This window comes from Vogesella oryzagri, assembly GCF_040148885.1.
GTDB classification, from domain to species: Bacteria; Pseudomonadota; Gammaproteobacteria; order Burkholderiales; family Chromobacteriaceae; genus Vogesella; species Vogesella oryzagri.
In genome coordinates this window covers 1-115343 of record NZ_JBEFLD010000011.1, presented here as the reverse complement: position 1 = coordinate 115343, position 115343 = coordinate 1, and the positions used below count along the sequence as shown (strand labels likewise).

Sequence of the window (115343 nt, the reverse complement as noted above, 5' to 3'; positions counted from 1 at the left end):
CGATTCGGTGCGGTTTTGCAGCTCGGTCACATAGCACGCGGTGTCATTCACCGCAGCGGCAATGCCTTCGATCTCCGCCACCGTGTCGCGGATCATCAGCTCGCTCTGCGCCACCTGCTGGCCGGAGGCCACCGCCAGGCGGTCGGCATCGCGCGTGCGGGCGGCGATATGGCCGATGCTGCTGGTGACTTCCTCGATCGCCGAGGCCATTTCCGCCGCCGACACGCTGGCATGCTGGGCGCCGCTCTTGACCTGGTCAGATGCCACGCTCAGGTCTTCCGCCGCGATGGTGACGGCGTGCGAATGGTGGCCGATCTGGTGAATGGAATCGCGCATTTTGCCCAGCAGATGATTGAACGCCTGCAGCAGGCCGCCGATCTCGTCATTCTTGTGCACCGCCACGCGCTGCGACAGGTCCTGGCGGTCGGAAATACCGCGCACCGCCAACACCGCCGACTGCACCGGGCGGTTGATGCTGCGCAGGATCAGCCAGCCGCAACCAAACAGCAGCACCATCGACAGCAACAGCGAGGCGGCGAAGATCCACTTCGCCGTCGCCATTTCGGCTGCTGCCAGCGCCTGGTTGTGCTTGCCCTCCTCCAGCACGTCATTGACGATGGCGGTGACCGACGCCCCCAGCTCGGTGCCGGCCACCCGCCACGGCTCGGCTACCGCCGACATCTGCGCCACCGTCGCCCCCGGTGCCACCCGTACTGCGTGCACCCGGTCCAGCAACAGCTGGTACTGCTCGTACAGCGTTTCAAAGCGCTGCACATGGGCCAGGTCCTCCGGATGCCGCAGCTGCGCCTTCAACTGCCCGAGCAGCTGCCGCAGCTTCTGCCCGGTCTCGCGGTTGCGCAGCCGCGCCTGCAGCTGAAAACCGCGGTCCTGCTCGTACACCTGCAGGATGTCGTCGATGCGCAGATCCTTGAACGTGCTGCGGATATTCGCCACCAGCCCAAGGCGCGGGATCAGGCGTTCATTCACCACATCCAGCTTGGCATCGGCGGCACGCAGCGCCTGCAGACCCACCAGGCTGGGCACCAGCGCCGCCAGCAGGGCAAGAATGGTGAAACACAGCAATTTCAGTTTGATGGTCATGGTTGGCATTCCAAAAAAAGGGTTCGGCCCGCCGCGCGGGCAGGCATTGCAGTTGCTGGTTTCCTGTGGTCCAACCTTGCCGCCGGCAGCGTCTGCGCGCTGCATCCCGTAACTGCGGCGCAAGACGTATAGCCGTCATCGCAGCGCAGCAGCCTTGATCCATATCTAGGGATTACGCCTGCCGCACTGCGGCCAACCTTGCTGCCATGCACAAAAAAAAGCGCCCCGATCAGGGGCGCGGAAGAAGTTGCAGAAGCCAGTCTGCAGCTTGGAGAAGGGTCAGATCAGCACGGGATCTCGGCGTTTTTACGGGCGTAGAACCACCAGTTGATCAGCACGCAAGTCACGTAGAAGCAGATGAAGGCATACAGCGCGGCATCCACACCACCGGTCAGCGCGATGGACGTACCGTAGCTCTTCGGAATGAAGAAGCCGCCGTAGGCACCAATGGCGCCGGAGAAGCCCAGTACCGCAGCGGCTTCCTTGGTGGCTTCGGCCATTGCCTGTTTCTGCGCGGTTTCGCTCTTGCCAGCCATGCGTTTGTGCAGGGTCAGGAAGATGGCCGGCACTTGCATGAAGGTGGAACCGTTACCGATACCGGTCAGCGCGAACAGGCACAGGAACATGGCGAAGAAGCCCTGGAAGCTGCCGCCCTGGCCGCCATGCGGCAGGAAGCCGATCACGGCGAATACCGCGGCAATCATCAGCAGGAACACTACCTGGGTCACCTTGGCACCACCGATCTTGTCGGACAGCCAGCCACCGATCGGACGCGCCAGCGCACCCACCAGCGGGCCGAAGAACACGTATTTGGTCGGGTCGACATCCGGGAACTGGCCTTTGACCAGCAGCGGGAAGCCGGCGGAGAAGCCGATGAAGGAACCGAAGGTACCGATGTACAGCCAGCACATCAGCCAGTTGTGCTTGCGCTTGAAGATCACGGCCTGATCGGCAAACGATGCCTTGGCCGAGGCGATGTCATTCATGCCGAACCAGGCGGCGATGGTGGACAGCACGATGAACGGCACCCACACAAAGCCGGCGTTCTGCAGCCACATCTGTTTGGTGGCCGCACCTTTCACCCAGGTTTGCGGCTCGCCGCCAAAGGCGCCGAACAGGCCCATGGTGATCACGATCGGCACCACGAACTGCACCACCGATACCCCCAGGTTGCCCAGGCCGGCATTCAGGCCCAGCGCAGTGCCCTTTTCGGCTTTCGGGAAGAAGAAGCTGATGTTGGACATCGAGGAGCTGAAGTTACCGCCACCGAAACCGCACAGCAGCGCCAGCATCACCATGGTGACGTAGCTGGTGCTCGGGTCCTGCACCGCGAAGCCGATGCCGATCGCCGGAATCAGCAGGCTGGCGGTGGACAGTGCCGTCCACTTGCGGCCGCCAAAAATCGGCACCATGAAGCTGTAAAAGATGCGCATGGTGGCGCCGGACAGTGCCGGCAGTGCCGCCAGCCAGAACAGCTGGTTCTGCGTGTAGGTAAAGCCGATGTTGGGCATGTTGAGCACTGCCACGCTCCACACCTGCCAGATAATGAACGCCAGCATCAGCGCCGGAATCGAGATCCACAGGTTGCGGCGGGCTACTGCCTTGCCGTCCTGCTGCCAGAAGGCGGTGTTTTCCGGCTCCCAGCGGGTCAGTACATGAGACATGATGTCATCCTCTCTACAGGGCGGCCCCTGCCGCCCCGATACCATCGAAATTGGTCAGTGAAACGCGCATGCCATCAGCGGGTAGCCGTTGCCAGCTGGGCGTCTTTTTGCTCTTCGGCGCGACGCACGGCGCGGAAGGAGAAGTGCATCCAGATCAGCGAGACGCACACGGTGCCGTACAGCAGCATGAAGGAGCTGGAACGCACGCCGGTGATATCCACCAGCGCACCGAACATGATCGGCAGCAGGAAGCCACCCATACCGCCGGCCAGACCCACCACACCGGATACCGCGCCGATGTTGTCCGGGAACTCGTCGGCAATGAACTTGAACACCGACGCCTTGCCCACCGCCATCGCCACGCCGACACCGAACAGCACCAGGGTGAACATGGTGGCGTTCAGGCCGATGTCGAAACCTTGCGGACCCTTGACGGTTTGAATGATGAAGTGGGTCTGCGGGTAGGACAGGATGAAGAAGGCGATCCAGCACACCCACATCACGCCCCAGGTCACCTTGTAGGCACCGTACTTGTCGGACAGCCAGCCGCCCATCGCGCGCAGCACACCGCCGGGCAGCGAGAAGCAGGCCGCCAGGAACGCGGCATGCTTGATGTCGAAGCCGTACTCGGCCACGTAGTACTTGGTCATCCACAGCGCCAGCGCCACATAGCCGCCAAACACCACCGAGTAGTACTGGCAGTAGCGCATCACCGCCGGGTTCTTGATCAGCGCCAGCTGCTGGCGGAAGCTCACCTTGCTGGACACCAGATGCTTGGGGTCGTGATAGGAGAACACCCAGAACAGGATGGCGGCGACCAGCATCACCGCGGCGTAAACATTGGGTACCAGCTGCCAGCCGCCGATGGCGATGATGCTGGGGGCGATCAGCTTGGTGAGCGAGGAACCGGCGTTACCGGCGCCAAACACCCCCATCGCCAGACCCTGCTGCTCCTTGCGGAACCAGCGCGCCACGTACGGCGTTCCCACCGAGAACGAGCCGCCGGCCAGGCCGACAAACAGGCCGATGGCGAGGAAATGCCAGAATTGGGTAGCGAACTGCATCACGTAGATGGGCACCACACAGGCCAGCATCAGGGTGAACAGCACGATGCGGCCGCCGAAGCGGTCGGTCCAGATCCCCAGCGGCACGCGGATCAGCGAGCCGGACAGCACCGGCGTGGCCGCCAGGATGCCGAACTCGGTTTCGTTCAGGCCCAGCTGCTGCTTGATAGGGATACCCAGCACCGCGAACATCATCCAGATCATGAAGCAGATGGTGAACGACACGGTACTGGACGCCAGCACCGCGTATTGCTTGTAGGTTTGTGAGGCCATGATGTTCTTATCCGCACTATTGAGACACTCCCACAGTACGCGCTCGGCCATGCGGCCAACATTGGCCGGTAGGGGTGACCCTGCAAGGATTAGGGATTAGCCGTACAGCGCCGTTTGGCGGGGGAGACTAGTTCGGATGGTGTAGATGACAACAGCAAGATCGGGACTACGTGCCGGCCATGGTGTTCGGCAGCGCGACAACAGGCCAACGGTACCGGCCGCGGGGCGGTGCGGCCGGCCGGAATGCCGCAGTAGTCGGCCAGCGGCGGCACTGCCGGTAGCGGCGTTTGCAGTGCGTTAGCGGGTCCACGGGCAGATGCGTGATGGCGCCGGCCTGTCGCGGCGGGCAGCGCGTTCGCCGGCGACAGCGAATTAGCCGAATCGGCCGGGCGGGAAACACATTGCCGCACCGCTTGCCGTAACGGCGCGGCGGCCTCGCTCAAGCACGCGCAGCGATGGCGAAACAGGGGGGCGTTTACCGGCGGAGAACCACCGCCAAGCCGGCACGCCAAGGTTCAGCAGGGCTAGTTTCAGTCACGCCAGCTGGCGGCGGCGGCGTCGTCACTGGCCTTGGCATCCACCCAGCGACTGCTGCCGTCGGTGAAATCCTCGCGCTTCCAGAACGGCGCCTCGGTCTTCAGGTAATCCATCAGGTATTCGGCAGCGGCAAATGCCGCCTTGCGGTGGGCGGAGGCCACCAGCACCAGCACGATCTGCTCACCCGGCACCAGGCGGCCGACCCGATGCACCACCCGCACTGCGCTGATCGGCCAGCGCCCGGCGGCAGCGTCGGCAATGCGGCCGATCTCGGCCTCGGTCACCCCCGGATAGTGCTCCAGGAACAATGCGGCCAACGGTGTAGCGGCATCATGGCCGCGCACCATGCCCTGAAACGCTACCAGCGCGCCGGCGTCGCCGGCCACGGCGCGCAGTGCGGCTTCTTCTGCCGCCAGATCGAAACGGTCCTGCTGTACGGTAATGTGGCAGTGCATATCAGCCCCCGGTGACCGGCGGCAGGATGCCGACTTCGGCGCCATCCGGAATCGGCACTTCGCCGCGCACCACCTGCTGGTTCACCACTAGGCGGAACACCTTGCCGGCAGCCAGCGCCTCGGCCCAGTCCTCGCCCCGGCCGCGCAGTGCGGCCAACAGCGCGGCGCTGTCGCCACCGGCCCAGTCCAGTGTTTCCTCGCCACGACCCAGCACGTCTTTCAGACGGCCAAAATACAGAATACGGATACTCACTTGCCTTCCTCCTGCCAGCGCACGATGAAATCGGCGATAGCGTCGTAATCGTTCAATGCCAGTTGCGGCAGCGCGATGTCCAGCACGGCATCGCTGGCCACTGCCAGCACCCGACTGTCATCGGCGCACAGCAGCGGCTTGCCAAGCTGCGGGCGATGTACCTCCAGCTTGGACACCGGCTCCCATTTCTGCCCTTCCAGCAGCACCAGATCCACCGGCTGCAGCCGCGCCAGCTGCTGTTCCAGCGTCAGCGCCTCTGCCAGCTCGGCAAATACCGCGACCCGGTGCGGCGACAGCAGCATCACCTCGGCCGCCCCCGCCTGGCGATGGCGCCAGGTATCCTTGCCCGGCACATCCGGCTCGATATCGTGGTGACTGTGCTTGATCACCGACACGCGCAGGCCGCGTGCGGCCAACCTTGGCAGCAAGGCCTCGATCAGCGTGGTCTTGCCACTGCCGGACCAGCCGGCAATGCCCAGTACTTTCTGCACACCCTCTCCTTTTGGCGGATTGTGGCGACAGCGCCGCAGCGCTATGGTAGAGCTGTCAGTATTGTCAGCAAAAGTTACGCCATGCCCTCTTCTGCCCCGGCCGCGCTGCGGCCAACTCCAGACTGCCTGTCATTGTGCCGCGCCGGCATGGCCCTGCCTATCCACCGGACGACCTAACATGCTCAGCCAAACGCCGCAAATGCGCAGTCTGTCCAGCAAGCTGCTGATGCTTACCGTCGCCTGGCTGCTGCTGGCGATGACCTCCATCGGCTACACCCTGGTGCTGTCGTGGAAACTGGAAGGCGGCGCCGCCGCCATCAACGATGCCGGCAGCCTGCGCATGCGCAGTTACCACGTGGCGCTGCTGGTCAGCGAAAACGCGCCGCTGACCACCATTCAGCAAGAGCAGCAGGACTTCACCGACACCCTCGCCCGCCTGAAGAAGGGCGACCCGGCGCGCCCGCTGTTCCTGCCGGACAATGCCGCGGTACGACAACAGGCCGAGGAAATCGAACAGCACTGGCATGGCGAGATCCTGCCGCAACTGCAGCGCGCCGCCGCGCAGCCGCCGCGCCCCAACAACCAGGTCCGTCCCGACGTCACCCGCTTTGTCGACCGTATCGACCGCCTGGTGCGGCTGATCGAAGAAGACAACGCGCGCAATACCACCTTGCTGCGTTTCTTCCAGATGGCGCTGATCGCCATGGCGATTGTCGGCTCGTTCACCATGATGTTCCTGCTGTTCCTGCTGGTGATCCGCCCGCTCAACACCCTGGGCGAGGCCATCACCCGGTTGCGTGACGGCGAGCTGGGAGCGCGGGTGGAAGTCAGCGGCAACGACGAGTTCGCGCTGCTGTCCACCGGCTTCAACCAGATGGCGGACCACCTGCAAGACCTGTATGCCACGCTGGAACAGAAGGTGGTGGACAAAACCCGCTCGGTAGAAGAGAAAAACCGCCACCTCACCGCGCTGTATGGCACCACCTCGTTCCTGCATGAATCGCACGAGCTGGAAACCATGTGCGACGGTTTCATCAGCCGGCTGATCGAGCTGACCGGCGCCGATGCCGGCAGCGTGCGGCTGGTCGATGTCAAGCGCGGCCGGCTGGAGCTGATCGCCGAACACGGGCTGCCGGCCGAGATGCTGGCCGACGACCACTGCGCGCCGCTGGAAGGCTGCCACTGCGGCGAAGCGGTACCGCAACCGTTTGCCGTCATCCGCCGCTTCGACCGCATGCAGCACGCCGAGGAAAAACACTGCCAGCGCGCCGGCTTCCAGGAAATCTCGGTATTCCACATCCGCCACAACCAGAGCAATGTCGGCATTTTCACCCTGTATTTCCGCAAGGTAACGCCGCTGTCGCCACAGGACCAGTTCCTGCTGGAAACGCTGGGCAATCACTTGGGGCTGGCCATTGAAAACCAGCGCCTGGCCGCGCGTGACCGCCAGTTTGCCGTCGCGGAAGAGCGCAACCTGATGGCACAGGGCCTGCACGACAGCATTGCGCAATCGCTGTCCTTCCTCAATCTGCAGGTGCAGATGCTGGAAGCCGCCATGGCCAGCAGCGAGACCGAACAGGCGCAGGAGAACCTGGGCTTCATCCGTACCGGGGTGCAGGAATGCTACGAAGACGTGCGCGAGCTGCTACTGAACTTCCGCACCCGCATCAACAAGGAAGACTTCAACGACGCGGTGCACACCCTGCTGGCGCGCTTCGAACAGCAGACGCAGGTTGCCACCCAGCTGGTGATGCACGGCAACGGCCTGCCGCTGGACCCGCAACAGCAGCTGCAGGTGATCTTCATCCTGCAGGAAGCACTGTCCAATGTGCGCAAGCATGCGCAGGCCGCCCATGTCAGCATCGACATCCGTAACGAGGCCGACTTCGTGATGACCATTCGTGACGATGGCTGCGGTTTCGACCAGCAGCGTTTCGAGGCACGCAAGGCGCGCCACGTCGGCCTTTCCATCATGCAGGAGCGCGCTGCCCGTATCCACGGCCGCATCGCCATCCGCCCCATGCCCGGCAGCGGTACCGAGGTGTGCCTCACCCTGCCCCAAACTGAAAGACAAGCCGCATGAGCAACAGCATCCGCATTTTGCTGGTAGACGATCACACCCTGTTCCGCAGCGGCCTGAAAGCGCTGCTGCAGCGCCAGCCCGACTTCGACATCGTCGGCGAAGCCGCCGATGGCCTGGAAGGCGTCAAGCTGGCAGAACAACTGAAACCGGACGTCGTGCTGCTGGACATCGACATGCCGCAGATGAACGGCCGCGAAGCGCTGGCGCAGATTCTGGTCACCCAGCCGCAGCTTGCGGTACTGATGCTGACCGTGTCCGAAGATGGCGACGACCTGGCCGAATCGATGAAGAGCGGCGCGCGCGGTTACCTGCTGAAAAACATCAATGCCGACTTTTTGCTGTCCAGCATCCGCCGCGCGGTGGATGGCGATAGCGTGCTGTCGCCGGAAATGACCGCCAAACTGGTGGCCCGGCTGCGGGCACCGGCCACGGAAGCCCGCAACCCGGAACTGGAAAGCCTGACCCCGCGCGAGCGGGAGACCCTGGCCTGGCTGTCGCGCGGCGCCAGCAACAAGGAAATCGCCCGCGCGCTGGACTTGGCGGAAAGCACGGTGAAAGTGCATGTGCAGAACATCTTGCGCAAGCTGGGGCTGTCCAGCCGGGTGCAAGCGGCGGTGTACGCAGTAGAGCACGGGCTGGAAAAAGGCTGAGCGTTAGACACTTGCCACGACGGGGCACCCGCCCCGGTGGAGCGAATAAAAAAGGTTGGCCGCAGCATTGCGGCCAACCTTTTTGCTTTACCGACAACGCTCAGTCGCGGAACGTCACTTTGCCGCCGGTCACCGCCGCCATCACCGCCTGCTGGATGTCTTCTGACAGCAGCATCGCCGCATTCCAGGTAGCTACATAATTCAGGCTGTCGGCCACGCTGTGGTCGCGGCTGTAGTTGAGGATTTCCTTGGTGCCGCGCACCGCCAGCGGCGACTTGGCGGCAATCTGCGCGGCAGTGGCCAGCGCGTCGGCCAGCGCCATCTCGGCATCCGGCAATACGCGGTTGACCAGATGCATGCGTGCGGCCTCGGTCGCCGATACGTCACGCGCCGTCAGCGCCATGTCGCGGGCATTGCCCTCGCCCACCACCCGCGCCAGCCGCTGCAGGGTACCCACGTCAGCCACCATGCCGACCTCCACCTCGCGCACACTGAACACGGCTCCCTCTGCGGCGATGCGGATATCCGCCGCCAGCACGATGTCCAGCGCGCCGCCGACACAGGCACCATGGATGGCGGCGATCACCGGCTTGCGGCACAGCTCCAGGCTGTTGACGCTGGCCTGCAGCTGCAGGATCAGCCGCCGCAGTTTCTCGCGCTTGCGTGCGTCGCAGCTGTCTTCTACCGACTGCTGCACTCCCAGCAACATGGTCAGATCGATACCGGCACAGAAATGCTTGCCGTTGCCAGACAGCACCACCGCGCGCACCTGCGGCTCGGCATCGCACCACTCCAGCGCGGCCTGCAGCTCCTGCCACATGGTTTCGTTCAGCGAATTGGCCTTGTCCGGGCGATTCAGCGCCACATGCGCCACCTGCCCCTGCAGGGCCACCGTCAGCGTGCTGTAGTTCACGGCTCAGCCCTCCTTGCGTTTCTTGGGCACCCAGGCCCACACCATTTCGCAGGCAATCGGTGCTTCGCCGGATTCATCGGTAACCAGTACCTCGACCAGCACGTCTCCCTTTTCTTCCAGCTGCATGCGGCCAACCTGCTCCGCGTTCAGCGTGGCGACGGCCTTCATACTGCCCTGCGCGCGCTTGAAGTAGCTTACCTTCATCGACTTGAGCAGCATCAGCTTGTCATCCGGCACATTCATGCCCACCACAAAGCCGGTGGCGGTTTCCGCCAGCAGCGCCATCGCCGCCGCGTGCAGGCCGTGAATGTGGTTTTGCACCTTTTTGCGGTTCTTGACGCTGACGACCATGCGCTCGCGGCTGACTTCCTCGAACACCAGGCCGGCGGTACCCAGGAACGGGACAAACTTGCCGAACATCTTGGTGATCGCCCAGCTGCGCAGACCAGCCGGCAGCGCCGCGGTCTTGTCCACCATGCGGCACATGCTGTTTTTGAGTGTGCTCATTGTTGTGACTCCTCGTGTGTTGTTGCTGTGCTGTTGGTATTGTTGGCGCCGGCGGCCTCGGCAGCCAGGCCCAGCAGCTGCCGCAGCTGGCGCTTGACACTGCCGATGGCATCCTCGTCGAAGCGCGCCAGTTGCAGCGCCCCCTGCATGGTGGCAAACATCAGCGCGCCCATGCCGGCGGGGCTGCCGGCGTACTGCATGCTGCCATCCGCCCGGCCACGCGCCACGATGTCCACCGCCCAGGCGCGCATTTCCGCCACGAACAGCCCACCCACCTGCTGCATCTCCGCCGGCAGCGTCTGCAGCTCGGCCGACAGGATGCCGCTGGGGCAGATCTGCTGGCGCTGAAAATAGGTGTCGGTCAGCATGAAGTAGCGTTCCAGCTGCTCGGCCGGCGCCAGCCCGGCCTGCGCCGCGATGAAGCGGGCAAAGCGCCGGCGATAGCGCTCAATCAGCGCTACGCCCAGATCGGTCTTGCGCGCAAAGTGGTAATGGATGGCGGCATTGCGCACCCCCAGCCCGGCGCTGATGTGCTGGTAGCTGAAGGCATTGAAGCCACGCGACAGCAGCAGCGTTTCCGCCAGATCCAGAATCTTTCTGCGCGTATCGCCGCGCGCGTCGTTTTCCGCTTTCATGCGGCGACTCTACTTACCGGTCAGTAAGGTGTCAATCAATCGTTTGAATTTATACCGGCGCGCCGTCACAGGCCAATCGGCAGGCGGCGGCCAACCATAAACCGTCGCTGGATACGGCGGTGAATTTGCATGACAGGCCGGGTGAATCGGTTATGATGAAGACCATTTTTCTGCTATTTCCGAGCACCCATGAAACTCAAGTTCAGCAAGATGCATGGCCTGGGCAACGACTTTGTCGTGATCGACGGCGTGCGCCAGACCGTGCACCTGACAGCGGAGCGCCTGCGTCAGCTGGGCAACCGCCACACCGGCGTCGGCTTTGACCAGCTGCTGCTGGTGGAAGCGCCGCACGCGGCGGAAAACGACTTCCGCTACCGCATCTTCAACAACGATGGCAGCGAGGTGGAACAGTGCGGCAACGGCGCACGCTGCTTCGTCAAGTTTGTCACCGAGCAGAAGCTGACCAACAAGCGCGCCATCCGCGTGGAAACCGCCAAGGGCGTGATCGTGCCGATGCTGGACGACAACGGCCTGATCACCGTGGACATGGGTGTGCCGCGCTTTGCTCCGCTGGATATCCCGTTCATCGCCGAAGGCGATGCCATCACCCACCCGCTGCAAGCCGGCGAGCATTCGGTGGATGTCAGCGTGGTGTCGATGGGCAACCCGCACGCGGTGCAGGTGGTCGATAACGTCGATACTGCCCCGGTTGCGGAACAAGGACCGCTGATCGAGCGTCATAGCCGTTTCCCGGAGCGCGTCAACGCCGGCTTCATGCAGATTGTCGGCCGCGGTGAAATCCGCCTGCGTGTTTATGAGCGCGGTGCCGGCGAGACCCTGGCCTGCGGCACCGGCGCTTGCGCCGCCGTGGTAGCCGGCATCCGTCGCGGCCTGCTGGACAAGGTAGTGCGCGTGCACACCCGTGGTGGTGACCTGACCATTTCCTGGGGCGGCCCCGGCCTGCCGGTAAAGATGACCGGCCCGGCCGTGACCGTGTTCAACGGCGAAATCGACGTTTAGCGGCCAACATGGCCGCCCGCAAGAAAGGAGTGTTCTGTGCAAGCTGAAGAGATTCTGGCCTACCTCGACGACAATCCGGACTTCCTGGCCAGCCATGCGCCGCGCTATGGCCTGAAGCCGCTGCAGGATCGGGTGGTGTCGTTTGCCGATCGCCAGATGCTGGATTTGAAAGATCGCAACCGTCAACTGGAGGCCCGGCTGACGCAGCTGATCCGCCATGGCGAGCAGAACGACCAGATCGTGGCACGCAGTCACAAGCTGGCAGTCGCTCTGCTGCGCGGCCAAACGCTGGCCGAAGTGCACCACGCCATCCAGCACAGTTTTGCCGAACACTTTGGCCTGCCGCGCGTGGCACTACGTCTGTGGCATCCGGGCGCGGAGAGCAGCGAGCTGTACAACAGCCGACAGGACATCCGCCTGCTGGCCGGCAATCTGTCCGCCCCCTACTGCGGCCCCTATGCCAACGACGAAATCATCAGCTGGTTCCCGGCCACGCCGGTACTGCAGTCGTTCGCCCAGTTGGCGCTGCGCGATGGGACCGAACCGTTCGGCATGCTGGTGATCGCCAGCGACGATGCCCAGCGCTTCACCCTGGAAATGCAGACCCACTATCTGGCGCAAATGGCGGAGCTGATGTCGCAGGCGCTGCTGCGGGTACTTGGCAAGGCATGAGTCCGGACATCTCCAGCCTGCTGTTGCTGGCACCCCTCGCCCTGTATGTGCTGCATGCACTGTGGCGGCTGATTGCCAGCGATAGCCTGCCGGCGGTGCTGGCCTTCATCGGCGCCTATTTCATCTGTGCCATCCTGTTCCGCCTGACCCTGCCCACGCTGGCGGTGGTGCCGGTCTGGCTACCCTTTCTGTACCCGTATGCCTGGACCGGCATTGCCGCCCTGCTGCTGGCCTGTGGCACGCTGCAGGTTGGCCGCGCCGGCATCCGCCTGCAAGGCGTCCCGCCGCTGATGACCGCCTATGCGCTGTCGCAGCTGTGCCTGCACTTGGGGCTGGTCACGCTCAGCACCGTGCTGGCGGATCGTCCGCTGCAGGCCTACGCCATGCTGCCGCCGCTGGTCGCTGCCGGCGGTTACCTGCTGTACCGGCTGTGCCTGTGGTTCAGCCAGCAGCAGCAAGGCTGGCTGTCCTGGCCGGGGGTGATCATGACCGCCGTGGCCGCGCCGTTACTGCTGGGCTGGGCCGCCGAGCTGCTAGTACCACTGCTGTTGCGCTACGTCTGAGCGCTGTTCGCCAGCAATAAAAAACCCGCCGTATGGCGGGTTTTTTATTAACAAGACGCACTCAGGCAGGCGGTTTCAACACGGCACCGTCGGCATCCAGCACCGTGACATGCACGGGGATGCCCTGTGCCACGCTTTGCGACACGGTGCAGAAGTCCTCGAAGCTACCCAGCAGGCGCTCCAGGTTGGCCGCAACCGCCACCGGCTGCCCGGCGCGCAGCACCACATCGATACGCTGCACCCGCAGGCGATTGCGCTCGTTGCGATCCACCACCGCATTGGCCTCGCACGACAGCGGCTCCAGCGCCACCCGGAACTTGCGCGCGGCAAACAGCAGGCTGGCCGTCAGGCAATTGGCGACCGCCGCCGCCAACAGCTGCGACGGCGACGGGCCGCTACCGCCGCCCAGCGGCGCCGGCTCGTCGGTCTGCAACGGCTGGGCGACGTCGGCAAACTGGTTATCAAAACGGTAGTCCTGCAGCTGCTGCAGCTTGACGATAGCGTTTTCGCTCACGGCATTTCCTTGTCGCAGAAGAAAGGTGTCACGGCATTACAGGCTGCGGCCAACCGCGGCCGCCAATGGCTGCAACTGCGTCCGCAGTGCTTGCAGCTCGGCCGGGGTAATGGCCTGCTCGGCATCGCACCAGGCGTCCTGCGGCGATGGATGAACTTCCAGTACCAGACCATCGGCACCAGCGGCCACGGCGGCAGCAGCCAGCGGCGGCACCAGCCAGCCACGGCCACCGGCATGGCTGGGGTCCACCAGCACCGGCAAGTGCGTCTCGCGCTTGAGCAGCGGAATGGCACTGATATCCAGCGCGTGGCGCGCCGCCGGCTCAAAGCTGCGGATGCCGCGCTCGCACAACACGATGTTATGGTTACCGCCGATGGCGATGTACTCCGCCGCCATCAGCCACTCGCTCAGCGTGGCAGATACGCCGCGATACAGCAGCACCGGCTTGTTGATACGCCCCAGTTCGCGCAGCAGCGGCACGTTCTGCATATTGCGCGGCCCCACCTGAATGGCGTCAACGTCATATTCCAGGAAGGTATCCAGCAGCCGTACATCCAGTATCTCGCTGATCATCGGCATGCCGTGCGCGCGGGCGGCTTGTTGCAGATATTCCAGACCAACCTCGCCCACACCCTGAAACGCATACGGGCTGGTACGTGGCTTGAACGCACCGCCGCGCAGCAGTCGTACCCCCTGTGCGCGCAGGTCCCCCGCCAGCGCGGTCAGTTGCGCGGCGTCTTCTATGGCGCCGGGGCCAGCAATCAGCTGCAACTGCGGCCCGCCAATGGACACCCCACGAATGGACACCACGCTGCTGTCCGGCTTCACTTCGCGCGACACCATGCGGTAGTCCTTCACCACGCGCATGGCGCGCTCGACGCCGGGCATGGTTTCGAACATATCGGCGCTCAAGCTCCGCTCGTCGCCCACCGCGCCGATAATGGTGCGCTCGGTACCGCGCGAAATGTGCTCACTCAGCCCGGCAGCACGGATGCGGCCAACCACGGCATCGATTTGCGGCGCCGTCGCGCTCGCAGCCATCACGATAATCATGGGAACGGACTCAGATACGGTCGTGCGACAGCCATTTGGCCACCGGAGCGGCACGATAGCTGTTCATGCCGTCCAGCAGCACCGGCAGCGTGTCGGCCACCACGAACAGCGCCAGGTTGGATTCGCGAATGAAGCCTTCACGCACGCCGTGCTGCACCATGGCCAGCAACGGATCGAAGAAGCCGGCGACATTGAGCAGGCCGATCGGCTTCTGGTGCACGGACAACTGGCCCCAAGTCAGCATCTCGAACAGTTCGTCGTAAGTACCAAAGCCGCCGGGCAGCGCGATAAAACCACCGGACAGGTCTTCCATCAGCGCCTTGCGCTCGTGCATGGTCTGGGTGACATGCAGCTCGGACAGGCCGTCGTGGGCGACTTCCTTCTCTTTCAGGAAACCGGGAATCACCCCGATGACGCGACCACCGGCAGCCAGCGCGGCATCGGCGGCCACCCCCATCAGGCCGATATTGCCACCGCCGTACACCAGGTTGATATTGCGGGCGGCCAGCGTGGCGCCCAGCTCGCGTGCGGCGTCGCTGTAGGCAGGATTGCTGCCGCTACTGGAGCCGCAAAACAGGCAAATGGATTGAATAGTCATGGCGTGCTTGCACCCGCGGCTAGCGGGCTCTCCACAAATGAATCTTGGCGTAGAAAGCAGCGCGCCGGGCACAAGGCCCGGCGCGCTGCAGCCACTTACAGCACCGCCTGCGGATAGGCGCCGAGCACCTTCACGAAGGCCGTGCGCTCTCGCAAACCGGCCAATGCCTGAACCAGATGGGCATCCTGGGCATGGCCTTCCATGTCGATGAAGAACACGTAGTCCCACAGACCGGCGCGCGACGGACGCGATTCGAACTTGGTCATCGACACGCCGTTGGCCGCCAGCGGCTCCAGCAGGTAGTGCACCGCACCCGGGCGATTGGGCGCCGCCACGATGATGGAGGTCTTGTCCTGCCCGGTCGGGCCGACATCCTGATTGCCCAGCACCAGAAAACGCGTGGTGTTGTTGGGCTCGTCTTCGATGTTTTCCGCCAGCTTCACCAGGCAGTAACGTTCGGCCGCAGCCTGGCCGGCAATGGCGACACAGTCCGGCTCTTCTGCGGCCAACCTGGCGGCTTCGGCATTGCTGGCTACCGATACGCGTTCCACGCTGGCCGGCAAATTCTTGTTAAGCCATTCGTGACATTGCGCCAGCGCCTGGGCATGAGCATACACGCGGCGGATGCCGTCCATGGTGCCATCCTTGCGCAGCAGGTGGTGGTGAATGCGCAGCACCACTTCGCCGCAGATCTTCAGCGGCGAGCTGACCATCAGATCCAGCGTACGGCCGATGGCACCTTCGGTGGAATTCTCCACCGGCGCCACCACGTAATCCAGCGCGCGCGCTTCCACCAGGCGGAAAGCCTCGTCGATAGAGCCACAGGCGACGGTGCGTGCAGCGTGGCCAAAATGCTTGAGTGCGGCCAACTGGGTAAAAGTGCCTTCCGGGCCGAGATAGGCGATGGACAGCGGCTTTTCCAGCGCCAGGCATTCCGACATCACTTCACGGAACAACCGGGCCACCGACTCGCCCGGCAACGGGCCGGGATTCAGGTCCTTGACGCGACGCAGCACCTGCGCCTCGCGTTCCGGACGATAGATAATACCGCCGCCCTTGATTTCACCGATGTCCCGGGCGTGCTGGGCGCGCTGATTGAGGAGATTGAGAATTTCGACATCGATATTGTCGATGGCGTCACGATGTTGCTTGAGCAGTTCTTCCGACACGATTCAGAGGTCTTTCAGGATGACAAACTGGCCTTTACCGATCTCGTAAGTTTCCGCGAGATAGCCATGGGTCGCAAGCACTGCGGCACGGAAATCCGCACACTCTTCGGCGTGCGAAATGGCATTGTCCATTACCACAATGCCACGAGGGGTGAGAATTCTGGCGATTTCCGGCCAGTAGCCGGCATAACGTGACCGGTCAGCGTCCAGAAACAGCATATCTACCGATTCATCGTCGCAGCCGGCCAGCACGCCGAAGGCATCGCCGGTCAGCAATGAAACCGTGTGCTGCAGGCCGAACGAATCCAGCATGGCGCTGGCCAGTGCGGTTTTGTGTGCGCTGTGATCTACCGAACGCAGCCGACCCTTGTTCGCCTGTGTCGCCAGCCCCAGCCAGACGGCGGAATAACCGTTGGAGGTGCCGATCTCCAGCAGCGACATCGCCTTGCGGGCGCGCACCAGCTGATACAGGAACATGCCGGTATCCGGCGTGATATTCAGGCGCTTGTCGGCACGGGCCGCGTGACGCGCATCGTGCGCCTCGCCCTCTTGCCACAATTGTTGCAGGCGCGTGCGATAGGCTGCGGTCAGCATGGGCTACTCCTTAAAAACAGGCTGACAGCATATTACCCAGATTGACGACAAAATTGGGCTGCAGATAGCCCCAGAAGCCCAGCGCCGTCATCGCCGTCAACAGCGCCCAGGCCAGCACTCTCATGCCCGCACCTCTGCCGGTGCGGCCAACGTTTCCTTCACCGGCAAATTGGCCAGCGCCGCGGCAACCCCAAGGCCGATCGCCAGTCCCCAGACCAGATCGTAGTTGCCGGTACGGTCATAAATCACCCCGCCCAGCCAGACCCCGAGGAAGCTGCCAACCTGGTGCGAGAAGAACACCGCGCCGGACAGCATGCCCAGGTTCTTGATGCCGAACAGGCTGACGATCACACCGTTGGTCAGCGGCACGGTGGACAACCACAGGAAGCCCATGGCCGCGGCAAACACCGCCACCGAGGTACTGGTCAATGGCAACAGCAGGAAGATGGCAATCACCACGCTGCGGACAAAGTAAATACCGGCCAGCAGGTAGGGCTTGGAATAACGCCCACCCAGCTTGCCGGAAATATACGTGCCGGCGATGTTGAACAGACCGATCAGCGCCAGCGCGGTACTGGCGACATTGCCGGCCAGACCGTGATCGCGCAGGTAGGCCGGCAGATGCACACCGATAAACACCACCTGGAAACCACAGACAAAATAGCCGGCCATCAGCAGGCGGAAGGAGCGCTGCTGCCAGGCTTCGCCAAAAGCATGGGTGATGCCACGCCAGACACTGAGCGTCGCCTTCGGCACTGCCGGCGCACGCACATAGGCGCGCTGCAGCGGTGCGGCCAACGGCACCAACAGGGCCGACAATGCCGCCAGCACCAGCAACGCCGGCATCCAGCCCAGGCCATCGATCAGCCCGCGCTCGATCGGCACCATCAGGAACTGGCCGAAGGAACCGGCGGCCGCGGTCAGACCCATGGCGCTGGAACGATAGCTATCCGGCACCGCACGCACGATCACGGAAAACACCACGCTATAAGTGGTACAGGACAGCGCCAGCCCCAGCAGCAGCCCGGCGGAACCGGACAGCAGCCAGCCATTGGCGGATACCGTCATCAAGGCCAGGCCCGCCGCATACAGCAGGCCACCGATCACCAGCACCCGCCCCGGGCCATAGCGGTCGGCAAACGCACCGGCAAACGGCTGCGCCGCGCCCCACATCAGATTCTGGATGCCCAGCGCCAGGGCAAAGGTTTCGCGTGTCCAACCGAATTCCTGCGTCATTGGCGGCAGGAAAAAGCCAAAGCCATGCCTTACCCCCATGCTGAGCGACACGATGGCACTGGCGGCCAGCAACAGCAGGGTCATGGGTGACATTTTCATGATGTTTCCTTAACGATTTTGCGCATGGTGCAACCATTTGCGCCGCACCGCCAGCTTTGGCCGGAAACAGATTGATCGTTTTGCTGAACAACAAAAAGCCCGCCATAGTGGGCGGGCCTGTCTGCTTGCGGCCAACGTTGGCCGCAAAGCGTACTCAACCGTGCTGACGGGCGAAATCCAGCATGAAGTGCACCAGCGACTTCACGCCTTCGATCGGCATGGCGTTGTAGATGGACGCGCGCATGCCGCCGACCGAGCGGTGGCCTTTGAGCTGCACCAGGCCGTTTTTCTTGGCCTCGGACAGGAACACATCTTCCAGCGCATCGTCCTTGAGGCGGAACACCACGTTCATCTTGGAGCGGTACGGCGCATCGATATGGCTGTAGTAGAAGCCGTTGCTGCTGTCGATGGCGTGATACAGCAGGCCCGCCTTCTCGTCGTTGCGCGCCTGGATGCCCTTGATGCCGCCGCGTGCCTTCAGCCACTTGAAGACCAGCCCGGCAATGTAGATCGGGTAGGTCGCCGGGGTGTTGTACATCGAATCCGCATCGGCATGAATCTGGTAGTTGAGCATGGTCGGCGTCTGCGGCTGGGCATGCCCGAGCAGGTCTTCACGCACGATCAACACCGTCAGGCCGGACGGGCCGATGTTCTTCTGCGCACCGGCGTAGATCAGGCCGAACTTCGATACGTCGATTTCGCGCGACAGGAAATCGGATGACATGTCGCATACCAGTGGAGTATCACCCAGTTGCGGAATATCGCTGTACTGCAGGCCGCCGATGGTCTCGTTGGAGGTGTAGTGGAAGTAGGCGGCATTCGGGCTGCGCTGCCAGCTGTCCGGTGTCGGCACGTAGGCGTAGTTGCGGTCGCTGCTGCTGGCTACCACATTGACGTTGGTGTAGCGCTTGGCCTCCTTGATCGCCAGCTTGGACCAATGGCCGGTATCCAGCACATCGATCACGCCATCGGCCGGGGCCAGGTTCAGCGGCACCATCGAGAACTGCTGCGACGCACCACCCTGCAGGAACAGCACCTTGTAGCCGGCCGGCACTTGCAGCAGCTCGCGTAGATCCTGCTCGGCCTCATGGATGATCTCCATGAACTCTTTGCCGCGGTGGCTCATTTCCATCACCGACATGCCGGAGCCGTGCCAATCCAGCAGTTCAGCCTGTGCCGTTGCCAGAACCTCGTGCGGCAGTACCGCCGGCCCGGCCGAGAAGTTGTACACTTTTGCCATGTCAGACCTCTGTCTCTTTGTCTTCTGATACGAACAAGCCACGCAATGACGCGTGGCTTTTTTGTTTGTTAACTGCCGGAGCTCAGCAGGAAGTGGGCACGCGCCACCGCCACCGGTTTGCTGCGGTCGTCCTGCCACGCCTCGATCAGTACATGCGCCACGCGCTTGCCCTGCTTGGTGATCTCGCAGCGGGCAAACAGCGTCTGCGCCCGACCGGAGCGCAGATAGTCCAGCGAAAAGTCGACGATCTTCGGCGCTTCCAGCGACTCACTGTTCCACATCAGGTGTAACAGCGCGGCATTTTCCAGGAAGCCGCCGATCAGGCCGCCATGCAGCGCCGGCAGGGTCACATTGCCGACATTGCGCTCGTAAAACGGCAAGCGGAACTGCAGCTCGCCATCCTCCGCCTCGCCAAACTCCACGCCCATCAGCTGCGCATACGGCACGGCGGCGATGATTTCGGCGTAACGCTTGGCATCACGCAGCTGGGTGAAGCTTTCCATGAACGCACTCATGCCCCGCCCTCCTTCGTCAGCATCGGCTTGGGGTTGGAGTCGCGCATGAACGTGGCCACCCCATGGGCAATCGGGTCGTCCGGGCTGTCGTGATAGCACACCGCACGGGTGAAAGCGATCTGGTTGGCCATCCGGTAGCACTCCGCGGTGCAGTAGATGGCCTTGCCCGGTGTGGCCGCCTTCAGGTAGTCGATACGCAGATCCAGCGTGGCAATGGTTTCCAGCTCGGTCATGTGTGCGGTCACCGCGATCCCGCTGCAGGTGTCGACGATGGAGGTGATCACGCCACCGTGCACCACTCCGGTGGCGGGGTTGCCCACCAGCTCGTCACGCCATTCCACTTTCAGCGTCGGCTTGCGATCCACGGTGCCCAGATACTGGAAGCCCAACGTGACGCAATGCGGGAACGAGACGAACAACTCGCCCATCGCCTGCAGCAATGCCGCGTTGGCAGGTGCCTGGCTCATGCTCAGGCTTCCTCGCCAGCGTCAACGTTGGCCGCAAGCTCGTCACCCTCGCCCTCGCCTTCGGCCTCTTCCTCGCTCTCCGCCACTTTCACCAGACAGATCAGCTTCTCGCCCTCGTCCAGGTTGATCAGGCGCACGCCCTGTGCAGAGCGGCCGGTCTCACGCACCTCGGCCACCTTGGTGCGAATCAGCACGCCACCGGTGGTAATCAGCATCACGTCATCGCTGTCTTCCACCAGACTGGCGGTCACCAGTGCTAGGCCGGTCTTGTCGGTAAGGTCCATGGCGATCACGCCCTGGGTGCCACGGCTGGTATGGCGGAACTCGCCCACCCGAGTACGCTTGCCGTAACCGCCATCGCTGGCGGTCAGCACCTGCTGCTCGTCGCTGTTGGCCACCAGCAGCGAAATCACCTGCTGCCCTTCGGCCAGCGCCATGCCACGCACGCCGGTAGCGTTACGGCCCATGGCGCGCACATCGCTCTCGTCGAAGCGCACCGCCTTGCCACCGTTGGAGAACAGCATGATCTGGTCGCTGCCGCCGGTCAGCGCCACGCCCACCAGGTAATCGCCCTCGTCCAGATTCACCGCGATGATGCCGGCGCTGCGCGGACGGGAGAAATCGGCCAGCGGCGTTTTCTTCACGGTACCGTTGGCGGTACACATGAACACGTACTGGTCCTCGGCAAACGCCTTCACCGGCAGCATGGCGTTGATCTTTTCGCCCTCGGCCAGCGGCAGCACGTTGACAATCGGCTTGCCGCGACTGGTACGGCCGCCCTGCGGCATGTCGTACACCTTGATCCAGTAGCAGCGGCCAAAGCTGGAGAAGCACAGCACGTAGTCGTGGGTGTTGGCCACGAACAGGGTGTCGATGAAATCGTCGTCTTTGGTGGCAGCAGCCTGCTTGCCGCGACCGCCACGACGCTGCGACTGATAGTCGTCCACCGGCTGCGCCTTCAGGTAGCCGCCGTGGGTTACCGTCACCACCATGTCCTGCGGGGTGATCAGGTCTTCGATATTGATGTCGCCGCCAAACGGCTCGATCTCGGAACGACGCGCATCGCCATACTGCAGCTTGATGGCATTCAGTTCGTCATTGATGATCTGGTTGATACGTTCCGGGCGAGCCAGGATGTCGATGAGATCCATGATGGTGTCCATGATCTCGCGGTATTCGCCGACAATTTTATCCTGCTCCAGGCCGGTCAGGCGCTGCAGGCGCAGATCCAGGATCGCCTGTGCCTGTACATCGGACAGGTAATAGCCATCCGGGTGCAAGCCGAAGTTCTCTGCCAAGCCGTCCGGGCGCGCCTGGGTCTGGTCCACGCGCGCCAGCATGCTTTCCACCAGCTCGGAGCGCCAGGCCTTGGCCATCAGCGCGGCCTTGGCCTGCGGCGGCGCATCCGACGCCTTGATCAGCGCGATGATCTCGTCCACGTTGGACAGCGCCACGGCCAGGCCTTCCAGGATATGGCCGCGTTCGCGCGCCTTGCGCAGTTCGAAAATCGTACGCCGCGTCACCACTTCACGGCGGTGGCGCAGGAATTCCTCAATGATCTGTTTCAGGTTCAACAGGCGCGGCTGACCGTCGACCAGCGCCACCATATTGATACCGAAGCTGTCCTGCAGCTGGGTCTGCTTGTACAGGTGGTTCAGTACCACCTCCGGCATTTCACCGCGCTTGAGTTCGATCACCACGCGCATGCCGGATTTGTCGGACTCGTCGCGCAGGTCGGAGATGCCTTCGATCTGCTTGTCGCGCACCAGCTCGCTGATACGCTCCAGCAGGCGCGCCTTGTTCACCTGGTACGGAATCTCGTCGACGATGATGGCCTGGCGGTCGCCCTTGCCGATGTCTTCGAAGTGCACGCGGGCACGCATGATGGCGCGGCCGCGACCGGTGCGGTAGCCCTCCTTGATGCCGGCGGTACCGTAGATGATACCGGCGGTGGGAAAGTCAGGCGCCGGGATGATGTCGATCAACTCGTCGATGGTGAGCTCGCTGTTGGCCAGCAGGGCCAGGCAGCCGTCGATCACCTCGGTCAGGTTGTGCGGCGGGATGTTGGTCGCCATGCCCACTGCGATACCGGCGGCACCGTTGATCAGCAGGTTGGGGATGCGCGACGGCATGATCAGCGGCTCCTGCTCGGAGCCATCGTAGTTGGGGCCAAAATCGACCGTTTCCTTCTCGATATCCGCCATCAGCTCATGCGCAATGCGCGCCATACGGATCTCGGTGTAACGCATGGCGGCGGCGTTGTCGCCGTCCACCGAACCGAAGTTGCCCTGACCGTCGACCAGCGGATAACGCAGCGAGAAATCCTGTGCCATACGCACGATGGTGTCGTACACCGCGGAGTCGCCGTGCGGGTGGTACTTACCGATTACATCGCCCACGATACGGGCAGACTTCTTGTAGGCGCGGTTCCAGTCGTTGGACAGCTCGTGCATGGCAAACAGCACACGACGATGCACCGGTTTCAGGCCGTCCCGCACGTCTGGCAGGGCGCGGCCAACGATTACGCTCATGGCGTAATCGAGATAGGAGCGGCGCATCTCCTCTTCCAGGCTGACGGGCAGTGTTTCCTTGGCAAAAAGCTGATCGGTCATGGAAATCCGTTAACGTGAGCAAAAATATGGTCGCATTCTACCACAAAGCCCTGCTGCAAGCGGCTGCGACACCGGATGACAGACGCAAAAAAGGCCGGAGGAATCCGGCCTTTTTCTGACTGCAGCAACGCTTAGCGAGCGCCGATCTGCAGCTTTTTCTCCAGGCGGCCAATCCCCCACGCCATCAGCATGGTCAGCGCCAGATAGATGAAAGAAATGGTCAGATACGGCTCCCAGTAGCGCGAGTACACCCCGGCCACGGTACGGGCGGCAAACGCCAGTTCCGCCAGACCGATAGCCGACACCAGCGAGCTGTCTTTCAACAGCATGATGGCCTCATTACCCAGCGGCGGCAGCATGCGGCGGAATGCCTGCGGAACGATCACAAACTTCATGGTCTGGCCATAGGACAGCCCCAGCGAGCGCGCGGCCTCCATCTGCCCCCGATCGATGGACTGGATGCCGGCACGAAAAATCTCGGTGATGTAGGCACCGGCATTCAGTGTCAGCGCCACCAGACCGGACAGAAAGGCACCATAGTTCTGGCGAATCTCACGCGCGACATCGCCGTTGAGCAACAGGCCGTCGGTCGGATGAATCAGCATCGGCATCAGCGCGAAGTGAATCAGCAGAATCTGCACAAATAGCGGCGTGCCGCGGAAAAAGGCAACATAGGCCCCAGCCGGCATGCGCACGCCAAATTTGAGAAAGTACTTCATGCCGCCGTGCTTGGCCTCGGCCAGTCGTGCCATCCCCATGAACAAGCCGATCAGGGTGCCAAACACCACGGCAATTACCGTAATACCCATCGTCATTTTCACGCCATCAATAAACAACGGCGCGTATTCGGCAATCATGCCCCAGCGGAAATCCATGCTTGTCCCTCCCGGATACTAAAAGCAAACGGCGGGCCTGCAACCCAGACCCGCCGTTTGCGACAACTTGTTATTTGGTACCGAAGTACTTTTTGAAGATCTGGTCGTAAGTACCGTCAGCCTTGACGGCCTTGATACCGGCGTTGATCTTGTCCAGCAGCTCCTTGTTGCCCTTGTTTACCGCAAAACCGTAATACTCGGGCGCAAAGCTCTTGGTGTCTTCCACCGTCACCATGCCATGCTGCGGGTTGTTGGCCACATAGTTGGCCACCACACCGTTATCACCCACGGCAGCATCAACCCCGCCACCTTCCAGCTCTTTCAGTGCCAGCGGCATGCTTTCGAAGCGCTTGATGTTCGGGTTGGTCTTGCCCAGCAGCTTCTGCACGACTTCGTCGCCGGTCGTGCCGGTCTGCACGGCCACTTTCTTGGCCTTCAGGTCTGCAAACGACTTCACATCGGCCACACCCTTGCCAACGGCGATCAGCTGGCGTGCCTCAAAGTATGGATCCGAGAAGTCCATGCTTTGCTTGCGCTCGTCGGTAATGGTGATGGCGGACGACAGAATGTCGCGGTCACCCTGCGGCAGGGTGGCGAACATGCCTTCCCACGGGGTATTCACGAACTTGACCTTGAAGCCGCCCTTGGCCGCTACGGCGGTCAGCACATCCATGTCGAAACCGACAATTTCCTGCTTGTCGTTCTGGAACTCGAACGGTGCGTAGCTGGCATCGGTGCCCACCACGTATTCTTTCATCTCGCCCCCCGCTGCCGGCGCAGCGGCTTGCGGTGCAGAAGCCTGTTGCTGGGCCTCCTGTTTCTGACCGCAACCGGCCAGTGCAAAAACGGACAACAACATCCCCGCGAGCAGCGTTCTTCTGTTTTGTTTCATTCCCTTGTTCTCCTAGGCGTGATAGCCGGCCCATTCGTTGTACAAACAACCGGCGTGCTAATATAACAACCTCATTCGGGGGCCACAACGCCCGCATAACCGCTGTTTTGCCTGCTAAATTTATCCACATGCAATTAACTCGCACCATTGCTGCATTACTGATCGCCACAATGGCATTTTCTGCCAGCTTGAGCCATGCCGAAGGCGAAGATGCGCCACTGCCGGGCGATTTTCAGCCCACCCCGGCGGCCAAGCCACCGAAGGCAAAACCGCTGCAATTGCCACCGGTAAATCCAAACCCGGCCAAAGCGCCGGCACAGAGCAAGAGCGAACCGGCACATCAGGAAGCAGACAAAACCGCCGCCAAACCGGCCAAGCGCAGCAAAACCAGCACCCGGAACGCAACGCGCAAGGCGAAAACCTCCCGCGCCGTCGCCGGCAAAGCAAGCAAGCCCAGTGCCAGTCGCAAGCAACTGACCAGCAAGCGCCAGCAGGCGAGCCCGCACCGCGCGACCAAACTACAGGCACGCAAGGCGACACGCCAGGCGGCGAGCAAGCACCGGACCAAAGCCGTCGCCCCTCGTCAAGCCAGCCGCAGCAGCAAGGCCAGCACCCTGCGCCAGCGCAGCGCCAAAGCACAGCCATCGGCCCGCAGCGGCAAGCGCACCAACAAGGCGACGGCCAGCCGCTTGCGCAAAGCATCGGCAGCCACCACCCCCAAAGTCGGCAAGCAAAAAGCGACGCCAGCCAAAGCACAGAAAAAACGCAAGCCACTACGCAAGACCAGCAGCGGTAAGTAAGCGACCAAACACAACGCCCCGCCAGTTAGCGGGGCGTTTTACGTTGGCCGCAACGCGTCCTCAGGCCGGCTCCGGCTCCCCTTCCTGCTGCAGGCGCCACATCTGCGCATAACGTCCGTCGCTCGCCAGCAGCTCGCGGTGACTGCCACGCTCGACGATGCGCCCCTGCTCCATCACCAGAATGCAGTCGGCATCGGCAATGGTGGACAGCCGATGCGCGATGATCAGCGTGGTGCGGTTGGCGGCAATGCTCATCAGCTCGGCCTGGATCGCCTTTTCGGTGTGCGAATCCAGCGCGCTGGTCGCCTCGTCGAACACCAGCACCGGCGGGTTTTTCAGGATGGTACGCGCGATCGCCACCCGCTGCTTTTCGCCACCGGACAGCTTCAGACCACGCTCGCCCACCGTGGTGAGGTAGCCATCGGGCAGGCTCATCACGAAGTCATGAATGTGCGCCGATTTTGCCGCCTCGATCACCTCCTCGCGGCTGGCGTCCGGCCGGCCATAGGCGATGTTGTAATAGATGCTGTCGTTAAACAGCACGGTATCCTGCGGCACGATGCCGATATGCGCGCGCAGGCTGTCCTGCGTCAGCTCGCGGCCATCCACGCCGTTAAAGCGGATGCTGCCGCCACTCACGTCGTAAAAGCGGAACAGCAGCCGCGACAGCGTGGACTTGCCGGCGCCGCTGGCACCAACCACCGCCACGGTCTGACCGGCGGGAATCTCGAAGCTGACATCGTGCAGGATCTGGCGCTTGGCATCGTAGCCAAAGTTCACCGCCTCAAAACGGATGTGCACATTGCGGCTGGCCAGCACCTGCGCCTGCGGCCGGTCCGCCACTTCCGCCCCCACGTTCAGCAAGGTGAACATGCGCTCCATATCGGCCAGCGAATGCTTGATCTCGCGGTAGACAAAGCCGAGGAAATGCAGCGGCGACCACAACTGCGTCAGGAAGGTTGCCACCAGCACCACATCGCCCACCGTCATCTCGCCGCTGACCACGCCGCGTGCGGCCAACCACATCACCAGCGTGACGCCGGTAGCGATGATGGTACCCTGCCCGGCATTCAGCGCCGACAGCGACACCTGGTTCTTGATGGCGGACTGCTCCCAGGACGCCAGATTAGTGTCGTAGCGCTGGTTTTCGTAGCGCTCGTTGCCGAAGTATTTCACCGTTTCGTAGTTCAGCAAGGCATCGATGGCCTTGCTGTTTGCCTTGGAATCCAGATCGTTCATGCTGCGGCGGAACACCGTGCGCCACTCGGTGACCAGCAGCGTAAAAGCGATGTAGATGGCAATGGTGCCGAAGGTCACCACCGCAAACCAGGCGTTGTAACGGTGCAGCAGAATGCCCACCACCAGCGTGATTTCCACCAGCGTGGGCAGGATGTTGAACACGGTGAAGTTGAGCAGAAAACCGATGCCCTTGGTGCCGCGCTCGATGTCGCGGCTCATGCCGCCAGTCTGGCGCTCCAGGTGAAAGCGCAGCGACAGCCGGAACAGGTGCGCAAACACCTCGCGCGCCACGCTGCGCACCGCGCCCTGCACCACGCGGGCAAAAATGGCATCACGCAATTCACCCAGCACGCTGGACAGCAAGCGCCCCAGGCCATAACCGGCCAGCGCCAGCACCGGCAGCGCCAGCACCACGTTACGGATCGACAGTTGATCGACAATGTCCTTCAGGTACAGCGGCGTCATTACGCCGGCCACCTTGGCCGACACCAGACAGACCAGTGCCAGCAGCACGCGCCACTTGAAGCGCCACAGATAGGGCAGCAGGGTTTTCAGGGTTTGCAGATCGTTGCGGTCGGCTGGCGCCGGGGTCGAGGGATGAGCGTAATGTCGCATTCGGTCAAGGGCAATCAGGCTGCGCCGGGCAGGCATGCGGCCAACCCGGCAGTAGAGAGGAGAACGGCAAGACGCGTCAGTGCAGCACGCGCGGCGCGATCAGGTGAAATTCCGGGATGTCGGCATCGAAACGTACACCGTCATCGGCCTCCATCTGGTAACTGCCGCGCATGGTGCCGTACGGCGTGCGGATGGTGGCACCACTGGTGTAGGTAAACTCCTCGCCCGGCGCCAGGTGTGGATGCTCGCCAACCACGCCGGCGCCGCGCACTTCCTGCACCTTGTCGTTGGCATCGGTAATCAACCAGTGCCGGGTCAGCAGCTTGGCCGGCACCTCGCCGGTATTGCGAATGGTAATGCGGTAGGCAAACGCATACTGGTCGTCGACGGCATTGGAGTGTTCTTCCAGATAGAAGGCCTGGGCCTCGACGGTAATGTGATGTTTCTGGCTCACGGCAAATCCTCGTGGCGGCATGTGAAGTCTGATTCTACGCCACGTCGCGCCGTCCGGCTGCTATCGCGTACAATGAGCGGCATTTTTCCGACCCCGTATTGCGCACACGCCATGAGCCAATTCCGCATTGCCCCGTCCCTGCTGTCCGCCGATTTTGCCCGTCTGGGCGAGGAAGTCCGCGACGTCATCGCCGCCGGCGCCGACATCATCCATTTCGACGTGATGGACAACCACTACGTGCCGAACCTGACCATCGGCCCGCTGGTGTGCGAGGCAATCCGTCCGCACACCACCGCCCCGATCGACGTGCACCTGATGGTGACCCCGGTCGACGCGCTGGCCGCCAGCTTTGCCAAGGCTGGCGCCGACATCATCACCTTTCATCCGGAAGCGTCGCACCACATTGACCGCACCCTCGGCCTGATCAAGGACGCCGGCTGCAAGGCCGGCCTGGTGCTGAACCCGGCCACCTCGCTGTCGCACCTCGACCACGTGATGGACAAGCTGGACATGATCCTGCTGATGTCGGTAAACCCGGGCTTTGGCGGCCAGAAGTTCATTCCGCAGACGCTGGACAAGGTGCGCGCAGTGCGCCAGCGCATCGATGAGCACACCGCCAAGTACGGCGGCGAGATCTGGCTGGAAGTGGACGGCGGCGTCAAGGTGGACAATATCGCCGAAATCGCCGCCGCCGGTGCCGACACCTTCGTCGCCGGCAGCGCCATCTACGGCCAGCCGGACTACAAGGTAGTGATCGACGCCATGCGTGCCGAACTGGCCAAGGTTGGCCGCGCATGAAGCTGGCCATCGTCACCGGCGCCTCGCGCGGCCTGGGCGCCGCGCTGACCGCGCAGCTGCTGGCCGACGGCTACCGCGTGGCGGCCATTGCCCGCGACTGCAGCCCGCTACCGGAGCATCCGCAGCTGATCACGCTGGACGCCGATCTGGCCGACAGCCAGCTGCTGCCGCTACTGCTGGAGCGTGCGCTGGCGGCGCTGGGCGACGGCGACAGCTATACGCTGCTCAACAACGCCGGCACGGTGCAGCCGATTGCCAGCGCCGATGCGCTGCCGGATGAGGCCACACTGCAAGCGGTGGCGCTGAACCTGTCCGCGCCGATGCTGCTGTGCAGTCACTTCCTGGCGCTGACGCCGGCGGATAGCCCGCGCCGCATCATCAATATCTCCTCCGGCGCTGCGGCCAACCCCTACCCGGGCTGGGCGGTGTACTGCGCCACCAAGGCCGGACTGGACCACTTCACCCGCACCCTGGCCGCCGAGCAGGCGCAACGCGCGGTGCCGGCGCTGGCAGTATCGCTGTACCCGGGCGTGGTGGACACCGGCATGCAGGCCGAAATCCGCGCCGCCGACCCGGCCGCGTTTCCGAATCGCCCGCGCTTCGAGGCACTGAAGGCCGATGGCGAGCTGACCACACCGGCCACGGCCGCGGCACGCATCGTCGGCTACCTGCACAGCCCGGTGTTCGGCAGCCAGCCGGTGCTGGACATCCGCCAGCTATAAGCCGCCACGCGGCGTCACCCGGCAACAAACATCCCCGCCGCGGCGGGGATGTTTGTTATGCGGCCTTCGCTAGCTGGCGCTTTTTCGGCTTCGCCTTGGGCGCCGGCGTGGCCTTGGTTGCCGGCTTGACCGGGGCGGCTGGTGCAGCTTGCGCTGCGGCGTCCGCTTCCTTGTCTGCTTCCTCCGCCGGTTCTGCCGCCGCGTCCGTTACGGCGGGCTTCATCCAGGCCGGCAACTCCACGTTTTTATAATCCACCACGTTGGCCGCAGTCGGCTGCAGGGTGAATACCGGCTTGCCGCTGTTGCTGACATCCAGCCGCGTCAACAACCCCAGCTTCATGCCGTCGGCCCCGCCTACCGCCACAGAACGCTGCTCTTCCATCGCCAGCAGCTTGCCCTGCCGGCTGACCAGCAGCTCGGTCTGGCTTTCCGATTGCAGCCGCAGTGGCTCGCTGGCGGCCATACCCGCCAGACCGTCGGCAAACGCCTGCACGTCCGGGCTGTCGCTGTGGCGTTTGATGCTGGCCACCAGCTCGGTCACCATCTGGCGCGTCAGTACCCGATCCGCCACCGGGTCCAGCGTCAGGCGGATACGGTACTGGGCGCCGCGCTGGCGATCCGCTGCGGTCAGCGGCTGGAAGGTGTACGCCTGCCGCTCCACCGCGGCATACACCCGCTGCACGATTTCCGGCACCTCGGCCAGCACCGCGGCAACCGGCACGTCTTTCAGTTTGTCCTGCGGCAGCTGAAACTTCACCAGCTTGTGCTTGAGCGACGGAAACATCAGATCCGCCACCGAGCCATCCACGTACAGCGTCAGGGTATCCAGCTGCAACTGCAGCGGAAAGCGCACCCAGGCCTCGGCCTGTGGCCGGGTAAAGCGCACCGTCGGGATCAGCTCGATGCGCCCCTGCGTCATGTCCACCGCGCCGCGGTACTGAAAGCGGAACGACCCCGCCAGCTCCTGCATCAGCGCCTCGCTGGCCGGCGTGCTCTTGCCGGGAATGCGCAGGCTGGTGATACGGGATTCGCCATCGAAGTTGTAACCGGCTTCCGCCGCGTGGTGGTACAGGGTGTAGATGGCGGCCTGGTCGGCACGCTTGCCTTCCAGCGGCAAGCTGGCGCAGCCGGCCAGCAGTAATGGTGCGGCCAACAAGGGGAAAGATCGGGACTGGGAGAACATCACAGTTCGCTTTATGACAATGGGCAAGCCTGCGATGGTAGCCATGCTGGGGCGGCGGAACAAGCCAGTCGCCATCGAGTACAATATTGGCACTCTCCGATTCCGATCCGACACCATGAACCTGAAGCACATCAAAGCCATTGCCTTCGACCTGGATGGCACCCTGGTGGATTCCATCGCCGACCTGGCCGCTAGCGCCAACGCCATGCGCGAAGCCATGAACCTTGCCCCGTTGCCAGCAGAGCGCGTGGCCTCCTATGTCGGCGACGGCGTCGGCAGCCTGGTACACCGCACGCTGACCGACAGCATGGACCAGCACAGCGACGAAGCCACCTGGACCCAGGGCTTCAATCTGTTCATCCGCCATTATCACGAGCACCTCACCGTGCGCACCCGCATGTACCCGGGCGTCTCCGACGCTCTGGGCCTGCTGCGTTCACTGGAACTGCCGCTGGTGGTGATCACCAACAAGTCGCAGTTCCTGGCCATGCCGCTGCTGCAGCAGCTGGACATCGATACCGCGTTCAGCCTGATCCTGGGCGGCGACAGCCTGCCGGAAAAGAAACCTTCCGCCCTGCCGCTGCTGCATGCCGCCGCGGTACTGAACGTGAAACCGCAGGAAATGCTGCTGGTGGGTGATTCGGAAAACGACATCGCCTGCGCCCGCAAGGCCGGCGCGGTGGCGGTAGCGGTAAGCTACGGCTATCGCGATGCCACCACGCTGCAGGCCGACCTGATAGTGGGCAGCCTGGTGGACCTGTTCGCGCTGCTCAAGCAGTCGCACGACCCGCACGTGCATCGCCGCGACTGAGCAGCGACAGACACCGCGCCGCCTGTACGGCTGCGCGGTTTTCCGCCACAATGCCCCGGCATATCCCGTTGATGACTGTTACCCGATCCGCGATGAAATTCCTGCCCAACCGTGCCAGCTGGCGATGGCAATACTGACAGCCACACCAAAGCCCATTCGTTCCTGGCGCTGCCGCGCCGACTGCAAAGACACCCGGATTTCATCATGACGCCACAACAATTTGCCGAGCTGGCCGCTGCCGGCTACAACCGCATCCCCGTCACTCTGGAACTGTTTGCCGACCTGGACACCCCGCTGTCGGTGTACCTGAAGCTGGCCAACCAGCCGTATTCCTACCTGCTGGAATCGGTGGTCGGCGGCGAACGCTTCGGCCGCTACTCCTTCATCGGCCTGCCGGCCACCACCCGCCTGCGCGTGCAGGCACAGAACGTGCAGGTGGAATACGGCGACAAGGTGATCGAACGCCACGAAGGCGACCCGCTGGGCTTCATCACCAGCTTCATGCAACGCTTCAACACCCCGCCGATCGCCGGTCTGCCGCGCTTTACCGGCGGCCTGGTCGGCTATTTCGGCTATGACACCGTGCGCTATGTCGAGAAAAGGTTGGCCGCAATGCAGAAGCCGGACCCGATTGGCACTCCGGACATCCTGCTGATGCTGTCGGAAGAACTGGCGGTAGTGGACAACCTATCCGGCAAGCTGTACCTGGTGGTGTACGCCGATCCGGCGGTGCCCAACGCGCTACAGAAAGCACAGGCGCGGCTGAACCAGCTGCGCGGCAAGCTGCGCGAAAACATCAGCATTCCGCTGTCGCTGCCCTCCACCACCACCGAGGCGGTATCCGAGTACGGCCAGGACGCCTTCAAGCAGGCGGTCAGCGATGCCAAGAACTACATTCTGGACGGCGACATCATGCAGGTGGTGCTGTCGCAGCGCATGAGCATGCCGTTTGCCGATTCGCCGCTGTCGCTGTACCGCGCGCTGCGCAGCCTGAACCCGTCGCCGTACATGTTCTACTACCACTTCGACGACTTCCACGTGGTAGGCGCCTCGCCGGAAATCCTGGTGCGCCGCGAGGACGATACCATCACCGTGCGCCCGATCGCCGGCACCCGTCCGCGCGGTAAGACCCGCGAAGAGGATCTGGCGCTAGCTGACGAGCTGCTGGCCGACCCGAAGGAAATCGCCGAACACGTGATGCTGATGGACCTGGGCCGCAACGACGTTGGCCGCGTGGCCGACACCGGCAGCGTGCGCATCACCGACAATATGGCCATTGAGCGCTATTCGCACGTGATGCACATCGTGTCCAGCGTGGAAGGTACGGTGAAGCCGGAGGTGTCCAACATCGACATCCTGAAAGCCGCCTTCCCTGCCGGCACGCTGTCCGGCGCGCCCAAGGTAAGGGCTATGGAGATCATCGACGAGTTCGAGCCGACCAAGCGCGGCGTGTACGGCGGCGCGGTGGGCTACCTGGGCTTTACCGGCGACATGGACATGGCCATTGCCATCCGCACCGCGGTGATCAAGAACGACACGCTGTACGTGCAGGCTGGTGCCGGCATCGTCGCCGACTCGGTGCCGGAATCGGAATGGCAGGAAACCCAGAACAAGGCGCGTGCCGTGGTGCGCGCCGCCGCGCTGGTACAGCAGGGACTGGATGCCTGAACGGTAGCGCACCTCTCAGAGACAAGGCCCGCCAACTGGCGGGCCTTTTGTTTGCGGCGCTGTATCCTGCACCGGCCAACGGGACCACTCGATAACAAGGCCGGCGAAGACACCAGACCAGTGCGGCGGCGCATGTCAGGCCGCACGCCTGATACACCTCGCAGCCAAATTCAGCGCCCTGCCAGCAGCCGCAGTACCGCCGGCTCAGATTTCAAAATTCCAGCCCTCGCCATCCGGCCCGACCACGTGATGCCGCTGCAGCCAGGCTTCAAGCTGTATCACCGCCATTGGCCGGGCAAACAGGAAGCCCTGTACCTGATCACAGTGCAACCGTCGCAACTGCTCCAGCTGCGCGGTCGTCTCCACCCCCTCGGCAATGGTGACGAAGCCCAGCGAACGGGCCAGGCTGACAATGGCACGCACAATGGCAATGCCACGCCCCTGCTCCAGATCCTGTACGAAACTGCGGTCGATCTTCAGCCGGTCCACCGGGAAGCGGCGCAGATAATTAAGCGAGGAGTAGCCGGTACCGAAGTCATCGATTGCCAGGCCCACACCCAGGTTGTGTAGCCGCTCCATCAGTCCCAGCGCATCGTCCGGATCTTCCAGCACCACGCTTTCCGTCAGCTCCAGTTCCAGACAGCCGGCCGGCAGCGCCGCCTCGTGCAACAGCTGCGCCACCTGTTCCACCAGTTGCGGCTGGCGGAACTGCAGCGCGGACAGGTTGACCGCCACCGCCGGCACCCGGATGCCGCGCTCGCGCCACTCGCGCATCTGGCCGATCGCCTCTTGCAGCACCCACATGCCGATCGGCACGATCAGGCCGCTTTCTTCTGCCAGCGGAATGAACTCTGCCGGCGAGACCACACCCAGCTCGGGATGCATCCAGCGCAACAGCGCCTCCACCCCCACCAACTGGCCCTGCATATTGCACTGCGGCTGGTAGTAGAGCTGCAGCTCGCGCTTGTCCAGCGCGCGGCGCAGCTCGGCCTCCAGCTTCAGCCGCGCCGCCGAACGCTGCTGCATCTGCGCGGTAAAGAAGCGGAACGTGCTGCGCCCCTCGGCCTTGGCACGGTACATGGCGGCATCGGCGGCGCGCAGCAGTTCTTCCAGCGTGCTGCCATCCACCGGAGCCATGGCAATGCCGATGGACGGCGTACTGATCAGCTCGTAGCCGCTGAGGTAATACGGCGTCGACAGCGCCCGCACCACGCTTTCGGCCAGATGGCCGGCGCCCGACTCGTTGGTTTCCGGTAGCAGGATGATGAACTCGTCGCCCCCCAGCCGCGTCAGGGTGTCCTTTTCCTGCAGCAGCGACAGCAGCCTGCGGCCAACCTCTACCAGCAACTGATCACCAACACTGTGCCCCAGGGTGTCGTTGATGTTCTTGAAGCGGTCCAGATCGATGAACATCAGCGCCAGCGGGGTATTGTCGTGCCGTGACAGCGACAGCGCCTGCGCGGCATGGTCCTGCAGCAGCGCACGGTTGGGCAACCCGGTCAGGCTGTCAAAATAGGCCAGCCGGCGGATGTACTGCTCGGCCTCCTTCTGGCTGCTGATATCGCTGAACACGCTGATGTAATGGCTGACCTCGCCATCCTCGCCACGCACCGCCGAAATTGATTGCCACTCCGGGAATATCTCGCCGTTCTTGCGGCGGTTCCAGATTTCCCCCTGCCAGTAGCCGCGGTTGGTGATTTCCTGCCACATGCGGCGATAGAAGCCTTCGTCATGGCGGCCAGAAGACAGCACGCTCGGCGTGCGGCCAACGATATCGTCCTGTTCGTAGCCGGTAATGCGGGTAAAGGCGCTATTGATCAGCACGATATTGCGGAAGCTGTCGGTGACCAGAATGCCGTTGTGTGCCGCGGCAAACACCTGCGCCCACAGTTGCAGCTCGTCCTCGGCATGCTTGCGGATAGTGATGTCATGCGACAGCACAATGCAGCTGCCGCTGCCGTCCGGGCCATCCTTGCGCGCGGCGGACAGCTCGAACCAGCGTGCCTCACAATCCAGATACAGGCAGATGCGCTGGCCGCGCGACACCCCCTGCTGCAGCGCCTGGCGAATGGCCAGGCACACCGTGTCGGCGGCATCCAGCGGCATCACCTGATGCGCTAGCTTGCCCAGCAACTGCTCGCGCGTGGCGCTCAGGCTGTCGCGGGCGGTATTGGACCATACCTGCAGGTAGCGCCCCTCCGGCGACATTTCGAACAGCAAATCCGGCACCGCCAGCAACAGCGCCTCGCGCTCCTGGACCAGCTGGCTGGCCGCCTGTTTTTGCGCTTCCAGCATGCCCAGCGAATCCTGCAGCTGCTGCTGCAGTGTATTGAAGGCCCGGAACAGCGCGCGCACCTCCTGCACCCCGACCTCCGGCAACGGCTGCAGGGTGCCATCCTTGGCGTAGCGCAGCGTGGCGGCGCGCAACAGCCCCAGCGGGCCGGCAACATAGCGCTGCGCCAGCCAGCTCAATAGCAGCACCAACAGCAGCAGCATCACGCCCGGCAGTACAAACACCTGCAGCACCTGCCAGCGCAGCTGCTGCGCGGTGGCATTGAGGTCGTAACGGAGCAACACAATGCCGCGTTGCTTGCTGCGCACCACGTCACGCTCCAGCGGCGCGTAGGAAATCCCCACCAGCACGCTGCCCTGCCGGCGATCCACCTGCACCACGCCCAGCCGGCTGCTACGCAGCGACTGCAGCAGTGAGGCATCGAACCACGATTGCAGCGCCAGCTCCTGCCCCAGCTGCTGGCGGTCCAGCGCATGACGCACGATGCCTTGCGGATCGGCAATCAGCACCTGGCTGATGCGCGGGTCGGTCGCCAGCATAGCCAGCTCCTGGGCAATGTCTTCCTGGTGCAGTTCGCTTTCGGCCAGCAGGTACTGGCTCAGGCGAAAGACATTCTGCAGCCCGTCGCGGCGGGCATCGGCAAACTCGGCATCCAGCCGGCTGCTGACGCCGATCAGGTAGGCGCCCCCCAGGGTAAGCACCACCATGACGGCCACGATGAGCACCAGCTGGCTCTTGAGCGACCCCAGACGCATCAGCCGCCCTCCCGTAGTGCGTCGGGCAACAGCAAGTCGTCCAGCGCCAGCTCTGCCCGCACCAGCCCGGCGCCCTGCATCACCGTCATCAATTCGCGGGCCGCCTGCTGCAGCCGTGGCGGCTTGCCGTCAAACCAGCCCAGGTTTGCCTGGCGGTCGGGAAAATCCACGCCCCAGAAATAGGATTTGACGTCCTTGCCCTGCTCGCCCAGCAAGGCAGCCAGACCGGCCAGCGTTTGCCGCTCTTGCTGGTCAAAGGCCGCCAGCACCCGGAAATGGCCCGCCAGCAAGCGCCGCAGATTATCCAGCTGTACCGCGGCGACTTCGCTGCGCACCGCCAGCACATCCAGGATGCGGCCAGGAATCGCCACACTGGAAAACAGCAGCCGGGCCCCCACCGCCATCAGTCGATGGGCAAATGGCTCCATGGTGACAATGGCATCGACCTTGCCGGCCAGAAACGCCTTCTCGTGCTGATCCAGCAGCAACGGCACCACCGTGACATCCGAGGGCAGCAGCTGTGCCTTGCCCAGCACCGCCGCCAGCATCACCGCGCCTACCGCGCTCTGCTCCACGCCGATCCGCTTGCCGGCCAGCTGCGACAGTTCGCTGATCGTATCCTGCACCAGCAGCACATCGGCGCCGGCGGAAATATCCAGCACCGCCGCCACCTGCAGCGACACACCCTCCGCCCGCATGGCAATCACTTCATCCAGGGTCAGACAGGCGGCCTCCAGCACGCCGGAGGCCAAGCCCTGCATCACCAGGGTGGCCGACGGGAAACGCACCATGCGAATCTGCCCGGCCGGGTAGAGTCCGCTTTGGGCGGCCAGCTCCAGCATCAGATAGCCGGGCCAGCCGTTGCTGCCCACCCGCAGCAACGGGGTGGGCAGACGGCAGCCAGCCAGGCCGGCGGCCAACAGGGTCGCCACCGCGGCGCGCAGGCAGTCGCGCCGGGCATACCGGTAAGAGGTGTGGGGGGGCATTCGTTTTTTGGTGATCGCTGTCGACAAGGGCTACTTGGCAGTATCCGACATATTTATTAGCGAAGCTAAATGTAAGCGCCATGATGCCATGCAGCGGCCATGCCAGGCAGAAATCAACAGGCTGCCAGCAGGCCCTGGCCGGCGCGGCCAACCTGCCGCCACGCTCCAGCCGCTGCTAATCCAGCCGCCCCAGCAGCCAGCGCCGCAGCAGGTCATCGGCCTGCAACAGTGCCTCTCCCGCCAGGGTAGCGATCCCCTGCCCGCGCGCCCGGTCGTGCTCGCTGCCGGTGGGCGGATACAGGCTGACCAGCATTGCCTGGGCATCCAGCCCGCCCAGCCGGGCGGCGCTGTCCAGCTTGAACAGATTGTCCAGTCCAACCCCGCGCTGTTTCGGGCTGGCCGGCGCCGTGGTCTTGCACTCCACCAGAAACAGCTGGTTGTTACACAGGATGGCCACGTCGTATTCGTTTTCCACGCCATGGTGGCTCACCTTCACCCCCACGCCGGCATCGCTGATCGGCAAGTGCGGCGCCATGCGTGCCACCAGCGACAGCAGCCAGACTTCCAGCCAGCCGCCGGACAGGAACGACCGCGCCGGCGCGTCGTTACAGCGCAGGTGGCCGATGTGGTCAAACGTCACCATGCCGCTTTGCAACAACCAGTGCCGCAGGAAATGCTCGCTGCGCGGCAACAGTCGCCGGCTAAACTGGCGCGCATCCAGCTCATTGCACAGCCGGTTGAGCAACGACAACTCGTGCGGATGGCTGGCGGCACGGGGCGCCAGGCTTGCGGCCAACTGTTCCAGCTGCAGATTGCGCTGCCACAACCGGTAGCGCGACTCGCGCACGCGGCAGCCATACAGCGCAAAGTAGTCTTCCAGCGCCAGGCCGTCGGCGATATCGCTGCCACTGCGCACCGGCTGCTGTTCGCCGCCGGACAGCCAGATCAGGCGATCGCGCCGGTGATCCAGCGCCATCACCGGCAGCTGCCGCTGCCGAGCCAGTTCGTACGCCAGCGCCGCCTGCACCGGCGAAGCCGCACTCAGGTTCAGACATAGCGGACCGTGCAGCAGCTCGGACAGCCGCTGTTTCAGCGCCAGCGGCTGGCTATCCGGCGGCACGGTCACCACCGCGACCGGCAGCTGCTGGTTGCGGCACACGCCGGCAATATCATAGGCCAGCCCCAGCTCGGCCTCCTGACACAACAAGGTAACGCGCGTCACGGCAAAGCGGCGGTCCAGCGCCGGGGTAATGATGTCGGTGACCACGCGGTCGACAAAGGCAAACAGGTGCACGGCGGCTTCTCCCAGGTTGGCCGCATTGTAAAGCCTGCCGCCCGTCGCGGCCGCCCCCGCGCGCGGCCATGCTGCTAGAATCGCGCTCCGCTCTCGACAGGAACACCCCATGTCCGCCCCCCACCCCGCCTGCTGGCCATGGCCCACCTTGATGGTACAGGGCTGCACCTCGGATGCTGGCAAAAGTACCGTGGTCGCCGCATTGTGCCGGCTGCTGGCCCGCCGTGGCCTGCGGGTGGCGCCGTTCAAGCCGCAGAATATGGCGCTGAACAGCGCGGTGACAGCCGATGGCGGCGAAATCGGCCGCGCGCAGGCACTGCAGGCGCTGGCAGCCGGAGTCGAGCCGCACAGCGACATGAACCCGGTGCTGCTCAAGCCCAGCTCGGACACCGGCGCGCAGGTCATCATCCAGGGCCGGGTTCGCGCCGACATGGACGCGCGCGACTACCACCACTACAAGACCACCGCCATGCACGCGGTACTGGACTCCTACCGCCGGCTGCAGCAGGGCTACGACGCGGTGGTGGTGGAAGGCGCCGGCAGTCCGGCGGAAATCAACCTGCGCGACCGCGACATCGCCAATATGGGCTTTGCCGAGGCGGTGGATTGCCCGGTGATCATCGTCGCCGACATCGACAAGGGCGGCGTGTTCGCCCACCTCACCGGCACGCTGGACTGCCTGAGCCAGAGCGAGCGCGACCGTGTCATCGGCTTCGTGATCAACCGCTTCCGCGGCGACATCAGCCTGCTGCAAGGCGGTCTCGACTGGCTGGAAGCCAAGACCGGCAAGCCGGTACTGGCGGTGCTGCCCTATCTGCACGGCCTGCAGCTGGATGCGGAAGATAGCATCCAGCAACAACAGCAACGCGGCAGTTTCGACATCGTGGTGCCGGTACTGCCGCGCATCAGCAACCACACCGATTTCGACGCCCTGCGTGCCCACCCGCAGGTGAACCTGCACTTTGTCGGCCCAGATGCGCCCAAGCCGCCGGCGGATCTGGTGATCCTGCCGGGCAGCAAGCATACCCGCGCTGATCTGGCCTTTCTGCAACAACAAGGTTGGCCACAGTACTTGCAGCGTCACCTGCGCTACGGCGGCAAGCTGCTGGGCATCTGCGGCGGCTACCAGATGCTGGGCCGCCAGGTGCACGATCCGCTGGGGGTGGAAGGCAGTGCTGGCAGCAGTGCCGGGCTGGGCCTGCTAGCCATCGACACCACGCTGGCCGCCGACAAGACCCTGCGCCAGCGCCACGGCCAGTGCGCATTTGCCCAGGCCGCCGTCAGCGGCTACGAAATCCACATGGGGCTCAGCCATGGCCCTGACTGCGCGCGCCCGGCGTTTCTGCTCGATGGCGCTGCCGATGGCGCCATCAGCAGCGATGGCCAGGTGATGGGCAGCTACTTGCATGGTTTATTCGATCACCCGGCAGCCGGAGCCGCCTTGCTGCAGTGGGCCGGGCTGGATAATGCCGACAGCGTGGATCTGGCGGCCCTGCGTGAGGCCAGCATCGAGCGGCTGGCCGATGCCTGCGACGGGTTGTACCAACGCTTGAGCAGCCTGTCACCCGGCCGGCATAGCGGCGGCCAATAATGCAGCCTGCGTTTTGTCTGACAAAATGCATAGCGTTGTAAAAACAACAAAAATTTATCAAAACACGATTCTTTGATGCGCTTTGTATATCAAACAATGGAAACAGCAACTTGCGCAAAATTTCATTTGCATAAAATGATTGTTTTCGCTAGCACACATGCGAAAACCGTAATCAAATCAAATATCCGGAATACTCCGCTTGTCGCCCACCAAGTGCCTGCCTAGACTGGCACACTGTTTCCGCCCGTTTTCAAGATTGTTGCCATGCCGTTAGCCCGCTTGCTTACTACCACCGCCCTGTTGCTGGCCACCAGCCTGCCTGGGGCCGCCGCTTTTGCGGTCGCCGCGCCTTGCGCGCAACTGGTAGCGTCCGGCAACCCGGAGTACCCCCCGTACCTGTGGGTGGACCCCAGCGATGGCAAACACCTGGTAGGCGCCGCGGCCGACATGATGCAGCTGCTGTCGCGCGAAGTGGGTATCCCGATCACGGTGAACTACACCGGCCCGTGGGCGCGGGTACAGAAATCGGTGCGCGATGGCCGTGTCGACCTGATTGCCGGCGCGTTTTACACCCAGCCGCGTCGCCAGTACATGAGCTACATCCAGACGCCGCTGACAATTACCCGCACTGCGATCTGGATGCGCGACAGCAAGCCGGTCAGCTACAGCCGCTGGCTGGATCTGGTGGGCTATCGCGGCGTCACCGTGGTGAACAACAGTTTCGGCGAGGAATTCGACCGCTTCGCCGAACACAGCCTGAACATCGAGACCGTCGGCAGCGTGGAAAACGCGCTGCGCATGCTCAGCCTGGGCCGCGCCGACTACCTGATTTACGAAGACGCACCGGCGCAGGCCTATGCCACCCGCCTGGGGCTGCAGAACCTGAAAACCGCCAGCGGCACTATCACCCGCGAACCGCTGTACCTGACGCTGGGTCACCAGTCCGCCTGCTTCAGCGATGTGCTGTACCAGCGCCTGAACAAGGCGATGAAGAAACTGGTGGACAGCAAGGTGATGGAACAGCTGATCGAAAAAAACCTGCAGCGCTGGCAGGAGCAGGCCAACTAGCCACCTGCGGCCAACATGCAAAAAGCCCAACCGATGGTTGGGCTTTTTTTACACCGTGCGCGACTCAGTAGGCTTCGCCGACGATCGGTCCCTGCAGCGTTTCGCGCGGCAGCCCCAGCTGCAGCACCGCCTGCTGCGCGGCCTGAAAAGCCGGCGTGGCCAGCAGCGCCTGCCAGTCGGCCACCCCGCCCTGCCCGGCCATGCGCGCCAAGCGCTCGGCCAGCCGGGGCAGTGCCGGCGGCGTCAGCCGGGCCAGCAATTCGTCGGCCAGATCCGGGCGATTGCATACCAGCGCCATGTCACAGCCAGCAGCAAAGGCAAAATCGGCACGGGCGACGATGTCGCCAACGCCGGCCGCGCCTTCCATGGTCAGATCGTCGGAGAAGATGGCGCCATCAAAGCCCAGCTCGGTGCGCAGAATGTCCTGCAACCAGACTTTGGAAAAGCCGGCCGGCTGGGCATCCACCGCCGGATACACCACGTGCGCTGGCATCACCGACGCCATACCGGCCGCCGCCAGCGCGGCGAACGGCTGCAGATCATCCGCGCGCAATTGCGCCAGACTGCGCTGATCGACCGGAATCACATGATGACTGTCGCCCTCGACAAAGCCGTGCCCGGGGAAGTGCTTGCCACAGCTGCCCATGCCGCCACGCTGCAGGCCACGCTGCAGTGCCACCGCCAGCGCCGACACCACGGCAGGGTCGCGGTGGAAACTGCGGTTGCCGATCACCGCGCACTGGCCCCAGTCGAGGTCCAGCACCGGAGTGAACGACAGGTCCACGCCGCAGGCTCGCAGCTCGGCGGCCAACACGTAACCGACGTTCTCGGTCGCCGCGCGGGCAACCTCGGCCCCTTCTTGCTCCCATAGCTGGCCCAGCAGCTGCATCGGCGGCAGGCGGGTGAAGCCGTCGATGAAGCGCTGCACGCGGCCGCCTTCGTGGTCGACGGCGATCAGCAGCGCCGGGCTGCGCAGGGCGCGGATCTCGGTGGTCAGCGCCTTGAGCTGCTCGATATTCTGGAAGTTACGACGGAACAGGATCACGCCGCCCACCAGCGGGTGCAGCAGGCGCTGGCGCTCGTCGTCGCTCAGGATGAAGGCGGCCACGTCCGCCATCACCGGGCCGCGGGGCAGTTGCAGAGTTGTCATGTCTGGCTCACAGGTTGGCCGCGCCGGCGGTTTCGCATACCACAAACGCCAGCGCATGTTGTTGTTCGTCGGAAATCGACAGGTGCACGCTGCAGATGCCGCGTGCCGCGAGAAAGTCTTTCAGCGAATCGTCAAAGGCAAACATCGGCTTGCCCAGCGCATCGTGGCTGACGGCGATCGCCGTCAGCAGCACTGGCTCGCGGATGCCGGTACCCAGCGCCTTGCCCAGTGCCTCCTTGGCAGCAAAGCGCTTGGCCAGGAAGCGCGCCGGCTTTGCAGCCTGCGCCAGCTCTTCGCGCTCCGGCGCTGCCAGCAGGCGACGGCCAATGGCCAGCCCCCAGCGCGCCAGCAGTCCCTCGAAACGCTCGATCCGTGCGATGTCGGTGCCGATACCGTATATCATCGCTTACTGGCCCTGGCGACCTTCGATCATCAGCGCCTTCATTTCGCGCACCGCATCGGCAAAGCCCACCATCAAGGCATGGCTCACCAGCGCATGGCCGATATTGAGCTCGGCGATTTCCTGGATGGCGGCGATCGGCTTCACATTATGGTAGTTGAGGCCATGACCGGCGTTCACCACCATGCCCAGATGGGCGCCGAACACCGCGGCGTCACGGATGCGCGCCAGCTCGGCGGCCTGCTCCTCATGCTTGAAATCGGCATGGGCGTAGGCACCAGTGTGCAGTTCGATCACCCGCGCGCCGGCATCCCAGGCCGCCTGGATCTGCTCCACATCCGGATCGATAAAGATGGACACGCGGACCCCGGCCTCGCTCAACTGGCGGGTGAATTCGCGCACCTGGTCGAAATAGCGGATTACGTCCAACCCACCCTCGGTGGTGACTTCCTCGCGCTTTTCCGGTACCAGGCACACGTCTTCCGGCTTGACGCGCAGCGCATTGGCCAGCATTTCGTCGGTCAGCGCCATTTCCAGGTTCATGCGTGTCTTGATGGTGGCGCGCATGGCGTCCACGTCGTGGTCCTGGATGTGACGGCGGTCTTCGCGCAGGTGCAGGGTGATCAGGTCGGCGCCGCTGGATTCGGCCACCAGCGCCGCTTCGATCGGGCTGGGGAAACGGGTGCCGCGCGCCTGGCGCAGGGTGGCTACGTGGTCAATATTCACACCGAGCAGAATCATGCTTGTCTCCGGCTGGCGCGGCCTAATCGGCCAGCGCATACAAAGTCGTCAGTAATTCGCGGGTGGCCAGTGGTTCCGGCCCCAGCAGTTCATCCAGTAATAAGCGGGTGAGCAGTCTGGCGTCCCGCCGGGTCTGCGCCTGGCCCAGGTCGCCCGCGGCCATGGCCAGCAGGCTGCTGCCCGGCAGCAGGCAGCTGCGCGCCGGCGCTCGCTCGATGGGTGCCACCCGCTGCGGTGGCTCGCCAAAGCGGCACAGATACTGTGCATCCGGCGCGACGGCCTGCTCGTCGGCATCTGCGGCCAACATTGGGGCATAACCCAGCAGGGTGAGCAAGTCCAGCTCGAAACGGCGCAGGACGTTGCCAAACTGTACATCGCCGGCCAGGGTGCGCACGCCGCGGTCGTATAACTTGAACAGTTCCGGCGCCGGGTCGTCGCGCGGCGCCAAGCGCAGTAGCAGTTCATTGAGATAGAAGCCGCACACCAGACGCTCGCCGGCAAACTGCGGCACGCCGCCGCGCCAGTCGGCCACGTGCAGGGTGCGCAATTCGCTCTTACCGAACCACGACAGTTGCAGCGGCTGGAACGGCAGCAGCAGGCCACGCAAGTCGGAGCGCGGCCGCCGTGCGCCGCGCGCCACCAGAGTGAAACGGCCGTAGTCCCGCGTCAGCACCTCGACCAGCAGGCTGGTCTCCTTGTACGGCTGGCTGTGCAGAACATAGGCGGGCTGGCGGTCAACCTTGCCCGGCTGCATCACCCTGCTCCGACCGCTGCCAGACCTTGGCGCGCTCTACCTTGGCCACCCGCAGCGCCAGGCCAGCATACCAGCGGGCAAAGCCCTGCTGCTGCGCCAGACGGTGCTCGGCATCCGCCTTCCAGGCCGCGATGGCTTGTTCGCTGCGCCAGTAGGACACCGTGATGCCGAAGCCGTCACCATCGCGGGCGCTTTCGGCGCCAAGAAAGCCAGGCTGCTCACCGGCCAGCTGCACCATGCGTGCAGACATATCGCCATAGCCGTCGTCACCGGCGGTGCGCTGACTGCTGAAGATCACCGCCCAGTACGGCGGCTCGGGAGTGTTAGCAAACATGCGGCCAATCTTGTGCTGGGGCGGGTTTAGTTGATGCCGAAGTCGCGCAGGAAGCGCACATCGTCGGCCCAGCCGGATTTCACCTTCACCCACACTTCCAGGAACACCTTGCAGTCAAACAGCTGCTCCATGTCCAGGCGCGCTTCGGTGGAAATCTTCTTCAGCTTTTCGCCACCGCGGCCAATCACGATGGGCTTCTGCCCTTCCTTGTCCACCAGCACCGCCACGTAAATGCGGAACATGCTGCCGTCCACCTCGAACGACTCCACTTCCACATTCATCTCGTACGGCAGCTCCTCGCCCAGATAGCGGAACAGCTTTTCGCGCACGATTTCGGCGGCCAGGAAGCGCTGGGTCTTGTCGGTGACCATGTCTTCCGGATACAGCGGCACCGACTCCGGCAGATGCGGACGCACTTTGTCCAGCAGCTCGGTCAGCCGTTGGCCGTGCTTGGCGCTCACCACCTCGACATCGACAAACGGAAACTCGGCCTGTGCCTCTTCGATGAAGGCCGACAGCGCGAGGCGATCCTTGGCCTTGTCCAGCTTGTTCAGCACCAGCACCACCGGGGTCTTCTTCGGCAGCAGCGCGATCACCTCGCGGTCGGCCGCAGACAGGCGCATCGCTTCCAGCACGAACAACACGCAATCGACGTTGGCCAGCGAGTCTTTCACGCTGTTGTTCAGCGTCTCGTTCAGCGCACCCTTGTGATAGGTCTGAAAGCCCGGGGTATCAACGAAAATGAACTGCGCGTTCGGCTCGGTGTAGATGCCGTTGACACGGTGGCGCGTGGTTTGCGCCTTCTTGGAGGTGATGCTGATCTTCTGGCCGATGAGATGGTTCATCAGCGTGGATTTGCCGACGTTGGGACGGCCAACGATGGCGACAAAGCCGCAGCGGTACGGGGTGTCACTCATAATGTGTTTTTCTTGCCAGCGGCAAAATGTTGTTCCAGCAACAACAGTGCGGCCTCGGCCGCTTGTTGCTCGGCACCGCGACGGCTGCTGCCCTCGCCGGTGGTGATGATGGCCAGTTCGCCCAGATCACACTGCACGCGGAACGATTGTTCGTGCGCCTCACCGTTCTGCGCCAGGATGGTGTAGCGCGGCAGCGCCAGACGGCGCGCCTGCAGCGCTTCCTGCAGCCGGGTCTTGGCATCCTTGGCGTGGCGGGTCGGGTCGATGGCGGTGATGCGGCCAAGATACAGCCGTCGCACCACCTGCTCGGCGGCCTGGAAATCGCGATCGAAGCTGATGGCGGCAAAGGTCGCCTCTACTGCATCGGCCAGAATCGACGGCCGGTTGAAGCCGCCGCTTTTCAGTTCGCCCTCGCCCAGGTACAGGTAGTCGCCCAGCTTCAGCTCCTGCGCGATCTCGGCCAGCGTGTTCTGATTGACCAGGTTGGCCCGTAGCCGCGACAGTTCGCCTTCGCTCAGTTTCGGAAACTGGTCGAACAGCATGCGCGCCACGGTGTAGTTGAGAATGCTGTCGCCGATGAACTCGAAGCGCTCGTTATTGGGCGTGCCAAAGCTGCGATGAGTCAGCGCCTGCTTCAGCAAGTCCGGCTTCTCAAAAAAATAATCCAGCGCCGTGCTAAGGCGCCGGAATCGGTTGTCTTGTTGGCTCACGGTTTATTGTTGTTGGTCCTGCAGCACCGGAACACTGCCGGCCTGATATTCGAAATGAAACACCAGCTTGATGTCCTTCATGATCGGCACATTGGTGTCGTAACGGATGCCGACACCCAGCTTGCCCCCGGAAGAAACCACCAGCAGGTCTTCCTTCTTCACCGAGTTGAAATCCTGCACGATGTCGTTGTTCTCGAAACTGCGGCGAACTTCATGATCGGTCTGATCCTGATCCACCACGATCTCGTCGATGGTGCGCTTGATGGCATTGTATTCGGTGTATACCGGCACCACCTTCAGCACCACAAACACCACCATGGCGGCCAACATGGCGAACGCCAGCAAAATCAGGAACGAGAAACCACCCTGCGAACGCTTCATCTCCAGCCCTTTCCAATAGCTCAGTGAATGCGGGTACCGATACGCGAGAAGTCGCCAAAGTTCATCCAGATCAGGAAGGCCTTGCCCACCAGCAGACGGTCTTCGACAAAACCCCAGTAACGGCTGTCTTCGCTGTTGTCGCGATTGTCACCCATCATGAAATACTGTCCCTGCGGTACTTTGCAAGTAAAACCGTCATCACGGTATTCGCAGTTTTCACGACCGGCGAACTGACGCACGCCATTGGGAATGTAAACCGGTGCTTCCGGCATCACCAGGGTGTGGAAAGACTTGCCGTCGATGGTTTCGTTGAACTGCTGGGTACGCACCAGCATCAGCCCTTTTTCCAGGTATTCCAGCTCGCCGGCAGAAACATGGGCGACCGGCTTGCCGTTGATGGTCAGCTGCTTGTTGCGATAGTCGACCACATCGCCCGGCGTGCCGATGACACGCTTGATGAAGTTGATCTTTTCATCTTCCGGATAGTTGAACACCACCACATCGCCGCGTGCCACCTGGCCAATCGGCAGCATCACCTGGTTGGTCACCGGCAGGCGCAGGCCGTAGTTGAACTTGTTGACCAGGATGAAATCGCCTACCACCAGCCCCGGCCGCATGGAGCTGGACGGGATCTGGAACGGCTCGGCCACAAACGAGCGCAACAGGAATACCACGGCGATAATCGGAAAGAACCCGCGCGGGAAGTCGATGTAGTGTGGCGCACGCTCACCCTCGGCACGCTTCTTGGCCAGCAACCACTTGTCGGCGGCCCAGATGACACCGGTGATCAGCACAATGATCAGCATGACCGTACCGAAGCTCATGTAGCCGGACAGCAAGCCGAATGTTCCGCCCAGCAGTGCCAGATAGCCCCACTCCACGGAGGAAGACGGCGAACCGTCTTCATTCTTGGCCGAAAACAGGATCAGCAGCAGGCCAACCACGGCCAGCACTACCCATACCCACACCAGGTTCGTCCCCATTACTTGTCCCCAACTTGCAGGATGGCCAGGAAGGCTTCCTGCGGGATTTCCACGTTACCCACCTGCTTCATGCGCTTTTTACCGGCCTTCTGCTTTTCCAGCAGCTTCTTCTTACGGGTGATGTCACCACCGTAGCACTTGGCCAATACGTTCTTGCGCAGCGCCTTGACCGTCTCGCGCGAAATGATGTGGCTGCCGATGGCGGCCTGTACCGCGATGTCGAACATCTGGCGCGGAATCAGTTCGCGCATCTTGGCCACCAGCTCGCGACCACGGTACACACTGGTAGCACGGTGCACGATCAGGCTCAGGGCATCCACCTTCTCGCCATTGACCAGCACATCCAGCTTCACCAGATCGGCGGCCTGGAACTCCTTGAACTCGTAGTCCAGCGAGGCATAGCCACGGCTGGTGGACTTGAGTTTGTCAAAGAAGTCCATCACCACTTCGTTCATCGGCAGGTCGTACTTCAGCATCACCTGACGGCCCATGTACTGCATGTTGCGCTGCACGCCGCGCTTCTGGTTGCACAGGGTCATCACCGAGCCGACATAATCCTGCGGCACCAGGATGGTGGCGGTGATGATCGGTTCGCGCAGCTCGTCGTACTTGCCCGCCTCCGGCATCTTGGACGGGTTAGACACTTCGCTGACGGTACCGTCCTTCATCACCACTTCGTAGATCACGGTCGGGGCAGTGGTGATCAGGTCCATGTCAAACTCGCGTTCGAGACGTTCCTGCACGATTTCCAGGTGCAACAACCCCAGGAAGCCGCAACGGAAGCCAAAGCCCAGCGCCTGCGACACTTCCGGCTCGTACTTCAGCGAAGCATCGTTCAGCTGCAGCTTTTCCAGCGCATCACGCAGCGACTCGTAATCGTGGCTTTCCACCGGGTACAGGCCGGCAAACACCTGCGACTGCACTTCTTTGAAGCCGGGCAGCGGCTCTGCAGCCTGGTTATTCACCAGCGTGATGGTATCGCCGACCTTGGCCGACTTCAGTTCCTTGATGCCGGCGATGACGAAGCCCACTTCACCGGCACTCAGCGCCTCGCGCTGCTCCGATTTCGGCGTGAATACGCCCACTTGCTCGCACAGGTGTTCGGCCTGGGTGGCCATGAACTTGATCTTGTCCTTGGGCTTGAGCTTGCCGTCGATCACGCGCACCAGCATCACCACGCCGACATAGTTGTCGAACCAGGAGTCGATGATCAGCGCTTTGAGCGGACCGTCCGGATTGCCTTCCGGCGGCGGAATCTTGCTGACCACGGTCTCGAGGATATCCTCGATACCGATACCGGACTTGGCCGAGGCACGCACCGCATCGATGGCCTCGATACCGATGATGTCTTCGATCTCCTGGCTCACGCGTTCCGGGTCGGCCGCCGGCAGGTCGATCTTGTTCAACACCGGCACCACTTCCACGCCCAGCTCGATAGCGGTGTAGCAGTTGGCCACGGTTTGCGCTTCCACACCCTGCGACGCATCCACCACCAGCAGTGCACCTTCGCAGGCAGACAGCGAGCGCGACACTTCATAGGAAAAGTCGACGTGACCCGGGGTGTCGATCAGGTTCAGGTTGTAGACCTGGCCGTCGCGTGCCTTGTATTGCAGCGCGGCGGTTTGTGCCTTGATGGTGATGCCGCGCTCTTTCTCGATATCCATCGAGTCAAGCACCTGCGCACTCATTTCGCGCTGTTCCAGACCGCCACAAAACTGGATGAAGCGGTCGGCCAATGTCGATTTGCCGTGGTCAATATGGGCAATAATCGAGAAATTACGGATATGTTTCATCTGAATCCAGCAAAAATTAAGGGCACACAAAGTGCCCTTTTTAACACTGGCGCGGATTTTAGCTGATTTCGCAGCCCTGTGCAGCCGGGTGTGCAGCCAGATGTGCGGCCAACCTTGCTTCGTCCAAGTGCCAGTGACAGATTTCCAGCTCACCGTGCATCAATACCGGTACCAGTTCGTTGAAACGTTCCTCCAGCACCGGGTCGGCATCCACATCCACCACGTCGATGGCAAAGCCATACTGCTGCTGCCATGGCCGCAGCTGCGCCAGCATGGCGTGACACAGGCTGCAGTATTCGCGGAAATACAGTGTCAGCGTGATCAAGATTTCACCTTTTCCGGCTTCAGTGCGATGAACAGCGGCTCGCCCTGACGCAGAATGCGCAGCGCCACGCTGCCACCATCCGGCACAGCGTTGATTGCCTGCTGCAACTGGCGCACGCTGGACAATTCCTCGCCGGATACCCCCACCACGACGTCACCCGCCTGCAGGCCGGCATCGGCCGCCGGCCCTTGCACAGCGCGTACCAGCAGGCCGAACTTCACCCCCAGTTTCTGCAGCTGGGCCGGTGCCAGCTGCTGCATCGCCAGGCCACTACGGTTGGTCATGCTTTCTTCGCCCTGCTGCTCCGGCGACTTGCCGCGATAAGCACGCTCGGCGGTGCGTGGGTCTTCCTCCTGCAACTCGGCGGTCACCACGCTCAGCTGCATGGCCTTGCGATTGCGCCACACCTGCAGCTGGACCTTGCTGCCGGGGCGAATGACACCCAGCAGCCGCGGCAAATCGTCGCTGTCATCCAACCGCTGGCCATTCAACGCCAGTACCACGTCGCCAGACTTGAGCCCTGCCTTTTCTGCCGGGCCATTCTTTTCTACCGAGGCAATCAGCGTGCCCTTACTATCCGGCAGCCCAAAGGATGCGGCCAACGCCGGGGTCATCGGCTGCGATACCACCCCGATGCGGCTGCGGCTTACCTTGCCGTCTTTCTTCAGCTGCTCGGCCACCGTCAGCGCCACATCCACCGGAATGGCAAAGGAAATCCCCATGAAGCCACCGGAGCGGCTGTAAATCTGCGAGTTGATGCCCACCACCTCGCCATTCAGGTTGAACAGCGGACCGCCGGAATTGCCCGGATTGACCGCGGCATCGGTCTGGATGAACGGCACATAGCTTTCGTCCGGCAGGTGACGCCCCTTGGCGGAAACGATGCCGGCCGTCACCGTGTTTTCAAACCCGAACGGCGAACCAATGGCCAGCACCCACTCACCCACCTTCAGGGCATCCGGCTTGCCCAGCCGGACGAACGGCAGCCCTTTGGCCTCGATTTTCAGCAAGGCCACGTCGGTGCGCGCATCCGCGCCCACCACTTTGGCCTTGAACTCACGTCGGTCGCCCAGGGTGACGATCATCTCGTCGGCTTCGGCAATCACGTGGGCATTGGTCAGCACGTAGCCGTCGGCGGACAGGATAAAACCGGAACCCATGCCGCCGGTCCGGTATTCGCGTAATTGCGGCGGGGCAAAGCGGCGGAAAAATTCGGCAAACGGATCGTTCTCCATTCCCTGCGGCAATTCGCGCACCACCTGGCGCACCGTCTGCACGGTACGGATATTCACCACCGCCTTGCCCTGTTCCTCCACCAGCTGGGTGAAATCAGGCAACGACGACAGCGGCGCGGCAAGGGAATGCGGGCTGGCCAGCAGCCCGGCCATCAGCATAGAGGCGGCAATCAGCTTCTTGAGCGGCATGTTCCGACAAACTCCATGGAAAGTTGATGAGGAGAAACACGACTGGCGACATGCGGCTGAAAGCGCACATCCCCGGCCAGACGGCGGCTATAGCCGCGCACAAACCACAAGGCCAGCAGCAACGCCAGCACACCGCCGGCCACCGCGGCCAACTCGCCCGCCGGTGCGGCCAACATGGCCCCGCCCAGCAGCGCCAGCACCGGCCCAGCGTATAGCAGCGCGGCACTGCGCAGCATGCCGGATTCCGGCACCGCGATATTTACCTGCTCACCCGGCAATACTCCCAACGGGTCCAGCACACGGAAGCGCGGCTGCCGCAGGCTGAACATGCGGGCCAATTGCAGCGAGCGGCAACCGTTGACCGGATCACACTGACCACAGGGCGAATGCGGGCGTGGCTCCACCCAGGCAAAACCGGGCTCCACCTGCAGCACCCGGGCTTCGGTTTCGATCATGTTATTTCTGGATCAGGCGGATGTTTTTCAAGACTGTCTGCAAACCGGCTTCCGGCAGGTCGCCGACCACAGTCAGCAACTGCTCGCCCACACGCCGTGATGCAACGCCGATGCCATTGGGCGCCACCACCACCGGGTGCTGCGGCACCTCGGCGTCGGAGGTTTCGACAAACAGCGACAGCCGGGCAAAGCCATCCGAGTACACATAGTGCTGCACCGCCTGCTCATGCCCCGGCAACGGCCGGCTCATGTAACGCACCAAGCGGAAGCCGGCCGGCATGCCCTTCACTTCCAGCGGCGGCGGCGTACTCGGCGCGGTCACCCCGGTCTTGCCCAGCGGCAGCGACTGCTTGTAGCGCGGCCGCAGCTTGGCCTTGTCGCGCTCTGCGCCCATGTCCAGCTCGGTAAAGGCGAACTGCTCGATGACCTCGCCGCGCACGCCATAGGTCACGGCTTTCAGCGGCAAGGCCGTGGTCGGGTCGATGCACAAACGCTGGCTGTAGCGGGAGTTGGCTTCGCGCGGCTTGAGCAGCAACCACTGGCAGTCGCGCTCCGCCACGCGATCCATGCCGCCGCGGCTGATGCTGTAAGCCACCGCCAGCTCGGACGGCAGGTCCGGCAATACCGCCGGGAACATTTTCATCGCACTCAACTTGGCGGCGCTCAGCGACTTGGCATCCGGGGCATAGCAGGTAAGCTCATTGCCCTGGCGGATGATTTCGCGCGGCAGGCCGTCCAGCGATTCGCGCCGTTCGCGCAGCAGGCCATCGTCATGGGTACGGTAAATGCGGAAGGTTTCCAGCTCGCCCCCCAGCTGGTGGGTGTAGATGGCACTGAACGATAACGACTGCCCCGCTACTGCGGCGCGGCGCAGCAGCGCCCAGTCGTCATCGGCCAGCGCCACCAGGGGCAGGGACAGCAACACACAGGCGGCAAGCCGACGCATCAACGCACCCCCTGGGCGACAGGCTGAGTCAAGCCGACACGCGTCAACCCTTCACCAAGGGCACCATCCTGATGCGCATCGAGATACGACTGGCGGCCATCTGCCGCCACCTGCACCAGCGCCGCCGGCGCCGGCACTGCCTCGGCCACCAGCCCGGCATCCGCCGGCTGGCTCTGCCAGTTATACCAGCCCACCACGCCGGCCAATGCCACCGACGCAGCAACGGCAAAGCGGGCCGCCGGGCGGCCAACCCGGCGCTGCGACGGCCGCGGCGCCAGCACGGTCGGCTCTGCGGCCAACCTGTCGCTCACCTCGGCACGCACATCGACCGACAGCAGCGATGCGCCGCGCATGGCATCACCGATCAGGTGAAACTCCTGCCACGCAGTCTGCAGCTCGGCATCGCCAGCCAGGCGTTTAATGAGCGGCTCGGCGTCCTCGTCGGCCAGCTCACCATCCATCAGGGCGGAAAGGTTTTCTTTCATCATCTGCTCACCATCTTTTGTTCTTTGCTGTATCCAGCAACGGACGCAACTCTGTCGCAATCGCCTCGCGGGCCCGGAAAATCCGCGACCGCACAGTACCGATCGGACAATTCATTGCCTCGGCAATCTCCTCATAACTGAGGCCCTCCATTTCCCGGAGGGAGATCGCCGTACGCAATTCTTCCGGCAGACGCTCCACCGCCGCATTGACGGCAGCCAGGATCTGCTGGTTCATCATTTCCGCCTCGGGCGTGTGGTAGTCCGGCACTTGCGAGGCCATGTCCAGCGTATCGCCGTCCTCGTCCTCGAACTCCGCACTCACCACTGGCCGCCGCCCGGCCGAGGTCAGAAAATTCTTGGCTGTATTAATGCCAATCCGATACAGCCAGGTATAAAACGCGCTTTCGCCACGAAACGATGGCAAGGCGCGGTAGGCCTTTACAAAGGCTTCCTGCGTCACGTCTTCAATGTCGGCACTGTCACGGATAAACCGCGACAGCAGCCGCGACAGACGGCGCTGATACTTGCTGACCAGCAAGTCGAACGCTCGTTTTTCGCCGCGCTGGGCACGCTCCACCAGTTGCTGATCGAGTTCTCGATCACTCATCGTTGTCATTCACTCCCTGATTCGCCCTGCTGTTCTTTGTTTGTTGCCGGCTTGCACCGGCGCAGGGCACAACTTATGACCGGAGGCCCTCCGCTTTAGTTCACACTGAATGTGACATCACCCTGAATGGCACATTGAACCACGGCAGCGGCGTGCCAAGCCAGCATGTGACCACAGGTAACAAGCCCCAATACAAAAAGTCGGTTTTCAAAAAACCAAGCACTTGCTAGAATTTCCAGCAACTACCCGAGAACAAGGACAGGAGAACCCGATGACGACACCCGGCCAACGTTTCCGCGACGCAGTCGCCCAAGAAAAACCCCTGCAGGTGGTCGGCGCGGTGAACGCCTATGCCGCCCGCCTGGCCGAGCACAGCGGCTTCAAGGCGCTGTACCTGTCCGGCGGCGGCGTGGCCGCCTGCTCCTGCGGCATTCCCGACCTCGGCATCACCACGCTGGAAGACGTGCTGATCGACGTGCGTCGCATCACCGACGTCACCGAGCTGCCACTTTTGGTGGACATCGACACCGGCTGGGGTGGCGCCTTCAACATCGCCCGCGCCATCCGCAGCCTGGAAAAAGCCGGCGCCGCCGCGGTGCACATCGAAGACCAGGTGCAGCAGAAGCGCTGCGGCCACCGCCCGAACAAGGCCATCGTCAGCCAGGACGAGATGGTGGATCGCGTCAAGGCGGCGGTAGACGCCCGCAAGCACGGCATGGTGATCATGGCCCGCACCGACGCGCTGGCGGTGGAAGGCCTGGATGCTGCCATCGAACGTGCCGTCGCCTGCGTGGAAGCCGGTGCCGACATGATCTTCCCGGAAGCGATCACCGATCTGGCCATGTACAAACAGTTTGCCGAAGCGGTGAAAGTGCCGGTGCTGGCCAACATCACCGAATTCGGTGCCACCCCGCTGTACACCGCCCAGCAGCTGGGCGACAACGGCGTGAGCCTGGTGCTGTACCCGCTGTCGGCGTTCCGCGCCATGAGCCAGGCCGCGCTGGCGGTCTACGGCGCCATCCGCCAAGACGGCACCCAGCAGAACGTGATCGACAAGATGCAAACCCGCATGGAGCTGTACGACCACCTGGGCTATCACGATTACGAGCAGAAGCTGGACGCGCTGTTCCGCCAGGAAAAATAAGCGATGACCGCGCCGCGCAACCTGCTGACCGACATTCCGGCCACGCTGCCACAGGAGCAGTTCGAGACGCTGCTGGCAGGCAAGCGCGGCTTTCGTGTCGAGCGCATCGTGTCGCGCGGCCACGCATCGCCGCCCGGTTACTGGTACGACCAGCCGCAGCACGAGTGGGTACTGCTGCTGTCTGGCCAGGCCGAGCTGGAATACGACGCACCAGCAGCGCGACAAACGCTGCAACCCGGTGACGCGGTGCTGATTCCGGCACACCGCCGACACCGCGTGGCCGCCACCGCAGCCGATAGCGACACCGTGTGGCTGGCGATCTTCCACGACGCCGACTGACCCGCACACAACACAACCCCAATCAACACCAGCAGCAGGAGAAGGAAAGATGAGCGAGACCCTCCAAGTGCTTCCCAAAGCCAAGAAATCCGTAGCCCTGTCCGGCGTCGCCGCCGGCAACACCGAGCTGTGCACCGTTGGCCGCAGTGGCAACGACCTGCACTACCGCGGCTACGACATTCTGGATCTGGCCGCGCACTGCGAATTCGAAGAAGTCGCCTACCTGCTGGTGCACGGCAAGCTGCCGAACCAGGCCGAGCTGACCGGCTACAAGAAAAAACTGAAGAGCCTGCGCGGCCTGCCGGCATCGGTAAAGGCCACGCTGGAAGCGCTGCCGGCGGCATCGCACCCGATGGACGTGATGCGCAGCGGCGTGTCCGCACTGGGCTGCACCCTGCCGGAAAAGGACGACCACAATGCCCCCGGCGCGCGTGACATCGCCGACCGCCTGATGGCGTCGCTGGGTTCGATGCTGCTGTACTGGTACCACTTCAGCCACAACGGCAAGCGCATCGAAGTGGAGACCGACGACGACTCCATCGGCGGCCACTTCCTGCACCTGCTGCACGGCCAGCAGCCGTCCGAGCAGTGGGTACGCGCCATGCACACCTCGCTCAACCTGTACGCCGAGCACGAGTTCAACGCCTCCACCTTCACCGCCCGCGTCATCGCCGGCACCGGCTCCGACATGTACAGCGCCATCACCGGCGCCATCGGCGCGCTGCGCGGCCCGAAACACGGCGGCGCCAACGAAGTGGCATTCGAAGTGCAGAAGCGCTACGAAACCCCGGATGAAGCCGAGGCCGACATCAAGGCCCGCGTCGAGCGCAAGGAAGTGGTAATCGGCTTTGGCCACCCGGTGTACACCATCAGCGATCCGCGCAACAAGGTGATCAAGGAAGTGGCACGCGAGCTGTCGCAGACTGCCGGCGACAGCAAGATGTTCGACATCGCCGAGCGCCTGGAAAGCGTGATGTGGGACATCAAGAAGATGTTCCCCAACCTGGACTGGTTCAGCGCCGTGAGCTACCACATGATGGGGGTGCCGACCGCCATGTTCACCCCACTGTTCGTGATTGCCCGCACCAGCGGCTGGAGCGCGCACGTGATCGAGCAGCGCATCGACGGCAAGATCATCCGCCCGTCGGCTAACTACACCGGCCCGGAAGACCAGGCCTTCGTACCGCTGGCGCAGCGCTGACCAGCAGGCCACGCTCGCGTGGCACTACAACAATAATCAGCACCGGCACCTTGCGGCCAACGTTGGCCGCAAGGTGATCAGCAACCTCACCCTCGTGCCCATGCCATGAACAGCCAATACCGCAAACCCCTGCCCGGCACCGCCCTCGACTACTTCGATGCCCGTGCCGCCGTTGAAGCCCTCAAACCCGGCGCCTGGGCCGGACTGCCCTACACCGCCCGCGTGCATGCCGAAAACATCGTGCGCCGCGCCGACCCGGCCATCATCAACGACTGCCTGACGCAACTGATCGAACGCAAGCGCGAGCGCGATTTCCCGTGGTTCCCGGCGCGCGTGGTATGCCACGACATCCTCGGCCAGACCGCGCTGGTGGACCTGGCCGGCCTGCGTGACGCCATTGCCGACCAGGGCGGCGACCCGGCCAAGGTGAACCCGGTGGTGCCGGTGCAGCTGATCGTCGATCACTCGCTGGCAGTGGAATGCGGCGGTTTCGACCCGGATGCGTTCCAGAAGAACCGTGACATCGAAGATCGTCGCAACGAAGACCGCTTCCACTTCATCGAATGGACCAAGACCGCGTTCGACAACGTGGACGTGATCCCGGCCGGCAACGGCATCATGCACCAGATCAACCTGGAGAAAATGTCGCCGGTAATCCACGCCGAGCACGGCGTGGCCTTCCCGGACACCTGCGTCGGCACCGACAGCCACACCCCGCACGTGGATGCGCTGGGCGTGATCGCGGTGGGCGTGGGCGGCCTGGAAGCCGAAAACGTGATGCTGGGTCGCGCCTCGTGGATGCGGCTGCCGGATATCGTCGGCGTGGAGCTGAGCGGCCGCCGCCAGCCCGGCATTACCGCCACCGACGTGGTGCTGGCGCTGACCGAATTTTTGCGCCGCGAAAAGGTGGTGGGTGCCTACCTGGAATTCTACGGCGAAGGTGCCGCCAGCCTGACCATCGGCGACCGCGCCACCATCTCCAACATGGCCCCGGAATACGGCGCCACCGCCGCCATGTTCGCCATCGACGGCCAGACCCTGGACTACCTGCGCCTGACCGGCCGCAGCGACGAACAGGTAAAACTGGTGGAAACCTACGCCAGGGAAGCCGGCCTGTGGGCCGACAGCCTGCGCGAGGTGCAGTACGAGCGCGTGCTGCGCTTCGACCTGTCCAGCGTGGTGCGCAACATGGCCGGCCCGTCCAACCCGCACAAGCGCCTGCCGACCTCCGCACTGGCCGAGCGCGGCATTGCGGCCAACCTGGCCGCCGCCCGTGAGCAGGAAGCCCAGGGTCTGATGCCGGATGGCGCGGTGATCATCGCCGCCATCACCAGTTGCACCAACACCAGCAACCCGCGCAACGTGATTGCCGCCGGCCTGCTGGCACGCAATGCCCGCAAGCTCGGCCTCACCCGCAAGCCGTGGGTAAAGACCTCGCTGGCCCCTGGCTCCAAGGTAGTCAAGCTGTACCTGGAAGAAGCCGGCCTGCTGGACGATCTGGAAGCACTGGGCTTCGGCATCGTCGCCTACGCCTGCACCTCCTGTAACGGCATGTCCGGCGCGCTGGAGCCGAAGATCCAGCAGGAAATCATCGACCGCGACCTGTACGCCACCGCCGTACTGTCCGGCAACCGCAACTTCGATGGCCGCATCCACCCGTATGCCAAGCAGGCCTTCCTGGCCTCGCCACCGCTGGTGGTGGCCTACGCCATCGCCGGTACCGTGCGCTTCGACATCGAGCAGGACGTGCTGACCGTGGTGGATGGCAAGGAAATTCGCCTCAAGGACATCTGGCCGAGCGATGAGGAAATCGACGCCATCGTGGCCCGCGCGGTGAAGCCGGAGCAGTTCAACCAGATCTACATCCCGATGTTCGAGAAGCGCGCCGCCGAGAAGGCTGCCTCGCCGCTGTACGACTGGCGTCCGCAGTCCACCTACATCCGCCGCCCGCCGTACTGGGAAGGTGCGCTGGCCGGTGAGCGCAGCTTGCGCGGCATGCGCCCGCTGGCACTGCTGCCGGACAACATCACCACCGACCACCTGTCGCCGTCCAACGCCATCCTGATGAACTCGGCAGCCGGCGAGTACCTGCACAAGATGGGCCTGCCGGAGGAGGACTTCAACTCCTACGCCACCCACCGCGGCGACCACCTCACCGCGCAACGCGCCACCTTCGCCAACCCGCAGCTGGTGAACGAAATGGCAGTGGTGGACGGCGAAGTGCAGAAAGGCTCGCTGGCGCGCGTGGAGCCGGAAGGCAAGGTAATGCGCATGTGGGAAGCCATCGAAACCTACATGAACCGCAAACAGCCGCTGATCATCATTGCCGGCGCCGACTACGGCCAGGGCAGCTCACGCGACTGGGCCGCCAAGGGCGTGCGCCTGGCCGGGGTGGAAGCCATCGTGGCCGAAGGCTTCGAGCGCATCCACCGCACCAACCTGATCGGCATGGGCGTGCTGCCGCTGGAGTTCCAGCCGGGCACCACCCGCAAGACGCTGCAGCTGGACGGCACCGAGACCTACGATGTGCAGGGCAAGCTCACCCCTCGCGCCGAGCTGACGCTGCTGATCCATCGTCGCAACGGTGACAGCCTGACCGTGCCGGTGACCTGCCGTCTGGATTCCTCCGAGGAGGTATCGGTGTATGAAGCCGGCGGCGTGCTGCAACGCTTCGCCAAGGACTTCCTGGAGTCGGCACAGACGGCTTGAGGCAGCCATGAGCGAGCGGCGGTTGTTGTTGATAGCCAAACCCCAGCCGGAAGTGTTGTCAGCCATGGTGCAGGAAGTCACCAAGCACCAGCTGCACACCCTGCTGGGGGCCGCCCTGTTTGCTCCAGAAAACTGGCACCAGTCGCTGTCCCGCCCTTACCGTTACGAAGCGGGCTTGTGTGAGCGCCTGCTGCTTGCTGGCAGCCGAATCGCCGCTGACTGCTGCGTGGTGACACTCAATCGCATCAGCAGCCAGCATGCTGCGGCGCCGGGAATACACTGGGCGTTCCGGGCGCGCGGCCAACCCAAGGGATTTCCGGCGTTGACGAGCGCCGTTCGGGCCGCGCTGATTGCCCAGGGCGTGGATGAAAGACAGGGCCACAGCCCGCACGTCACCATCAGCTACCGGGCACCAACGCCGTTATCGTCACGGGTGATCGCCCCCATCGACTGGACCATCGATGAAATCCAGCTGGTGCTGGCCGGCGACAGCGAGCCTTACCGCTACCGGACGCTTGGGCGCTGGGCACTGGCGACGCCCAGATACCCGTATGCGCAACTGCGCCTGCTGTAGCGATACCGTCACCGCCGCACCCTAAAACAGACAGTCTTCCCTTGCTGCCAGCAGGGAAACCCAACCAGGAAAAGGCCAGACATGTCCCATCTTCCACAGATCAAAATCCCCGCCACCTATATCCGTGGCGGCACCAGCAAGGGCGTGTTCTTCCGCCTGCAGGACCTGCCCGCCAGCTGCCAGCAGCCTGGCGCGGCGCGCGATGCGCTGTTCATGCGCGTGATCGGCAGCCCCGATCCCTACTCCGCTCATATCGACGGCATGGGCGGCGCCACCTCCAGCACCAGCAAGTGCGTGATCCTGTCCAAAAGCACGCAGCCGGATCACGACGTGGACTACCTGTACGGCCAGGTGGCCATCGACAAGGCCTTTGTGGACTGGAGCGGCAACTGCGGAAACCTGTCCACCGCCGCCGGCGCCTTCGCCATCCACGCCGGCCTGGTGGACCCGGCACGCATTCCGGACAACGGCGTGTGCGTGGTACGCATCTGGCAGGCCAATATCCAGAAGACCATCATCGCCCATGTGCCGATAAGCGCAGGCCAGGTGCAGGAAACCGGTGATTTCGAGCTGGATGGCGTTACCTTCCCGGCGGCAGAGATCGTGCTGGAATTCATGGACCCGTCGGATGACGGCGACGATGGCGGCGCCATGTTCCCCACCGGCAAGCTGGTGGACGAGCTGGAAGTCCCCGGCGTCGGCACCTTCCCGGCCACCATGATCAGCGCCGGCATCCCCACCATCTTCGTCAATGCCGCCGACATCGGCTACAGCGGCACCGAGCTGCGCGAGGCCATCAACAGCGACCCGACCGCGCTGGCCCGCTTTGAGGCCATCCGCGTGGCCGGTGCACTGCGCATGGGGCTGATCAAGACCCCGGAAGAAGCCGCCACCCGCCAGCACACGCCGAAGATTGCCTTCGTGGCGCCGCCGGCCGACTACACCGCCTCCAGCGGCAAGCAGATCCAGGCCGGCGACATCGACCTGCTGGTACGCGCGCTGTCCATGGGTAAGCTGCACCACGCCATGATGGGCACCGCCGCAGTAGCCATCGGCACCGCCGCCGCCATCCCCGGCACGCTGGTGAACCTGGCCGCCGGTGGCGGCGAGCGCAGTGCGGTGCGCTTCGGCCATCCGTCCGGCAGCCTGCGCGTGGGCGCCGAGGCCAAGCTGGTCGATGGCCAGTGGGCGGTGACCAAGGCGATCATGAGCCGCAGCGCGCGCGTGCTGATGGAAGGCTGGGTGCGGGTGCCGGGCGACGCGTTCTAGACCGGCAGCCACACCCCAAAACATTGCGGCCAACCTGTCGGCAGGTTGGCCGCAATGTTTTTCTGCTCCGGACAGTGCGGGCCCGCGCCGGCCAATGTGCCAACGCCGATACACGGTAGACAAATCCGCGCATCATCCAGCAGCGACAATGCGGCGACTCACCCGAGAGCGTCCATGTCCCGATTCCGCCTCTGGCAGTGGCTGCTGTGCCTGCTGCCCGCCCTGCCCCTGCCCGCCCGAGCCGAAGGTCCGCTCACCAGTTTTTACTGCGTGGTGCAGTCGGTGGAGTCCACCAGCGGCTTCAGCTGCCAGCGCTACCGGCAGCAGCCGGGCAGCGAGCGCATCCTGCGCAGCAGCGTGCGCGTCAGCCTGCTGGGTTATCAGCCACCGCCGGACAGCCACCCGCTGGCCGCCCAGGCACATACCGAGCTGGGCAATATCCTGCTGTACCAGCAAGTACGGGTGGATGTCTTTGCCGTGGACAAGCACGGCCGGGATCTGGGGCGGGTACGGCTGTACAAGGCGGATGTCACCGAGGCACTGCTCAAGCGCGGGCTGGGCAGCGTCGACCGTGCACAATTTGGCGCCTACTACTATGTGCCGTTCGAACGCGAGGCCCAAAGCCAGGGCAAGGGCATCTGGTCCGAGCGCCGCCACAGCCAGCTGTGACAGCCGCCACCACGCGGGCTTGCCGGCCTAGCTTTCCACCCGGTTGCGGCCATGCATCTTGGCCCGATACAGCAGCGCGTCCGCCCGTTTCAGCCAATCGTCCATGCACTCGCCCGGCTGCCAGATGGCCAGCCCCAGGCTGGCGGTAATCTGCAGCCGGCGGCCGTCGGCCAGCTGCAGCGTGGTGGCAACGGCATCGCGCAGCCGCTCGGCCACCTGGCGGGCGTTATCGCTGCCGGTATCCGGCAGCACCACCACAAACTCCTCGCCGCCAAAGCGCACCACCCAGTCGATGTCGCCGCGCAGCTGGCTGCGCAGCCGCGATGCCGCCTCGCGCAGCACTTCGTCACCGATCAGGTGGCCGTATTCATCGTTGATCTGCTTGAAGTGATCGATGTCACAGAACACCAGCGCCAAAGGTTGGCCGCTGCGCTGCGCACGGGCGGTTTCCTGTGGCAGCCGCTCGCTGAGAAAGGCGCGGTTGTAGCAGCCGGTCAGCGCATCGTGGGTCAGCAGGGCGCGAATCTCGGCCAGCGCCCCTTCCAGCTGCTGCGTGCGCTCCTCCACCTGCTGGTCCAGCGAGTCGATGTGCTCGGTCAGCGCGTTCTGCAGGGTGACAAAGCCGGCCGCCACCAGGTCGATTTCATCCTGCGTCGGTCGCTGCGCGCGCTGCAGCTGCAGCGGCGAAGTCAGCGTCTGCGGCCCCAGCCGGCCGGCAAAGGCGGCCATCGTGCGCATCGGCTGCTCCAGATCGCGCCGCAGCACATACACCACCAGCGCGCAGATCAGCACGGTCAGCAGCAGATAGCCCAGCAACATGCCTGCCAGCGACAGCGCCACCTGCTGGTAGATGTAGCCATCCTTCACCACGATCAGCAGCTCACCCAGTGGCTTGCCGCCGCCGGCCGGCGTGGGGATGAGGAAGCGCGACACCCGGTTGTGGTACAGCAGCGAGGCATCGCCGGACTCGAACATCTGGCCGGTAACCACGTTGACGCGCACAAAGCCCACCCCGGGCCGGGCGGCAATCACGTCCAGCTGCCGCTGTACCACTTCCGGCTCGATGTCCCACAGTGCCACCGACAGCATCGGCACATTGCTGCCGGCCACATACTGGATATTGCCCAACAGCTGCTGCTGCACCGAGTGGTAGATCCACACCCCCTGCACCGCGCTGAACAGCAGGGTACAGCCCATTGCCAGCAGGGCCAGACGGCGGATCAGCGCAACGGCAAGCGAACGGAAATTACGCGGCAAAATACATCTTTCTCATTTGAGCAGTTGCTGGAAACCAAAGTTGTAGCGCTTCAGCCGCGGGTTGAGCGCCTTGCTGTAACGACGAAAATCCACGCGCGAAAAATCCAGATCGCCGTAGTAGCGCATGAAGCGCTCGGCACTGGCGGCGGTGAACTGCGTAAACATCGGGCGATCCAGCTCCAGGCCCTCGGTGGCGAAATCCACCCCGCGCTGGTAGTCGTACAGCATCACCAGCGCCCAGGCGCCGGCGATGAAATGGCCGCCGGACAACGCCGTCAGGTTGCCGTCGCGCAGGGCCTGCATGGCTTCGGTCGAGGTATTGATGCCACTGAAGAAGGCATCCTTGCCGGGTTGGCCGCCACGCTTGCGCCAGCTGTCCATGGCGCCGAAGGCCATCAGGTCGTTGCCGGCCCACACCATGCGCGCCTGCGGATAGCGCTGGTACAGCCAGTCGCTCTGCTCGGCGCCACGCTCGCGGTTCCAGGCGGCGTACACCTCCTGCACCAGCGCCACGTCGCGCGCCTCCGCCACCGCACGGCGCAGGCCGGCATCGCGATGGATGGAACTGGGGGTGGAGCGATCGCCGCCAATGGCAATCAGCTGCAGCTTGCCATCGACGCGCGGCAGCCCCGCCTTGCGGGCGCGCTGGATCAGGGCCTTGGCCGACTGATAGCCGGCGTCTTCGGCATGCGGCTCCAGCGAGCCCAGCCACAGCCGGTATTGCTGCCGCGGCAGCCCGATGGACTCGGCAGCCTTGTCATCGCCACGCCCGCTGAACGCCATGAAAGTATGGATACCGGCGGTATCGAACAGCCGCAGCAGCTCGGGGCCGGTGGCGTAGTCGTTGGAGAAAATCACGTAATCCGGCTGCTGTGCCTTGGGGCGGGCAATGATCTGACGGGCGAACTCCACCGCCCGCGGGTGATTGCGCTCGGTGTACAGCACCTCCAGCTTGATGCCCAAGTCATCGGCCGCCGCCTGCATGGCACGCGAGGCCGTCAGCCAGTAGACCTCGTCGACCTTGCCCGGGTTGATGAAGGTCACCGACATGGCCTGCACCAGGCCGCAGTAGCAGATACAGCCCAGCAAGAGCAGTGTTCGTCGCACAGTACATCCTTTATTTTCAACTTTTTTTTATGAAACAACGCCAATATCCGGCAGTGCATCTGGCATAGCGGTATTTCGGGTTTCTATTTTAAACAAAAGCCAAAACAAACTCGAAACAAACCGTCACCGCGCGTAGTCAGCGCACAACAACCGTATGACATAACAGCGGCAAAGCCTTGCCCCTGCCCGCTTCATGCCAGCCAGCTAACGCTTACACGTCGCGCACCGCGCAAAGATCACTACCGCCAGCAGTGCTGGTTATCGGTTGCTGCGGCGGCGGCTGAAGCCAAGATCACGCTGCGGCCAACGTGCCAGCCGCGGCACTAGATGCTGGCCAAGCGTTGCTGCAGTGCCGCGGCCTCCTGCTGCAGAAGCGCAACGAAACGGGCGGCCAACGGTGTCGACGGGCGGAACTGCGGCAACACCACGCTGACGCCAAACGGCACCGACACCGCAAAGCGCCGCAGCTGCAGCCCCTGCCCGGCCATGGCCAGCGCGGTGAGCGGGTTGACGATGGCCAGCCCCAGCCCCTCGCGCACCAGCGCGCATACCGACACCGCGCTGTGGGTTTCCCACACCAGCTGCCGCGCCACGCCGGCGGCGGCAAACACCGCGTCCAGCTGCAGCCGGTAGGCATCCTGCGGCGACAGGCTGACAAACGGTTGGCCGGCGAAGTCCTGCGGCGCCAGCACGGTTTTCTCTAGCAGCGGATGGTCGTCCGGCAGCACACATACCTCGTCGGCACTGAGCAGCGGCAGCAGGCTGGTGCCCGGCGGCGCTTCCGCTGACTCGGTGAGGCCGAGGTCGAAGCGCTGTGCCGACAGCCATTCTTCCAGCAGCGGCGACTCCTGCGGCGTGATCGCCACCCGCACATGGCCGGCCTCCTGGTGCAGCCGCCGACACACCGCCGGCAGCAGCGCGTGGGCAAACGCCGGCAGACAGGCCACCGCCAGCTGACCGCCATCCGGCCGCGCCAGGTTGGCCGCCGCCTCCATGATGCGTTCCAGGCCGATGTAGGAGCGCTGCACCTCATCGAACAGCGCCAGTGCCGGCGCGGTGGGCAACAGCCGGCCCTTGACGCGGTCAAACAATACAAAGCCCAGCAATTGCTCCAGCCGCGCCAGCTCGCGGCTGACGGTGGGTTGCGAGGTATGCAGCAGCGCCGCGGCAGCGGTAACGCTGCCGCTGGTCATTACCGCGCGGAATACCTCGATGTGACGGTGGGAAATGCTCATCGCCATTCCATATCAAAAATGAATTGATTAGCAAAATATTAGCATTTTACTGAATCAACTGCCGGCGGCATGATGCCAGGCAGACAACAGCAGATCAGGACACAGAATATGCAGACCCCGAACACCGCCCGCCTCGCCGCGCTGGCCCAGCAGTACGGCACCCCGCTGTGGACTTACGACGCCGCGGTGATCCGCCAGCGCATCGCCGCGCTGCGCCAGTTCGACACCATCCGCTTTGCACAGAAGGCGTGCAGCAATGTGCATATCCTGCAGCTGATGCGCGAACAGGGGGTGAAGGTGGATGCGGTGTCGCGTGGCGAGATTCTGCGCGCGCTGGCCGCCGGCTACGATGCCGCCGGCGAGCCGTCCGGCATCGTGTTCACCGCCGACCTGATCGACCGCCCGACGCTGGCGCTGGTGACCGAGCATCGCATTCCGGTGAATGCCGGCTCCATCGACATGCTGCACCAGCTGGGCCAGGCCTCGCCCGGCCACCGCGTGTGGCTGCGCATCAACCCGGGCTTTGGCCACGGCCACAGCAACAAGACCAACACCGGCGGCGAGCACAGCAAGCACGGCATCTGGCACAGCGACCTGCCGGCGGCGCTGGCGGTAATCCGCCAGCACGGCCTGCAACTGGTGGGCCTGCACATGCACATCGGCTCCGGCGTGGATTACAGCCACCTGCAGGAAGTGTGCGGCGCCATGGTGGACCTGGTGCGGCTGGTGCAGCACGCCGGCCACGACCTGCACGCCATCTCCGCCGGCGGCGGGCTGTCCATCCCCTACCGCGACGGTGACGCCAGCGTGGATACCGCGCATTACTTCGGCTTGTGGGATGCCGCGCGCCAGCAAGCCGCCGCCGTAATCGGCCATCCGCTGGCACTGGAGATCGAGCCGGGCCGCTACCTGGTGGCCGAATCCGGCAACCTGCTGGCCGAGGTGCGCGCCACCAAGGATGTTGGCCGCAACCACTTCGTGCTGGTGGATGCCGGCTTCAACGAACTGATGCGCCCGTCGATGTACGGCAGCTACCACCACATCAGCGTGGTGCCGCAGGACGGCGTGCAGCAGGCGGAAAAAGACTGCGTGGTGGCCGGCCCGCTGTGCGAATCCGGCGACGTGTTCACCCAGGGCGACGGCGGCGTGGTGCTGCCGCGCCGCCTGCCGGCGGCCAACGTGGGCGACCTGCTGGTGTTCCACGACACCGGCGCCTACGGTGCATCGATGTCCAGTAACTACAACACCCGGCCGCTGATCGCCGAGGTGCTGGTGGACGGCGACGCCGACCGCCTGATCCGCCGCCGCCAGACGGTGGAAGAACTGCTGGCGCTGGAGCTGCAATAAACGCCCCCTGCCGCCCCCCCACCGGCCACGCTGATGCGTGGCCTTTTTGTTGGCGGCGCAGCTGGCATAGTCACCATGGTTGGCCGCATGACGACGCCCCCGGCAAGCAGGCAGCGAACCGCGTTGCCCGCCTGCTTTTGCCCCAGATCAAACAGTCAGACGCCCACCCCTTGAGTATGCGCGGCACCGGCACTATATCCATGGCAAGCGGCCCAAAACCGCGACAACCCACTGATGCACAAGGAGAAGCCATGAACATCCTGCCCTCCCGCAGCGGTCTGTTCGACGAACTGTTCCGCGATTTCACCAGCCCCGGTTTCTTCATCAAGCCGCTGCATGGCGATACCCTGCCGTCGCAGATCAAGCTGGATGTGAACGAATCCGACAACGGCTACATCGTGCTGGCCGAGATGCCGGGCGTGGCCAAGGACGATATCCATGTGGAAATCGATGGCCCGCAAGTCACCATCAAGGCAGAAGTAAAACAGTTCGACAGCCAGAACAAGGACGAGCGCAATCTGCGCTGCGAACGCTACTACGGCATGGTGTCGCGCAGCTTCCAGCTACCGGCCGACATCGACCGCGAACAGGCCAGTGCCAAATACGAAAACGGCGTGCTGACACTCAACCTGCCCAAGCGCCGCGGCAATGCCGGCGGCACCCGCCTGACAGTGGACTGAGCCAGCGGCCCGGCCCTGCCTCCAACCCAGGCCCGGCCAGCGCGCCGGGCCTGGTCATGCCCCCGCCGCCGGCAGCAGATGCGGGCGGATCACCTCGTCCAGCCAGTTCATGAACAGCTGCACCCGCCGTGGCTGATGGCGGCGGTTGGCATACAGCAGACTCACCGGCATTGGCGCCGCCTGCCATTGCGGCAGCACCTCACGCAGCTGGCCTGCGGCCAACTGTGCCGCCACCGCCATGCGCGGCAACTGGATGATGCCCATGCCGGCCAGGCAGGCCGCCAGGTAGGCATCGGCGCTGTTCACCACCAGCTGGCCGGCCACCGCCACCAAGCAGCGCTGCCCCGCCGCATCCAGATACTCGAAACCGTCCGGCTTGCCGCCCAGCTGCGGCAGGTAGTGCACCAGCCGCTGTGTGAGCAGATCGTCCAGCGTCTGCGGCGTGCCATGCGCCGCCAGGTAGGCCGGACTGGCGCAGTTCACCAGCTCGAAACACCCCAGCGGACGGCAGATCAGGCTGGCGTCGCGCACCTCGCCCACCCGCACCACGCAATCGAAACCCTCGCGCACCAGGTCCACGCGGCGGTCGGTGCTGGACAGCTCCAGTTGCAGGCCCGGATGGGCGGCGAGAAAGTCCGGCAGCCGCGGCAGCACCATATTGCGGGCGATGACGCTGGACATGTCCACCCGCAGCCGGCCGCTGACCGCCGCCTGTTGCTGCTGGAACAGCGCGGCCAGCTCGTCGAAATCCGCCAGCAGATCGCGGCTGCGCTGCAGGAACAGCTGCCCGTCCTGGGTCAGCTGCACCCGCCGCGTGGTGCGATGCAGCAGCCGGGTGCCCAGCCGGTTTTCCAGCTGCTGCACCGCGTCCGACACCGTGGCGCGCGGCAGCCCCAGGCTCTCGCTGGCGCGCACGAAGCTGCCCAGCTCCGCCACCTGCAGGAAGACGCGCATCGTGTCCAGTTGCTCCATGCCCCGCTCCATTGTCCGGTCTATCCGGACAGTCTAACCAAAGCCGCGCGGTTTATCGCACTCCTTTCCGACAATAGACTGCAGCGCATGACGGCAACCGCCATTTCCCGACCGCCAGCAGGAGTCACAACATGCGCAAGATAGCCATCATCACCGGGGCCAGCCGTGGCCTGGGCCGCAACACCGCCCTGAAACTGGCTGCCCGCCATACCGACATCATCTTCACCTACCACAGCAACCGCGCCGCCGCCGACGAGGTGGTGGCCGCCATCGAGGCACTGGGCGGCAAGGCGCTGGCGCTGCAGCTGGACGTGGGCCAGGTGGCCAGCCACGCCGGCTTTGCCGCCGCGGTACGTGCCGCGCTGCGCCAGCACTGGCAGCGCGACAGCTTCGACTTTCTGGTCAACAACGCCGGCATGGGGGTGCACGCTGCCTTCGCCGACACCAGCGAGGCGCAGTTCGACCTGCTGCTGAACACCCACTTCAAGGGCATGTTCTTCCTCACCCAGGCGCTGCTGCCGCTGCTGGCCGACGGCGGCCGCATCGTCAACCTGTCCAGTGGGCTGGCGCGCTTCGCGCTGCCGGGCTATGCCGCCTACGCGGCGATGAAGGGCGCGGTGGAGGTGCTGACCCGCTACCTGGCCAAGGAACTGGGGCCGCGCGGCATCGCCGTCAACACCATCGCCCCCGGCGCCATCGCCACCGATTTCGGCGGCGGCACGGTGCGCGACAACCCGGAGGTAAACCGCTTTGTGGCCAGCCAGACTGCACTCGCCCGGGTGGGCGAGGCGGACGACATCGGCGGCGCCATTGCCGCGCTGCTGTCCGACGACAGCCGCTGGGTCAACGCGCAGCGCATCGAGGTGTCCGGCGGCATGATGCTGTGATGAGCAAAGCTTGGCCGCAACCATGCGGCCAAGCTTTGACTGCGGCCAACGTCGCCAACCCGGCGGCAACCTGCGTCCGCAGCGGCCAGCGGCGTGCCATGGCCGCCGCCGGTTTGCCCCAGCCGGCCCTTGCGCGGCGCACCAGCATCCTGTCATCACGCACAGGCTTGGCCGCCGGCACACGGCCAAGCTGTCCCACCGGCCAGGAAACTATTACCTGGAGTGACAATCAACCAGCTTAATAACTGTTAAATTGCCACCCTGATTGTCCGCCAGTGCCTACCATGCCGTTCCGCCTGTCCCGCAGCATGCTCACCCCGCTGATCATTGCTACCGCCCTGTTCATGGAAAACATGGACGCCACCGTGATTGCCACCTCGCTGCCGGCCATCGCCGTCGACCTGGGCGTCGACCCGATTGCTCTCAAGCTGGCGCTGACTTCCTACCTGGTGAGTCTGGCGGTGTTCATCCCGCTTAGCGGCTGGATGGCCGACCGCTACGGCGCGCGGCGGGTGTTCCGTGCCGCCATCGTGGTGTTCAGCGCCGGCTCGCTGCTGTGCGCCTGCAGCCAGAGCCTGGCCGGCTTTGTGCTGGCGCGCTTCATCCAGGGCATAGGCGGCGCGATGATGGTGCCGGTGGGCAAGCTGGTGATCCTGCGTACCACCGAGAAAAGCCAGCTGGTGCGGGCGATGAGCTACCTCACCATTCCGGCGCTGCTGGGCCCGGTGGTGGGGCCGCCGCTGGGCGGCTTCATCAGCACTTATTTCCACTGGCGCTGGATCTTCCTGATCAACCTGCCCATCGGTCTGTTGGGGCTGCTGCTGGCCGGCCGCTACATTGAAAACCTGCGCGACGACAAGGTTCCGCCGCTGGACTGGCTGGGCTTCGCCCTGACCGGGCTGGGGCTGTCGCTGGCCATGCTGGGGCTGGCCACCGAAGGCAAGCATATGCTGACGGTGGGCTGGTCCACCACGCTGGCCATCACCGGTGGCCTGCTGCTGGCCGCCTACCCCTGGCATGCCCGCCGCCACGCGCACCCGCTGCTGGACCTGTCGCTGCTGCGCATCCCCACTTTTCATGCCAGTCTGATCGGCGGCTTCCTGTTCCGTGTTGGCATGGGTTCCACACCCTTCCTGCTGCCGCTGATGCTGCAGCTGGGTTTTGGCCTGACGCCGTTCCAGTCCGGCCTGCTCACCTGCTCCACCGCGCTGGGCGCCATGTTCATGAAAACCATTGTCGGCCATGTGCTGCAGCGCTTCGGCTTCCGCCAGGTGCTGCTGGTAAACAGCCTGCTGTGTGGGCTGTCGTTTGCCGGTTACGGGCTGTTCGACGCCCACAGCCCGCACTGGCTGATGCTGGCCACCTTCCTGCTGGGCGGCTGCATGCGCTCGCTGCAGTTCACCAGCCTGAACGCCATTGCCTTTGCCGACATCGACCATGGCGGCATGAGCCATGCTTCCACCCTGTCCAGCGTGGCGATGCAGCTGGCTTCCGGCCTGGGGGTGACCATAGCGGCCTTTGCACTGCAGGGCATTTCCCGCTTGCAGGCGCATGCCACACTGCAGGTCAGCGATTTCTCGTGGTCGTTCGTGATCATGGGGGTGCTGGCCATGCTGTCGGCGTGGCAGTTCCGTCACCTGCATCCGCATGCCGGAGCTGCGCTGGCGCGGCCTGCGGCCAACGAGGGCTGAGCCTGCCGTTACGGCTCCAGCGGCAGCCGGCTGCCGGCCTTGATTTCCCGCAGCGCCAGGCTGGAATGAATCGCCGACACCCCCGGCATCTGCCGCAGCACGTCCTCGACAAACTGGCTGTAGTCGTCCAGCGAACGCGCCACCACCTGCAGCAGGTAGTCGGCATTGCCGGTGATCTTGTGGCAGCCCAGCACCCGCGGCTCGGCCAGCATTGCCGCCTCGAAACGGTTGGGCAGCTCGCCGCCGTGCACGCCGAAGCTCACCTGCACGAAGGCCAGCACATCCAGCCCCAGCTTGCGGCGGTCCAGGTTGGCCTGGTAGCCGGTGATATAGCCCGCCTCTTCCAGCCGCCTCAACCGCCGCCAGCACGGCGTCACGCTCAGCGACAGCTGCTCCGCCAGCGCACTGCTGGACAGCGCGCCATCCTGCTGCAGCAGGCGCAGGATGGTGAGATCGGTGGCATCCAGCGCTCTGTCTGAAAATTTTTCGCTCACAATGCAATTCCTGTAGCAAATCTTTGCCGATAGTAGCCATTACGCGCGAAAAATGGCAAAGCTATTTCAGGGCCGGCAGCCGATACTGGGCCATCCAGCAACCGGGAGCAGCCCCCATGATTACCTTCTACAGTGACACCCACCGCCTGCACCACGGCTCCGAACTCAAGGACGGCGTGCTGATGCCCTGCTTCGAAATGCCCAGCCGCGCCGATACCGTGCTGAACCGCGTGCTGCAGCAGCAGCTGGGCGAGGTGCTGCCACCGCAGCAGTTTGGCGTCGAGCACTACGCCGGCGCCCACAGCCTGCGCTACCTCAGCTTTCTGCAGAATGCCTGGGAGGAATGGCGCGCCAGCGGCCGCGACCATGACGCGCTGCCACTGGTATGGCCGGTGCGCGACCTGCGCAGCGACCTGGAGCCGGAATTCATCGACGGCAAACTGGGCTTCTATGCCATGGATGCCGGCGTGGCGATCACCGCCGGCACCTGGCAGGCGGTAAAGACCAGCGCCGACCTGGCGCTGAGCGGCATGGAAGCCATCCAGCGCGGCGGCCAGCATGCGGCGTTTGCACTGTGCCGCCCGCCCGGCCACCACGCCGCACACGAGTACATGGGCGGCTACTGCTACCTGAACAATGCCGCCATCGCCGCGCAATACGCCCGCAGCCACGGAGCCAAACGGGTAGCGGTGCTGGACGTGGACTACCACCACGGCAACGGCACGCAGAGCATCTTCTACCAGCGCGACGACGTGCTGTTCCTGTCGCTGCATGGCGACCCGAAGAACAGCTATCCGTACTTCAGCGGTCACCGCGACGAACTGGGTGCCGGCGACGGCTTCGGCTACAACCTCAACCTGCCGCTGCCGCACGGCACCGACTGGCAGGGCTACTGCGCCGCGCTGCAAACGGCCTGCCAGCACATTGCCGGCTACGCGCCGGACGTGCTGGTGGTATCGCTGGGGGTGGATACCTTCAAGGACGACCCGATCAGCAGCTTCCTCCTGGAAAACGACGACTACCTGCGCATCGGCCAGATGCTGGCGCGCCTCGGTCTACCGGTGCTGTTCGTGCTGGAAGGCGGCTACATGGTGGACGACATCGGCGTCAACGCGGTGAACGTGCTGCAGGGCTTCGAGGGCGCATGAGCCTTACAGCGGCTTGAGCTCGCGCAGCAGTTTTTCCGCCTCCTCCGCCGGCAGCAGGCGGATGGAAACCGGATCGCCGCCAAACGGAAACAGCCAGGACTTGCCCGGGCTGTAGGCCACCAGCAGATAGTAGCTGCCGCCGGGGGCTGCGCTCAGCTTCGCCACCCGCGAGCCTTGCGGAAACTCGCGAAAGCGGAACTCATGCTCGCCGGCCGCCAGCGGCAGCTGTCGGTAATGCCCGCGCGGCAAGCTGGTCAGCGGCTGGCCGTTGTCGGTGATGTTCATGTCACTGGCAATCAAGGTGGCACCGCTGTTGTTCAGCACGTACAGCATGGCCTGCGGCGGCTGCCCCGCCGCCGCTGACGCCGCTTCTTCTGCCCGCAGCGGCGGCATGGCCAGCAGGCCGCAGCACAGCAGCAAAACCATTCGCCAACGCATCGCACCATTCTCCATTCAGTCGGACACGCCGCCCATTACGCTATAGCTGTGGATTGCCCGCGCCGCAGCCGGCAGTTGCGGCGGGGTGCCCAGTACAGCCTATAGCTGGCATGCCAATTGCGTAATCAGCAGCCTTCACGCTCTTGAAGGACACGACCATGCAGATCGGCAGCCAGATTCCCGGCAGCACCCGCGGCATTGCCGGCAGCGCGCAGGCAAAAACTGCCACCGGCCACGACAGCTTTGCCGCCGCAGCCGCCACCACCAGGCACGACCGCACTCCGGCCAGCGGCAGCAAGCTGCTGAGCGAGCAGGAACAGGCGGTACTGCTACCCAGCCGCGAAAACGTTGGCCGCATGGCCGCCCATGCGCAGGCACTGCTGCGGCAGAAACTGGAGCAGGCCGGCATCAGCGCCAGCCCGGCGTTCGAGCTACTGGAAAGCGACCCCAACACCGGCTACATCAGCGTGCGCGGTGAGCGCCCGGATGTCGCCGCCATCGAAGCGTTGATCAACGGCGACGACAAGCTGTCGCTGGCCATCCACAACGTCAACGCCCTGGCCAGCCACGTGCCGCAACTGGAGGCCGCGGCCGCTTACACCCAGGCCTGGTATGCGGCACAGAACGACAGCGAGCGCATGGCGGTGTTCGACTACTACCGCGCGCTGATGACCAGCCTGCGCAGCGACACCCACATGCAGTTCGGACCGCAGGGTATGGCGTTCAGCCTGAATGGCGAGGCCATCGCGCTGGCGGCCTGAACCGGCAGCCAGCGGTAGGCAATACGCCGGTCAGCACCAGCGAAATATCAGTGCCTGAGCGCGGCCGTGCTGCCACGGAAGGTCTGCCGCCACTCGCTGGGCGCCACGCCAAAGGCCTTGCGAAAGTGCAGCCGCAGCGACGCCGGCGAGCCGAAGCCGGCCTGCTGCGCAATCGCCTCCACCGGCAGCGCCGTGGTTTCCAGCAGCCGCTGCGTCAGCGCCAGCCGCTCCGCCAGCAGCCAGCCCTGTACCGTGCCGCCGGTCAGCTGGCGGAAATGGCGGGTGAAGGTGCGCCGGCTCATCAGTGCGCGCGCGGCCAGGCTGTCCAGGCTGTGTGGCTGCTGCAGACTGGCGCGCAGCCAGTCCAGCAGACCGGACAGCCGCCCGTCGCGCGCGCTGGCCGGCAGCGGCTGTTCGATGTACTGCGCCTGGCCGCCCTGGCGATGCGGCGGCGTCACCAACCGCCGCGCCACACTGTTGGCCGCCTCCGCGCCGCTGAGCTGGCGCAACAGGTGCAGGCAGCAATCCAGCCCGGCGGCGGTGCCGGCCGAAGTCAGCAGCGGGCCGTCATCCAGGTACAGCACATCGGCATCCACCGCGACCTGCGGGAAGCGGCGGGCGAAATCCTCGGCATAAGCCCAGTGCGTGGTGGCGCGGCGACCATCCAGCAGCCCGGCCTGCGCCAGCACGTAGGCGCCCAGGCACAGCCCGACGATGCGCGCGCCGCGCGCGTGCGCCGCACGCAATGCGGCCAACAGCGGCGCCGGCGCGGTTTCGGCCGGGTCGCGCCAGCTGGGCACGATCACCACGTCGGCATCGCGCAGCGCCTCCAGCCCGGCCGCCAGCGTCAGGCCGAAGCCGGCGGAGGTGGCCAGCGGCCCAGCCTCGGCGGCGCAGACCTGCAGCTGGTAGGCCGGCGCTTGCAGCGGGCTTTCGCCGAACACCACGCACGGCACTGACAGATGGAACGGGCTGATGCGGTCGAACGCCAGCACGACAACGCGAATCTCGGACATGGGCAACACTCCCCGGTTGATGGCCCGATCTTAACGCAATTTGTCATACGGGCCACTCGTGGCCGGCACGCAGCGGCGGCACACTGCCGTCATCGCCACCCGACACAAGGAAACCGCCATGAGCACACCGCGCCGCGCACTGATCGTCATCGACGTGCAGAACGAATACTTCACCGGCAAGCTGGGCATCAGCTACCCGGACCCGGCCATCACCCTGCCCAACGTTGGCCGCGCCATGGATGCGGCGGGCGCCGCCGGCATCCCGGTGGTGGTGGTGCAGCACATCACCCCGCCGGGCACGCCGATTTTTGCCGAAGGCAGCCACGGCGCCGCGCTGCACCCCAGCATTGCTGAGCGCCCGCGCGACCACCTGATCAGCAAGCAGCTGGCCAGCTGCTTTACCGGCACCGATCTGGCCGCCTGGCTGCGGGAGCGCAGCATCGACACCCTGAGCATCGTCGGCTACATGACCCACAACTGCGACGCCGCCACCGCGCTGCACGCCAGCCACGACGGCTGGCAGGTGGAGCTGCTGGGCGACGCCAGCGGCTCGCTGCCCTATCGCAACCGGGCCGGCAGCGCCAGCGCCGAGGAAATCCACCGCGTGTTCACGGTGGTGATGCAGACCGGCTTTGCCGCGGTGGTGACGACCGACGACTGGATCGCCGCGGTGCAGGCCAGCCAGCCGGTGGCCGCCAGCGAAGGCGTGCTGGGCTCGCATTTGCAGGCGGTGGCGCAGTAAGCCGTAGCAAACGTTGGCCGCAAAAAAACCGCCAGCCTGTCAGGCTGGCGGTTTAGTTTTGGCGCGGCGACCTCGCTTACTGGCAGCCATCCGGCGTGCAGAACGGCGCATCGGCCATGCTTTGGCTCGTCGCACCGGCCAGCAAGCCTTGCAGATAAGCGGCAAACGCCTGCGGTTTGCCAAGATACGGCGACAGTTCCAGCCGCTGCAGCTGGCCGTTCCGTTCCAGCAACAGCGAGGGGAAGCCGCGCAGGCCGTGCGCGGCCATGTCGCGGTGGCTGCGGCCAACGTGGGCGGCAAATTCGCCCTGCTGGCGCTGGTATTCGGCGGTGAAGGCGGCGCCATCCAGCCCCAGCTCGCCAGCCAATTGCTGCAGCACCGACAGGTCGGCGATGCGCCGCCCGTCCACGTAGTGCGCCTGCTGCAGGCGATGCAGCATGGTCAGCCCGTCCAGCCCCAGCACCTCGGCCGCCAGGATCGCCAGCGTCGGCGGAGTACTGTCGAATACCGCGCTGTTATCCAGCAGCAGGCCATCAAAGTAGGCATCGCCAAACGGCTGGCCGGTCAGTTGCCGGATGCGCTGGTCGTGGCCCATCACGTACTGGCGCAGCTGCGGGCTTACCTGCTGGCGGCCCTGGCCGCTCATCATCGCCCCGGCGTGCAGTGCGATGGCGAGGTCGGCAACGTTGGCCGCAGCGGCCAGCAGCGGTGCGGCACCGTAGCACCAGCCGCACAGCGGGTCGTAGTAGTAATGCAGCGTGGCGGTTACCATTTCATTTCCCCTTTGTTCACCTTGGCGCCGATGTCCAGCGCCAGCCCCATGCCGGCCTGCGGGTAGGCGCGCTGCATGGCGGCAATCAGTTCGGCGGCATTGTTGGCCTTGCCCGCCTCGCTGTCAAAACGCTGCAGGTAGGTGCGGGTGTAGCTGATGGCGCTGGCATCCAGTGCACTGCCGGCAGCCATGTGGCCCGGCACCACCACGGCGGGTTTGAGCGCAGCCATTTCGTCCAGCTGCGCCAGCCAGGCCTGGCGTTCGGCCAGCTGCTGGGTGTCGGCGGTCCACACGTGCAGGCCGCTGAACAGCGCCACGTTGCCGGCGATGGCGCGCAGCGACGGAATCCACACATACGGTCGCTGCGCCAGCACGCCGCGGGTGCCGCGCAATTCGATCTTTTCACCGTCCACGCTCAGGCTGTCCACCGGCAACGCCGCCGGCACGATGGGCTGCTGCGGCGCGTTGGCGCCCATCTTCGGCCCCCAGAACGCCAGCTTGCCGGCCAGTTTGGCCTGGATCTTGCCGGCCACCGCCGGCGTAGCCACCACTTGCGCCTGCGGGAACAGCTGCTTCAGCACCTCGGCGCCGAAGTAGTAATCCGGGTCGGCATTGCTGATCAGGATGGTCTTCAGCGTTTTGCCGCTGTCCAGCACGTTGGCCGCAATGCGGTAGGCGTCGGCGCGGGTGAAGCCGCTGTCGATCACCATCGCCTCGTGCTCGCCGCTCACCACCACGGCATTGGCGTGAAAGCTGCCCTCGCCGGCGTTGTAGACCTTGAGTTGCAGCGGCTGGGCGGCGTGGGCGGCGGTGCTGGCAATGGCGATACCAGTTGCGATAACAGTCGCGATGCGGGTGTGACGAAGCATGGTGCGTCCTTTCATGGCGGCCTGTGCCGCGGGTTAATGGACGCCACTATAATTTCTCTATTCGCGCAGATAAACCGAATAAACTGCGCATATTTGTTGCACGAATCGAGCAAATAATATGGACCGAGTCACCGCGATGCGGGTCTTCGCCGATGTGGCCGCCAGCGGCAGCTTCAGCGCCAGCGCCGAGCGGCTGCAGATGTCGCGCGCGATGGTCACCCGCTACGTGGCGGAGATGGAGCAATGGCTGGGCGCGCGGCTGCTGCAACGCACCACCCGGCGCGTGACGCTGACCGATGCCGGCGAGCAGGCGCTGCGCCGCTGCCTGCAAATGCTGGCACTGGTGGCGGAGGTGGAAGACGAGGTGGCGCCGGCCGACGGCAGCCTGCGCGGCCAGCTGCGGCTGACCAGCAGCATGTCCTTCGGCCATGCCCACCTGGCGGCGGCGCTGGCCGATTTTCTGGCGCAGCACCCGCAATTGAAGATCGACCTCAACGTCGGCGATGCGACGCTGAACCTGGTGGAAGCGCGTATCGATCTGGCGATCCGCATCAGCAGCGAGCCGGACCCGGCGCTGATCGCGCGGCCGCTGGCGGTGTGCGATTCGGTGCTGGTGGCCAGCCCCGGCTATCTGGCACAGGCCGGCACGCCGCAGACGCCAGCCGCACTAGCCGCCCACCGCTGCCTGGGCCACAGCAACGTTGGCCGCAGCAGCTGGCGCTTCCTGCGCGGCGAGACACAGGAAACGGTGAACGTGGCCACCCGCTTCACCGCCAACGACGCCACCGTGCTGCTGCACGCGGCGCTGGCCGACGGCGGCATCAGCCTGCAGCCCACCTACCTTGCCCATGCCTTGCTGCAGGATGGCCGGCTGCAACAGGTGCTGCCGGAGTGGCAGCCGCCGGCAATGACCATCTACGCGCTGTACCCGTCGCGCCGCCAGCTTCCGCTGGCGGTGCGCACGTTGCTGGATTTTCTGGTGGCGAGGTTTGCCGGTGTGCGTTGGTAGAAGGGCACAACGAGGAGACGGGCAGCCATGGCCGCCGGGCCGGTGACATGCCTGCGGGGCGGCGCCCGGCGGGCCGCTCCGCCAGCACAAGGTTGGCCGCAGCGGATGGCGGCCGGTAACGGAGCGGGGTCAGTGCGCCTTGCGCGCGCGCTTGACGATGTACATCTCTACATCCGCCAGCTGGATGACGTCATCCGGGCTGAGCTGCCCCGGCGACACCGCCACCACCCCGATACTGGCACCCGCGTAGGACACCGTCTCGCCGGCCAGCGTATAGCTGCCGACGGTGGCGGACGTCAGCCGCTGCTGCAGCGCGGCCGCCACCTTGCCGGACTCGCCGGCGACGATGGCCGTGTCGGTGGCAGCAGCGTCCAGCGCCGGGCCGGGGCCGATGAACAGGAACTCATCGCCGCCCAGCCGCCCCAGCCAGTCGGCGGTGCGCAGGCAGGCGGTCAGCCGCTGCGATACCGCTTTCAAAAAATCATCGCCGGCCTGGTGGCCGAAGTTGTCGTTGATCTGCTTGAAGCCATCCAGGTCGATAACACCGACCAGCACGCTGCTCTGGCTGCGCACGGCCTGGGCCAGCAAGCGCGCCAGCTCCTCGAACATGGCGCGGCGGTTGGGCAGCCCGGTCAGGGTATCCATCAGCGCATAGGCCGCCAGCTGGTCATTCGCCGCCTGCAGCTTCTCCACCAGCACTTCCCGCTCGATGAAGTTGGCCACGATATTGGCAAACAGCTGGAACAGCGCGTCGATATTCGGCGGAATGGTCTGCTTGGCGGCGCTGGCGGCGCACAAGGTGCCCAGCAGATCGCCCTCGCCATTGCGGATGGGCGCGCTGACATAGGTCTGGATGCCCAGTTGCCGCGCGGCATCAGAATCACCCCACAGCGCCAGCACCTCGTTGGTGGATGGCCGCCCCATGTCCAGCGCCCGCTTGCACAGCGTGTCGCCCCACGGCACGGTCAGGCCCTCCGGAATGGTCATCTGCCCGGTGTTGCGGGCAAAGCGCACATGCTGCGTGCTCTGGTGCAGATCGATGCTGGTGAGATAGGTCGACTCCATCCCGGTGATGGTGTTGAGCATTTCCAGCACGGGACGAATCAGCTGATCGATCGTTTTGGCGGTATTCAGCGACGACGACAGCTGGGAGAGGATGCGGTCCATAGAGGCTTTCATCTGGCGATGGGATAAGTCAGCAGGCGCAGCCACACGGACGGGACTGTGATTATGGCCATTATAGCCAGCGATCCCATTGATTCACCATGCCAGCGGCAAGCCCGGCTGCCGGCCGGACAAGCACATGGCGGCACGGCCCGGCTGGCGCGGCGCGTTTACTCACGGCAGATAAATTGGCAACACAGTGCCGCGTGAGCCGCGGGCATCTGCCCGAAACGGCTGCCCACGTTGGCCGCAAGCAGCCACCACGCGGTCCGCCCCATGCCCGCGCCGCCGCATCCCCCACGAGCGTTACGCCCGCAGCTGGCCGCGGCAGGCGCTGCGACGGCGCGCCATGTCCGGCCACACGATCAGCCAGCACACCAGCAGCAAGGCCAGCGCCAGCATGAGCGTGCCGGCGCCAAACACGGCAGCGGCGCCGTGGGCCAGCTGCCGCGCGGCGGAAGTACCGTCGTGACTGGCGGCGGCAAACACCACCTGCAGCCCCAGAAACAGCACGCGGGCGGCATAGGCGCCGCTGCATTCGCGGCGGGCACACAGCCGCAGCGGCATGATCGGCGGCGCTACCCGCTCCCCGGGCCGGCGCGATTGTCTTTACCCAGAGCAAGGAAAACGTGGCCGCGCTGCGGCAAGCTGGCGGCTCCTCTCCCCTGCACTGCCGGCCAGCGCCGGTAGTTTCGACAAGGATGTCCCATGCGCACACCGCTGTCCGTCCCCCTGTTACTAGCATGCTCACTGCTGGCCGCCACGGCGCAGGCCGCACCGTCCGGCACGGTGTTTACCGCCAATGAGCGCGGCAACTCCATCAGCCAGCTCGATCTGGCCACTGGCAGCGTCGCCACCGTCGCCGTCGACATCGCCCCGCACAATGTGCAGGTGACGCCGGACGGCAAGCGCCTGCTGGCGGTGGGCATGAACCCACATGCCGGCCACCACGGCAGCGGATCGACGGCGGGTGAACTGCTGGTATTCGACCTGCCGCTCGGCGCGCGGCCAACGTTCCGCCTGCCGGTGGCCGGGCATCCGGGGCATGTGATTACCGATGCCGGCAGCAACACCGCCTTTGTCAGCGATGCCAGCAACAATGCCGTCCAGGTGTACGACCTGGCCAGCCGCCGGCACCGCGCCAGCATCCGCACCGGCGCCTATCCGCACGGCCTGCGGCTGAGCCCGGACGGCAAGTCGATCTACGTCGCCAATATGCAGGACAACACGGTATCGGTACTGGATGTGGCGGCGCGGCGGGAAGTCGCGCGCATCGCCGTGGGCAAGGCGCCGGTGCAGGTGGGCTTTGCGCCGGACGGCAAGCAGGCATATGTATCGCTGAGCGCCGACAATGCGCTGGGCCTGATCGATACCGCCCGCCGCATGCTCAGCGGCACGGTAAAGGTTGGCCGCACGCCGATCCAGATGATGGCCACCCCGGACGGGCGGCAGGTGTTTGTCGCCAACCAGGGCAGCCGCCAGCAACCGGATGACCGCGTCACGGTGGTCGACCCGCAGGCCGGCAGCGTCATTGCCGAAGTCAGCACCGGCCCCGGCGCGCACGGCGTGGCCATCAGCAGCGACGGCCAGTACGTGTTTGTCAGCAATATCGAATCCGCCACCGTGTCGGTGATCGACAGCGCGCAGCACAAGGTGGTGGCCAGCTACCCGGTGGGTGCCGGCCCCAACGGCATCAGCTACCGCGACTAGGCCGGCAGGCGGCTAGTTGGCCGCATCCGCGGCTGCATTCGGTGCCGCGTCAGGCGGCGTGTAGCTGGCCACCCAGTCCTGGAACACCTCGGCAGGCATCGGTTTGGCGATGAAATAGCCCTGGGCGAAATCGCAGCCCAGCGCGGACAGCTGCTGCCAGTGCGCCAGCGACTCCACCCCCTCGGCCACGGTTTTGCGCCCCAGGTCGCGCACCAGGTCGATGGTGGAGCGCACGATCATGGCCGAGTCATGGCTGCTGGACATCTTGGCCACAAACGACTGGTCGATCTTGATGTAGTCCACCGGCAGCTTCTGCAGGTAGCTGAGCGAGGAATAGCCGGTACCGAAATCGTCGATGTATAGCGGGATGCCGTCCGCGCGCAGCGCGTGCAGCAGGTTCAGCGCCAGCTCCGGGTCTTCCATCACCGAGCTTTCGGTGATTTCCAGCTCCAGCCAGCCGGCCGGCAGCTCCCGCACGGCCTGCCATTGGCGGATCTTGTCCTGCAAGCCCTCGTCGCGCAGGTTGCGCGCCGACAGGTTGACGGCAATGGGCACGGCACAGCCCTGCGCCTGCCAGCGCTGCAGCTGGTCCAGCGCCGCGCTGATCACCCATTCGGTCAGCGGGCGGATCAGCCCGGTCTGCTCGGCCAGTGCGATGAACGCGCCGGGGAACAGCAGCCCGCGCCGCGGGTGTTGCCAGCGCACCAGCGCTTCCGCCCCGCACACGCGCCCGGAATCAAACGCCACCTTGGGCTGCAGGTACAGCCGCAGCTCGCCGCCTTCGATGGCGCGGCGCAGCTCGCCGACCATGATCAGCCGCTCGGCCTGCGCGTGCGCCTGCCCCGGGTCGAAAATGACATGGCTCAGGCCCTGCTTCTTGGCCTGGTGCACCGCCTTGTCCATGCGCCGCAGCAGGTTATGCGGCGTGGTGCCGTGGTCCGGGAACAGGGCGATGCCGGCCCGCGCCGTGACATCGAGCGCGATGTCCGCCACCGGGAATGGCCGCAGCAGGTTTTGTTCGATATCGTCGACAATGGCCAGCGCTGCCGCAGCATCGCTGCCGGGCAGCAGGATGGCAAACTCGTCGCCGCGCACCCGCGCCACCAGCGCCGGCGCCGGCACGCTGCTTTGCAGGCGGGTGCCGAAGTCGCACAGGATCTGGTCGCCATAGATGAAACCCAGCGCGTCATTGATCTCGCCCAGCCGCTCGATATTGAACTGCAGCGTCGCCAGCTGCTGCCCGCTCTGCGCGCAGGCGGTGATGGCGGCGGACAGCACTTCCTCGAACTGCAATACGTTGGGCAGCCCGGTCAGCGCGTCGTAGCGCATCATGTGGTGCATGGTGGCGCGGGTTTGCTCCTGCTCCGCCTGGGTGCGCAGGGTGGCGATGCCGAAGGCCAGGTCTTCGCTGGATTCGGTGAGCAGCGCGATTTCGTCGGCATCGAAGGTATCGGCTACGGCATCGTAGATGGTCAGCGCGCCGATGATCCGGCCGCCCACCCGCAACGGGCAGGCCAGCCCGGAGGTGGGGCCGCTGAGCCGGTCACGCCACGGCGCGTGGTGCGGGTCGAGCTGCATGTCGCGCACCAGCTGCACCTCGCCGCTGCGGATGGCGCTGGGGGAGACGCTCTGGCTGCGCTCGCTGTCGTCGACGCGCAGACCCAGCGCCCGCAAGGCGTCCAGCCCGCCCGGGTAGCCTTCGTGCGCCATCGGGCGCAGCTGCATCGAGTTGCCATCCTGCAGATACCAGATCACCGCCATGCTGTAGCCGCCCGCCTGCACGATGGCCTGGCACATGCTGTCCAGCAGTTGCTGCTCATCGCTGGCGCGCAGCATGGCACGGTTGCCGGCGCTGAGCGTGCGCAGGGCGCGGGAGACGTGCTCCAGCTCCCGCACCCGCAGGCCCAGCTCGGTATTGAGCGACACGATCTGCTCTTCGGACTGCTTGCGCGCGGTGATGTCGGTACCCAGCACGTAGTAACCGGCAATCTGCCCGTCCGCCCCCGGCTTCGGCACATAGCGGATGTTCTGCCAGACGTCGGCAAACGGCTGCCAGTCATAGCTTTGCGGCACTCCCTGCAACACCTTGTCGATCAGCGGGCAAGCGATGGCATAGCGTTCGGCGCCCAGAATCTCCGCCACCGTACAACCGGCGATGTCGACCACCTCAGGCGCAAAACGCTGGCGGTATTGCTCGTTGACATACACGTAGCGGCGCTCGGCATTCACATAGGCGATCAGCGCCGGCACCGTGCCGATGACACTGCGCAGGTGGTCCTCGCTGGCGTGCCACTGCGCGGTGCGCTCGCGTACGTGCGACGCCAGCAAGACGTTTTGCTCGCGAATGGTCTGCTCGGCCCGCCGCTCGGCGCTCACATCACGGAACACCAGCACCACGCCGCGCAATTCGCCACCCGTGTCGCGGATCGGCGCCGCGCTATCGGCAATCGGGCATTCGCTGCCATCGCGGGCGATCAGCGCGGTGTGGTTGGCCAGCGCCTGGGTGCGGCCGGAGGCCAGCACCGCCGCCACCGGTTCCACCGCCGGCTCGCGGGTCTGCTCGTTGACGATGCGGAACACCGCCTGCACCGGCTGGCCGATGGCCTGCGCCTGCGACCAGCCGGTCAGCTGCTCGGCCACCTCGTTCATGCGGGTAATGCGGCCAACGGTGTCGGTGGCCAGCACCGCATCGCCGATCGAATGCAGCGTGGTGGCCAGGCTTTCCTCGCTGTCGGCCAGCGCGCGCCGGTTTTCCTCGGTGGCGCGCATCTGCCGCCGCACCAGTACATAGGTGGCCACCAGCAGCAGCACCAGCATGCCGCCGACCAGGGTGCCGGCGCGTACCAGCGTCTGCCGTGCGGCGCCATACGCCGAATCCCGCAGTGCCAGCAGGCGCCGCTCTTCCGTGTCCATCTCGCTGAGCAGCCGGTAGGCCCGCACGCGGGTTTGCTGCAGCGGCGCCTGGGCCACGTAGGCATTGGCCGCCTGCATCCCCTGGGTCTTGCGCAGGTGCTCAACCTGGCGGGCAATGGCCAGCCGCTGCCTGATCACCTGGCGCAGCTGCTCCCAGCGCTGCAGCTGCTGCGGATTATCGGTAATCAGGCGACGAATCGACTGCAACGAGTTTTCGCGGGAAGCAATCGCCTCATCCCGCTCCTGCAAATACGCCGGATCGCCTTTCAGCCGAAACCCTTGCGAGGTCAACTCGATCTGCAGGGTATAGCCGCGGGTACGGGCCAGCAGGTGGAGCAGCTCGTGGGAATGGGAAACCCATTGCGCCGAGCGGGTGGCATCGTCGGCAACTTTCCAGATGGTGAGCGACAACGCCGCCACCACCAGCACGGCGGCAGAGATGGCCGCCAGCAGTCTGGATTCAAAACTTAGCCACAAAATAATGCCTCTTTCAAAGTACGCAGCGGCCAGCCGGGTAGCGGCATGTCCACGCTGCGAGCCACTGCCATGACTGTCGGCTAATTCAATGCGGGCGCATCGCGCGCCAACGGCAAATCAATGATTCGTCATGCGCCAAGCTCCATTCATATTGGGAAAAATCGCCTCGCTAAACAACAATAATCTGCAATTTTTCGCGCCATGCCAGCGGACGCAATCAAGCGGCGCCCCGGTTTGATACCCGCAGCTTTCAAGTTACGCCACGCCCGTCATCCCCCCATGCGCCGCCGTGCTGCGGCCAACCTTTCCGGCTGACACAAATCCCACATCCCGCCGTCACAACACTGCCATGCAGCGCGGGCACCATGCGACAAACGCCACCGCGGGAGTCAGCATGGGCACGCATACCCTGGTTCACCAAGCCGTCAACAATTCCACCACCACCGGGCTGAAAGCGCTGGGCGACCGGCTGTTTGCGCGCTGGTTCAGCCAGCTGGTGTATGCCCAGATCTGGGAAGACCCGCAGATCGACATCGAGGCGCTGCAGCTGCAGCCGGGCGCACGCCTGCTCACCATCGCCTCCGGCGGCTGCAATGCGCTGGCCTACCTCAGCCAGCAGCCGGCGGTGGTGCACGCCGTGGATCTGAACCACAGCCATCTGGCGATGCTGGCGCTGAAGAAAACCGCCTTCGCCACCCTCCCCGATTACCAGACGCTGCTGGACTTTCTCGGCAGCGCCGACCGCAAGCACAACCCGCAGCGCTTTCGCCGCTACGTGGCGCCGCAGCTGCCGGTGGCGGCGCGGCAGTACTGGGAAGGCAAGGATTGGCGCGGCCGCCAGCGCTACCAGCAGTTTGCGCGCCACGGCTACCGCCACGGTCTGCTGGGGCGCTTCATCGGCTTTGGCCATGTGATGACGCGGCTGCTGGGCGGCAACCTCGGCAAGATCGCCGATGCGGCCAACCTGCAAGAGCAGCGCGAGCTGTTCCAGCGCCACCTGGCGCCGGTGTTCCGCCATCCGCTGCTGCGTTTCCTGGCCCGCCGCGAGAGCCTGCTGTACAGCATGGGCATTCCGCCGGCGCAGTTCGCCGCGCTGCGCGCCGATGCCGGCGGCGATCTGGCCACGCTGTTCCATGAGCGGCTGCAGCGGCTGGCCTGCGATTTTCCGCTGGCAGGCAACCCGTTTGCGCAGCAGGCGTTTGCCCGCCGCTACGACCTGACGCAGCAGGATGCGCTGCCGATGTACCTGCAGTCGCGACACTACGAAACCATCCGCCACAACCTGTCGCGGCTGCTCAGCCACCACGGCTCGCTGACCGACTTTCTGGATGGCTGCGCACCGCAATCGCTGGATGGCTACCTGCTGCTGGATGCGCAGGACTGGATGGACGATGCCCAGCTCAACGCGCTGTGGCGGCAGATCACCCGCACCGCCGCGCCGGGCGCGCGCGTGGTGTTCCGCACCGGCGGCAGCCGTTCGCCACTGGAAGGCCGGCTGGCGCCGCAGCTGATGGCCTGCTGGCACACCGACGCGGCCACCAACCGCAGCCTGCATGCCCGCGACCGCTCCGCCATCTACGGCGGCGTGCACGTGTACAGCAAGCGCACATGATCCGGCTGCATCAGCCGCTGCAACTGGACGCGCACGCCAGCTGGCTGCAGCTGGCGCAGCGCCACGGCGGCCAGCACTGGGTAAGCAATGCGCCATGCCAGATCGGCGTCTGCACCAGCCGGCACGGCCCGCTGCCGGTGACGCAGCTGGCGCAGTTTTCCGCGCAGGACAGCTACGTGGCCAGCCCGCGCTCGGCCTGGCTACGCTATCCGCAGGCCGAGGCACGGCGGCATGGCAGCCGCGTGCAGGCGCTGGCCACGTTGGCCGCATCGCCGCTGTCCGGCTTGATCAGCGCCGCGCGGCTGGATAGCGCGCTGCTGCCGGGCAACTGGCTGCTGTCCACCAATCTGCAGCCGGACTGGCAGCCGTCCGACCTGGTGGAGCTGCGCGACAGCCTGCTGGCGCAGCAGCCGGAACAGCCGCTGCTGCTGCGCAATGTCTGCGCCGCGGCCAACCCGGGGCTGCCGCAACGGTTGACGGATCAGGGCTGGACCCTGCTGCCGGCACGGCTGGTCTACCTGTGCGACCCGCAGACGCCGGCGCTGTGGCGGCGCAGCAATGTGAAGCGCGACCAGGCCTTGCTGGATCAAGCCGACCTGCGCCTGCTGGGGCCGGACGACATCCGTGTCGAACAGCTGCCGCAGCTGCAGTACTGCTTTCGTGACCTGTTCATCGACAAGCACTCGGCGCTGAACCCGGATTTCAGCAGCCGCTTTTTCCGCCTGTGCCACGAGCAGCGCTTTCTGGAGCTGTACGCGCTGGAGCTGGGCGGCAATGTGGTGGGCTGCATCGGCCTGTACGCGCGCCACGGCTGGCTGACCACGCCGATGCTGGGCTACGACACCCGCCTGCCGGCGGCGCTTGGTCTATACCGCAGACTGATGGCACTGTTGCTGCGCGAGGCACGCCAGCGCGGCCTGCGGCTGCACTACAGCGCCGGCGCCGGCTCGTTCAAGCGTCATCGCGGCGGCGAGCCACAGCTGGAGTACAGCGCGGTGTACGCCCGTCATCTGAGCAAGCGCCAGCAGCTGGCGCTGGCCACGCTGTCGGCACTGTTGCACAAGACCGCTACCCCCTTGCTGCAGCGCTACGGCTAGACCGGCCCTTTGACGAAAGCGGCATATGCTTAGCGGATTTTTTGCTTGGCCGCCCGTCCGGCAATCGGGTTATGCTTGCGCCATTGTTTCAGCCATTGACACCGTAACGGCGCAGCCCTGCGCCGTTTTGCCTTGTGGAGAGATTACATGCGCACCCGACTGACCCTGCTGGCCGCCGCGCTGGCCTGCGGCACCACCGCCTACGCCAAACCCCTGACCGTGTGCACCGAAGCCAGCCCGGAAGGCTTCGACGTGGTGCGCTACAACTCGCTGACCACCACCAACGCCAGCGCCGATGTGATCTTCAACCGCCTGGTGGACTACGACGCCCGCGCCGGCAAAGTGGTGCCCAGCCTGGCCAGCAGCTGGAAAGTGGCCGACGACGGCCAGGCCATCACCTTCACCCTGCGCCCCGGCGTCAGCTTCCACAAGACCGCCTGGTTCAAACCCAGCCGCCCACTCAACGCCGACGACGTGGTGTTCAGCTTCCAGCGCATGCTGGACCCGGCACACCCGTGGTACAAGACCGCCCCCACCGGCTACCCGCACGCCAAGTCGTTCCAGCTGGACAAGCTGATCAAGGCGGTGGTGAAAGTGGATGCCCGCACCGTGCGCTTCGAGCTGAACCAGCCGGACGCCACCCTGCTGCCGCTGCTGACCATGGGCTTTGCCAGCATTTATTCCGCCGAATACGCCGAGCAGCTGGCCAAGGCCGGCAACTTCGAGCAGCTCAACAGCCAGCCGGTCGGCACCGGGCCGTTCGTGTTCCAGAGCCTGGCCAAGGACAGCGCGGTGCGCTATGCGGCCAACCCGACTTACTTTGGCGGCAAGCCGCCGACAGAGCGGCTGATCTACGCCATCACCCCGGACAGCGCGGTACGCGCACAAAAGCTGAAGGCTGGCGAGTGCCAGATTGCGCTCAGCCCCAAGCCGCAGGACATCAACGATGTCGCCGGCGATGCACGGGTGAAAGTGCTGAGCACGCCGATGTTCTCCACCGCCTTCGTGGCGCTGAACAGCCAGCACAAGCCATTTGACGACAAGCGCGTGCGCCAGGCGGTGAACCTGGCATTCGACAAGGCCAACTACCTGAAGGTGGTGTTTGTTGGCAGCGCAGTGGCGGCCAACAACCCGTTCCCGCCGTCCACCTTCGGCTACAACAAGGCGATCAAGGACTACCCGCAGGACATCGCCCGCGCCAAAAAACTGCTGGCCGAGGCCGGTTACGGCAACGGCTTTGACACCACCATCTGGGTGCGCCCCACCGGCAGCACGCTGAACCCGAACCCGAAAGCCGGTGCCGAAGTGCTGCAGGCCGACCTGGCCAAGGTGGGCATCAAGGCCGAGATCAAGGTGCTGGAATGGGGCGAGCTGATCAAGCGCGGCAAAGCCGGCGAGCACGACCTGCTGTTCATGGGCTGGGCCGGTGACAACGGCGATGCCGACAACTTCCTCACCCCGCAATTCAGCTGCGCCGCAGTGCAGTCCGGCACCAACTTCGCCCGCTACTGCGACCCGACACTGGACAAGCTGATCACCGATGCGCGCCATGTGGCCAACCCGAAACTGCGCGCCGCCAACTACGCCCGTGCGCAGCAGATCATCAAGGAGCAGGCGTTGTGGCTGCCGTTGGCCCACCCCACCGCCGCCACGCTGACCAGCAGCAATGTCAGCGGCTACCAGGTCAACCCATTCGGGCGCGTGGATTTCAGCAAGGCAGCCGTCAAGTAACGCACGCCGGCACCGCCAACTGCTGCGGCCAACCTTGGTGACAAGGTTGGCCGCAGCGCATTGTGGCCGGCAAAAACCGGTAGCAGCGGGCCACGCCGCACCTGCGCAGCAGCATGCGCCCCCATCCGGTAGCCGCCCCTTGCCGGCAACGCCGGGGCGGCGCGCGTGGCGCGGTCACGGCTTTTATGCTAAAGCTCAGCCATAGCTCCGCACCGGGAAACACTCATGCTGAAAAAACTGTTTGGCGGCCTGCTTGGCAAAGACAAGCCGGCGGCCCCCGCTGCCGAAGCCAGGCCCGCCCCTGCTGCCGCTCCTGCTGTTGCCGCCGCCGATAACGCCGCACCGCTGGATCAGGTGCAATCGCTGGGCTTTGTCGCCCACCAGCCGCTGCAGGACAAATCGCAACGGGTGGTGGCCTACGAATTCGTGGTCAAGGCCAGCCTCGGTCAGGCCACGTCGCGGGCGCACCAGCGCACCTTCGACCAGCTGCTGCTCAATACCCTGCGCAACATGAATGTGTTCCGCCTGCTGGCCTACCGCCGCGCCTTTATCCACTTGTCGCTAGCCTCGCTGGACGATCTGGCGGCGCAGGACCTGCCGCTTGCCAGCTGCATCTTTGTGCTGGAGGCACAGGAAGGCGATGTGCTGGATGACGCACTGCTGGCGCGACTGGATACGCTGCGGCAGGCCGGCTGGCGCTTTGCGACCGAGCCGGCGCGTTTTGGCAGCTGGTCCAGCGCGCTGGCGCTGTATCAGCGCATGGATTACCTGGTGCTGGACTTTGCCGCACCGAACACCCGCGCGCTGTTCCCGCTGCTGGAGCAGCTGCCGCAGCGCTTCAGCCATCTGCGCTGGCTGGCGCGCAATATCAATTCGGCCGAAGAACTGGCGCTGTGCCAGCACTCGCCGGGCAGCCAGCATTTCGCCCTGTTCCACGGCTCCTACCTGGGCGTGGCACAGCCTAGAAGCAGCAAGAAGGAAGCACCCAACCAGGGCCGCGTGCTGGAAATCATGCGCCTGCTGCGCGCCGAGGCGCCGCCGGCCAGCATCGAGGCGCAATTCAAGCTGGACTCGCTGCTACTGTTCAAGCTGCTGCGCTACGTCAACTCGCCGATAAACGGCCTGGCGCGCAAGGTGCAGAGCATCGAGGAAAGCATCATGCTGCTGGGCCGCGACAACCTGTTCAAATGGCTGTCGCTGCTGCTGTTCACCGTGGAAAGCGACAGCGGCGCCGCGGTGACGCTGATGGAAAAATCGCTGATCCGCGGCCGCTTCATGGAGCAGCTGGGGCTGCTGAATGGCAACCGGCTGGAAGCCGAGCACCTGTTCCTTACCGGCATGTTCTCCATGCTGGGCGCTCTGCTGCACACCAGCCAGGCCGAGGCGCTGGCCCCGCTGGACCTGCCGATCACCATTGCCGATGCCCTGCTCAACAACAAAGGGCTGTTCGCCGCGCCGCTGCAACTGGCACTGGCCTGCGAGAACGACGACAGCGAGCGCATTGCCAGCCTGTGCGCCGCGCAGCGCATCAGCCTGGAGCAGGTCACCGGCCTCTATATGGATGCGGTGGTGTGGGCACAGGAAGTGCTGACCGAAAGCGACGTGCAGAACAACGTGGAAGGCGTGTAACCATCCGGCGGCCAACCCTGGACGCCGTACGCCGCCACCAGCCCGTCATCGGTAGCGCCCGGACAGCGGCCCGGCGTACGCAAGCCGCTGCCAGCCAACAACGCGCGCATCAGGCGGCTGGCGCTGATCAAACACCGGCACTGCGCTAGAATCGGCGCTGTTTCCAGCCTGCAAGCATCCATCATGCCCAGAAAGTCCCGAATCCGCGCCGGCAGCGGCGTCACCCTGCACGATGTCGGCCAGGCCGCCGGCGTCAGCGCCATCACCGTGTCGCGCGTGCTGCACACGCCGGACAAGGTGTCGGAGGCGCTGCGGCAGAAAGTGCTGGCGGTGGTGGAACAGCTGGGCTACGTCCCCAACCGCGCCGCCCGCCATCTGGCATCCGCCCGCTCGCATACCGTGCTGGTGCTGATTCCGTCGCTGAGCAACACCGTGTTCATCGACACCCTGGCCGGCATCGAGGAAGTGCTGCAGCCGGCCGGCTACCAGATGCTGATCGGCAACACCCACTACGATGCCGGACAGGAGCTGCAGCTGCTGCGCGCCTATCTGGAGCACAGCCCGGACGGCCTGCTGCTGACCGGGCTGGCGCAAAGCGAGGAATTCTGCCAGCTGCTGGCGCGCCACCAGCTGCCGGCGGTGCACATGATGGATCTGGCCAGCGACGGCCGCGACTGCGTCGGCTTTTCGCAGGAGGACGCCGGGCGGGCAATGTGCGAGCACCTGCTGGCGCGCGGCCGCCGCCGCATCGCCTTTCTCGGCGCGCAGCTGGACGAGCGGGTGCAAAAGCGCCTGGACGGCTACCGTGCGGCACTGGCCGCTGCCGGCTGCTACCAACCGGCACGCGAGCTGCTGGACCCGCACCCGTCCAGCATGCAGATGGGCGCCGACATGCTGGATGCGCTGCTGGCGGCGCAGCCGGACTGCGACGCGGTGTTCTGCTGCAACGACGATCTGGCCATCGGCCTGCTGGCGCGCTGCCAGCAGCGCGGTATCGCCGTCCCCGGCCAACTGGCGGTGGCCGGCTTCAACGACCTGGCACCCGCCGCCTGGACCACCCCGCCATTGACCACAATTGCCACACCTCGCCATGACATTGGCCGCATTGCAGCGCAGCAACTGCTGGCGCAGCTGCGCGGTGAAACGGCGGCGCCGGCCTGCATCGACCTGGGTTTTGCACTGCAACATCGACAAAGCAGCTGATTCACACCGTCCGAATTTATCGCTTGCCGGCCATTGCACGGCAAAATTTGTTAGCGCTAACATTGCGCCATCGCGTTGGCCGAGCTGCGGCCAACTTTTTTTACCCCACTAATGTTAGCGCTAACATGACAACAAACAATATCGTGATCATGGGCGTGGCCGGCTGCGGCAAGAGCCACATCGGTCAGGCGCTGGCCGCCGCACTGGGCGCCGCCTTCATCGAAGGCGACAGCTTCCACCCGCCGGAAAACATCGCACTGATGAGTGCCGGTGTGCCGCTGGATGACCAGCACCGCCAGGGCTGGCTGCAGAGCCTGGCGGCACAGCTGGCCGCCGGCCACGCCAGCGGCAGCGTGCTGGCCTGCTCGGCGCTGAAGCGCCGTTACCGCGACATCCTGCGCAGCGCCGATCCGGACATCCTGTTCGTGCACCTGGCCGGCAGCGTGGAACAGATCGCGCCACGCATGCAGCAACGCGGCGCCCACTTCATGCCCATCAGCCTGCTGGCCAGCCAGTTCGCCGATCTGGAGCCGCCGGCTGCCGACGAAAACGCGCTCACCGTGAACGTGGGCGAGGCACCGGACGCCATCACACAACGTATTCTCGACCGCCTCTCCCTGCGGTCAAGCCAGCAGTAACAACACACACAACCAGAGAATCAGAGGAGACACATCCATGACTGCAAGCACACCACGCGGCGGCCGCCGCTGGCAGATCGGTACCCTGCTGGGCATCGGCATCCTGGTGAACTACTTCGACCGCATCAGCCTGTCGGTGGCCGCGCCGCAGCTGCAAAGCGAGTTCCATCTCGACAACAGCGACCTGGGGCTGCTGTTCAGCGCCTTCTTCTGGACCTACGCGCTGCTGCAGATTCCCACCGGCATGATTCTGGACCGCTTCGGGGTCAGCAAGGTTGGCCGCTGGGGCGCGTTCCTGTGGGGCGTGGCTGCCACCCTCACCGCGCTGGCCGGCGGTTTTGGCGGCATCTTCGCCGCCCGCGCACTGCTGGGCGTGGCCGAGGCGCCGGGCTTCCCGGCCAGCTCCAAGGCCACCGGCTACTGGTTCCCGCGCCGTGAGCGCGCCATGGCCACGGCGATCTTCGATGCCGCCGCCAAGTTCTCCAACGTGATCGGCGTGCCGCTGGTGGCGCTGGCGGTGGTGCACCTGGGCTGGCGCTGGGGCTTCGGCCTCACCGCGGTGCTCAGCGTCGCCTACTTCATCGCCTTCTGGGCCATCTACCGCGACCCGAGCCAGGACCAGAAGCTGTCGGCGGAGGAATACCGCCACATCGTGGACGGCGGTGCCACGCCGGAAGGCGGCGCCCGCGGCGGCTCGCTGCAGATGCTGGGCTACCTGCTGCGCCAGCGTAAGGTGTGGGGGCTGTCGATCGGCTTTGCCGCCTATGGCTATGTGTTCTACCTGTTCCTGACCTGGCTGCCGGGTTACCTGGTGCAGAGCATGCACATGAGCATCCTGAAATCGGCCTGGTTCTCCGCCATTCCGTGGATCTTCGCCACCCTGTCCGACCTGCTGGTGGGCGGCTGGCTGATCGACCACCTGATTGCCCGCGGCCACGATGAAACCCGCGTGCGCAAGGGCGTGCTGCTGGGCGGCATGACACTGGGGCTGGCAGTGTTCGGCACCACCACCACCCAGGACCCGTACATCGCCATCATCTGGATCACCATCGCGCTGAGCGGTCTGGCCGCCGCCGCACCGGTGGGCTGGTCGCTGCCGTCGCTGATCGCGCCGCAGGGCGGCACCGGCACCGTGGGCGGCATCATGAACTTCGCCAACAACATGATGGGCGCCATCGCCCCCATCGTTACCGGCATCATCGTCGGCAGCACCCACTCGTTCAGCAATGCCTTCCTGGTGGCCGGCGTGATGCTGCTGATCGGCATGGCGGCCTTCATGTTCCTGCTGGGTCGCATCGAACCGATCCCGGAACCCGGTGCCCAGGCCGGTACGCTAGGCCACGGCGCCAGCCGCCGGGCGGCGTAAACGCTTGCGGCCAACCTTGGTCGCTGGCAACAGGACAATGCGGCTCCCGCCTCGCGGCGGGGCCGCATTGTTCATGCCGCGGCGGGCTGGCTCACCCCGGCAGCCGCCCCTGCAACTGCTCGGCCAGAAAGGCGACGAAGTGCGATACCCGTGCCGCCAGAAAACCCTGGCGGTAGTACACCGCCCAGATCGGCTGCCGCCAGTCCAGGGTGTACGGCTGTAGCACTTCCACCAGCCGCCCGGCCCGCACATCCTCCCCCACCAGAAAATCCGACAGACTGGCGATGCCGCTGCCGTTCAGCGCCAGGTGACGCAGCGTCTCGCCGTTGGAGGTGCTGATCGCCGCTTCCACCGGGTAGCCGTCGCCGCCGGCGTGGCGCAGCGGCCAGATGTTCAGCGACGAAGGCTGGGTAAAGCCCAGCAGGCTGTGCCCGGCCAGTTCCGCCACCGTCTCAGGTTGGCCGCAGCGCTGCAGGTAGCCCGGCGCCGCCAGCAGCCGCAGCCGGCTTTCGCACAGCAGCCGCGCACTGAGGGTGGAATCCTGCAGCTGCCCCACCCGTATCGCCACGTCGGCGCGTTCTTCGATCAGGTCGACGATGGCTTCGCCACTCACCAACTCCAGGCGGATGCGCGGATAGCGGCGCTGGAATTCCGGCAGCAGCGGTGCCAGCAGGTGATTGAACACCGGGGTGGCGGCATTGACGCGCAACAGCCCGGACGGGTGCTCCGCCGCCGATTGCAGGGTGAGCGCGGTTTCCGTCAGCCGCGCCAGGATGTCGCGTGCGTTGGCCAGCAGCCACTGCCCTTCCTCGGTAAGGTCCAGCCGCCGCGTGGTGCGGGTGATCAGTCGCACGCCCAGCTGCTTTTCCAGCTTGGCGATGCTGCGGCTGATGCCGGACGGCGTCAGCCGCAGCCGCTCGGCCGCGGCGGTAAACGAACCGGCCTCAATCACCGTCACAAACACGCTCAGGGTATCGCTGGATAGCATTATTGATTTCCAGTCACAGGATTTTGCCATTTACCACCATTTTTCCCGGCAACGCAAGCACAGATAATCGCCTCTTCCACTGTTCACTCCAGGAGCGAGCCATGCCTCTTGCCCTCTGGGCGCTAACCCTGAGCGCCTTCGCCATCGGCACCACGGAATTCGTGATTGTCGGTCTGATCCCCACCATTGCCGCCGACCTGCAGGTGTCGCTGCCTTCCGCCGGGCTGCTGGTCAGCCTGTACGCCATGGGCGTGGCGGTGGGCGCGCCGCTGCTCACCGCGCTCAGCGGCCGCATGCCGCGCAAGGCGCTGCTGCTGAGCCTGATGGCACTGTTCACCCTCGGCAACCTGGTGGCGTGGCAGGCCCCCGGCTACCAGGCGCTGATCATGGCGCGCGTCCTCACCGGCCTGGCGCACGGCGTGTTCTTCTCCATCGGCTCCACCATTGCCACCGGTCTGGTGCCGCGCGAGAAGGCCGCCAGCGCCATCGCCATGATGTTCTCCGGCCTGACCGTGGCGCTGGTCAGCGGCGTGCCGCTGGGCACCTGGATCGGCCAGCTGTTCGGCTGGCAGAGCACCTTCCTGGCGGTATCGCTGCTGGGCGTGGTGGCCTTTGTCGGCAGCCTGCTGCTGGTGCCGCGCCATATCGCCCGCCCGGCGCCTGCCGCGCTGCGCAGCCAGTTCGCGGTACTGGCCAAGCCGCGACTGCTGCTGGTCTACGCCATGACCGCGCTGGGCTACGGCGGCTCCTTCACCGCCTTTACCTACCTGGCGCCCATGCTGCAGCAGGTCAGCGGCTTTCACGCCTCGGCCGTGAGCCTGGTAATGCTGGTCTACGGCCTGAGCGTGGCGGTGGGCAATGTGTGGGGCGGCCGGCTGGCCGACCGCCTCGGCCCGGTGCGCGCGCTGCAGATCATCTTTGCCGGCCTGGCGGCGGTGCTGCTGTTGCTGACGCTGACCGCGGCGTCGAAATGGCTGGTGGTACTGACCGTGCTGCTGTGGGGCGCGGTGGCGTTCGGCAACGTGGCCGGCCTGCAGCTGTACGTGGTGCAGCAGGCGGAGCGCGCCACCCCGCAGGCGGTGGACGTGGCCTCCGGCCTGAACATCGCCGCCTTCAACGTGGGCATCGCCTTCGGCGCTTGGGCCGGCGGCCATATCGTGGCCAGCCTCGGCATCATGGCCACGCCGTGGATCGGCGCGCTGATCGTGCTGGCCGCCTGGCTGCTCACCGCCTGGTCGGGCCGGCTGGACCGCCGCGCCGGACACGATCCACTGGCCCGTACGGCCAGCCCGGTGACAGCACATTGATCGATCAGGCCGCCGACACCGTCTGCGGCCAACCTTTTTGACTTATCAATTCACACAAGGACACAGCATGAGCATTCCGGCATTCGGCGTCGGCACCTTCCGCCTGCAGGGCCAGACCGTTATCGATTCGGTGCGCAGCGCACTGCAACTGGGCTACCGCGCCGTCGACACCGCGCAGATCTACGACAACGAGGCCGAAGTGGGCCAGGCGATTGCCGAATCCGGCGTGGCGCGCAGCAAACTGTTCCTCACCACCAAGATCTGGACCGCCAACTACGCCGCCGACAAGCTGATTCCCAGCCTGCGCGCCAGCCTGGACAAGCTGCGCACCGACGTGGTGGACCTGACGCTGATCCACTGGCCGGCGCCGGGCGGCGCCACGCCGCTGGAGGAGTACATGACGGCGCTGGCCGAAGCCAAGGCGCAGGGGCTGACGCGGCAGATCGGCATCTCCAACTTCAACATCGCCCTGACCCGGCGCGCCATTGCGGTAGTGGGCGCCGGTGAGATCGCCACCAACCAGATCGAGCTGAGCCCCTATCTGCAGAACCGCCGGCTGGTGAGCTTCCTGCAGCAGCAGGGTATCGCCATCACCTCCTACATGACCCTGGGCTACGGCAAGCTGCTGCAGGAGCCGGTGATCCAGAACATTGCCGGCCGTCTCGGCGCCAGCGCGGCGCAGGTAACGCTGGCCTGGGCGCTGCAACATGGTTACGCGGTGATTCCCTCCTCTACCCGCCGCGACAACCTGCAAGGCAACCTGGCCGCCAGCCGCCTGCAGCTGGGCGCCGACGACATGGCCGCCATCGACGCGCTGGAGCGCGGCGAGCGCCAGGTCAATCCGGACGGGCTGGCGCCGGAGTGGGACGACTGAGCCCTCGCCGCCTGCCCGCCGCGCGCGCCAGCCAGCAGACCGGCAGCCGCGCGGCACCCCATGACCAAGCCCTTGCACCGCGCAAGGGCCTTTGCCATGCCGGGTAGCGTCAGTCGCCCATCACCACCCCTTCGCGGCGCGGGTCGGCGCCGCCGAAGAAGCCACCATCGCGGCGGCCTATCGCCTGCAGGCCGCTGGTCATCTCGGTTTCCCGCACCTCGTGACCGTGCGCCTGCAGCCAGGCCACGGTATCCGCCGGGAAGCGGCGCTGTTCCAGCTGGGTGGGCGCGCCGCTGGCGCCGAAGTTGGGCAGGCTGATCGCCTGCTGTGCGTCCATGCCCCAGTTGAGCATCGCGTACAGCGTCTTGGCGGTGTAGTGGATGATAAGCGCGCCACCGGGGCTGCCGGCGCTGATCAGCACCTGACCACTAGCTTTGTCGAACACCAGCGTCGGGCTCATCGAACTGCGCGGGCGCTTGCCCGGCTGCACGCGGTTGGCGGTGGGCAGGCCGGCGGCGTCATTGGGCGCGAAGTTGAAATCGGTCAGCTGGTTGTTGAGCAGGAAACCGCCCGCGCCGCGGCCGGACGGGTTCACCATCTGCCGGGCGCCGAACTGCGCCTCCACCGTGGTGGTCATGCTCAGTGCGTGGCCGTCGGCGTCGATGATGCTGATATGGCTGGTGCCGTACTCCGGCTGCGGCGCGGCCAAGCCCAGCGCCGTCTGCAACACGCCCGGCTGGCCGGGCTGCGCGGTCTTCATGCTGGTTTCGCCGATCAGTCCGGCGCGCGCCGCCAGGTAGCCGGGGGCCAGCATGCTCTGCCAGCTGCCGCCGGGCGCGGCGACGAAGTCAGGGTCGCCGACGTACTTGGCGCGGTCGGCAAACGCCAGTCGCGCCGCCTCGGTATACAGATGCAGCCATTGCGGCGACGGCAGCGGGCGGCCATCCGCCCCCGACTGCAGCGGCAAGCCGGCGGCAGGCGTGGCGTTCAGCATGCCCAGGATCTGGCCGATAGCCAGCATGCCGCTGCTGGGCGGCGGGAAGCCACACAACCGGTAGTCATGCTCCCGTGCGCGGTAGTCGCTGCACAGCGCGGTGCGTTTCTTCGGCCGGTAGGCAGCCAGATCGGCCAGCGTCAGTCGCCCGGGGTTGGCCGCATGGCCGCGCACCTTGGCCACGATGGCCTCCGCCACCGGCCCCTGCAGCAGTGCCTTGCTACCCTGGGCGGCAATGGCGCGCAGCACCTCGGCGTAGGGCTGGTTCTGCAGCACATGCCCCACCGGCCACGGCTGGCCGTCCGGCTGGTAGAAGTAGGCAGCCGCCACCGGGTCCTGCTTCAGGTAGCGCTCCGACTGTAGCAGCGTGAACAGCCGCGGGCTGACGGCAAAACCCTGCTCCGCCAGACGGATGGCCGGCTGGAACAGCGCCGCCCACGGTAGCTTGCCCTGCTCGCGGTGCGCCATTTCCAGCATCGCCACCGCCCCTGGCACGCCCACCGAACGCCCACCCACCACTGCAGCGTCGAACTCCATCGGCTTGCCCTCGGCAGTGAGAAACAGGCGCTCGTCGGCGGCGGCCGGCGCGGTTTCGCGGCCGTCGTAGGCGCTCACCACCTTGCCGTCGTAGTACAGCAGGAAGGCACCACCGCCGATACCGCTGCTCTGCGGCTCCACCAGCCCCAGCACCATCTGCACCGCGATGGCGGCATCCAGCGCACTGCCGCCGGCAGCCAGCACCTGGCGGCCGGCATCGGTGGCCAGCGGGTTGGCCGCCGCCACCGCGTAATGGCGGGTGGCCCAGCCCGGTTTGTCCTGGTAGCCGGAGGCCAGCTCCGGCTGCTGCGGCAGCGGGATGTAGGTAAAGCTCGGCGGCGTGGCGGCGCAGGCGCCCAGCAGCAGCGCCAGGGCGAGTACATTCAGACGGGGCGACATGGCAGCTCCTTGCAGCGGGTGGGAAGCTTCATCGATAGCACAAATCATGCCGAATGAAAGCGCGGCAGCAGCCATGCGGCCGACCCCTGCCCCGGCTTGCTGCTAAAATGCGCGCTTTTGCCGCCGGGGCGCCGCATGCTCACCGTTCTCTACCGTGACGACCACCTGATCGCCATCGACAAGCCCTCCGGCCTGCTGGTACACCGCAGCGAGATCGACCGCCGCGAAACCCGCTTTGCGGTACAGCTGCTGCGTGACCAGATCGGCCGCCAGGTGTTCCCGGTGCACCGGCTGGACCGCGGCACCAGCGGCGTGCTGCTGTTCGCGCTGGATGCCGCCACCGCGCGGCTGCTCAACGACGGCTTTGCCGCGCGCCAGCCCGGCAAGACCTATCTGGCAGTGGTGCGCGGCCACCCGCAGGACAGCGGCGACATCGACCACCCCATTACCCGCCAGCCGGACGAGCGCGAATACGTGCACGGCGATGCCCAGCTCAATGCCCAGCCGGCATTCACCCGCTACCGCACGCTGGCGCGCTGCGAGCTGCCATTCGCGGTGGAGCGCTACCCGCAGAGCCGCTATGCGCTGGTGGCGCTGCAGCCGGAAACTGGTCGCCGCCACCAGCTGCGCCGCCACCTCAAGCACATCGCCCACCCCATCATCGGCGATGCCACCCACGGCAAGGGCGTGCATAACCGCTTCTTCCAGAATCAGTTCAATGTTGGCCGCATGTTGCTGCACGCGGTGGAACTGCGCCTGCCGCACCCGGTAACGGGCGAGACACTATGTCTTACTGCGCCGCTCACTGGCGATTTCGCGCGCCTGGTCGGCGAGCTGGGCTGGCGCGATGCGCTGCCAGCGGCCTGGCTGGGCGACGCCGCAGCCGTGCCCGATCCCGCGAGCTAGCGCATAAACAGCCGGACAAGCGGCATTTACAACGTAAAGGCGCAGCGCAAAGGCGTACTTAGCGCGTAAAGTTTCACCGCGCGCAGCAGATCGCAAACCCGCCTTGCGCTACAATGGCCGGCTGTTTTTGACGGCCACGCCCATGCTCAGTTATCGCCACGCCTTTCACGCCGGCAACCACGCCGACGTCCTCAAGCACCTGGTAGAGGTGCAGATTCTTGATTATCTCGGCCAGAAAGGTGCTTTCTGGTACATCGACACCCACGCCGGCGCCGGTGCCTACAGCCTTACCGAAGGCTATGCCACCAAGACCGCCGAATACGTGGATGGCGTGGCGCGGCTGTGGCAGCGCGATGATGCCCCGGCGCTGGTGCAGCGCTATCTGGAGGTAGTACGCGGCATGAACCAGGACGGCGAGCTGCGCCACTATCCGGGCTCGCCGTGGTTTGCCGCCGAGGTGATGGCCGGCAGCGACAAGCTGCGGCTGTTCGAGCTGCACCCCAGCGATTTCGAGCTGCTGACGCACTGCTTTGCCGATGGCGGCCGCCGGGTGAAGGTGGACAAGGCCAACGGCTTCGAGGCCATCAAGGCCATTCTGCCGCCCCCGCCGCGCCGCGCGCTGACGCTGATCGACCCGCCGTACGAGGACAAGGGCGACTACCAGCACGTGGTACGAGCGATGAAAGAGGCGCTGAAGCGCTTCGCCACCGGCAGCTACGCCATCTGGTATCCGCTGCTGCAACGCAAGGACGTGGGCGACATGGTGCGCGAGCTGAAGAAGCTGCCCTGCCACAGCTGGCTGGACGTCACCCTCACCGTGCGCAAGCCGTCGCAGGACGGTTTCGGCATGCACGGCAGCGGCATGTTTGTGGTCAACCCGCCGTGGACGCTGCAGCGCGAGCTGAACGCCGTGCTGCCGTGGCTGAAGGATGCGCTGGCGGTGGATGCCGGTGCCGAGTTCACGCTGGCGTTCCAGGAAAACGGCAACCAGAAGAACTGACCCCACACCCGGCCGCGCGCCGGGTGTTTGCTTCTGGCAGGCTGCTAATGCGCAGCCAGACAAACACCACACCAGCCCTTCAGCGTGGGATTCCGCACGACAAGCAGCAAACGTTGGCCGCAGCGGACATCGCGCTCACAGCAACACATCGCACGTTGGCCGCAGCAACACCCCGCAAGGCATCCCCCATGCCTAACGCCAGTAGCCACCCGCCCCTGTCGCCACCATCATGCCGATGCCATTCACCCCGGAGGCAACCATGATCAAGCAGGTCGGCAACACCCCCATCCGCGACTATCACACCGCCAGCTGCCACTGCGGCGCGGTGGTGCTGGAGTTGCACCTGCCGGATGGCATCGTCGATCCGCACCGTTGCGACTGCTCCATCTGCCGCCGCAAGGGCGCCATCGTCGCCTCGGTGCCGCTGGCCGGCATCCGCATCGTGCAAGGCGCGGACAAGCTCCGGCAGTACCAGTTCAACACCCGCACCGCGCGGCACTACTTCTGCGGCGAGTGCGGCATCTATACCCATCACCAGCGGCGCAGCAACCCGGCGGATCGCCAGCCCTGACGGCACCGCCGGCACGAACAAAAAAGGTTGGCCGCATGCGGCCAACCTTTGCTGTTCCCGACACCCAGCGGCTACATGGCGATGTAGCGATCCGGGCGGTGGTTGAAGCCGATCACCATGTTCAATGCCGTTGCGCCGATGATGGAACCCAGCAGCGCCGGCCAGCTCACCAGCAACAATGAGGCCAGCAGGATCAGCAGGTCCAGCCCCAGTTGCAGTTTGCCGGCGCGGATGCCGTAGCGATCCTGCAGGTACAACGCCAGGATGTTGATGCCGCCGAGGCTGGCCTGATGGCGGAACAGCGCGATGAAGCCCATGCCCATCATCAGCCCGCCCACCAGGCCGGTATAGAACGGGTTGAGGCTGCCCAGATGCAGGAACTGGCCGTGCACGCTGGTAAACAGCGACAGCAGGCTCACCGCGATAAAGGTCTTGAGGGTGAAACGCCAGCCCATGCGCTTCCACGCCAACCAGTAAAACGGCAGGTTGATGGTAAAGAAGATGGCACCGAATGGCAGGCCGGTGCGGTAGTGAATCAGAAAGGCGATACCGGCGGTGCTGCCGGTGAGCAGGCCAGCCTGTTTGAACATCACCACGCCAAATGCCACCAGCAAGGTGCCGACCAGGATGGCGAGCACGTCTTCCAGCAGGGTGTGGGCAATGGCGGTGTCCGGCGTCGGCATGGCGGTTTGGCTAAGCGTGGTCATGATGGATATTGCGGCGCAACAAAAGAAGCCGCCATTTTACGTTTCCACTCCATTCGCCTCCAGTACCCAGATCAAGAATCCACAAAAACGCAATTGCCTGCCATTTAAGCAAGAAAATGGCAGGCAATACGCAATTTTTAATCCAAGCAACCGCCAGCGGCCTACCGCCGCACGGGATCAGCGTCCGCGCAGCCAGCCTGCCAGCGCACGAATGTCATCCGGCGTGGTCCGGCAGCAGCCGCCGATGCAACTGGCGCCGGCGGCGCGCCACTGGCGGGCGGCATCGGCAAAGGCTTGCGGATCGCTGCTGCCATGCCAGGTCTTGGTTACCGGGTCGTAGGCTTCGCCGGAGTTCGGATAGGTCAGCAGCCGCTTGCCGCTGGTCTGCGCCGCGGCCTGCAGCAGCGGTGCAATATGGCGCGGCGCGGTGCAGTTCACCCCCACGGCCACCACCTGCGCAAACGGCTCCAGCGCGGCGATGGCATCGGCCAGCGGCGTGCCTTCGCTCAGGTTGGCGTCGTCGCGGCAAGAGAAGCTGATCCACGCCACCGCCTGCGGAAACTCCTCGTGCAGCAGCCGGGCGATCGCCACCGCCTCAAGCTGGCAGGGAATAGTCTCGCAGGCCAGCAGATCCGGGCCGGCCGCCAGCAAGGCAGCGATGCGCGGACGGTGGAAATCCATCAGCTGCTGTTCGCTCTGGCCATAGTGGCCACGGTATTCCGAGCCATCTGCCAGCATGGCGCCATACGGGCCAACCGAGGCCGCCACCAGCGGCTTGCTGCGGCCAACCTGGTTGTGTTCGTCGGCCCAGAACGCATCGCGGGCGGCCTGTGCCAGCTCGATGGACAGCCGCATCAGCCGTGCCGATTCTTCCGCGCTCAGGCCACGCTTGGCAAAGCCGGGAAAGCTGGCTTGATAGCTGGCGGTGGTAGCCACGTCAGCTCCGGCCATGAAGTAATCGTAGTGCACGTCCTGAATCAGCTGCGGCTGCTCGATCAGCACGCGCGCCGACCACAGGGGGTCATTGAGATCGCAACCGCGACGCTCCAGCTCCGACGCCATGGCGCCATCCAGCACGATGGGGGTATCCGGGGAAAACTGACTGAAAGGATTGTGCAATTCTGGCTCCACAAATGAAAAACCCCGGCGCGGGCCGGGGCGGGATACGACGGGAACCGATCAGAGCTTGAAGCGTGCCACCAGTGCCTTCAGCTCGTCGCCGCGCTGCGCCAGCACGTTGATGGTCGCCAGTGCGTCCTGCAGACTGGTATCGGTCTGCTGCGCCATCACGTTCACACGCTCGGCACTGCGAGCCATCTCGTTGGTTGCCACCCCCTGCTCTGCCGTGGACGAAGTGATCTCGCCCATGCGCGAGGAGATTTCCTCGGCATTGCTCTTGATCACTTCCACCTTGTCGGCCGCCTGGCGCGACAATGCTACACCAGAAGACACCTTCTCGTTGGTGGTGTCGGCGTGCTCAATGGCTTCACCGGTGCGGCGGATCACGGTGTCGATCATCTCGGCGATCTGCACGGTGGCGGTGGCGGTACGCTCGGCCAGCTTGCGCACTTCGTCGGCCACCACGGCAAAGCCGCGGCCGGATTCGCCGGCACGGGCGGCTTCAATCGCCGCGTTCAGTGCCAACAGGTTGGTTTGGTCGGCGATGTCGCGGATCACGCCGACTATCCCCTTGATCTGCTCGGACTGGCCGGACAGGCTGCCCATCACGTTATGCAGCGAGGCCACCGCCTCCTGAATGGAAGCGACTTCGCGCTCCACTTCGGCCATGGCACGATGCGACTCCACCGAGTTGGTACGCGATTGCGCCACCAGTTGCTCGGTTTCGCCCACGTGATCGGCGATGTGGTTGATGCTGACAGTGATTTCCTCGATGGTGGCCGCCGTGGCGGACAGCTCGGTGGACTGCACGCGCGAATCCTGGCCGATCTGCTCGGCCACGCGGCTCAGGTCGGAGGCGTCGCGTGCCAGCGCATCGGACTCGTCACGCACGGTCAGGAACATCTCGCGCAGCTTGGCCACAAACTGGTTGAAGGCGTCGGCAATCTGCCCCACTTCGTCACGGTTGCCCACCGGCAACACCTTGGTCAGGTCGCCGTGACCGCTGGCCACTTCCTGCATCGCCTTGTGCAGGCTACCCAGGCCGGACAGCATGCGGGTTACCCCCACGTAGGCAAAGACACTGGCCAGCAGCATGCCGGCCACCGCCAGCCCCACCATCACCAGCATCAGTTGGCGCGCCGGCGCCATGGCGGCCGCGTGCGGCACCATCACCCCCAGCAGCCAGCTGGTTTTCGGCACCGGGAACAGCGCCACCATCTGCTTGCTGCCATCGATATCGGCAAACTGGATCTGACCGTCCTTGTTCAGCGCGCCCAGGTCGAAGCCCGGTACCACGTCGCTGATCTTCTTCAGGCCGGAATCTTTCTGTGGGTGGGCAATCACGTCCCCTTCGGCAGTGATCAGGAAGGCATAACCATCGCCCGGCAGCTTGGCGGACACCACTTCCTCCACCACGCGCGCCAGCGTCACGTCACCACCGGCCACGGCCACCAGCTGGCCGCCATCCTTGCGCGCCTGGGCAAAGGTGATGATCGGGCGCTTGGTGGCAGCATCGATGTACGGCGGCGAGGCGATCGGGCCGTTGGCATCCTTGGCGGCCAGGAACCACGGACGACCGGTCGGATCGTAGCCCGGCGGTACCGGGGTGCCGCCGGAGAACTGGGTCATGGTTTTGTCCGGCTGGCCGACGTACATATCGTCGAACTTGCCGGCATTCTGCGCCTGATCGAGGATGGGCTTGAGTTCACCGGTGCCAAAGCGCGGCAACACGGCCGCCACAATGTTCTGACGCACCTGCACCCATTCGGAGACAAAGCTCACCTTATTGTCGGCCGCCATCTTGATCTGGCCTTCAATCTGGCTTTCCAGCGTGTCACTCATTTTCCAGTAGGCCACACCACAGAAGACGACGGCGAGTGCTGCTATCACCAGCAGCACAAATGCCATCAATTTTGTGCGCAAAGACATGATTGGTTTTTCCCCTGTTTATTGATTTGTGCGATGGTGGATGGTACTACCGAGGACATGGCCCCGTTCCTGTTATAGCCAGAAAACAATTTCATGCACTTTCGGCAATAAAGTCGGCATTACCATGACATTGAATTGATTTAAAACAAATTCACAATTTCGACATGTTAGGTTTAAACAGCGGAAAATTCCAGTCGTACAGACGACAATATTCAATCTGCACGTTTACCCAGCGCCACCTGCAAAGCGGCCAGCGCATGCCTTACCTTGGCCGGCTGCGCATCGCGCCGTGGCGTCACCAGATAGATGGGTAATGCGGGTGCCCGCCACTCCGGCAACAGCTGCTGCAGCAGCCCGGCAGCCAGTTCGCGGCGGATTTCCGGCTCCGGCTGCAGCGCAATGCCCATGCCGGCCAGCGCGAATGCCCGCGCCGACAGCATGCTGTTGCTGGCAATGCGCGCCGGCAGCGTCAACCGCTGCACCTCTTCGCCACGCGTCAATTGCAGCGGGAATTGCGCGCCGCCGCGCGGGTTGACGCCGATCATGGCGTGCCGAGCCAACTCGGCCGGCTGCTGCGGCTCGCCCGCCGCCGCCAGGTACGCCGGAGCCGCACACAACAGCAGTGGCCAGTCGCACAGATAGCGCGCCACCTGGGTGGAGTCCGGCAGGTTGCCGGCCCGCAACGCCAGATCGATGCGCAAGTCGGTCAGATCCACCAGCTCATCGTGAAAAAACAGTTGCAGGCTCAGCCCGGGGTTAGCCGCCAGCAGCGGCGCCAGCGCCTCGCCCAGCACACCGCCGGCAAAACCGCTGGGCGCGGAAATGCGCAACTCACCGCTGGGTGCTTCGCGCATGGCCGCCAGCTGGCTTTCCGCCTGGCGCGCGGCGGCCAACATCTGCGCACAGCCCTGGTAGAACAGACTGCCGGCCTCGGTCAGGCTGAGCTTGCGGGTGGTACGGTGCAGTAGCACCACGCCATGCAGTTGCTCCAGCCGGCGCACGTGCTGACTCACCGCCGATGGCGTCATGCCCAGCGTTGCCGCCGCACTGTTCATCGACCCCTTCTCAATCACCGTGGCAAACACCGCCATGCTGCGCAATTCATCCATTTATGTAGCACCACTTCACAATGAATGAAAAATAGCATGGATTATCAAGTCCACTGCCGTTTACTACCATGGACTCATGTTTCACCCCTCGTGAAGGAGTCCACATGAAGATTGCCCTTATCGGCGCCAGCGGCTTTGTCGGCAGCGCCATCCAGCAGGAAGCCCTGGCCCGCGGCCACCAGCTCAGCGCCATTGTCAGCCGCCCCGAACGCGTAACCGCAGCGGCCAACCTGACAGTAGTGGCGGCCAATGCCTACGACGCCGACAGCATCGCCAGCGCGGTGCGCGGCCACGACGTGGTGATCAGCGCCTTCAATCCGGGCTGGGACAAGGCCGACATCCGCCAGCTGTTCCTGCAGGGCCATGCCGCCATCGTCGCCGGGGTCAAGGCCGCCGGCGTGGCGCGCTTCATCGAGGTAGGCGGCGCCGGCAGCCTGTACGTGGCGCCCGGCGTGCAGCTGATCGACACCCCGCACTTCCCTGCCGAATACAAGGAAGGCGCCGAAGGCGCACGCCAGGCGCTGCAGCAGTTGCAGGGCGAACAGCAGCTGGACTGGGCGTTCGTGTCGCCGCCGGCCCTGCTGGCACCGGGCGCGCGCAGCGGCCACTACCGCCTGGGCGGCGACGAGCTGCTGATGGCCGGCGACGCCCCGGCCGGCATCAGCGTAGCCGACCTGGCGGTGGCCATTCTGGATGAAGCGGAAACCCCGCAACATCATCGCCGCCGCTTCACCGCCGCCAGCGCCTGACGCAACGCAGCATCAGCAGCTCCCCGCAGGCACGCCACGTGCCCGGTGGGGTGTTTTTACATCTGCCACGCCGCTGCATGCTGCAGCTGCACATAGAATACTGTCCGACATGCGTTGACAGCCTCGGCCACCTTCTCTAGATTGCGCCAAGCCACGCGGCCGATTGCAAGGTTGGCCGCCACCAGCGCAGGAGAGACTGCCCGGACAAGCGTCCAGCGGCAGCGCCGAAGGGGAATCGCCCCAGAAACTCTCAGGCAAAAGAACTGCGCTGGTCAGGCACTCTGGAGAGTAGGCCCGCCACACGGCGCGGCCTCGCCGAAGGCAGCATGGCCAGTGCACACTGCGCCGCAATCTCTCAGGCAAAGGGACAGAGGGGGCATCGTCCGGTGATACCGGGCGGACGCCCATCCATCCATCTGTCTGCCGCATCCAGCAGACCGTCCGCCCGTCACCGCCCGTTTTATTCAAGGCGCGGTGCGGCCAACCTTTTGCCGCCTGCGCCGGCGACCAGGAGATACGCGATGTTTACCCAGGATATGCAGATTGCCGGTTTCGACGACGCCCTGTGGGCCGCCATGCAGGCCGAAGACCAGCGCCAGCAGGACCACATCGAGCTGATTGCCTCCGAGAACTACACCAGCCCGCGCGTAATGCAGGCACAGGGCAGCCAGCTCACCAACAAGTACGCCGAGGGCTACCCCGGCAAGCGCTACTACGGCGGCTGCGAACACGTGGACGTAGTCGAGCAGCTGGCCATCGACCGCGCCAAGCAGCTGTTCGGCGCCGACTACGCCAACGTGCAGCCGCACTCCGGCAGCCAGGCCAATGCCGCCGTGTACATGGCACTGCTGGAACCGCACGACACCGTGCTGGGCATGAGCCTGGCCCACGGCGGCCACCTCACCCACGGCGCCAAGGTCAACTTCTCCGGCAAGATCTACCATGCGGTGCAGTACGGCCTGAACCCGGAAACCGGCGAGATCGACTACGACGAAGTACAGCGCATGGCCAATGAGTACCAGCCGAAGATGCTGGTGGCCGGCTTCTCCGCCTACTCGCTGGTGGTGGACTGGGCGCGCATGCGCCAGATCGCCGACAGCGTTGGCGCCTACCTGTTCGTGGACATGGCCCACGTTGCCGGCCTGGTGGCTGCCGGCCTGTACCCGAACCCGATTCCGCACGCCCACGTGGTGACCACCACCACCCACAAGACCCTGCGCGGCCCGCGCGGCGGCCTGATCCTGGCGGCCAGCAACCCGGAACTGGAGAAGAAACTGAACTCGGTGGTATTCCCCGGCATCCAGGGTGGCCCGCTGATGCACGTGATTGCCGCCAAGGCGGTGGCATTCCAGGAAGCGCTGCAGCCGGAATTCGTCGATTACCAGCAGCAGGTGCTGGCCAACGCCCGCGCCATGGTGCATGTATTCCAGACCCGCGGTTACAGCATCGTGTCCGGCAAGACCGACGACCACCTGTTCCTGCTGAGCCTGATCGACAAGGGCCTCACCGGCAAGGCTGCCGATGCCGCACTGGGTGCCGCGCACATCACCGTCAACAAGAACGCGGTGCCGAACGATCCGCAAAGCCCGTTCGTCACCAGCGGTATCCGCATCGGCACCCCGGCCATCACCAGCCGCGGCTTCAAGGAAACCGAAGCCCGTCAGGTGGCGCACTGGGTGTGTGACATTCTCGATGACATCGAGAACCCGGAAGTGAGCGCACGCGTGAAACGCCAGGTTGCGGAGCTGTGCGCCGCGTATCCGGTCTATCGTTAAAATAGTAGTGGCGCTGCGGTCAACCCTGGCCGCGGCGCGTTGTCCAATAGCACGGGGCCACCCCCTGTAAACCGGGTGCCGCCAACCCACGGCGGCACCGCAACCAGACAAGAGAAGCAGCATGGCAATCAGTGTTTTCGACCTGTTCAAGATCGGCATCGGCCCGTCCAGCTCCCACACCGTCGGCCCGATGCGCGCCGCGCGGCAGTTTGTCGCCCGCCTGGAAAAAGACGGCCTGCTGGCCGCCACCACGCGCGTGAAATCGGAAATGTTCGGTTCGCTGGGTGCTACCGGCAAGGGCCACGGCACCGATACCGCGGTGCTGCTGGGCCTGGCCGGCGAGCAACCCGACCTGGTGGACACCGATGCCGTGCCACAGATACTGGCCACCATCCGCGCCGACAAGGCGATCTCCCTGCTCGGCCAGCAGCGCATTGCCTTCAACGAAGCGGAAGACCTGCTGCTGTACAAGCGCAAGGCCCTGCCCTACCACCCCAACGGCATGATCTTCGAAGCCTTCGACACCGCCGGCAACAGCCTGTCCAAGCGCGCCTACTACTCGGTGGGCGGCGGCTTCGTGGTGGATGAGGCGGCGATCGATGCCGGCTTCGTGCCGCCGGGCGTGACCGAACTGAAGCACCCGTTCAAGACCGGTGCCGAGCTGCTGGCGCTGTGCCAGCGTCACGGCAAGAGCATCAGCCAGATCATGCTGGAGAACGAGCTGGCCTGGCGCAGCGAGGAGGAAGTGCGCGCCGGCCTGCTGCAGATCTGGCAGGTGATGCAAGGCTGCGTGCAGCGCGGCTGCGCCCACGAAGGTATCCTGCCTGGCGGCATGAAGGTGAAGCGCCGTGCCGCCGACCTGTACCGCAAGCTCACCAATGCGCCGGAAGCCGCGCTGCGTGACCCGCTGACGGTGATGGACTGGGTAAACCTGTACGCATTGGCGGTGAACGAGGAAAACGCCGGCGGCGGCCGTGTGGTCACCGCGCCGACCAACGGCGCAGCCGGCATCATCCCGGCGGTGCTGCACTACTATGCGCGCTTCGTGCCGAACGCCAGCGAGGACGGCGTGGTGCGCTTCCTGCTCACCGCCGGCGCCATCGGCATCTTGTTCAAGCTCAATGCCTCCATCTCCGGTGCCGAAGTCGGCTGCCAGGGCGAGGTCGGCTCCGCCTGCTCGATGGCCGCCGGCGCGCTGGCCGAAGTGCTGGGCGGTACGCCGGAACAGGCAGAGAACGCCGCCGAGATCGGCATGGAGCACAACCTGGGCCTGACCTGCGACCCGGTGGGCGGCCTGGTGCAGGTGCCGTGCATCGAGCGCAACGCCATGGCGGCGATCAAGGCCATCAACGCCGCGCGCATGGCGCTGCGTGGCGATGGCCAGCACTTCGTGTCGCTGGATCGGGTGATCAAGACCATGCGCGACACCGGCCGTGACATGAGCAACAAGTACAAGGAAACCGCGCGTGGCGGCCTGGCGATCAATGTGATCGAAGTGCCGGTGAACATCGTGGAATGCTGATGCCTGCTTGCGGCCAACGTTGGCCGCAGACAAGACAACGCCCGCGCAAGCGGGCGTTTTTCATGCCGGCAACACCGGCACAATAAAAAAAGCCTGACAGCGTACTGTCAGGCTTTTTTGCGCAGGCAGCCAGGCTGCCGACGGGATTACTGGGCGGCGGAAGCAGCAGCGGCCGGAGCGGCGCCACCACCAACGGTTTCCATTACTTTCCACTCGCCTTTTTCAACCTTGTACACGGTGATGCCGCCGTCTTTCAGGTCGCCCTTGTCGTCGTAGGTCCAGTTGGAGGAGGTCACGCCATCCTTGTACTGTACCTTGGCCAGTACCGGCAGGTATTTTGCCGGATCGGCGGAGTTGGCTTCCTTCATCGCAGCGATCATGGCGCGGGCAGCGTCATAGCCGTACGGGGAGTAGGTAGCTACGTCCATGTTGAAGCGGGCCTTGTAACGGCTGGCGTAGTCGGCACCCTTCGGCATCTTGTCCAGCGGCAGACCAGCCAGCGAGGCGATGGTGCCTTCGGCTTCCTGACCAGCCAGCTTCAGGAAGGTCGGGGTCTTGGTCATTTCGCCGGACACCAGCGGAGCCTTCAGACCCAGGCGCTTCATCTGCTTGGCCATCGGGGCGGACTGTGCGTCGGCACCACCGTAGAACACCACGTCCGGGGACACGCCCTTGATGGAGGTCAGGATGGCGGCAAAGTCGGTGGCTTTGTCGTTGGTGAACTCACGCTTCACCACTTCGCCACCAGCGGCTTTTACGGCCTTTTCGAATTCGTCGGCCAGACCCTGACCGTAAGCGGTGCGGTCGTCAACGATAACGATCTTCTTGGCGTTCAGCTTCTGAACCACGAACTGACCCATTACCGAACCCTGCTGGGTGTCAGAAGTCATGGAGCGGAAGGTGTTCTTGTAACCCTGGGAGGTGAATACCGGGGAAGTCGCCATGGCGATCATCGGGATGCCGGCGTCAGAGTAGATCTTGGAAGCCGGGATGGAAGTGCCGGAGTTGAAGTGGCCGACGATACCGTTCACTTTGTTGTCGACGAACTTCTGTGCCAGCTGGGTAGCGGTCTTCGGATCGGCTTGGTCATCTTCGGCCACCAGTTCGAACGTTACCGGTTTGCCATCGATGGTCGGCTTCTCGGCGTTGGCATCTTCGATCGCCAGGGTCACGCCGTTTTTGTATTCCTCACCGTAGTGGGCTTGCGGGCCGGTCAGCGGCGCGGCAAAGCCGATTTTCACTACGTTGCCGTCAGCGGCGGCGCTGGCAGCAGAGGCCTCGCCTGCCGGGGCATCCTGCTTCTGGCTGCAGCCGGCGATAGCCAGGGCGGCAGCAACGGCAAGGGATACGCTGGTCAGTTTGTTCAGTCGCATGTCGTTTCTCTTCTCTTTTGTGTCAGGGTTTGCTCGTGCCAATGGATTTTGTCTACTGGCGAACGTTTACAACAAGGCAGGCGCATTATTTCAATGCCACCTGCCAAGATCAAGTCCAATCAGTCACCAATGCTCATCAGACTCGCATTACCGCCTGCCGCCGTGGTATTCACGCTAATCGCGCGCTCCACAACCAGTCGATGCAGGTTGTAACCACCCTCTTCGACCAACAGCAGCGGAATCAGGGCACCGTCGCGACGCGCCAGGGTTTGGCGCAGGCGCTCGGCGTCGGGGCCGGCGTACAGTACGGCGGTAACATCGGCAGCTTCGACCTTGTCGGCCAGTTGTACGCGGCTCTTCAGCACTGCGGCCAACTGTTGTGCCGGTACGCCATTCTGCAGCAACACCTGGTTGCCGGTGGCGAACGCCGCCGCCACCTGCATTACCAGCGCTTCCAGGTTATCTGCCGAGCACGCGACCAGACCGCGCGGCGCGAACAGCAGCGTGTTGATCTCGCCTGTCGGGCCCGGCAGGGTCTCGGCGTGGTTCAGCGGCGAATGGTGACGGGCAGTGACAATCAGCTCCTGCAAGTGCTTGCGTGCACCATCATCCAGCTTCAGCTGCGGCAGTACGCCTTGCAGCTGTTCCAGCGCCGTGAAGTCCACCGCCTCCGGGTTGGCCGTCAGCTTGGCATCCCAGCTGCCGCGCGTCAGACGGTACAGATACAACGGGCCGCCGGCTTTGGGGCCGGTACCGGACTTGCCTTCGCCCCCAAACGGCTGCACACCCACTACCGCTCCAACGATGTTGCGGTTCACGTAGACGTTGCCCACCTTGACATTGCTGGTGATGGCCTCGATGGTTTCATCGATGCGGCTGTGAATGCCGTGGGTCAGGCCATAACCGGTGCTGTTGATCTCGGCCACAACCTGGTCGATCTGGTTGGCCTCGAAGCGGATCACGTGCAGCACCGGGCCGAATACTTCGCGCTCCAGCAGCTTGATGCTGTCGATTTCGAACAGCGTCGGCGCCACATAGGTCCCGGCAGCACACTCATCGGTCAGCTGGGCCTGGTACATGCTGCGGGCACGCGGCTTCAGGCCGTCGATGTGGCGCAACAGGTTGCCCTGGGCTTCGGCATCGATCACCGGGCCGATGTCGGTATTGAAGCTGGCCGGGTTGCCCACGCGCAGCTCGTCCATGGCGCCCTTGATCATGGTCACCACCTTGTCGGCGATGTCGTTCTGCAGATACAGCACGCGCAGGGCCGAGCAACGCTGACCGGCGGAGTCGAAAGCCGAGGATAGTACGTCGGTGACCACCTGCTCTGGCAGCGCAGAGCTGTCGACGATCATAGCATTCTGGCCACCGGTTTCGGCGATCAGCGGCACTTCTTCGCCGCGGCCGGACAGGGCGCGGTTGATGATCTGTGCCACTTCGGTAGAGCCAGTGAAGATCACACCCTTGATGCGGGCATCGGTCGTCAGCGCGGAGCCAACCACTTCGCCACGCCCCGGTAGGAACTGCAGCACGTCACGCGGCACGCCGGCTTCATGCAGCAGGCGGATCGCGTAAGCGGCGATCAGTGCGGTCTGCTCGGCCGGCTTGGCCAGTACCACGTTACCGGCAGCCAGCGAGGCAGTCACTTCGCCGATAAAGATCGCCAGCGGGAAGTTCCACGGGCTGATGCACACTACCGGGCCCAGTGCCGGGTTGCGCTGATTATCGAACTCGGCGCGAACGCGGGCCGCATAGTAGCGGCAGAAGTCCACTGCCTCGCGCACTTCGGCAATCGCGTTGTTCAGCGTCTTGCCGGCTTCGCGCACGGCCAGCCCCATCAGGGTGGCCATATTGTCTTCCATCAGGTCGGCCATGCGCTCCAGGCACAGGGCACGCTTGGCCGGCTCGGTAGCAGCCCAGGCCGGTGCCGCGCGCACGGCGGCCTGCAGCGCGATTTCCACATCTTCACGCGTTGCTTCCTGCACCTGCCCCACCACATCTTGCAGGTTGGCCGGGTTGCGCACCGGTTGTGCAGTGAGCGGTTCGACATCGCGATCGGCCAGCAACGGCGCGGCCAACCATGGCTGTACTTCGGAGGCCTGCAGCGAGGTTTGCAGCGAGGTCAGCACATGCTCGTTCGCCAGGTCGATACCCTTGGAATTCTTGCGCTCGGCACCGTACAACGCTACCGGCAGGGCAATCTTGCTGTGCGGCAGACCGCCATGACGGGCAGCCTCGGCCACCGGGTCTTCCACCAGCTCATCAATGGACACGCTCTCGTCGACGATACGGTTCACGAACGAGGAGTTGGCGCCGTTTTCCAGCAGGCGGCGTACCAGATAGGCGAGCAGGGTTTCATGCGAACCCACCGGCGCGTAGATGCGGCACGGCTTGTCCAACTTGTCCTTGCCCACGACCTGATCGTACAGGGTCTCACCCATGCCGTGCAGGCACTGGAATTCGTAATCCTTGCCCTCGGCCAGGTGGTAAACCGCGGCCAGGGTATAGGCGTTATGGGAAGCAAACTGCGGGTAGATGGCATCCTGTGCGGCCAACAGGCGCTTGGCGCAGGCGATGTAGGACACGTCGGTGTACACCTTGCGGGTATACACCGGGTAGCCCGGCAGACCATCCACCTGAGCGCGTTTGATCTCTGCATCCCAGTAGGCGCCTTTTACCAGCCGCACCATGAAGCGATGCTTGCTGCGACGCGCCAGGTCGATCAGGTAATCGATCACATACGGGCAGCGCTTCTGGTACGCCTGCACCACGATGCCGATGCCCTCGAAACCATCCAGATCGGGGTCATTGGCCAATGCCTCGACCAGATCCATGGAAATTTCCAGGCGATCGGCTTCCTCGGCATCGATGTTCAGGCCGATGTTGTACTGCTTGGCCAGCAGGAACAGTTGCTTAAGGCGCGGCAGCAGTTCGGCCATCATGCGTTCGTGCTTCATGCGCGCGTAACGCGGATGAATGGCGGACAGCTTCACCGAAATCCCCGGGCCACTGTAAATACCGCGGCCGTTGGATTCTTTGCCAATGGCGTGAATCGCCATCACGTAATCGTTCAGGTAACGCTGCGCATCCGTCTCGGTCATGGCAGCCTCGCCCAGCATATCGTAGCTGAAACGGTAGCCACGGGCTTCGCGCTCGCGACCATTGGCCAGCGCTTCCTCGATGGTTTCACCGGTTACGAACTGCTTGCCCAGCATGCGCATCGCCAGATCCACACCCTTGCGAATCAGCGGCTCACCTCCTTTGGCGATGATGCGGGTCAAAGCCGAAGACAGGCCCTGCGCACTATGCGAAGACACCAGTTTGCCGGTCACCAGTAGGCCCCAGGCCGCGGCGTTGACGAACAGCGACGAACTGTTACCCAAGTGGGCCTTCCAGTCACCACCGGAAATCTTGTCGCGAATCAGCTTGTCAGCGGTTACGCGATCAGGGATGCGCAGCAACGCCTCAGCAAGACACATCAGTGCAATGCCTTCCTGACTGGACAGGGTGAACTCATGCATCAGCGCATCTACACCACTGGACTTGGTGCGTTCACGGCGTACCTGCGTCACCAGCTTGCTGGCTAGCGCCTTGATCGAAGCAATCTGGTTTGCCGGCATGGCGGCCTGTTCCATCATGACAGCAACACACTCGCGTTCATCACGACGATAGGCTGCGGTGATCGCATCACGAAGCGCAGATTGCTCGCGCGCAAATGCCTGAAATTGCATGAGTAGCTTCTCCATAGGTCCAACTGCTTGTATCTGCCTATTGTATACAAAATATAAACTACGTGGAGACTTCTTCGGAGACTATCCAGTCTAGAAGCCCATCCGTCGTTGACAAGGATAGAAATTGCAACAGTTGCGACAAAGACAAACGGGCAAGCATGGCAGGAGAATGAAAAAAGACAGCAAAAAACTGACTGGCACGTCCACCGATACGTCGCAAGCACAGTCATACCGGAAGAGATGGCAAGGCATGATTTAAGTGGTGAACCCACTCTTGATTCATATGCGACAGAAAGCCAAAGCCCGCTGACGCGGGCTTTATGTTTGTGCGGGTACGTTGCGGCCCACGTTGGCCGCAGCAGGCGTGTCAGGGACCGGGGTGAGGCGGCGGTCCGGGTGGGGCCTGCCTCACCCACGCACCAAAGCACAAAGCCCAGCTTGATCTCTCAAGCTGGG

General features: G+C 64.6%; 106 protein-coding genes and 2 riboswitches (1 of these 108 running past the window's edge). Of the genes, 43 read left to right on the top strand and 63 right to left on the bottom strand.

Translation table 11 applies throughout. From position 1 onward, the window contains the following. The 6 genes from ABNW52_RS18150 to mobB form a co-directional block, all read right to left on the bottom strand. Positions 1-1101 carry the 5' portion of a methyl-accepting chemotaxis protein gene (locus ABNW52_RS18150; RefSeq protein WP_349590979.1) on the bottom strand. The gene continues 516 nt to the left of window position 1, outside the view, so only the first 1101 of its 1617 coding nucleotides appear in the window; it begins with the start codon at positions 1099-1101; its stop codon lies off the left edge, out of view. A 284-nt stretch (positions 1102-1385) separates the two neighbouring features. Then, on the bottom strand, positions 1386-2765 hold the full coding sequence (locus ABNW52_RS18145) for a NarK family nitrate/nitrite MFS transporter (protein ID WP_349590976.1): 1380 nt from the start codon (positions 2763-2765) through the stop codon (positions 1386-1388). A gap of 74 nt (positions 2766-2839) precedes the next feature. After that, positions 2840-4102 carry an MFS transporter gene (locus ABNW52_RS18140; RefSeq protein ID WP_349590974.1) on the bottom strand — a complete coding sequence of 421 codons (1263 nt, stop codon included), beginning with the start codon at positions 4100-4102 and terminating at the stop codon, positions 2840-2842. 530 nt (positions 4103-4632) lie between these two features. Beyond that, positions 4633-5094 carry a molybdenum cofactor biosynthesis protein MoaE gene (locus ABNW52_RS18135; RefSeq protein ID WP_349590972.1) on the bottom strand — a complete coding sequence of 154 codons (462 nt, stop codon included), beginning with the start codon at positions 5092-5094 and terminating at the stop codon, positions 4633-4635. 1 nt (position 5095) lies between these two features. Then, positions 5096-5347: a MoaD/ThiS family protein gene (locus ABNW52_RS18130; RefSeq protein ID WP_349590970.1), complete on the bottom strand. Its 252-nt coding sequence runs from the start codon at positions 5345-5347 to the stop codon at positions 5096-5098. After that, a complete protein-coding gene (gene mobB, locus ABNW52_RS18125; protein ID WP_349590967.1) occupies positions 5344-5838 on the bottom strand; it encodes a molybdopterin-guanine dinucleotide biosynthesis protein B in 495 nt (164 codons plus the stop codon). The genes ABNW52_RS18130 and mobB overlap by 4 nt, the downstream gene beginning before the upstream one ends. Before the next feature lie 178 nt (positions 5839-6016). Here mobB and ABNW52_RS18120 point away from each other — a divergent pair, with 178 nt between their 5' ends. Together ABNW52_RS18120 and ABNW52_RS18115 are read left to right on the top strand one after the other, a co-directional pair. Further along, positions 6017-7921, top strand: coding sequence for a type IV pili methyl-accepting chemotaxis transducer N-terminal domain-containing protein (locus ABNW52_RS18120; RefSeq protein ID WP_349590964.1), 1905 nt, complete (start codon positions 6017-6019; stop codon positions 7919-7921). Next, the gene (locus ABNW52_RS18115; RefSeq protein ID WP_349590961.1) at positions 7918-8571 is read left to right on the top strand and encodes a response regulator transcription factor; all 654 of its coding nucleotides are present in this window, start codon (positions 7918-7920) and stop codon (positions 8569-8571) included. The genes ABNW52_RS18120 and ABNW52_RS18115 overlap by 4 nt, the downstream gene beginning before the upstream one ends. A 100-nt stretch (positions 8572-8671) precedes the next feature. Here ABNW52_RS18115 and ABNW52_RS18110 read toward each other — a convergent pair whose 3' ends face one another. Genes ABNW52_RS18110 through ABNW52_RS18100 form a run of 3 tightly spaced genes read right to left on the bottom strand, consistent with a single transcriptional unit; the run spans position 8672 to position 10626 of the window. Beyond that, complete coding sequence (locus tag ABNW52_RS18110) at positions 8672-9484, bottom strand: crotonase/enoyl-CoA hydratase family protein (protein WP_349590959.1); 813 nt, start codon at positions 9482-9484, stop codon at positions 8672-8674. 3 nt (positions 9485-9487) lie between these two features. Beyond that, the gene (locus ABNW52_RS18105) at positions 9488-9991 is read right to left on the bottom strand and encodes a DUF4442 domain-containing protein (protein ID WP_349590956.1); all 504 of its coding nucleotides are present in this window, start codon (positions 9989-9991) and stop codon (positions 9488-9490) included. Beyond that, entirely contained in the window at positions 9988-10626 is a 639-nt protein-coding gene (locus ABNW52_RS18100; RefSeq protein ID WP_349590954.1) for a TetR/AcrR family transcriptional regulator, read from the bottom strand. Before ABNW52_RS18100 ends, ABNW52_RS18105 begins: the two co-directional genes overlap by 4 nt. A 189-nt stretch (positions 10627-10815) precedes the next feature. On the opposite strand from ABNW52_RS18100, the gene dapF reads away from it, so the two are divergent. The 3 genes from dapF to ABNW52_RS18085 are packed head-to-tail and all read left to right on the top strand — an operon-like array spanning position 10816 to position 12881. Then, the gene (gene dapF, locus ABNW52_RS18095; protein WP_349590952.1) at positions 10816-11646 is read left to right on the top strand and encodes a diaminopimelate epimerase; all 831 of its coding nucleotides are present in this window, start codon (positions 10816-10818) and stop codon (positions 11644-11646) included. Positions 11647-11682: 36 nt separating this feature from the next. Further along, the gene (locus tag ABNW52_RS18090; RefSeq protein ID WP_349590949.1) at positions 11683-12318 is read left to right on the top strand and encodes a DUF484 family protein; all 636 of its coding nucleotides are present in this window, start codon (positions 11683-11685) and stop codon (positions 12316-12318) included. Then, a complete protein-coding gene (locus ABNW52_RS18085) occupies positions 12315-12881 on the top strand; it encodes a hypothetical protein (protein WP_349590947.1) in 567 nt (188 codons plus the stop codon). Before ABNW52_RS18090 ends, ABNW52_RS18085 begins: the two co-directional genes overlap by 4 nt. Positions 12882-12942: 61 nt before the next feature. On the opposite strand, the gene ABNW52_RS18080 is transcribed toward ABNW52_RS18085, so the two are convergent. The 12 genes from ABNW52_RS18080 to ABNW52_RS18025 all read right to left on the bottom strand — a co-directional run bounded on the left by ABNW52_RS18080 (position 12943) and on the right by ABNW52_RS18025 (position 24745). After that, positions 12943-13395, bottom strand: a complete 453-nt coding sequence (locus ABNW52_RS18080; RefSeq protein WP_349590944.1) for an OsmC family protein — start codon at positions 13393-13395, stop codon at positions 12943-12945. A gap of 36 nt (positions 13396-13431) precedes the next feature. Beyond that, complete coding sequence (gene aroF / locus ABNW52_RS18075) at positions 13432-14448, bottom strand: 3-deoxy-7-phosphoheptulonate synthase (protein WP_349590941.1); 1017 nt, start codon at positions 14446-14448, stop codon at positions 13432-13434. Positions 14449-14458: 10 nt separating this feature from the next. After that, complete coding sequence (locus tag ABNW52_RS18070; RefSeq protein WP_349590939.1) at positions 14459-15046, bottom strand: LOG family protein; 588 nt, start codon at positions 15044-15046, stop codon at positions 14459-14461. A gap of 95 nt (positions 15047-15141) precedes the next feature. Then, positions 15142-16215 carry a prephenate dehydratase gene (gene pheA, locus ABNW52_RS18065; RefSeq protein WP_349590937.1) on the bottom strand — a complete coding sequence of 358 codons (1074 nt, stop codon included), beginning with the start codon at positions 16213-16215 and terminating at the stop codon, positions 15142-15144. A 3-nt stretch (positions 16216-16218) separates the two neighbouring features. Further along, complete coding sequence (locus tag ABNW52_RS18060; RefSeq protein ID WP_349590934.1) at positions 16219-16809, bottom strand: O-methyltransferase; 591 nt, start codon at positions 16807-16809, stop codon at positions 16219-16221. Positions 16810-16929: 120 nt separating this feature from the next. After that, on the bottom strand, positions 16930-18144 hold the full coding sequence (locus ABNW52_RS18055) for an MFS transporter (protein WP_349590931.1): 1215 nt from the start codon (positions 18142-18144) through the stop codon (positions 16930-16932). Between the two features lie 154 nt (positions 18145-18298). After that, positions 18299-19384 (bottom strand): 3-phosphoserine/phosphohydroxythreonine transaminase, encoded by a 1086-nt coding sequence (serC, locus tag ABNW52_RS18050; RefSeq protein WP_349590928.1) that lies wholly within the window; start codon positions 19382-19384, stop codon positions 18299-18301. 68 nt (positions 19385-19452) lie between these two features. After that, positions 19453-19899, bottom strand: coding sequence for a PaaI family thioesterase (locus ABNW52_RS18045; protein ID WP_349590925.1), 447 nt, complete (start codon positions 19897-19899; stop codon positions 19453-19455). Further along, positions 19896-20366, bottom strand: coding sequence for a PaaI family thioesterase (locus tag ABNW52_RS18040; RefSeq protein ID WP_349590922.1), 471 nt, complete (start codon positions 20364-20366; stop codon positions 19896-19898). Before ABNW52_RS18040 ends, ABNW52_RS18045 begins: the two co-directional genes overlap by 4 nt. A 2-nt stretch (positions 20367-20368) precedes the next feature. Then, positions 20369-22978, bottom strand: coding sequence for a DNA gyrase subunit A (gyrA, locus tag ABNW52_RS18035; protein ID WP_349590920.1), 2610 nt, complete (start codon positions 22976-22978; stop codon positions 20369-20371). A 131-nt stretch (positions 22979-23109) separates the two neighbouring features. Next, a complete protein-coding gene (locus tag ABNW52_RS18030) occupies positions 23110-23853 on the bottom strand; it encodes an amino acid ABC transporter permease (RefSeq protein ID WP_349590917.1) in 744 nt (247 codons plus the stop codon). Positions 23854-23923: 70 nt separating this feature from the next. Further along, on the bottom strand, positions 23924-24745 hold the full coding sequence (locus ABNW52_RS18025; protein WP_349590913.1) for a basic amino acid ABC transporter substrate-binding protein: 822 nt from the start codon (positions 24743-24745) through the stop codon (positions 23924-23926). A 107-nt stretch (positions 24746-24852) separates the two neighbouring features. On the opposite strand from ABNW52_RS18025, the gene ABNW52_RS18020 reads away from it, so the two are divergent. Further along, on the top strand, positions 24853-25545 hold the full coding sequence (locus ABNW52_RS18020) for a hypothetical protein (protein WP_349590911.1): 693 nt from the start codon (positions 24853-24855) through the stop codon (positions 25543-25545). Between the two features lie 60 nt (positions 25546-25605). On the opposite strand, the gene ABNW52_RS18015 is transcribed toward ABNW52_RS18020, so the two are convergent. Beyond that, positions 25606-27399: an ABCB family ABC transporter ATP-binding protein/permease gene (locus ABNW52_RS18015; protein ID WP_349590908.1), complete on the bottom strand. Its 1794-nt coding sequence runs from the start codon at positions 27397-27399 to the stop codon at positions 25606-25608. A gap of 76 nt (positions 27400-27475) precedes the next feature. Next, entirely contained in the window at positions 27476-27853 is a 378-nt protein-coding gene (apaG, locus tag ABNW52_RS18010; protein ID WP_349590905.1) for a Co2+/Mg2+ efflux protein ApaG, read from the bottom strand. Between the two features lie 111 nt (positions 27854-27964). Between apaG and rpe the strand changes: the two genes are divergently transcribed. Both rpe and ABNW52_RS18000 read left to right on the top strand, forming a co-directional pair. Then, positions 27965-28651: a ribulose-phosphate 3-epimerase gene (rpe, locus tag ABNW52_RS18005; protein WP_349590904.1), complete on the top strand. Its 687-nt coding sequence runs from the start codon at positions 27965-27967 to the stop codon at positions 28649-28651. Then, a complete protein-coding gene (locus ABNW52_RS18000; protein WP_349590902.1) occupies positions 28648-29373 on the top strand; it encodes an SDR family NAD(P)-dependent oxidoreductase in 726 nt (241 codons plus the stop codon). Before rpe ends, ABNW52_RS18000 begins: the two co-directional genes overlap by 4 nt. A 55-nt stretch (positions 29374-29428) precedes the next feature. Here ABNW52_RS18000 and ABNW52_RS17995 read toward each other — a convergent pair whose 3' ends face one another. After that, positions 29429-30556, bottom strand: a complete 1128-nt coding sequence (locus tag ABNW52_RS17995) for a hypothetical protein (RefSeq protein WP_349590899.1) — start codon at positions 30554-30556, stop codon at positions 29429-29431. 115 nt (positions 30557-30671) lie between these two features. On the opposite strand from ABNW52_RS17995, the gene ABNW52_RS17990 reads away from it, so the two are divergent. Continuing rightward, complete coding sequence (locus ABNW52_RS17990; protein WP_349590896.1) at positions 30672-31367, top strand: phosphoglycolate phosphatase; 696 nt, start codon at positions 30672-30674, stop codon at positions 31365-31367. Between the two features lie 201 nt (positions 31368-31568). Next, entirely contained in the window at positions 31569-33035 is a 1467-nt protein-coding gene (trpE, locus tag ABNW52_RS17985) for an anthranilate synthase component I (RefSeq protein WP_349591020.1), read from the top strand. A gap of 204 nt (positions 33036-33239) precedes the next feature. Here the strand turns inward: trpE and ABNW52_RS17980 are convergent, their stop codons facing one another. The 3 genes from ABNW52_RS17980 to ABNW52_RS17970 all read right to left on the bottom strand — a co-directional run bounded on the left by ABNW52_RS17980 (position 33240) and on the right by ABNW52_RS17970 (position 38363). Continuing rightward, entirely contained in the window at positions 33240-36083 is a 2844-nt protein-coding gene (locus ABNW52_RS17980) for a putative bifunctional diguanylate cyclase/phosphodiesterase (RefSeq protein ID WP_349590894.1), read from the bottom strand. Further along, positions 36083-37069, bottom strand: a complete 987-nt coding sequence (locus ABNW52_RS17975) for an ABC transporter substrate-binding protein (RefSeq protein WP_349590892.1) — start codon at positions 37067-37069, stop codon at positions 36083-36085. Before ABNW52_RS17975 ends, ABNW52_RS17980 begins: the two co-directional genes overlap by 1 nt. Positions 37070-37244: 175 nt before the next feature. After that, positions 37245-38363: a Card1-like endonuclease domain-containing protein gene (locus tag ABNW52_RS17970; RefSeq protein WP_349590889.1), complete on the bottom strand. Its 1119-nt coding sequence runs from the start codon at positions 38361-38363 to the stop codon at positions 37245-37247. A gap of 109 nt (positions 38364-38472) precedes the next feature. Between ABNW52_RS17970 and ABNW52_RS17965 the strand changes: the two genes are divergently transcribed. Both ABNW52_RS17965 and ABNW52_RS17960 read left to right on the top strand, forming a co-directional pair. Further along, positions 38473-39954 carry a cobyric acid synthase gene (locus tag ABNW52_RS17965; RefSeq protein ID WP_349590886.1) on the top strand — a complete coding sequence of 494 codons (1482 nt, stop codon included), beginning with the start codon at positions 38473-38475 and terminating at the stop codon, positions 39952-39954. A 264-nt stretch (positions 39955-40218) separates the two neighbouring features. Next, entirely contained in the window at positions 40219-41022 is an 804-nt protein-coding gene (locus ABNW52_RS17960; protein WP_349590885.1) for a substrate-binding periplasmic protein, read from the top strand. Positions 41023-41086: 64 nt separating this feature from the next. On the opposite strand, the gene nagZ is transcribed toward ABNW52_RS17960, so the two are convergent. The 16 genes from nagZ to rpoE are packed head-to-tail and all read right to left on the bottom strand — an operon-like array spanning position 41087 to position 53427. Continuing rightward, positions 41087-42172, bottom strand: coding sequence for a beta-N-acetylhexosaminidase (gene nagZ / locus ABNW52_RS17955; protein ID WP_349590882.1), 1086 nt, complete (start codon positions 42170-42172; stop codon positions 41087-41089). 7 nt (positions 42173-42179) lie between these two features. Continuing rightward, positions 42180-42575: a holo-ACP synthase gene (acpS, locus tag ABNW52_RS17950; RefSeq protein WP_349590880.1), complete on the bottom strand. Its 396-nt coding sequence runs from the start codon at positions 42573-42575 to the stop codon at positions 42180-42182. 3 nt (positions 42576-42578) lie between these two features. Then, positions 42579-43310, bottom strand: a complete 732-nt coding sequence (pdxJ, locus tag ABNW52_RS17945) for a pyridoxine 5'-phosphate synthase (protein WP_349591018.1) — start codon at positions 43308-43310, stop codon at positions 42579-42581. Positions 43311-43335: 25 nt separating this feature from the next. Beyond that, positions 43336-44067: a DNA repair protein RecO gene (gene recO / locus ABNW52_RS17940; protein WP_349590878.1), complete on the bottom strand. Its 732-nt coding sequence runs from the start codon at positions 44065-44067 to the stop codon at positions 43336-43338. Further along, the gene (locus tag ABNW52_RS17935; RefSeq protein WP_349590875.1) at positions 44048-44401 is read right to left on the bottom strand and encodes an antibiotic biosynthesis monooxygenase family protein; all 354 of its coding nucleotides are present in this window, start codon (positions 44399-44401) and stop codon (positions 44048-44050) included. Before ABNW52_RS17935 ends, recO begins: the two co-directional genes overlap by 20 nt. Before the next feature lie 26 nt (positions 44402-44427). After that, positions 44428-45318 carry a GTPase Era gene (gene era, locus ABNW52_RS17930; RefSeq protein ID WP_349590873.1) on the bottom strand — a complete coding sequence of 297 codons (891 nt, stop codon included), beginning with the start codon at positions 45316-45318 and terminating at the stop codon, positions 44428-44430. After that, positions 45315-46028: a ribonuclease III gene (gene rnc / locus ABNW52_RS17925; protein WP_386108463.1), complete on the bottom strand. Its 714-nt coding sequence runs from the start codon at positions 46026-46028 to the stop codon at positions 45315-45317. Before rnc ends, era begins: the two co-directional genes overlap by 4 nt. Before the next feature lie 3 nt (positions 46029-46031). Beyond that, positions 46032-46409 (bottom strand): DUF4845 domain-containing protein, encoded by a 378-nt coding sequence (locus ABNW52_RS17920; RefSeq protein ID WP_349590870.1) that lies wholly within the window; start codon positions 46407-46409, stop codon positions 46032-46034. A 20-nt stretch (positions 46410-46429) separates the two neighbouring features. Then, on the bottom strand, positions 46430-47392 hold the full coding sequence (lepB, locus tag ABNW52_RS17915) for a signal peptidase I (protein ID WP_349590868.1): 963 nt from the start codon (positions 47390-47392) through the stop codon (positions 46430-46432). After that, the gene (lepA, locus tag ABNW52_RS17910) at positions 47392-49185 is read right to left on the bottom strand and encodes a translation elongation factor 4 (protein WP_349590866.1); all 1794 of its coding nucleotides are present in this window, start codon (positions 49183-49185) and stop codon (positions 47392-47394) included. The genes lepB and lepA overlap by 1 nt, the downstream gene beginning before the upstream one ends. A 58-nt stretch (positions 49186-49243) precedes the next feature. Beyond that, the gene (locus ABNW52_RS17905; RefSeq protein WP_349591012.1) at positions 49244-49507 is read right to left on the bottom strand and encodes a glutaredoxin family protein; all 264 of its coding nucleotides are present in this window, start codon (positions 49505-49507) and stop codon (positions 49244-49246) included. Continuing rightward, on the bottom strand, positions 49507-50934 hold the full coding sequence (locus tag ABNW52_RS17900; protein ID WP_349590863.1) for a DegQ family serine endoprotease: 1428 nt from the start codon (positions 50932-50934) through the stop codon (positions 49507-49509). The genes ABNW52_RS17905 and ABNW52_RS17900 overlap by 1 nt, the downstream gene beginning before the upstream one ends. Then, complete coding sequence (locus ABNW52_RS17895; RefSeq protein ID WP_349590861.1) at positions 50916-51389, bottom strand: SoxR reducing system RseC family protein; 474 nt, start codon at positions 51387-51389, stop codon at positions 50916-50918. The genes ABNW52_RS17900 and ABNW52_RS17895 overlap by 19 nt, the downstream gene beginning before the upstream one ends. Position 51390: 1 nt before the next feature. Next, positions 51391-52335: a MucB/RseB C-terminal domain-containing protein gene (locus ABNW52_RS17890; RefSeq protein ID WP_349590858.1), complete on the bottom strand. Its 945-nt coding sequence runs from the start codon at positions 52333-52335 to the stop codon at positions 51391-51393. Next, a complete protein-coding gene (locus ABNW52_RS17885; RefSeq protein WP_349590855.1) occupies positions 52335-52823 on the bottom strand; it encodes a sigma-E factor negative regulatory protein in 489 nt (162 codons plus the stop codon). The genes ABNW52_RS17890 and ABNW52_RS17885 overlap by 1 nt, the downstream gene beginning before the upstream one ends. Positions 52824-52827: 4 nt before the next feature. Beyond that, positions 52828-53427, bottom strand: a complete 600-nt coding sequence (gene rpoE / locus ABNW52_RS17880) for an RNA polymerase sigma factor RpoE (RefSeq protein ID WP_349590852.1) — start codon at positions 53425-53427, stop codon at positions 52828-52830. A gap of 271 nt (positions 53428-53698) precedes the next feature. On the opposite strand from rpoE, the gene prpB reads away from it, so the two are divergent. From prpB to ABNW52_RS17845, 7 genes are all read left to right on the top strand, one after another. Next, positions 53699-54571: a methylisocitrate lyase gene (prpB, locus tag ABNW52_RS17875; RefSeq protein ID WP_349590849.1), complete on the top strand. Its 873-nt coding sequence runs from the start codon at positions 53699-53701 to the stop codon at positions 54569-54571. A 3-nt stretch (positions 54572-54574) separates the two neighbouring features. Continuing rightward, a complete protein-coding gene (locus tag ABNW52_RS17870) occupies positions 54575-54910 on the top strand; it encodes a cupin domain-containing protein (protein ID WP_349590847.1) in 336 nt (111 codons plus the stop codon). A gap of 49 nt (positions 54911-54959) precedes the next feature. Then, the gene (gene prpC / locus ABNW52_RS17865) at positions 54960-56111 is read left to right on the top strand and encodes a bifunctional 2-methylcitrate synthase/citrate synthase (protein WP_349590844.1); all 1152 of its coding nucleotides are present in this window, start codon (positions 54960-54962) and stop codon (positions 56109-56111) included. 105 nt (positions 56112-56216) lie between these two features. Beyond that, a complete protein-coding gene (gene acnD / locus ABNW52_RS17860; RefSeq protein ID WP_349590841.1) occupies positions 56217-58820 on the top strand; it encodes a Fe/S-dependent 2-methylisocitrate dehydratase AcnD in 2604 nt (867 codons plus the stop codon). A 7-nt stretch (positions 58821-58827) separates the two neighbouring features. Next, entirely contained in the window at positions 58828-59394 is a 567-nt protein-coding gene (locus ABNW52_RS17855; protein WP_349590838.1) for a 2'-5' RNA ligase family protein, read from the top strand. Between the two features lie 81 nt (positions 59395-59475). Further along, complete coding sequence (gene prpF / locus ABNW52_RS17850) at positions 59476-60663, top strand: 2-methylaconitate cis-trans isomerase PrpF (protein WP_349590837.1); 1188 nt, start codon at positions 59476-59478, stop codon at positions 60661-60663. A 174-nt stretch (positions 60664-60837) separates the two neighbouring features. Further along, complete coding sequence (locus tag ABNW52_RS17845) at positions 60838-61332, top strand: thermonuclease family protein (RefSeq protein WP_349590835.1); 495 nt, start codon at positions 60838-60840, stop codon at positions 61330-61332. A gap of 27 nt (positions 61333-61359) precedes the next feature. Here the strand turns inward: ABNW52_RS17845 and ABNW52_RS17840 are convergent, their stop codons facing one another. The 3 genes from ABNW52_RS17840 to ABNW52_RS17830 all read right to left on the bottom strand — a co-directional run bounded on the left by ABNW52_RS17840 (position 61360) and on the right by ABNW52_RS17830 (position 64931). Next, positions 61360-62589, bottom strand: a complete 1230-nt coding sequence (locus ABNW52_RS17840; protein WP_349590832.1) for a GGDEF domain-containing protein — start codon at positions 62587-62589, stop codon at positions 61360-61362. 12 nt (positions 62590-62601) lie between these two features. Further along, positions 62602-63696, bottom strand: coding sequence for an ABC transporter substrate-binding protein (locus tag ABNW52_RS17835; protein ID WP_349590830.1), 1095 nt, complete (start codon positions 63694-63696; stop codon positions 62602-62604). Positions 63697-64019: 323 nt separating this feature from the next. Continuing rightward, positions 64020-64931 (bottom strand): LysR family transcriptional regulator, encoded by a 912-nt coding sequence (locus ABNW52_RS17830; protein WP_349590828.1) that lies wholly within the window; start codon positions 64929-64931, stop codon positions 64020-64022. Between the two features lie 108 nt (positions 64932-65039). Here ABNW52_RS17830 and lysA point away from each other — a divergent pair, with 108 nt between their 5' ends. Together lysA and ABNW52_RS17820 are read left to right on the top strand one after the other, a co-directional pair. Beyond that, on the top strand, positions 65040-66278 hold the full coding sequence (gene lysA / locus ABNW52_RS17825; RefSeq protein ID WP_349590825.1) for a diaminopimelate decarboxylase: 1239 nt from the start codon (positions 65040-65042) through the stop codon (positions 66276-66278). A gap of 251 nt (positions 66279-66529) precedes the next feature. Further along, positions 66530-66958: an Hsp20/alpha crystallin family protein gene (locus ABNW52_RS17820; RefSeq protein WP_349590823.1), complete on the top strand. Its 429-nt coding sequence runs from the start codon at positions 66530-66532 to the stop codon at positions 66956-66958. Positions 66959-67012: 54 nt separating this feature from the next. On the opposite strand, the gene ABNW52_RS17815 is transcribed toward ABNW52_RS17820, so the two are convergent. Continuing rightward, positions 67013-67930: a LysR family transcriptional regulator gene (locus ABNW52_RS17815; RefSeq protein WP_349590821.1), complete on the bottom strand. Its 918-nt coding sequence runs from the start codon at positions 67928-67930 to the stop codon at positions 67013-67015. A gap of 131 nt (positions 67931-68061) precedes the next feature. Here ABNW52_RS17815 and ABNW52_RS17810 point away from each other — a divergent pair, with 131 nt between their 5' ends. Next, entirely contained in the window at positions 68062-68817 is a 756-nt protein-coding gene (locus ABNW52_RS17810) for an SDR family NAD(P)-dependent oxidoreductase (RefSeq protein WP_349590819.1), read from the top strand. 284 nt (positions 68818-69101) lie between these two features. Beyond that, entirely contained in the window at positions 69102-70508 is a 1407-nt protein-coding gene (locus tag ABNW52_RS17805) for a DHA2 family efflux MFS transporter permease subunit (protein ID WP_349590816.1), read from the top strand. An 8-nt stretch (positions 70509-70516) separates the two neighbouring features. Here the strand turns inward: ABNW52_RS17805 and ABNW52_RS17800 are convergent, their stop codons facing one another. Then, the gene (locus ABNW52_RS17800; protein WP_349590814.1) at positions 70517-71002 is read right to left on the bottom strand and encodes an Lrp/AsnC family transcriptional regulator; all 486 of its coding nucleotides are present in this window, start codon (positions 71000-71002) and stop codon (positions 70517-70519) included. Between the two features lie 116 nt (positions 71003-71118). Here ABNW52_RS17800 and ABNW52_RS17795 point away from each other — a divergent pair, with 116 nt between their 5' ends. Beyond that, the gene (locus ABNW52_RS17795; RefSeq protein WP_349590811.1) at positions 71119-72150 is read left to right on the top strand and encodes a histone deacetylase family protein; all 1032 of its coding nucleotides are present in this window, start codon (positions 71119-71121) and stop codon (positions 72148-72150) included. A gap of 3 nt (positions 72151-72153) precedes the next feature. Here ABNW52_RS17795 and ABNW52_RS17790 read toward each other — a convergent pair whose 3' ends face one another. Next, entirely contained in the window at positions 72154-72588 is a 435-nt protein-coding gene (locus ABNW52_RS17790) for a hypothetical protein (protein ID WP_349590808.1), read from the bottom strand. Between the two features lie 158 nt (positions 72589-72746). Here ABNW52_RS17790 and ABNW52_RS17785 point away from each other — a divergent pair, with 158 nt between their 5' ends. Next, positions 72747-73349, top strand: a complete 603-nt coding sequence (locus tag ABNW52_RS17785) for a hypothetical protein (protein WP_349590805.1) — start codon at positions 72747-72749, stop codon at positions 73347-73349. Positions 73350-73396: 47 nt separating this feature from the next. Here the strand turns inward: ABNW52_RS17785 and ABNW52_RS17780 are convergent, their stop codons facing one another. Further along, positions 73397-74365, bottom strand: a complete 969-nt coding sequence (locus ABNW52_RS17780) for a GlxA family transcriptional regulator (RefSeq protein WP_349590802.1) — start codon at positions 74363-74365, stop codon at positions 73397-73399. A gap of 118 nt (positions 74366-74483) precedes the next feature. Between ABNW52_RS17780 and ABNW52_RS17775 the strand changes: the two genes are divergently transcribed. Continuing rightward, positions 74484-75107, top strand: coding sequence for a cysteine hydrolase family protein (locus ABNW52_RS17775; protein ID WP_349590800.1), 624 nt, complete (start codon positions 74484-74486; stop codon positions 75105-75107). 76 nt (positions 75108-75183) lie between these two features. Here ABNW52_RS17775 and ABNW52_RS17770 read toward each other — a convergent pair whose 3' ends face one another. Both ABNW52_RS17770 and ABNW52_RS17765 read right to left on the bottom strand, forming a co-directional pair. Next, a complete protein-coding gene (locus ABNW52_RS17770; protein ID WP_349590798.1) occupies positions 75184-75879 on the bottom strand; it encodes a DsbA family protein in 696 nt (231 codons plus the stop codon). Then, on the bottom strand, positions 75873-76748 hold the full coding sequence (locus tag ABNW52_RS17765) for an MBL fold metallo-hydrolase (RefSeq protein WP_349590795.1): 876 nt from the start codon (positions 76746-76748) through the stop codon (positions 75873-75875). The genes ABNW52_RS17770 and ABNW52_RS17765 overlap by 7 nt, the downstream gene beginning before the upstream one ends. Positions 76749-76866: 118 nt before the next feature. Between ABNW52_RS17765 and ABNW52_RS17760 the strand changes: the two genes are divergently transcribed. Beyond that, positions 76867-77757 (top strand): LysR family transcriptional regulator, encoded by an 891-nt coding sequence (locus ABNW52_RS17760; RefSeq protein ID WP_349590792.1) that lies wholly within the window; start codon positions 76867-76869, stop codon positions 77755-77757. A gap of 129 nt (positions 77758-77886) precedes the next feature. Here ABNW52_RS17760 and ABNW52_RS17755 read toward each other — a convergent pair whose 3' ends face one another. Both ABNW52_RS17755 and ABNW52_RS17750 read right to left on the bottom strand, forming a co-directional pair. Beyond that, positions 77887-78924 (bottom strand): GGDEF domain-containing protein, encoded by a 1038-nt coding sequence (locus tag ABNW52_RS17755; RefSeq protein WP_349590789.1) that lies wholly within the window; start codon positions 78922-78924, stop codon positions 77887-77889. 303 nt (positions 78925-79227) lie between these two features. Next, on the bottom strand, positions 79228-79488 hold the full coding sequence (locus ABNW52_RS17750; protein WP_349590787.1) for a hypothetical protein: 261 nt from the start codon (positions 79486-79488) through the stop codon (positions 79228-79230). 141 nt (positions 79489-79629) lie between these two features. Here ABNW52_RS17750 and ABNW52_RS17745 point away from each other — a divergent pair, with 141 nt between their 5' ends. Further along, positions 79630-80631 carry a YVTN family beta-propeller repeat protein gene (locus ABNW52_RS17745; protein WP_349590784.1) on the top strand — a complete coding sequence of 334 codons (1002 nt, stop codon included), beginning with the start codon at positions 79630-79632 and terminating at the stop codon, positions 80629-80631. Positions 80632-80643: 12 nt separating this feature from the next. Here the strand turns inward: ABNW52_RS17745 and ABNW52_RS17740 are convergent, their stop codons facing one another. Then, the gene (locus ABNW52_RS17740) at positions 80644-84021 is read right to left on the bottom strand and encodes an EAL domain-containing protein (RefSeq protein WP_349590781.1); all 3378 of its coding nucleotides are present in this window, start codon (positions 84019-84021) and stop codon (positions 80644-80646) included. 394 nt (positions 84022-84415) lie between these two features. Between ABNW52_RS17740 and ABNW52_RS17735 the strand changes: the two genes are divergently transcribed. The 7 genes from ABNW52_RS17735 to ABNW52_RS17705 all read left to right on the top strand — a co-directional run bounded on the left by ABNW52_RS17735 (position 84416) and on the right by ABNW52_RS17705 (position 93297). Next, positions 84416-85633, top strand: coding sequence for a BtaA family protein (locus ABNW52_RS17735; protein ID WP_349590778.1), 1218 nt, complete (start codon positions 84416-84418; stop codon positions 85631-85633). Beyond that, positions 85630-86730, top strand: a complete 1101-nt coding sequence (locus tag ABNW52_RS17730; protein WP_349590775.1) for a GNAT family N-acetyltransferase — start codon at positions 85630-85632, stop codon at positions 86728-86730. Before ABNW52_RS17735 ends, ABNW52_RS17730 begins: the two co-directional genes overlap by 4 nt. Positions 86731-86877: 147 nt before the next feature. Further along, positions 86878-88461, top strand: coding sequence for an ABC transporter substrate-binding protein (locus ABNW52_RS17725; RefSeq protein WP_349590772.1), 1584 nt, complete (start codon positions 86878-86880; stop codon positions 88459-88461). Between the two features lie 225 nt (positions 88462-88686). After that, positions 88687-90090 (top strand): EAL and HDOD domain-containing protein, encoded by a 1404-nt coding sequence (locus ABNW52_RS17720; RefSeq protein WP_349590770.1) that lies wholly within the window; start codon positions 88687-88689, stop codon positions 90088-90090. Between the two features lie 183 nt (positions 90091-90273). After that, positions 90274-91293: an HTH-type transcriptional regulator GntR gene (gntR, locus tag ABNW52_RS17715; protein WP_349590767.1), complete on the top strand. Its 1020-nt coding sequence runs from the start codon at positions 90274-90276 to the stop codon at positions 91291-91293. Positions 91294-91418: 125 nt separating this feature from the next. Beyond that, positions 91419-91931 carry a gluconokinase gene (locus ABNW52_RS17710; RefSeq protein WP_349590764.1) on the top strand — a complete coding sequence of 171 codons (513 nt, stop codon included), beginning with the start codon at positions 91419-91421 and terminating at the stop codon, positions 91929-91931. Positions 91932-91968: 37 nt separating this feature from the next. Further along, positions 91969-93297 carry an MFS transporter gene (locus ABNW52_RS17705; RefSeq protein WP_349590761.1) on the top strand — a complete coding sequence of 443 codons (1329 nt, stop codon included), beginning with the start codon at positions 91969-91971 and terminating at the stop codon, positions 93295-93297. Positions 93298-93388: 91 nt separating this feature from the next. Here the strand turns inward: ABNW52_RS17705 and ABNW52_RS17700 are convergent, their stop codons facing one another. After that, positions 93389-94285 carry a LysR family transcriptional regulator gene (locus ABNW52_RS17700; RefSeq protein ID WP_349590758.1) on the bottom strand — a complete coding sequence of 299 codons (897 nt, stop codon included), beginning with the start codon at positions 94283-94285 and terminating at the stop codon, positions 93389-93391. A gap of 101 nt (positions 94286-94386) precedes the next feature. Here ABNW52_RS17700 and ABNW52_RS17695 point away from each other — a divergent pair, with 101 nt between their 5' ends. Beyond that, a complete protein-coding gene (locus tag ABNW52_RS17695) occupies positions 94387-95592 on the top strand; it encodes an MFS transporter (RefSeq protein WP_349590755.1) in 1206 nt (401 codons plus the stop codon). A gap of 67 nt (positions 95593-95659) precedes the next feature. After that, on the top strand, positions 95660-96466 hold the full coding sequence (gene dkgB, locus ABNW52_RS17690; protein ID WP_349590753.1) for a 2,5-didehydrogluconate reductase DkgB: 807 nt from the start codon (positions 95660-95662) through the stop codon (positions 96464-96466). A gap of 109 nt (positions 96467-96575) precedes the next feature. On the opposite strand, the gene ABNW52_RS17685 is transcribed toward dkgB, so the two are convergent. Then, positions 96576-98396: a gamma-glutamyltransferase family protein gene (locus tag ABNW52_RS17685; protein WP_349590750.1), complete on the bottom strand. Its 1821-nt coding sequence runs from the start codon at positions 98394-98396 to the stop codon at positions 96576-96578. A 135-nt stretch (positions 98397-98531) separates the two neighbouring features. Between ABNW52_RS17685 and ABNW52_RS17680 the strand changes: the two genes are divergently transcribed. The 3 genes from ABNW52_RS17680 to ABNW52_RS17670 all read left to right on the top strand — a co-directional run bounded on the left by ABNW52_RS17680 (position 98532) and on the right by ABNW52_RS17670 (position 100873). After that, positions 98532-99302: a pseudouridine synthase gene (locus ABNW52_RS17680; protein WP_349590747.1), complete on the top strand. Its 771-nt coding sequence runs from the start codon at positions 98532-98534 to the stop codon at positions 99300-99302. A 142-nt stretch (positions 99303-99444) separates the two neighbouring features. Next, positions 99445-100302, top strand: a complete 858-nt coding sequence (locus ABNW52_RS17675) for a 23S rRNA (adenine(2030)-N(6))-methyltransferase RlmJ (RefSeq protein ID WP_349590744.1) — start codon at positions 99445-99447, stop codon at positions 100300-100302. Between the two features lie 259 nt (positions 100303-100561). Then, on the top strand, positions 100562-100873 hold the full coding sequence (locus ABNW52_RS17670) for a GFA family protein (RefSeq protein WP_349590742.1): 312 nt from the start codon (positions 100562-100564) through the stop codon (positions 100871-100873). Positions 100874-100944: 71 nt separating this feature from the next. On the opposite strand, the gene ABNW52_RS17665 is transcribed toward ABNW52_RS17670, so the two are convergent. The 4 genes from ABNW52_RS17665 to ABNW52_RS17650 all read right to left on the bottom strand — a co-directional run bounded on the left by ABNW52_RS17665 (position 100945) and on the right by ABNW52_RS17650 (position 105737). Then, a complete protein-coding gene (locus ABNW52_RS17665; protein ID WP_349590739.1) occupies positions 100945-101580 on the bottom strand; it encodes a YitT family protein in 636 nt (211 codons plus the stop codon). A 177-nt stretch (positions 101581-101757) separates the two neighbouring features. Further along, a complete protein-coding gene (mmuM, locus tag ABNW52_RS17660) occupies positions 101758-102699 on the bottom strand; it encodes a homocysteine S-methyltransferase (RefSeq protein ID WP_349590736.1) in 942 nt (313 codons plus the stop codon). 60 nt (positions 102700-102759) lie between these two features. Next, a complete protein-coding gene (locus ABNW52_RS17655) occupies positions 102760-104628 on the bottom strand; it encodes a methyl-accepting chemotaxis protein (RefSeq protein ID WP_349590733.1) in 1869 nt (622 codons plus the stop codon). 212 nt (positions 104629-104840) lie between these two features. After that, complete coding sequence (locus ABNW52_RS17650) at positions 104841-105737, bottom strand: LysR family transcriptional regulator (RefSeq protein WP_349590731.1); 897 nt, start codon at positions 105735-105737, stop codon at positions 104841-104843. Between the two features lie 104 nt (positions 105738-105841). Here ABNW52_RS17650 and ABNW52_RS17645 point away from each other — a divergent pair, with 104 nt between their 5' ends. The 3 genes from ABNW52_RS17645 to ABNW52_RS17635 all read left to right on the top strand — a co-directional run bounded on the left by ABNW52_RS17645 (position 105842) and on the right by ABNW52_RS17635 (position 109783). Next, positions 105842-106486: an NAD(P)-dependent oxidoreductase gene (locus tag ABNW52_RS17645; RefSeq protein WP_349590728.1), complete on the top strand. Its 645-nt coding sequence runs from the start codon at positions 105842-105844 to the stop codon at positions 106484-106486. A gap of 177 nt (positions 106487-106663) precedes the next feature. Further along, positions 106664-106762: riboswitch (glycine riboswitch) on the top strand. A 1-nt stretch (position 106763) separates the two neighbouring features. After that, positions 106764-106861, top strand: a riboswitch (glycine riboswitch). Positions 106862-107007: 146 nt separating this feature from the next. Beyond that, the gene (gene glyA / locus ABNW52_RS17640; protein ID WP_349590725.1) at positions 107008-108261 is read left to right on the top strand and encodes a serine hydroxymethyltransferase; all 1254 of its coding nucleotides are present in this window, start codon (positions 107008-107010) and stop codon (positions 108259-108261) included. A 121-nt stretch (positions 108262-108382) separates the two neighbouring features. Beyond that, a complete protein-coding gene (locus ABNW52_RS17635) occupies positions 108383-109783 on the top strand; it encodes an L-serine ammonia-lyase (protein ID WP_349590722.1) in 1401 nt (466 codons plus the stop codon). Positions 109784-109929: 146 nt separating this feature from the next. Here ABNW52_RS17635 and ABNW52_RS17630 read toward each other — a convergent pair whose 3' ends face one another. Continuing rightward, a complete protein-coding gene (locus ABNW52_RS17630) occupies positions 109930-111156 on the bottom strand; it encodes a branched-chain amino acid ABC transporter substrate-binding protein (RefSeq protein ID WP_349590719.1) in 1227 nt (408 codons plus the stop codon). A gap of 119 nt (positions 111157-111275) precedes the next feature. Beyond that, complete coding sequence (putA, locus tag ABNW52_RS17625) at positions 111276-114887, bottom strand: trifunctional transcriptional regulator/proline dehydrogenase/L-glutamate gamma-semialdehyde dehydrogenase (RefSeq protein ID WP_349590717.1); 3612 nt, start codon at positions 114885-114887, stop codon at positions 111276-111278. Between the last annotated feature and the right edge of the window lie 456 nt (positions 114888-115343).

Bases quoted from the DNA above. Each gene is read 5' to 3' on its own strand.
- ABNW52_RS18145 (WP_349590976.1), bottom strand. From the start codon at position 2,765: ATGTCTCATGTACTGACCCGCTGGGAGCCGGAAAACACCGCCTTCTGG.
- ABNW52_RS18140 (WP_349590974.1), bottom strand. From the start codon at position 4,102: ATGGCCTCACAAACCTACAAGCAATACGCGGTGCTGGCGTCCAGTACC.
- ABNW52_RS18135 (WP_349590972.1), bottom strand. From the start codon at position 5,094: ATGCACTGCCACATTACCGTACAGCAGGACCGTTTCGATCTGGCGGCA.
- ABNW52_RS18120 (WP_349590964.1), top strand. From the start codon at position 6,017: ATGCTCAGCCAAACGCCGCAAATGCGCAGTCTGTCCAGCAAGCTGCTG.
- ABNW52_RS18115 (WP_349590961.1), top strand. From the start codon at position 7,918: ATGAGCAACAGCATCCGCATTTTGCTGGTAGACGATCACACCCTGTTC.
- ABNW52_RS18105 (WP_349590956.1), bottom strand. From the start codon at position 9,991: ATGAGCACACTCAAAAACAGCATGTGCCGCATGGTGGACAAGACCGCG.
- ABNW52_RS18100 (WP_349590954.1), bottom strand. From the start codon at position 10,626: ATGAAAGCGGAAAACGACGCGCGCGGCGATACGCGCAGAAAGATTCTG.
- dapF (WP_349590952.1), top strand. From the start codon at position 10,816: ATGAAACTCAAGTTCAGCAAGATGCATGGCCTGGGCAACGACTTTGTC.
- ABNW52_RS18085 (WP_349590947.1), top strand. From the start codon at position 12,315: ATGAGTCCGGACATCTCCAGCCTGCTGTTGCTGGCACCCCTCGCCCTG.
- aroF (WP_349590941.1), bottom strand. From the start codon at position 14,448: ATGATTATCGTGATGGCTGCGAGCGCGACGGCGCCGCAAATCGATGCC.
- ABNW52_RS18070 (WP_349590939.1), bottom strand. From the start codon at position 15,046: ATGACTATTCAATCCATTTGCCTGTTTTGCGGCTCCAGTAGCGGCAGC.
- ABNW52_RS18060 (WP_349590934.1), bottom strand. From the start codon at position 16,809: ATGCTGACCGCAGCCTATCGCACGCGCCTGCAACAATTGTGGCAAGAG.
- ABNW52_RS18055 (WP_349590931.1), bottom strand. From the start codon at position 18,144: ATGAAAATGTCACCCATGACCCTGCTGTTGCTGGCCGCCAGTGCCATC.
- serC (WP_349590928.1), bottom strand. From the start codon at position 19,384: ATGGCAAAAGTGTACAACTTCTCGGCCGGGCCGGCGGTACTGCCGCAC.
- ABNW52_RS18045 (WP_349590925.1), bottom strand. From the start codon at position 19,899: ATGAGTGCGTTCATGGAAAGCTTCACCCAGCTGCGTGATGCCAAGCGT.
- ABNW52_RS18040 (WP_349590922.1), bottom strand. From the start codon at position 20,366: ATGAGCCAGGCACCTGCCAACGCGGCATTGCTGCAGGCGATGGGCGAG.
- gyrA (WP_349590920.1), bottom strand. From the start codon at position 22,978: ATGACCGATCAGCTTTTTGCCAAGGAAACACTGCCCGTCAGCCTGGAA.
- ABNW52_RS18030 (WP_349590917.1), bottom strand. From the start codon at position 23,853: ATGGATTTCCGCTGGGGCATGATTGCCGAATACGCGCCGTTGTTTATT.
- ABNW52_RS18025 (WP_349590913.1), bottom strand. From the start codon at position 24,745: ATGAAACAAAACAGAAGAACGCTGCTCGCGGGGATGTTGTTGTCCGTT.
- ABNW52_RS18015 (WP_349590908.1), bottom strand. From the start codon at position 27,399: ATGCGACATTACGCTCATCCCTCGACCCCGGCGCCAGCCGACCGCAAC.
- rpe (WP_349590904.1), top strand. From the start codon at position 27,965: ATGAGCCAATTCCGCATTGCCCCGTCCCTGCTGTCCGCCGATTTTGCC.
- ABNW52_RS18000 (WP_349590902.1), top strand. From the start codon at position 28,648: ATGAAGCTGGCCATCGTCACCGGCGCCTCGCGCGGCCTGGGCGCCGCG.
- ABNW52_RS17995 (WP_349590899.1), bottom strand. From the start codon at position 30,556: ATGTTCTCCCAGTCCCGATCTTTCCCCTTGTTGGCCGCACCATTACTG.
- ABNW52_RS17990 (WP_349590896.1), top strand. From the start codon at position 30,672: ATGAACCTGAAGCACATCAAAGCCATTGCCTTCGACCTGGATGGCACC.
- ABNW52_RS17980 (WP_349590894.1), bottom strand. From the start codon at position 36,083: ATGCGTCTGGGGTCGCTCAAGAGCCAGCTGGTGCTCATCGTGGCCGTC.
- ABNW52_RS17975 (WP_349590892.1), bottom strand. From the start codon at position 37,069: ATGCCCCCCCACACCTCTTACCGGTATGCCCGGCGCGACTGCCTGCGC.
- ABNW52_RS17965 (WP_349590886.1), top strand. From the start codon at position 38,473: ATGTCCGCCCCCCACCCCGCCTGCTGGCCATGGCCCACCTTGATGGTA.
- ABNW52_RS17960 (WP_349590885.1), top strand. From the start codon at position 40,219: ATGCCGTTAGCCCGCTTGCTTACTACCACCGCCCTGTTGCTGGCCACC.
- nagZ (WP_349590882.1), bottom strand. From the start codon at position 42,172: ATGACAACTCTGCAACTGCCCCGCGGCCCGGTGATGGCGGACGTGGCC.
- acpS (WP_349590880.1), bottom strand. From the start codon at position 42,575: ATGATATACGGTATCGGCACCGACATCGCACGGATCGAGCGTTTCGAG.
- recO (WP_349590878.1), bottom strand. From the start codon at position 44,067: ATGCAGCCGGGCAAGGTTGACCGCCAGCCCGCCTATGTTCTGCACAGC.
- ABNW52_RS17935 (WP_349590875.1), bottom strand. From the start codon at position 44,401: ATGTTTGCTAACACTCCCGAGCCGCCGTACTGGGCGGTGATCTTCAGC.
- era (WP_349590873.1), bottom strand. From the start codon at position 45,318: ATGAGTGACACCCCGTACCGCTGCGGCTTTGTCGCCATCGTTGGCCGT.
- ABNW52_RS17920 (WP_349590870.1), bottom strand. From the start codon at position 46,409: ATGAAGCGTTCGCAGGGTGGTTTCTCGTTCCTGATTTTGCTGGCGTTC.
- lepB (WP_349590868.1), bottom strand. From the start codon at position 47,392: ATGGGGACGAACCTGGTGTGGGTATGGGTAGTGCTGGCCGTGGTTGGC.
- lepA (WP_349590866.1), bottom strand. From the start codon at position 49,185: ATGAAACATATCCGTAATTTCTCGATTATTGCCCATATTGACCACGGC.
- ABNW52_RS17900 (WP_349590863.1), bottom strand. From the start codon at position 50,934: ATGCCGCTCAAGAAGCTGATTGCCGCCTCTATGCTGATGGCCGGGCTG.
- ABNW52_RS17895 (WP_349590861.1), bottom strand. From the start codon at position 51,389: ATGATCGAAACCGAAGCCCGGGTGCTGCAGGTGGAGCCCGGTTTTGCC.
- ABNW52_RS17890 (WP_349590858.1), bottom strand. From the start codon at position 52,335: ATGCGTCGGCTTGCCGCCTGTGTGTTGCTGTCCCTGCCCCTGGTGGCG.
- ABNW52_RS17885 (WP_349590855.1), bottom strand. From the start codon at position 52,823: ATGATGAAAGAAAACCTTTCCGCCCTGATGGATGGTGAGCTGGCCGAC.
- rpoE (WP_349590852.1), bottom strand. From the start codon at position 53,427: ATGAGTGATCGAGAACTCGATCAGCAACTGGTGGAGCGTGCCCAGCGC.
- prpB (WP_349590849.1), top strand. From the start codon at position 53,699: ATGACGACACCCGGCCAACGTTTCCGCGACGCAGTCGCCCAAGAAAAA.
- ABNW52_RS17870 (WP_349590847.1), top strand. From the start codon at position 54,575: ATGACCGCGCCGCGCAACCTGCTGACCGACATTCCGGCCACGCTGCCA.
- prpC (WP_349590844.1), top strand. From the start codon at position 54,960: ATGAGCGAGACCCTCCAAGTGCTTCCCAAAGCCAAGAAATCCGTAGCC.
- acnD (WP_349590841.1), top strand. From the start codon at position 56,217: ATGAACAGCCAATACCGCAAACCCCTGCCCGGCACCGCCCTCGACTAC.
- ABNW52_RS17855 (WP_349590838.1), top strand. From the start codon at position 58,828: ATGAGCGAGCGGCGGTTGTTGTTGATAGCCAAACCCCAGCCGGAAGTG.
- prpF (WP_349590837.1), top strand. From the start codon at position 59,476: ATGTCCCATCTTCCACAGATCAAAATCCCCGCCACCTATATCCGTGGC.
- ABNW52_RS17845 (WP_349590835.1), top strand. From the start codon at position 60,838: ATGTCCCGATTCCGCCTCTGGCAGTGGCTGCTGTGCCTGCTGCCCGCC.
- ABNW52_RS17830 (WP_349590828.1), bottom strand. From the start codon at position 64,931: ATGAGCATTTCCCACCGTCACATCGAGGTATTCCGCGCGGTAATGACC.
- lysA (WP_349590825.1), top strand. From the start codon at position 65,040: ATGCAGACCCCGAACACCGCCCGCCTCGCCGCGCTGGCCCAGCAGTAC.
- ABNW52_RS17820 (WP_349590823.1), top strand. From the start codon at position 66,530: ATGAACATCCTGCCCTCCCGCAGCGGTCTGTTCGACGAACTGTTCCGC.
- ABNW52_RS17815 (WP_349590821.1), bottom strand. From the start codon at position 67,930: ATGGAGCAACTGGACACGATGCGCGTCTTCCTGCAGGTGGCGGAGCTG.
- ABNW52_RS17810 (WP_349590819.1), top strand. From the start codon at position 68,062: ATGCGCAAGATAGCCATCATCACCGGGGCCAGCCGTGGCCTGGGCCGC.
- ABNW52_RS17805 (WP_349590816.1), top strand. From the start codon at position 69,102: ATGCCGTTCCGCCTGTCCCGCAGCATGCTCACCCCGCTGATCATTGCT.
- ABNW52_RS17795 (WP_349590811.1), top strand. From the start codon at position 71,119: ATGATTACCTTCTACAGTGACACCCACCGCCTGCACCACGGCTCCGAA.
- ABNW52_RS17790 (WP_349590808.1), bottom strand. From the start codon at position 72,588: ATGCGTTGGCGAATGGTTTTGCTGCTGTGCTGCGGCCTGCTGGCCATG.
- ABNW52_RS17785 (WP_349590805.1), top strand. From the start codon at position 72,747: ATGCAGATCGGCAGCCAGATTCCCGGCAGCACCCGCGGCATTGCCGGC.
- ABNW52_RS17780 (WP_349590802.1), bottom strand. From the start codon at position 74,365: ATGTCCGAGATTCGCGTTGTCGTGCTGGCGTTCGACCGCATCAGCCCG.
- ABNW52_RS17775 (WP_349590800.1), top strand. From the start codon at position 74,484: ATGAGCACACCGCGCCGCGCACTGATCGTCATCGACGTGCAGAACGAA.
- ABNW52_RS17770 (WP_349590798.1), bottom strand. From the start codon at position 75,879: ATGGTAACCGCCACGCTGCATTACTACTACGACCCGCTGTGCGGCTGG.
- ABNW52_RS17765 (WP_349590795.1), bottom strand. From the start codon at position 76,748: ATGCTTCGTCACACCCGCATCGCGACTGTTATCGCAACTGGTATCGCC.
- ABNW52_RS17760 (WP_349590792.1), top strand. From the start codon at position 76,867: ATGGACCGAGTCACCGCGATGCGGGTCTTCGCCGATGTGGCCGCCAGC.
- ABNW52_RS17755 (WP_349590789.1), bottom strand. From the start codon at position 78,924: ATGGACCGCATCCTCTCCCAGCTGTCGTCGTCGCTGAATACCGCCAAA.
- ABNW52_RS17750 (WP_349590787.1), bottom strand. From the start codon at position 79,488: ATGCCGCTGCGGCTGTGTGCCCGCCGCGAATGCAGCGGCGCCTATGCC.
- ABNW52_RS17745 (WP_349590784.1), top strand. From the start codon at position 79,630: ATGCGCACACCGCTGTCCGTCCCCCTGTTACTAGCATGCTCACTGCTG.
- ABNW52_RS17735 (WP_349590778.1), top strand. From the start codon at position 84,416: ATGGGCACGCATACCCTGGTTCACCAAGCCGTCAACAATTCCACCACC.
- ABNW52_RS17730 (WP_349590775.1), top strand. From the start codon at position 85,630: ATGATCCGGCTGCATCAGCCGCTGCAACTGGACGCGCACGCCAGCTGG.
- ABNW52_RS17725 (WP_349590772.1), top strand. From the start codon at position 86,878: ATGCGCACCCGACTGACCCTGCTGGCCGCCGCGCTGGCCTGCGGCACC.
- ABNW52_RS17720 (WP_349590770.1), top strand. From the start codon at position 88,687: ATGCTGAAAAAACTGTTTGGCGGCCTGCTTGGCAAAGACAAGCCGGCG.
- gntR (WP_349590767.1), top strand. From the start codon at position 90,274: ATGCCCAGAAAGTCCCGAATCCGCGCCGGCAGCGGCGTCACCCTGCAC.
- ABNW52_RS17710 (WP_349590764.1), top strand. From the start codon at position 91,419: ATGACAACAAACAATATCGTGATCATGGGCGTGGCCGGCTGCGGCAAG.
- ABNW52_RS17705 (WP_349590761.1), top strand. From the start codon at position 91,969: ATGACTGCAAGCACACCACGCGGCGGCCGCCGCTGGCAGATCGGTACC.
- ABNW52_RS17700 (WP_349590758.1), bottom strand. From the start codon at position 94,285: ATGCTATCCAGCGATACCCTGAGCGTGTTTGTGACGGTGATTGAGGCC.
- ABNW52_RS17695 (WP_349590755.1), top strand. From the start codon at position 94,387: ATGCCTCTTGCCCTCTGGGCGCTAACCCTGAGCGCCTTCGCCATCGGC.
- dkgB (WP_349590753.1), top strand. From the start codon at position 95,660: ATGAGCATTCCGGCATTCGGCGTCGGCACCTTCCGCCTGCAGGGCCAG.
- ABNW52_RS17685 (WP_349590750.1), bottom strand. From the start codon at position 98,396: ATGTCGCCCCGTCTGAATGTACTCGCCCTGGCGCTGCTGCTGGGCGCC.
- ABNW52_RS17680 (WP_349590747.1), top strand. From the start codon at position 98,532: ATGCTCACCGTTCTCTACCGTGACGACCACCTGATCGCCATCGACAAG.
- ABNW52_RS17675 (WP_349590744.1), top strand. From the start codon at position 99,445: ATGCTCAGTTATCGCCACGCCTTTCACGCCGGCAACCACGCCGACGTC.
- ABNW52_RS17670 (WP_349590742.1), top strand. From the start codon at position 100,562: ATGATCAAGCAGGTCGGCAACACCCCCATCCGCGACTATCACACCGCC.
- ABNW52_RS17665 (WP_349590739.1), bottom strand. From the start codon at position 101,580: ATGACCACGCTTAGCCAAACCGCCATGCCGACGCCGGACACCGCCATT.
- ABNW52_RS17655 (WP_349590733.1), bottom strand. From the start codon at position 104,628: ATGTCTTTGCGCACAAAATTGATGGCATTTGTGCTGCTGGTGATAGCA.
- ABNW52_RS17650 (WP_349590731.1), bottom strand. From the start codon at position 105,737: ATGGATGAATTGCGCAGCATGGCGGTGTTTGCCACGGTGATTGAGAAG.
- ABNW52_RS17645 (WP_349590728.1), top strand. From the start codon at position 105,842: ATGAAGATTGCCCTTATCGGCGCCAGCGGCTTTGTCGGCAGCGCCATC.
- glyA (WP_349590725.1), top strand. From the start codon at position 107,008: ATGTTTACCCAGGATATGCAGATTGCCGGTTTCGACGACGCCCTGTGG.
- ABNW52_RS17635 (WP_349590722.1), top strand. From the start codon at position 108,383: ATGGCAATCAGTGTTTTCGACCTGTTCAAGATCGGCATCGGCCCGTCC.
- ABNW52_RS17630 (WP_349590719.1), bottom strand. From the start codon at position 111,156: ATGCGACTGAACAAACTGACCAGCGTATCCCTTGCCGTTGCTGCCGCC.
- putA (WP_349590717.1), bottom strand. From the start codon at position 114,887: ATGCAATTTCAGGCATTTGCGCGCGAGCAATCTGCGCTTCGTGATGCG.